The 91061-nt window shown below is 66.2% G+C and carries 85 protein-coding genes (1 of these 85 running past the window's edge); 25 read left to right on the plus strand and 60 right to left on the minus strand.

Annotation, left to right across the window (positions count from 1 at the left end; translation table 11 throughout):
• The 5 genes from WG923_RS17065 to WG923_RS17085 all read right to left on the minus strand — a co-directional run.
• On the minus strand, positions 1-278 hold the 5' portion of the coding sequence (locus tag WG923_RS17065; protein ID WP_340352179.1) for a hypothetical protein. 352 nt of this gene lie to the left of the window's left edge; only the first 278 of its 630 coding nucleotides appear in the window; its start codon is at positions 276-278; the stop codon falls past the left edge of the window.
• Positions 275-2227: a conjugative transfer system coupling protein TraD gene (gene traD, locus WG923_RS17070; protein WP_340352180.1), complete on the minus strand. Its 1953-nt coding sequence runs from the start codon at positions 2225-2227 to the stop codon at positions 275-277. The genes WG923_RS17065 and traD overlap by 4 nt, the downstream gene beginning before the upstream one ends.
• The gene (locus WG923_RS17075; protein WP_340352181.1) at positions 2227-4116 is read right to left on the minus strand and encodes a TraI domain-containing protein; all 1890 of its coding nucleotides are present in this window, start codon (positions 4114-4116) and stop codon (positions 2227-2229) included. Before WG923_RS17075 ends, traD begins: the two co-directional genes overlap by 1 nt.
• Positions 4117-4192: 76 nt before the next feature.
• Positions 4193-4885 (minus strand): hypothetical protein, encoded by a 693-nt coding sequence (locus WG923_RS17080; RefSeq protein WP_340352182.1) that lies wholly within the window; start codon positions 4883-4885, stop codon positions 4193-4195.
• A 12-nt stretch (positions 4886-4897) separates the two neighbouring features.
• Positions 4898-5491 carry a hypothetical protein gene (locus WG923_RS17085; protein ID WP_340352183.1) on the minus strand — a complete coding sequence of 198 codons (594 nt, stop codon included), beginning with the start codon at positions 5489-5491 and terminating at the stop codon, positions 4898-4900.
• 551 nt (positions 5492-6042) lie between these two features.
• On the opposite strand from WG923_RS17085, the gene mnmH reads away from it, so the two are divergent.
• On the plus strand, positions 6043-7152 hold the full coding sequence (gene mnmH / locus WG923_RS17090) for a tRNA 2-selenouridine(34) synthase MnmH (RefSeq protein ID WP_340352184.1): 1110 nt from the start codon (positions 6043-6045) through the stop codon (positions 7150-7152).
• Here mnmH and WG923_RS17095 read toward each other — a convergent pair.
• The 3 genes from WG923_RS17095 to WG923_RS17105 are packed head-to-tail and all read right to left on the minus strand — an operon-like array spanning position 7142 to position 9307.
• On the minus strand, positions 7142-8245 hold the full coding sequence (locus WG923_RS17095; RefSeq protein WP_340352185.1) for a fatty acid desaturase: 1104 nt from the start codon (positions 8243-8245) through the stop codon (positions 7142-7144). The genes mnmH and WG923_RS17095 overlap by 11 nt on opposite strands.
• A 20-nt stretch (positions 8246-8265) precedes the next feature.
• On the minus strand, positions 8266-9051 hold the full coding sequence (locus tag WG923_RS17100) for a helix-turn-helix transcriptional regulator (protein WP_340352186.1): 786 nt from the start codon (positions 9049-9051) through the stop codon (positions 8266-8268).
• Positions 9023-9307 carry a hypothetical protein gene (locus WG923_RS17105; RefSeq protein ID WP_340352187.1) on the minus strand — a complete coding sequence of 95 codons (285 nt, stop codon included), beginning with the start codon at positions 9305-9307 and terminating at the stop codon, positions 9023-9025. Before WG923_RS17105 ends, WG923_RS17100 begins: the two co-directional genes overlap by 29 nt.
• Before the next feature lie 662 nt (positions 9308-9969).
• Between WG923_RS17105 and WG923_RS17110 the strand changes: the two genes are divergently transcribed.
• Complete coding sequence (locus WG923_RS17110; RefSeq protein ID WP_340352188.1) at positions 9970-10140, plus strand: hypothetical protein; 171 nt, start codon at positions 9970-9972, stop codon at positions 10138-10140.
• A 191-nt stretch (positions 10141-10331) separates the two neighbouring features.
• Here the strand turns inward: WG923_RS17110 and WG923_RS17115 are convergent, their stop codons facing one another.
• The 8 genes from WG923_RS17115 to WG923_RS17150 form a co-directional block, all read right to left on the minus strand.
• The gene (locus WG923_RS17115) at positions 10332-11402 is read right to left on the minus strand and encodes a DUF7146 domain-containing protein (RefSeq protein ID WP_340352189.1); all 1071 of its coding nucleotides are present in this window, start codon (positions 11400-11402) and stop codon (positions 10332-10334) included.
• 253 nt (positions 11403-11655) lie between these two features.
• Positions 11656-13902: a hypothetical protein gene (locus WG923_RS17120; protein WP_340352190.1), complete on the minus strand. Its 2247-nt coding sequence runs from the start codon at positions 13900-13902 to the stop codon at positions 11656-11658.
• Positions 13903-13952: 50 nt separating this feature from the next.
• Positions 13953-15038, minus strand: coding sequence for a DUF3150 domain-containing protein (locus tag WG923_RS17125; protein ID WP_340352191.1), 1086 nt, complete (start codon positions 15036-15038; stop codon positions 13953-13955).
• A gap of 1068 nt (positions 15039-16106) precedes the next feature.
• Positions 16107-16556 carry a single-stranded DNA-binding protein gene (locus tag WG923_RS17130; protein WP_340352192.1) on the minus strand — a complete coding sequence of 150 codons (450 nt, stop codon included), beginning with the start codon at positions 16554-16556 and terminating at the stop codon, positions 16107-16109.
• A 6-nt stretch (positions 16557-16562) separates the two neighbouring features.
• Positions 16563-17513 carry a hypothetical protein gene (locus WG923_RS17135; protein ID WP_340352193.1) on the minus strand — a complete coding sequence of 317 codons (951 nt, stop codon included), beginning with the start codon at positions 17511-17513 and terminating at the stop codon, positions 16563-16565.
• Positions 17514-17584: 71 nt separating this feature from the next.
• A complete protein-coding gene (locus WG923_RS17140) occupies positions 17585-18310 on the minus strand; it encodes a hypothetical protein (RefSeq protein ID WP_340352194.1) in 726 nt (241 codons plus the stop codon).
• 7 nt (positions 18311-18317) lie between these two features.
• Positions 18318-19310 carry a MoxR family ATPase gene (locus tag WG923_RS17145; protein ID WP_340352195.1) on the minus strand — a complete coding sequence of 331 codons (993 nt, stop codon included), beginning with the start codon at positions 19308-19310 and terminating at the stop codon, positions 18318-18320.
• The gene (locus WG923_RS17150) at positions 19219-19941 is read right to left on the minus strand and encodes a hypothetical protein (protein WP_340352196.1); all 723 of its coding nucleotides are present in this window, start codon (positions 19939-19941) and stop codon (positions 19219-19221) included. The genes WG923_RS17145 and WG923_RS17150 overlap by 92 nt, the downstream gene beginning before the upstream one ends.
• Positions 19942-20710: 769 nt before the next feature.
• Here WG923_RS17150 and WG923_RS17155 point away from each other — a divergent pair.
• Positions 20711-21652 carry a hypothetical protein gene (locus tag WG923_RS17155; RefSeq protein ID WP_340352197.1) on the plus strand — a complete coding sequence of 314 codons (942 nt, stop codon included), beginning with the start codon at positions 20711-20713 and terminating at the stop codon, positions 21650-21652.
• A gap of 226 nt (positions 21653-21878) precedes the next feature.
• Here WG923_RS17155 and WG923_RS17160 read toward each other — a convergent pair whose 3' ends face one another.
• Positions 21879-22127, minus strand: a complete 249-nt coding sequence (locus WG923_RS17160; RefSeq protein ID WP_340352198.1) for a hypothetical protein — start codon at positions 22125-22127, stop codon at positions 21879-21881.
• Positions 22128-22435: 308 nt separating this feature from the next.
• Here WG923_RS17160 and WG923_RS17165 point away from each other — a divergent pair, with 308 nt between their 5' ends.
• Positions 22436-22972, plus strand: a complete 537-nt coding sequence (locus WG923_RS17165; protein WP_340352199.1) for a DUF488 domain-containing protein — start codon at positions 22436-22438, stop codon at positions 22970-22972.
• 260 nt (positions 22973-23232) lie between these two features.
• Here the strand turns inward: WG923_RS17165 and WG923_RS17170 are convergent, their stop codons facing one another.
• The 12 genes from WG923_RS17170 to WG923_RS17225 all read right to left on the minus strand — a co-directional run bounded on the left by WG923_RS17170 (position 23233) and on the right by WG923_RS17225 (position 35890).
• Complete coding sequence (locus tag WG923_RS17170) at positions 23233-24456, minus strand: M20 aminoacylase family protein (protein ID WP_340352200.1); 1224 nt, start codon at positions 24454-24456, stop codon at positions 23233-23235.
• On the minus strand, positions 24453-25085 hold the full coding sequence (locus WG923_RS17175) for an SRPBCC family protein (protein WP_340352201.1): 633 nt from the start codon (positions 25083-25085) through the stop codon (positions 24453-24455). The genes WG923_RS17170 and WG923_RS17175 overlap by 4 nt, the downstream gene beginning before the upstream one ends.
• Positions 25082-25966 (minus strand): NAD(P)-dependent oxidoreductase, encoded by an 885-nt coding sequence (locus WG923_RS17180; protein ID WP_340352202.1) that lies wholly within the window; start codon positions 25964-25966, stop codon positions 25082-25084. Before WG923_RS17180 ends, WG923_RS17175 begins: the two co-directional genes overlap by 4 nt.
• The gene (locus tag WG923_RS17185; protein ID WP_340352203.1) at positions 25963-28335 is read right to left on the minus strand and encodes a xanthine dehydrogenase family protein molybdopterin-binding subunit; all 2373 of its coding nucleotides are present in this window, start codon (positions 28333-28335) and stop codon (positions 25963-25965) included. Before WG923_RS17185 ends, WG923_RS17180 begins: the two co-directional genes overlap by 4 nt.
• The gene (locus WG923_RS17190; protein ID WP_340352204.1) at positions 28332-28817 is read right to left on the minus strand and encodes a (2Fe-2S)-binding protein; all 486 of its coding nucleotides are present in this window, start codon (positions 28815-28817) and stop codon (positions 28332-28334) included. Before WG923_RS17190 ends, WG923_RS17185 begins: the two co-directional genes overlap by 4 nt.
• Positions 28814-29686: an FAD binding domain-containing protein gene (locus tag WG923_RS17195; protein WP_340352205.1), complete on the minus strand. Its 873-nt coding sequence runs from the start codon at positions 29684-29686 to the stop codon at positions 28814-28816. The genes WG923_RS17190 and WG923_RS17195 overlap by 4 nt, the downstream gene beginning before the upstream one ends.
• A gap of 7 nt (positions 29687-29693) precedes the next feature.
• Positions 29694-30794: an ABC transporter ATP-binding protein gene (locus WG923_RS17200; RefSeq protein ID WP_340352206.1), complete on the minus strand. Its 1101-nt coding sequence runs from the start codon at positions 30792-30794 to the stop codon at positions 29694-29696.
• A 9-nt stretch (positions 30795-30803) separates the two neighbouring features.
• Positions 30804-31712 carry a carbohydrate ABC transporter permease gene (locus tag WG923_RS17205; protein WP_340352207.1) on the minus strand — a complete coding sequence of 303 codons (909 nt, stop codon included), beginning with the start codon at positions 31710-31712 and terminating at the stop codon, positions 30804-30806.
• A gap of 17 nt (positions 31713-31729) precedes the next feature.
• Positions 31730-32707 carry a carbohydrate ABC transporter permease gene (locus WG923_RS17210; protein WP_340352208.1) on the minus strand — a complete coding sequence of 326 codons (978 nt, stop codon included), beginning with the start codon at positions 32705-32707 and terminating at the stop codon, positions 31730-31732.
• Positions 32704-34032, minus strand: a complete 1329-nt coding sequence (locus WG923_RS17215) for an extracellular solute-binding protein (RefSeq protein ID WP_340352209.1) — start codon at positions 34030-34032, stop codon at positions 32704-32706. The genes WG923_RS17210 and WG923_RS17215 overlap by 4 nt, the downstream gene beginning before the upstream one ends.
• A 171-nt stretch (positions 34033-34203) precedes the next feature.
• Positions 34204-35568, minus strand: coding sequence for an L-serine ammonia-lyase (locus WG923_RS17220; RefSeq protein WP_340352210.1), 1365 nt, complete (start codon positions 35566-35568; stop codon positions 34204-34206).
• A 10-nt stretch (positions 35569-35578) separates the two neighbouring features.
• The gene (locus WG923_RS17225) at positions 35579-35890 is read right to left on the minus strand and encodes an NIPSNAP family protein (protein WP_340352211.1); all 312 of its coding nucleotides are present in this window, start codon (positions 35888-35890) and stop codon (positions 35579-35581) included.
• Between the two features lie 138 nt (positions 35891-36028).
• Between WG923_RS17225 and WG923_RS17230 the strand changes: the two genes are divergently transcribed.
• A complete protein-coding gene (locus WG923_RS17230) occupies positions 36029-36730 on the plus strand; it encodes a TetR/AcrR family transcriptional regulator (RefSeq protein ID WP_340352212.1) in 702 nt (233 codons plus the stop codon).
• Between the two features lie 342 nt (positions 36731-37072).
• On the opposite strand, the gene WG923_RS17235 is transcribed toward WG923_RS17230, so the two are convergent.
• The 24 genes from WG923_RS17235 to WG923_RS17350 all read right to left on the minus strand — a co-directional run bounded on the left by WG923_RS17235 (position 37073) and on the right by WG923_RS17350 (position 60718).
• On the minus strand, positions 37073-37942 hold the full coding sequence (locus WG923_RS17235) for a PRTRC system ThiF family protein (RefSeq protein WP_340352213.1): 870 nt from the start codon (positions 37940-37942) through the stop codon (positions 37073-37075).
• On the minus strand, positions 37939-38550 hold the full coding sequence (locus WG923_RS17240) for a PRTRC system protein A (protein ID WP_340352214.1): 612 nt from the start codon (positions 38548-38550) through the stop codon (positions 37939-37941). Before WG923_RS17240 ends, WG923_RS17235 begins: the two co-directional genes overlap by 4 nt.
• 8 nt (positions 38551-38558) lie before the next feature.
• Positions 38559-39323 (minus strand): PRTRC system protein B, encoded by a 765-nt coding sequence (locus WG923_RS17245; protein ID WP_340352215.1) that lies wholly within the window; start codon positions 39321-39323, stop codon positions 38559-38561.
• Complete coding sequence (locus WG923_RS17250) at positions 39313-40413, minus strand: PRTRC system protein F (protein ID WP_340352216.1); 1101 nt, start codon at positions 40411-40413, stop codon at positions 39313-39315. Before WG923_RS17250 ends, WG923_RS17245 begins: the two co-directional genes overlap by 11 nt.
• Positions 40414-40713: 300 nt before the next feature.
• Positions 40714-41334, minus strand: coding sequence for an ATP-dependent DNA ligase (locus WG923_RS17255; RefSeq protein WP_340352217.1), 621 nt, complete (start codon positions 41332-41334; stop codon positions 40714-40716).
• Positions 41331-42059, minus strand: a complete 729-nt coding sequence (locus tag WG923_RS17260; RefSeq protein WP_340352218.1) for an SOS response-associated peptidase — start codon at positions 42057-42059, stop codon at positions 41331-41333. The genes WG923_RS17255 and WG923_RS17260 overlap by 4 nt, the downstream gene beginning before the upstream one ends.
• Positions 42060-42198: 139 nt before the next feature.
• Positions 42199-42471: a hypothetical protein gene (locus tag WG923_RS17265; RefSeq protein ID WP_340352219.1), complete on the minus strand. Its 273-nt coding sequence runs from the start codon at positions 42469-42471 to the stop codon at positions 42199-42201.
• A gap of 646 nt (positions 42472-43117) precedes the next feature.
• Complete coding sequence (locus tag WG923_RS17270; protein ID WP_340352220.1) at positions 43118-43294, minus strand: hypothetical protein; 177 nt, start codon at positions 43292-43294, stop codon at positions 43118-43120.
• A complete protein-coding gene (locus WG923_RS17275) occupies positions 43291-43647 on the minus strand; it encodes a hypothetical protein (RefSeq protein ID WP_340352221.1) in 357 nt (118 codons plus the stop codon). Before WG923_RS17275 ends, WG923_RS17270 begins: the two co-directional genes overlap by 4 nt.
• 107 nt (positions 43648-43754) lie before the next feature.
• Positions 43755-44162: a PRTRC system protein C gene (locus tag WG923_RS17280; protein ID WP_340352222.1), complete on the minus strand. Its 408-nt coding sequence runs from the start codon at positions 44160-44162 to the stop codon at positions 43755-43757.
• A 9-nt stretch (positions 44163-44171) separates the two neighbouring features.
• A complete protein-coding gene (locus tag WG923_RS17285) occupies positions 44172-44735 on the minus strand; it encodes a PRTRC system protein E (protein WP_340352223.1) in 564 nt (187 codons plus the stop codon).
• Positions 44736-44785: 50 nt separating this feature from the next.
• Positions 44786-46537 (minus strand): PRTRC system ParB family protein, encoded by a 1752-nt coding sequence (locus tag WG923_RS17290; protein WP_340352224.1) that lies wholly within the window; start codon positions 46535-46537, stop codon positions 44786-44788.
• Between the two features lie 171 nt (positions 46538-46708).
• Complete coding sequence (locus WG923_RS17295) at positions 46709-47428, minus strand: 2,3-bisphosphoglycerate-dependent phosphoglycerate mutase (RefSeq protein WP_340352225.1); 720 nt, start codon at positions 47426-47428, stop codon at positions 46709-46711.
• Positions 47425-48321, minus strand: a complete 897-nt coding sequence (gene prpB / locus WG923_RS17300; RefSeq protein ID WP_340352226.1) for a methylisocitrate lyase — start codon at positions 48319-48321, stop codon at positions 47425-47427. Before prpB ends, WG923_RS17295 begins: the two co-directional genes overlap by 4 nt.
• Before the next feature lie 50 nt (positions 48322-48371).
• Positions 48372-49715, minus strand: a complete 1344-nt coding sequence (locus WG923_RS17305) for an MmgE/PrpD family protein (protein ID WP_340352227.1) — start codon at positions 49713-49715, stop codon at positions 48372-48374.
• Position 49716: 1 nt separating this feature from the next.
• Positions 49717-50688 carry a tripartite tricarboxylate transporter substrate binding protein gene (locus tag WG923_RS17310; protein WP_340352228.1) on the minus strand — a complete coding sequence of 324 codons (972 nt, stop codon included), beginning with the start codon at positions 50686-50688 and terminating at the stop codon, positions 49717-49719.
• A 12-nt stretch (positions 50689-50700) separates the two neighbouring features.
• The gene (locus WG923_RS17315) at positions 50701-52140 is read right to left on the minus strand and encodes an MmgE/PrpD family protein (RefSeq protein WP_340352229.1); all 1440 of its coding nucleotides are present in this window, start codon (positions 52138-52140) and stop codon (positions 50701-50703) included.
• 10 nt (positions 52141-52150) lie between these two features.
• A complete protein-coding gene (locus WG923_RS17320) occupies positions 52151-53161 on the minus strand; it encodes a Bug family tripartite tricarboxylate transporter substrate binding protein (protein ID WP_340352230.1) in 1011 nt (336 codons plus the stop codon).
• Positions 53162-53194: 33 nt separating this feature from the next.
• Positions 53195-54001, minus strand: a complete 807-nt coding sequence (locus tag WG923_RS17325; protein WP_340352231.1) for an N-acyl homoserine lactonase family protein — start codon at positions 53999-54001, stop codon at positions 53195-53197.
• Between the two features lie 3 nt (positions 54002-54004).
• Complete coding sequence (locus WG923_RS17330) at positions 54005-55387, minus strand: MmgE/PrpD family protein (protein WP_340352232.1); 1383 nt, start codon at positions 55385-55387, stop codon at positions 54005-54007.
• A 28-nt stretch (positions 55388-55415) separates the two neighbouring features.
• A complete protein-coding gene (locus tag WG923_RS17335) occupies positions 55416-56822 on the minus strand; it encodes an MmgE/PrpD family protein (protein WP_340352233.1) in 1407 nt (468 codons plus the stop codon).
• Between the two features lie 34 nt (positions 56823-56856).
• Complete coding sequence (locus WG923_RS17340) at positions 56857-57819, minus strand: Bug family tripartite tricarboxylate transporter substrate binding protein (protein ID WP_340352234.1); 963 nt, start codon at positions 57817-57819, stop codon at positions 56857-56859.
• Between the two features lie 38 nt (positions 57820-57857).
• A complete protein-coding gene (locus WG923_RS17345) occupies positions 57858-58694 on the minus strand; it encodes an N-acyl homoserine lactonase family protein (protein ID WP_340352235.1) in 837 nt (278 codons plus the stop codon).
• Positions 58691-60718 (minus strand): NAD(P)/FAD-dependent oxidoreductase, encoded by a 2028-nt coding sequence (locus WG923_RS17350; RefSeq protein WP_340352236.1) that lies wholly within the window; start codon positions 60716-60718, stop codon positions 58691-58693. The genes WG923_RS17345 and WG923_RS17350 overlap by 4 nt, the downstream gene beginning before the upstream one ends.
• A 92-nt stretch (positions 60719-60810) precedes the next feature.
• Here WG923_RS17350 and WG923_RS17355 point away from each other — a divergent pair, with 92 nt between their 5' ends.
• The 5 genes from WG923_RS17355 to WG923_RS17375 all read left to right on the plus strand — a co-directional run bounded on the left by WG923_RS17355 (position 60811) and on the right by WG923_RS17375 (position 65243).
• Complete coding sequence (locus WG923_RS17355; protein ID WP_340352237.1) at positions 60811-61728, plus strand: LysR family transcriptional regulator; 918 nt, start codon at positions 60811-60813, stop codon at positions 61726-61728.
• 372 nt (positions 61729-62100) lie between these two features.
• Complete coding sequence (locus WG923_RS17360; RefSeq protein WP_340352238.1) at positions 62101-62454, plus strand: DUF1428 domain-containing protein; 354 nt, start codon at positions 62101-62103, stop codon at positions 62452-62454.
• Positions 62454-62843: a VOC family protein gene (locus WG923_RS17365; protein WP_340352239.1), complete on the plus strand. Its 390-nt coding sequence runs from the start codon at positions 62454-62456 to the stop codon at positions 62841-62843. The genes WG923_RS17360 and WG923_RS17365 overlap by 1 nt, the downstream gene beginning before the upstream one ends.
• Before the next feature lie 329 nt (positions 62844-63172).
• Positions 63173-64048, plus strand: coding sequence for a tyrosine-type recombinase/integrase (locus WG923_RS17370; protein WP_340352240.1), 876 nt, complete (start codon positions 63173-63175; stop codon positions 64046-64048).
• Between the two features lie 10 nt (positions 64049-64058).
• On the plus strand, positions 64059-65243 hold the full coding sequence (locus tag WG923_RS17375; protein WP_340352241.1) for an IS91 family transposase: 1185 nt from the start codon (positions 64059-64061) through the stop codon (positions 65241-65243).
• A 1372-nt stretch (positions 65244-66615) separates the two neighbouring features.
• On the opposite strand, the gene WG923_RS17380 is transcribed toward WG923_RS17375, so the two are convergent.
• The 5 genes from WG923_RS17380 to WG923_RS17400 all read right to left on the minus strand — a co-directional run bounded on the left by WG923_RS17380 (position 66616) and on the right by WG923_RS17400 (position 74544).
• The gene (locus WG923_RS17380) at positions 66616-69249 is read right to left on the minus strand and encodes an AAA family ATPase (protein ID WP_340352242.1); all 2634 of its coding nucleotides are present in this window, start codon (positions 69247-69249) and stop codon (positions 66616-66618) included.
• Entirely contained in the window at positions 69246-70397 is a 1152-nt protein-coding gene (locus WG923_RS17385) for a metallophosphoesterase family protein (RefSeq protein ID WP_340352243.1), read from the minus strand. The genes WG923_RS17380 and WG923_RS17385 overlap by 4 nt, the downstream gene beginning before the upstream one ends.
• 5 nt (positions 70398-70402) lie before the next feature.
• Positions 70403-72202 (minus strand): ATP-binding protein, encoded by a 1800-nt coding sequence (locus WG923_RS17390; RefSeq protein WP_340352244.1) that lies wholly within the window; start codon positions 72200-72202, stop codon positions 70403-70405.
• Between the two features lie 6 nt (positions 72203-72208).
• A complete protein-coding gene (locus WG923_RS17395; protein WP_340352245.1) occupies positions 72209-73240 on the minus strand; it encodes an SIR2 family protein in 1032 nt (343 codons plus the stop codon).
• Between the two features lie 680 nt (positions 73241-73920).
• On the minus strand, positions 73921-74544 hold the full coding sequence (locus WG923_RS17400; protein WP_340352246.1) for a tyrosine-type recombinase/integrase: 624 nt from the start codon (positions 74542-74544) through the stop codon (positions 73921-73923).
• A gap of 492 nt (positions 74545-75036) precedes the next feature.
• Here WG923_RS17400 and WG923_RS17405 point away from each other — a divergent pair, with 492 nt between their 5' ends.
• Complete coding sequence (locus WG923_RS17405; protein ID WP_340352247.1) at positions 75037-76395, plus strand: SIR2 family protein; 1359 nt, start codon at positions 75037-75039, stop codon at positions 76393-76395.
• A complete protein-coding gene (locus WG923_RS17410; protein WP_340352248.1) occupies positions 76392-77468 on the plus strand; it encodes a phosphomethylpyrimidine synthase ThiC in 1077 nt (358 codons plus the stop codon). Before WG923_RS17405 ends, WG923_RS17410 begins: the two co-directional genes overlap by 4 nt.
• 409 nt (positions 77469-77877) lie before the next feature.
• Here the strand turns inward: WG923_RS17410 and WG923_RS17415 are convergent, their stop codons facing one another.
• Positions 77878-78546 (minus strand): hypothetical protein, encoded by a 669-nt coding sequence (locus tag WG923_RS17415; protein ID WP_340352249.1) that lies wholly within the window; start codon positions 78544-78546, stop codon positions 77878-77880.
• A 539-nt stretch (positions 78547-79085) separates the two neighbouring features.
• On the opposite strand from WG923_RS17415, the gene WG923_RS17420 reads away from it, so the two are divergent.
• The 13 genes from WG923_RS17420 (at position 79086) to WG923_RS17480 (ending at position 90861) form a co-directional block, all read left to right on the plus strand.
• On the plus strand, positions 79086-79382 hold the full coding sequence (locus tag WG923_RS17420) for a type II toxin-antitoxin system HigB family toxin (protein WP_340352250.1): 297 nt from the start codon (positions 79086-79088) through the stop codon (positions 79380-79382).
• Complete coding sequence (locus tag WG923_RS17425; protein WP_340352251.1) at positions 79379-80620, plus strand: ImmA/IrrE family metallo-endopeptidase; 1242 nt, start codon at positions 79379-79381, stop codon at positions 80618-80620. Before WG923_RS17420 ends, WG923_RS17425 begins: the two co-directional genes overlap by 4 nt.
• A gap of 250 nt (positions 80621-80870) precedes the next feature.
• Positions 80871-81122 (plus strand): multiubiquitin domain-containing protein, encoded by a 252-nt coding sequence (locus tag WG923_RS17430; protein WP_340352252.1) that lies wholly within the window; start codon positions 80871-80873, stop codon positions 81120-81122.
• Entirely contained in the window at positions 81082-82302 is a 1221-nt protein-coding gene (locus WG923_RS17435; protein WP_340352253.1) for a ThiF family adenylyltransferase, read from the plus strand. The genes WG923_RS17430 and WG923_RS17435 overlap by 41 nt, the downstream gene beginning before the upstream one ends.
• Positions 82292-82690, plus strand: a complete 399-nt coding sequence (locus tag WG923_RS17440) for a DUF6527 family protein (RefSeq protein ID WP_340352254.1) — start codon at positions 82292-82294, stop codon at positions 82688-82690. The genes WG923_RS17435 and WG923_RS17440 overlap by 11 nt, the downstream gene beginning before the upstream one ends.
• A 24-nt stretch (positions 82691-82714) precedes the next feature.
• Positions 82715-82879 carry a hypothetical protein gene (locus tag WG923_RS17445; protein WP_340352255.1) on the plus strand — a complete coding sequence of 55 codons (165 nt, stop codon included), beginning with the start codon at positions 82715-82717 and terminating at the stop codon, positions 82877-82879.
• A gap of 397 nt (positions 82880-83276) precedes the next feature.
• Positions 83277-83564 (plus strand): DUF3892 domain-containing protein, encoded by a 288-nt coding sequence (locus WG923_RS17450; RefSeq protein ID WP_340352256.1) that lies wholly within the window; start codon positions 83277-83279, stop codon positions 83562-83564.
• Between the two features lie 154 nt (positions 83565-83718).
• Positions 83719-84846 (plus strand): hypothetical protein, encoded by a 1128-nt coding sequence (locus WG923_RS17455; protein WP_340352257.1) that lies wholly within the window; start codon positions 83719-83721, stop codon positions 84844-84846.
• On the plus strand, positions 84843-87236 hold the full coding sequence (locus WG923_RS17460) for a phosphoribosyltransferase (protein WP_340352258.1): 2394 nt from the start codon (positions 84843-84845) through the stop codon (positions 87234-87236). Before WG923_RS17455 ends, WG923_RS17460 begins: the two co-directional genes overlap by 4 nt.
• Positions 87237-87880: 644 nt before the next feature.
• Entirely contained in the window at positions 87881-88285 is a 405-nt protein-coding gene (gene tnpA, locus WG923_RS17465) for an IS66-like element accessory protein TnpA (RefSeq protein ID WP_340352259.1), read from the plus strand.
• Positions 88282-88629, plus strand: a complete 348-nt coding sequence (gene tnpB / locus WG923_RS17470) for an IS66 family insertion sequence element accessory protein TnpB (protein ID WP_340352260.1) — start codon at positions 88282-88284, stop codon at positions 88627-88629. Before tnpA ends, tnpB begins: the two co-directional genes overlap by 4 nt.
• Positions 88630-88729: 100 nt before the next feature.
• Positions 88730-90274, plus strand: coding sequence for an IS66 family transposase (gene tnpC / locus WG923_RS17475; RefSeq protein ID WP_340352261.1), 1545 nt, complete (start codon positions 88730-88732; stop codon positions 90272-90274).
• Between the two features lie 2 nt (positions 90275-90276).
• Entirely contained in the window at positions 90277-90861 is a 585-nt protein-coding gene (locus WG923_RS17480) for a plasmid pRiA4b ORF-3 family protein (protein WP_340352262.1), read from the plus strand.
• 3 nt (positions 90862-90864) lie between these two features.
• Here WG923_RS17480 and WG923_RS17485 read toward each other — a convergent pair.
• Positions 90865-91061 (minus strand): chlorhexidine efflux transporter (locus WG923_RS17485; RefSeq protein WP_340352263.1); only part of this gene is annotated, 197 nt, incomplete at its 5' end.

Genomic DNA, 91061 nt, shown 5'->3' on the forward strand with positions numbered 1-91061 from the left:
TGCAGCAGCGGTGCTCCGCTGGCCGCCGGCCATTTGGGGGTGATGAAGCTCGCCAGCTTTTCGGTCGATTGGCGCAGGTTGGGCTGGTTGCGCCAGAGGGACATGGCCATGCTCTCGTGGGGCGTTCCCAGGATGACCTGGTCCAGCCATTCGCCGCATTGGCGCTCGTCGGGCAGTTCGGCCACCAGCCACACGGCGCAGCCGGCTTCGAGGGGTCGTTGCGGCGGTGCCTGGACGGCGCGTCTGGACGGGAAGGACAGGACGGTGTTGCGGGTCATGCTGGTGGTCTGCTGTCGGTGACGAGGACCGGTATCCGCCCTTTGACCAGCTCGCCCCGATTGAAGAAGCCGATGTAGTGCAGATCGGGCAGGCTGGGAAGCAGCGAGCGGGGGAAGATCTCCTTGTCCCTCTCGGAAACCGATGTACTGGAGTTTGCCGAGAATTCCAGGCCCATGTCTTCGGTCTTCGAGCCGATACCCGTCGATTGGCCCCTCACGGTGACGGTGGTTTCGCCCAGCTTGTCGACCACCAGGGCCATGGTGTCGGGGTCCTGCGTGGCACCGACGATCAGGTTGTTCATGTTGCCGATGAAGCGCTTGGCCCGCGCCGTGTTGCCGCCGAACTTGTCCACCAGGTCGCTGAAGGTCTGGCCGAATGCCCAGATGAAGAAGCCGGCGCCGCGGCCCTTGTTCGCTTGCTGGATCACCGGATCGCAGACGGCATCGCCCCACTCGTCGATGACCACGTGAACGCGCCTGGGCTCCTGGCCCTGGTCCGAGGCGCCGCCATGGTTGTAGACCTCCGCCGCCACCGCGGAGGCGTCGGCCAGCGCCATGGTGGAAATCGCGCGGCCCACGGACTGGTCGGCGAGCGTGTCGGTGCCGATGTACAGGATGTGGTTGCCCTCGACGATGCGCTTCATGTCCATGATCGGACGGGGGTCGTCGATGTCTTCGTAGTCCGGCGACAGCAGCCCGCGCAGATCGTCGGTGGTGAGCTTGGTGAGCATCGGCGTGATCGACACGATCATCTTGCCGAACCACTCGCGGTTGGCCTCCAGGATGGCGATCAGGCCGCGCAGTTCTTCCGGCTTGACCGGAAGGCTCCGGCGCCGCGCCTGCTCCTCGTGTTCGGGAACAGCCTCCTGGAACACCTTGATCATGGCCGTGAGCTCCACCGAACTGGTCTCGATGGCGCCTTTCTGCGGCCGGTTGACGGTGGCGGCGAGCGCGTTGACTTGGCGCTCCAGCGTCTCGGCCAATTGCGGGCACTCGCGGGTGAAGAACTGCTGCAGCGCCTGCGCGGTCAGGTGCTCCACCGTCATGCGCGACTCCATGGCGGTCTTGAGGGTGTGGATGGAGACGCGCTGGCCGATGTACTTCATGGCGTTCGTGATCCGGTGAACGGCCATCCAGCAGAACTCCTTGAAGTTGTCGCTCTCCTGGCTGTCCAGCACCATCGTGATGCGGGAGGCCACCTGCGACACCCGGTCCCAGTTCTTGATCAGGTCCAGCCGGACCGAGGCCGACGCGAAGGCCGGGTGCAGCATCTGGAAGCGCCCCGGCTGCCCGGACAGCACCGCCGCCTGGCGGCAGGTCTCGCGCAGGTCCTTGTCGCCCTTGGGATCGATGACGATCACGCAGTCGCCGCGCAAGGCCAGCTGGAAGATGATCAGCGCCGCCAGCCGGGTCTTGATCGCGCCGGTGGTGGCGATGATGGCGCAGTGGCCCTTGAGGGAATCGAAGGGCAGCGTGACGTCCTTCTCGCCCATGTCCAGGCCGTGGATCCAGGGCAGCCCCTTGGCCTGGCGCGGGTCGGCCTGCACCCCGGCCCACGTCAACCACCAGCGCGGCGGATAGACCTCGTCCAGGTCGCGCTTCATGATTTCGTAGGCCCGCTGGGTGTGACGCGGCTCCCACCGGTAGCCCCAGCCGAGCCAGAGGTTCGGGCCCATCTTGGCCATCGCGGCGTGCATGCGCGCGGCAGGCATGAGCACCGATGGCTTGCCGGTGAGCGACATCTTGTAGCGCAGCAGCTTGGTGGCGTTGAGGGCGCGCCACAGCGCCATCGCGCCGGCCAGCAGCGCACAGGACAACAGCGCCGGCTTGTCGGCCTGGAACACCACGCTGACGGCCAGCATCCAGCAGCAGGCCCCGGCCCAGGCGAGCCCCGCGCGGGCTTCGTACGCCGGCCGCAGCAGCTGCTCGAAGCGTCTTCTCTCTGGCATCAGAGTCCCAGCCTCCTGCAGGCCAGGTTCGAGAGGACCACCGCCTGCACGGGTGGCCGGCCCTCGGGAATGGACACCTTCTGGATCCGCAGGCCCGGGGTGTTCGGCGGCGCGTACACGAGGCCTGCCCGCGCCATGCAATCGACCCAGGTCGGCACGTTCAGGACCTGCGTGGTCAGGAAGCCGAAGTCGATCGCCGCGCCGGTGTCGATGCGGCGCATCACCGTGCTGTGCTCGCCGCGCTCGCGCCAGGTCTTGACGATCTTGCCGAGCAGCTCGGCCTGCAGGGCGGACCCGAGCTGCTTGCGGATGTCCTCCGGCACCAGGTCCGAGTAACGCACTTCGGGCGCTTCCCGCAAGCTGCCGACTGGTGAGCGGGGCCCCTCCAGCGCAGCGCCGGCGCCTGTCGCATCCCTCCTTGCCCCCGGCCCGGCGGGCGCCGGGTGCTCCATCCGCGCGCTGTCTCTCTCAGTTCCTGCCGCCGCGGCCTGGCCCGGTTCGTGCGCCTCGCTACCCCGCCCGCCCCGGTGCCCAGCGGCCCCTCCTGAAGCTGCCCCATGGCTTTCGCGCTCCGTTTGGGCAGGCGCGGGAGCCGGGCTGGCGCTGGCCGCTGGCTGTTTCGCGGCGGCCGCCTGGGCCGCAGCTGCTTCCGCCTTCGAGAGCGGGTCGCGCGCGATCACCCCTGCCAGCGTCCTGGGCGCGTGCCCCGCGAAAGCCTCGGGAACGAAATCCTCCAGGACAGCCAGTGGATTGGCGATCTTCAGCGCGTGGCGGATCTCTCCTTCGTCGCTCACGATCTGCAGCAGCCCCAGCTCGCCGCCGCCGTCCTCCACCAGATCGGCGTCCCGCAACAGTGCTGCCAGCGTAGGCGCATCGTGCGGCCAGCCGGCGTAGCCCCTGGATTGGCCGAACGCGATCAGATCGCCTGCGGCATGCGGCCACTCCAGGTACAGGCCGTCACGATCGGCCTTCAAGGCGGACGCATTGAGCTGCCAGACCCCGGTGTCCACCAGGGCACGCAGCGCGCCGGCCAGGTAAGGGCCCTGATGGGTGCCGCTGGTGAGCCGCCCGAAGGCCTGCGGCCGGCGGGCGGCTTCCCTTCGGGCGATTCGCTCCCAGCAGGAGCTCACCACCTGGTAGGCGATGCGGGAGGACCCCGCCTCTCCCGTCACCAGCTGGTAGAGCGCCGCCACCAGCTGCGCGGCTCCATCGTCCAGCATCTGCAGGTTGTCGGAGCCGACCACGGCCGGCACGATGACCAGGGCCGCGTTGGAAGGACCGATGCAACCCTGAGCGTCGGCCGCTCCCCAGGAGACGAACAGGCGCTCGACGCCCTGCTCCTGCGCCCAGGGCGTGACACCGCTGAAGTGGCGCTTCCACACCTGCCCGCGCGGGCCGGCGACCGCGATGCGTTCCAGGGTCCTGCCCAGGGGATGGAACATCGCGGCAAGGAAGCACAGATAGCGCCAGCGACTCTCAAGGGCGATGCGCCGCTCCACCGTCTCGGCGCCGGTGAAGATCCGGCCATCCGAGGCCTGGAAGGCGAAGAAGGCAGCCTCGAGACAGGCACGGAAAAGCCCCATCTCGCCCGAGAACAGGCTGTTCGCCGAGGCTGGCAGCACGTTGATCTGCTCGGCCAGCCGCAGCAAGGGATCGAGAAAGCGGGCCTGGAAGTGGCCGGGTTGCATGGCGGCATGCAGCCGCAGGCGCTCGATCAGGTCGGCGTTGGCCTGCAGGATGTCTTGCGGAGTGCGGACCGCAAGGCCGGTGTCGGAGGGCGGGTAGCGCAGCGTATCGGCGCTGACCGAAGCGGGCCTGGCGGCACGCCGCCCCGCGCCTGTCACCGCAGCTTGGCGCGGGTCGAGGCCGCTTGCGCAGTCGGAAACCATGCTCGGATTCTCACTGCGGACTGACCGCGCACCTGCGGGCCTAACATGCGTTCAAGCCCTTGTTGGCTCGCCGGGCTCAGGCGCAGTGGCGCGCCGCCAGATGCTGGTGTCGGCAGCTGCGGTGCTGTTGCAGCCGGCGCTCCACCTCCGAGCGCGCCATCCCCATGTCCAGTTTCATGCGGTTGCAGAACGGGCAGGAGGGCGTGACGGTCTGCAAGGTGGAGTACGGCTGGCAGCCCTTGCAGTCGCGGCAGACGTGCAGGGCGATCACCTTGGCCTTGATGCCCTGGATCAGCACGACGTAGTCCTCGAATCCAAGCCGCGGAGCCCGGTGGTGCTGATCCTTGAGCGGGTAAAGGTCCGAGCAGTAGCGGCCATAGACCTCCAGGCGCTTGTCCAGGGCCTGTCCGAGGTCCGCCTCCACCTCGCTGAACTCGCCCGGCCCCCTGGGGCCGAAATGCAGCGCCACCAGGTAGGCCGCATCGAGCCGGTCGTCGTCGGGCTTGAGGAACGCCTTGCTCTCATAGCTCGGGGGGTTGCCCCGGGGCAGGTTCGGGGCGATGCCGCAGGCCTGCAGCCGTTGACGGGTGTACGACTTGATCCGCGCCGGCGTCGCGTCGGTTCCGGTCAGGTCGATGATCAGGCTGGTGCGCTGCGTCAGCTTGACCAGCTTCTCCAGCCGGTCGTCCCAGCTCGAATCCTCGAAACACGCGGTGCGCGCCCGATTCAATGCGAGCGCCCGTCCGATCTGCAAATTTCCGCCCTGCATTGCTTTGTCTCCTTACATCGCTGCCGCGAAGACCGGCGTCCTTCTGGAAACCGCGCTGAACAGCGTCCTTTGTTCGCGACTGAGGCTGCGCGTGACGCAGGCAACGAAATAGTCCCAGTGCACGACCTGTGCGAGCACCATCGAGGGGTCGCGTGCCAGTGCATACAGCTCGTGGGGGCAGTACCGCGACAGCCAGAGCGCCTCCGCCTTGGTGAGGCTGTAGACGATCCGCGCCTGTTCGAGATCGGTGCGCACGGCATCGAGCCGGGCCGAGAGCGCAACGAAGGACTCCTCGAACGATTCCACCTCGATGGCATCGACCTGCTGCGCGTTCGGGCCTGTCAGCTTGAACTCCGTGCAACGCAGCCTCAGCCCGAACAGCGGCGTGGCGCACTCCGCCATCTGCGTCACTTCATCCACGCTGCACACCGCCAGCAGGTCCAGCACATCGCGCTGGCCGGGGAAGAGGCGCTCGGTCAGGCGCATGTTGTCCAGCGCGCCGGAGTGCGCCAGCCGCCAGCGGCGCATGAGCGCGTTCAGGTTCTCCAGTCGCACCGAGCGGTTCCACACCTGCAGGTGGCGCAGTGCATCAGCGGGTAGGTTCACTAGTTCCATGCACATCCCCCTGGCTGAAGTCGTGATAACAGTCTCCGGAGACCTCTTCATTCTCTAACCCGCGGTCGCAGCGGCACAACGGACAACGGGGCTCTCACCCAGTGAAAGAACCGTCTAGCGGTCTGCTGCGATACAAGTGATCGCTTCAGGCTCTGGGACAGGCCAATCAGCTCGGCCCGGAGGCGTTCGCGCGGCTCGAACGCCAACGACGTGTCCAAGCCAAGACGAGCGACGTTTCTGGAATTGATCTGCGGTATGGGGTCCTTGCAGCACCGCCCACCGATTGGGCGTCGAAGCACAGGAAGACCTAGCAACCGCCAACGGCGAGAGTGGCGGGACTGACCGCAGAAGCGACGCGGCGCGACAGCGGCCGTAGCTGTCCTGAGTACGGCGAGACGCTTGGCACGCCGGTCTCTGGGGTTTAGAGTCTCTAGATCAGGCACGCTGCCTCCACGGGAAGAGATGGCGATTTGTATGACATGTTCCGAAGTACTCGACGCCGCCTGAGTCCACTTTAGAAAACAGATGCGGATGTTTCGGTGATGGAAAGCGACGAAATTTCATCGATCCGTCATCGGGTGGCGGAGGCCGCAGTGCCGCTCGTGCACCCCGGTCAGATAGGTGTGCAGGATTTCGACTCGTACGCGCTCATCATTGATGCCCGCTCGCCGCACGAGTACGCCGAAGACCACATACCCGGTGCTGTCAACCTACCCGTCGTCGATGATGGGGAATACGCCGAAGTCGGGACCAGGCACAAGACCGATAAGCACGCCGCGTACCTGATTGGCGTCGAGTACTCCCTGAGGAACATCGCGGACCAGATCAAGCCGCTGATCTCGCGCTACGGGCCCAAAGACCGTTTCCTTGTCTACTGCTTCCGCGGTGGCAAACGCAGCCGGCTGTGGGGAGACAACCTGCGCATCATTGGCTTTGAGGTCGACGTATTGGCGGGAGGCTGGAAGCGATACCGCGAATGGGTTCGAACGGCGCTGTCCGAATTGTCGAAAACCTTCGAGTACCGGGTACTCTGCGGCCCGACCGGATGCGGAAAGACTCGTATGCTGCACGAGCTACGGCGGCAAGGGCACCAGGTCTTGGATCTGGAAGAACTTGCCCGTCATCGTGGGTCGCTGCTAGGGCAGATTCCAGGGCAGTCACAGCCCACGCAGAAGTTCTTCGATACTCTGCTGCTCGACACCTTGCGCCGGTTCGACACGGCAAGGCCGGTTTGGCTGGAAGCCGAGAGCAAGAAGGTCGGCGAAGTCCACCTGCCCGAAGCATTGTATGAGGCAATGCACCGATCACCGGTGATCAACCTGGCTGCACCCATGTCCGCGCGCGTCAAGCTGTGGCGGGAGGACTATCCTCACTTCGCTGTGGACCCGGTGGCGATGGTGCAGAAGCTCGAGCCCCTGAAGCCCCTGGTGGGCAAGGAAACCCTGGCCCAGTGGATGGAGCTTGCGAGGACGCGGAAGGTGGATGACCTCTTTGAGAGTGTGATGCGCCTCCATTACGACCCTTGCTACGCACGGTCCACGCGCCGTAACTACGGCGTGGCGGTCGACGGACTCACCATCGAGCTCGCATCGCTGGACCAACCCGCCCTTGCTGGGGCGGTTGGTCAAATCGTCTCCGAATTCAACCAGTAGCGCCGGGCGCTGGACGGTCGGCATACAGGCTGAAGCAAGACAGGGCCCGCCCAGGGGAGCGCGGATCGTTCGGATTGCGCTGCCAGTGCTCAAGCGCCGGGAGCATCAGCTTCCGCCACTGGGCAGGGAAAAGACACAAGACCATCAGCACCACATATCCCGCCGGAAGGCGCGGTGAATCCGGCGTCAGCGCCACGCGGTAATACGGCAGGTGGCCAGACTGGTGATGGGCATGATGGAGACTGATTCCCAGCGTCATCCAGGACTGCAGCCGGCAGTCATCTTCCCAGCCGTAGTCCCGCGCTGCGATTTCCCCCAGCCTATCGTCGCCCAGACCCCAGTGCTGGATATACGTGAAAAGCTGCATGCCGAACGTGACGGCCACGAGCACTCCGACGTAGATTGCCATCCCACTCCAGCCTCCCGCGTAGGCAAACAGGGCGCAGGTGATCAGCGAAACGGCTGTGGCGAGACGTAGGCCGATCACGTGACGGCCGGGTGCCGGATCACTCCAGAATGCCGAGCCGGGCGAATACGCGCTTCGCAAGATGGCAACGGCGCGGCGCGCAGCAAAGTGCCATACCGATTCGCCGACGCGAGGCCACTCGGCGCTGACCGTATCACCGGGGCGTGCATGGTGCCGCAAGTGCTCGTGCCCAAGCACCGGGTATCCCGCGACTCCCGCAATGTAGTGGCCCACCATCGTCTGCCCGGTGGCCTTACGGTGGATCAGCGCGTGCGCGACACAGGTCGCGAAGAGCATCGTCACCCAAAGACTCAAACCGAGCCCGAGTGAATGCGCCAAATCAAGCGCCTCGGACGAGGCCACATATCGGAGGACTACGCAGACCGCGGCGGAAAGAACGCCGGCGTACACCAGAGGCAATGCCTCCAGTACTGTTGCGATCCGTTCGCTCCAGAGCGGAGTGCTCCCCGGATCCAGCTTGCCAAAGAGTGGCCTCGCCAGAGGAAGAACAAACATGACCATTCCGAACGCAAGGCTTGGCGCGTCGAACAGGATGCCAAGCAGGAGCAGGCCGGGAACGAGGAACATCGTCGCAAACCCCGATGCGAATGACAGTTGGTTCAGCATCTCACCCTCCTTGCAGTCGATCAGATCAACCCATATTCCGCCGCCAGGCTTGCGGCCGCCTTCCGGTTCGCGACACCGAGCTTCGCGTTGATGCGCTGAAACCGCGAATCGACAGAGCCAGGCGACGTACCCAGTTCAGCGGCAATTCGCTTGGTCCCGTGTCCCAGACGTTCGTGGCGCAGCAAAGCGAGGTCCTCTGAGGTGATGCGGGCCGACTCGCGAAGCTCTCGCTTGATTCGATCTATCCACCACTCGTTCAGCTCCATGGCCAGGCTGCGCGCGGCAATCTTCAGCGCGACAAACCCGTCGCCTTCGAAGAAGCCGTCCTGCGCCGAGCCCAAGCACAACACGCCAATCCGCGTGACGCTGCCGCTGGCCGGCGCCGGGACAATGACAGCCGACTTCACGCCGAATTCTTCCGCCAGCTCGACGATCTCCTTCTCCTCGAGCGTCGTCACCGGGATCTCACTGGCCCGCACGGGCTGCGAGTGCAGCAAGGCGTAATTGAGCCAGGGATCGTGCGCATACCAGGCTCGACGCCCGTACTCCAGGCACCACACCGGATCGCAGGCGAGCAGGAACCGGTAGGACTCATGCGAGGGATCGTCGCGGATGAAGCTCCCGAAGGCGGCGGAATCCGCTCCCATGCAATGAGCAGCGTTCTTTAACAGCGCCAATGCCTCGGCCTCGTCTACGGCGCCCGCCAGGCGCTGCACGACCGCGCTGACCCGTCCGAAGTAGTCAGGACGAGATGTCAGATGCGCGAGCGAACGGAGTTCACTCGCGTCGGAGCAGGTTGTTGCCATGGCGCTTCAGATTGATGTGCACCAAGGGGTAGTCGAACCGTACCGAATCCGCGTCGCACCAGCGCTCGAAGCTGGTGTCATCCGTGAAGATGGCCGCATGCGTGACACGGCCTCTGCCTTGGCGAAATTGCACGCGCTCAACGAAGATGCCCATAGGAGCACGCGAGAGCGTGAACGCAACCGCGCCGTCCTCGCTGCGGACGAACCGGCGCGCCGCGCTATGCGAAGGAGAGGGTGCCGGCCGCTTCATCGGCATGGTGCCGCTCGCATGCAGCGCAAACGAAGCTGCGGAGTTCTTCCGAAGCTTCAGGACTGGCCAGCAAGAAGAGCGTCTCGGCGCTGCAGCGTGGACACTCGATGACCGCAAAGTGGGTCACAGTGCCGCAACCTGTACACCGCATCGATTGGATACTGTTTTCCTCGACGCTCTCGTAATCGTCGGACTCGGCAAGGCCGCACGACCGACACTGAATCGACAGAGGCGAGGAATCCAGCAGCAGGCCGGAACTGTCCATGACGCATCCCCTGATCTTCCGCAAGCCCTGAAGGCCCCGCTACGTTGAGCAAGAGCCCGTCGCGACTACTCGCGCTATGCGCGCACCTGTCCGCACTCCGACGGCGAAGTGGAATGCATCGCGCGCGCCGTGTCCAGCAATCTGATTGTTTCCCTTGGTAAACGATGAGCCATTCTTTTACGCGGGGGCATATGACTGTTGCGAGAGCATTGCCCTCCTTACATAAATCTCCGTAAGTCACACCGCCAAGCGCAGCGAAGCGATCGAGACAGGTGCGCAGGATGGCGGTATGCGCTGCGCTCGCCGCACAGACCACGCGGACTTGGTGCGATGCACCTGCCGGACTACAGCGAGCTTTTGGCCTTGTGCGTCGTTCTTCGACGGCAGCCCGGCTAAGGCCGGCATGGACCTGCGCTACTGGCGAACGACCGTTCCCATGGGTTTCGGCTTCTGCGCCGGCGAGTACCTGATCGCGTTGGGCGACCGCAAGCCAACCGCAGCCGAGCCGTGGACGCTGTACCTGCACTACGGCGACCAAGCCGTGAACGTGCTGCAGTGCGTGGACGTCCAGTGAGATCGCGCAGTGCCTCACAGCGCCGCCGCCAGCGACCCTCCCTTGATCATGCCGATCGGCCGGCGCGCCACTTAGGCGAGCGAACTGCGCAAGCTGGCGGCACGCAAACCGATGCGGCTCGAATCTTCACGTGAGAGCCTGAGTTTGGAAAAGAAGATGAATGGGCCGGCCTCCCCGAGGTCCGGCCCCTTTCATGCAAACGCCGCGGCTGCCTGGCGCTGCGCCCAGTAGTCCGCCATGTCGAAGCCGACGCGGCTCGCCTTGACCACCAGCACCCTTTTGCCGCGCTCGCGCATGCGCTGCGCGAGCAGCTCGGCGTAGTGGCTTCCTGCACTGCGAAAGCGCTTGGCTTGGTCGGGTCCTGAAGGCAAGGCCTTGGGCGGGTCGTGGTCCGCGAAGACCACAATCCGGTTGACATACCCGAGCAGCGGCTCCGGCAGGTCCATTGCCGCCATGGAGGCGCCGTTCAGGCACGACCACACCGGCATGCGCCGGACCATCGCCGCCGCCAGCGCCGACTCGATCCCTTCGGCGAAGCCGAGGGTGTCGCCGTGCACCGGCATGAGCATCACGGCGAAGCCGTTGACGCCGACCCCGCGCTCGGTCTTCTTCACCACCGGAACATCCGCCTTGTGGCCATCCGGCGTGAGGTAGGTCTTGTGCAGCTGCACGAACGATCCCCGGGGACTGAGAGCCTTGGCGACCATGGCCGGAAACCGGCCGATCAGCACGGGCCGGCCCTTCGGATCGTCGGGAGCGGCCCAGTACTCCAATGCCGGATGGAACCGCAGCATCTGGGGCACGAAGTCCAGTCCGGGCACGCGGCGCTTGAGGTAGCGGTCGACGGGGTCACCGGCGGCGATGGGTTGTGTGGCGTCCCAGATCGCCTGCATGCGGCGCAGATTGCGCGCGATGTCGGCTTTCCGATCGATGTTCGGGCGTGCTGCGGCCGGCAGGCGCGTCGGACCGCTGGAAGCGCACGCGTGGAAATGCGCCCGCACGTGGTCGGCCGCCTCGCGGAAGCTTCGGTAGCCCATGTGCTTCATCAGCATCGTGAAGCCGTCGGCCCAGCTACCGGCGCTTTCGGGGCACATGGTGCAGAGCCACACGCCGCCGTACTTGTTGCTCCAGCGGTAGCGGTCGCTGCCGCCGCAAAACGGACAGGGCCCGTGGCGCCCGGTGAAGAACGTGTCGGCCATGCCGGCACGCTGCAGGATCTCCGGCCAGCGCCCATACGCAAGCACTTCTGCCTTGTCGCTCATGCTTCTCCTTGGATGTGGGGCCGATAACGGCACCCCTCGGGCGCAGCCGGCCACCGGGGTTGTGAATGCAGCTGCGGAGGCTGCGACGTCGCGGGTGCGAGATCGACCGGGATTGTGTGGACAGGCTGTCAGGTCGTCCAACGGACAGGGCCTGTTCGTCGACTGATGATGAAGGCGCCGAGGGTTTCTGCAGAGGCCCTAAAGCCCCTGTAGAAACCCTCCCCCGAGGGGGAGGGAAAGGTGGCGCCGGTGATTAAGCCGCCAGCTGCGCGGAGATGCGCTCGCGGAACAGGCGCGCCAAGGCGTCGGGCAATTCGCCCACGCCCTGAACATTCACCGCGTTCGGAATCCAGGCTCGGATGTCGCAGCCGATGCCGACGCCGACCACCAGGACCCGGAGTTCCTCGGCGCATGCGAGCGCGCGCGTGAGGGTGTCGCCATCGCCAGGGTCGTCGTCGGTCACGATGGCGAGGATGTTCTTGAGCCTGCGCTGCGCGAGCAGCAGCGGCAGTTCGGCCACCGTGGCCGCGCCGATCGGCGTGCCGCCGCTGGCCACCAGCGTTGCGCAGCGCTGCAGGCAAGGGCGCGGTGATTCGCCAAAGCGCTGCAGCGTCTCGGTGACGGTGTCCACGCCGGGAAAGCGCACCACCCTGGTCCGCACTCCGAGCCGCTGCAGCGCCAGGCTGAACGCCATGGCGGCTTCTGCAGCCGTGCGCAGCTGCTCGCGCATGCTGTAGGACGAGTCCAGCAACACGGTTGCTGCGGCATCGATGCCGCAGGCGTTGCGCTTGGCCACGAACACCCGCGTGTCGCCGAGCGCGGCGAGGCGCCAGAAGCGCTGGCTCATGACGCGACCGCCGGAATACGTCGCCCGCGTCGGGCGCCGGCGGCGCTCCTGCAGCTCGCGTTGCAGCACGGTGACCAAGCGCGACTCCACACCTTGGAGCCTCGTCTCGATGGCGTTCACCGGCGCATCCGACATGCTGGCCAGGGACATGCCGGCACCGTCGACGGGCGAGCCGTCCTCGGACTGGTCGCCCGGCCCTGCTGCCAGCGCAGCGAGGGACGCCTCGAAAAGCTCCTCCAGCGAAGCCGATGGATGGGCTTGCGCCAGCATGGTTGCTACCTGCTGCAACTCCTCGTCGGACAGGGGGTCCGCGGCAGGCTCTCCGTCCGGTTCAGGGCCGGAGCCCTGAGCTACACCGTAGCGCGCGACCAGCGTCTCGCGCAACAGCGTCCCGAGGTCCAGCGGCTCCGCAGCCGTTTCCGAAAGACCGATGGCACTCGTGGACGGGTTGGAAGCATCGCTTGCGCAATGCACGTCGCCCACGGGACCGACCGCCCCGCGGGCGTCGGTGGACCGTTCGGTGCCGACCTGCGGTGGCGAAGCAACGTCGGCGGCGGCGGCGGCGGCATGCATCGGTTGCGTTCCGGCCTGCGGACCGGAGCTTGCGCCAGTCGGCGCCGGATCGGCGCCTCGGCGGTCACCCCGCTTGGAGTCGGTGGCGCTCGCCTGATCGCCCTGCCCCGCGGTCGTGGCGCCGTCCGATGCTTGCGGTTGCCCGTCAGCCTCGACGACCGGATCCTCTCCTCCGCAGGCGCGTGGGTCCCCGCAGCCTTCGGACGCTGACTCGCCGCCGGGATCGCTGTCCGCGCTCGTCGCATCGGCATCTCCGGTCAATTCAGAGGCCCATGCGTCTTCGGCAGCGTCCTGGGCCTCACTGCCACTGGCAGCACCTTCGCCTCCGGTGGACTGGTGGCCCGGTTCGGCGCAGTCCTTCAGCGCATCAGGAGCTTGTTGCTGGCCGGCTGGCTCCGGGCCACGGTTGTCGAGTCCCGCAGGCGCGTCGCCGGGAGCCTCGCTTTGCAGCGGAACTTCCAGTTGGCGCAGGCGGGCGATCAAGGCTCGTGCGGCCTCTTCGGTTTCCAGGCTGGTTTCCAGATCCGGCAGGCACCCTACCGCTTCATCGATGGCCCCTTGCTGCGTCTCGTTGATAAAGGGCGCAAGCCGTTGCAGCAAGTCCGGCGCTCGGCGCTCGATCGGCCCGTGCGGCGCGACCGCAAGAAATCCGCGCAGCAACAGATCCAGCTGCAACGCGCGTTCCGGCGCTTGGGCGAGGAATGCTTCAAGCCGGTCGCCGATGTCTTGCAGCATCTCGTCCAGACCGCGCGACAGGACCAACGATGCTCCGGGGTAGCGCCTGACCTGCCGGCTCTCCATGCGCGGATCTTCCAGCGCGTTGAAGACTCCCAGCTCCTCGGTCGTGAGCCGATCGGCGAATCCGGGTTGGGTTTCCAGTAGGTGGCCGCCTTCGTGCACTGCGAGGCGGGTGAGCAGCGCGATTTCGGCAGCATCACCCGTCTGCGGCAGGGGCAGGTGGACTCCGCCCTGGTTGTCCATGCTCGCGCGCTGGTCCCAGTGGACGGGCACCCGCTGTCCGAGCATCAAGGCGAGGAAGGCCTCGATCAGGCGCCGGGCCTGAATCAGTTTGTGAATCATGATGGCTCCTGGCCCCGACCAGCATGGAAGCTGGCCGTGGGCTTGTTGCGTCAAAACAGCGTGCCGGCAAGCTGCGGCACGAACTGGCTGCTGCCGCCTTGGGGCAGCAGGGCGTCGAGGTCGATGTCCGCAGGAGGGGCGGCCGTCGGCAGGGCGGCCTGCGCCGGAGCGCTGGCCGCTGTCGGGGCGGGACCGACCGTGGCACCGACCTTGGAGAGCAGGTCCTCGAAGGCTTCGCTGGGCGACGCCAGCTGCAGCGCGATCGCCGCCGCTTCCTCCGCCGCCTTTTCATTGGCGAGGGTGCGTGCGAGGGACCAGATGTGCACCAGGTGGACGCCGTCGATGGGGCCGTCCCTGGGCAGCAGCGCCAGGCAGTGATCCACCACCTGCGCCATCGGAAGGACGGTGGGGTCGAGGAAGCTGAAGCTGCGCAGCTTCTCCGCCACCCGGCGCAGGGGCCCCAGGGTCTTCTGCGTGATCCTGTCGCGCGTGCGGGCGACGCCCGTGCCGTCGTCGCCGGCGAGATAGCGGTCCATGAGGACGCGGGCCTCGCGCGCGGCGTCCGCGAACAGCTCGCCCTTGAGGCCCGTGAGCTGGCGGCCGAAGTGCTCGTTGATCGGACTTGCGTCCTCCAGGCTCGGTGCCGAGACACGGCACAGGTGAAAGCCGAAGGCAAGGCGGCCTGCGACATATTCCGGGGTTGGTATGTCGTTGATCAGGTGGGCCCAGTCCTCGTTCTCGGGCTTCTCGCGCCACTCCTGCACGCGCGTTTCGAAGTCGCGGTGCAATTGCAGCCGTTTGGCGTCGAACGACGCTTTCACGTCCACCAGCTTCTGGTACACCCGATCCAGCTTCGCCTCGGGGATGCCGATGGTCCCCAGCAGGGGCAGCCCGTTGATCTGCAGCACCTTTTCGGCTTCGCGCTTGTCGCGCATGAAGGGCGCCAGATCGTCGGGGTCGGCGATCTTGATGGATCCCAGCGTCGCCAGGGATTCCGGGGGAAGGTCCTTGAACTCGGGGTTCTTGGCCAGCAGCGCCTCCTTGCGCAAGCGCTTGCGGCCAGACCAGAGGTGAATGTCCAGCGTCACGCAGATGAGGCCCGTCGCCTCCTTCTGCTTGATGAGGGTTTGGTCCATGGGTTCTCCGTGTGCGAAGCGGGAACCCGGGACCCAGCGGGAACCTGGTTCCCGCCTGGGTTGAGAGGATTAATGCAGGACGTGGTCCTGCTGTCGGATGTGCCGAACTCGCTCAGTCTAGGGAGGGTGATGCAGGGCCGCAACCGACTGGGGCCGCGTGTACTGGTGGCATAGCTGTCCCACGCAAACGAGGCCTTCACCTTCCTCTCTTTGATCCATACGGTTCTCTATCAGACATGAACCCAGCGCGACCGCGGGGACGGGGCCGGCTCCCCGCGCGGGTTTGGACCTTGAAATGCAGGGGCGCTAGCCCTGCTTATCCAGTCTTACGAGCGCAGCAAGTTCCCGCCGGTCCCTCCGGACCCCGTCGAAGCCATTCTGTTCCGCATGGACCAGCAGCGCCTTGCCCAAAAAGACTTGGTGCCCTATATCGGCTCACTCTCCAAAGTCTCCGAGGTGTTGACCGGCAGTTCCTGGCCGGGATCGGGAGTCGGCAGCATCGCCATAAAGCTGACGTTGGGGGAGCGATCCGGCCCGATTGCAGCCTCCAGCAATGTCCAAAGGGCGGCCGGTGGCTGGTTTCGAGCTTCGCTCCGCTCGTAAACGGCATGCGCCGCGCGGAGCAACGGCTCCGTGGCTCCTCGCACGCCAGCATCTCTTGCTAAGCCCGTCACGAAACCCGCCAATGCGCACTGCACCAGAATCCAGTTGCGGATTGGCTGGTCCCGCGGACGAAGGTCCACCGCCAGTCTCATGGAGTTGTCGCTGCAGGCGCCTCTGAAGCGCGCAGCATGGTTACCGGCCGGAGCTGTCCGCTCGGAGGGCCTGGGGCATTTCAGCGTTGAAGTCCCGTCGCATCGGGGACGACCGAATTCGGCGCCAGCAAGCATGGCTCCAGCTTGCTGCTAGGCACTGGAGGTGTCCTGAGGTGCATTCTTGAGTGCGCGGTCTCGCCCGGCAAACGATCAGGGCCAGTCGATCGACTGGCCCTGATCACGATGCTCCTTCCCTCCCACCTGTGCGGACGTGCTCTTTACCGATGGCACCGTGTGACGCACGGTGGATCATCTAGATCAGCCCTGGCGCAGGAGGGTTCCTACCCTGCTCTTGGGCCGGCGGTGCCGCGGCCACTCGCGATCGCGATGTCTCCCGCCGATGTTGCCCGGACGCGGCTTGCTGTCGCCCAGTGGACGCCGGCTCCTGCCCTCGCGGCTTCGGCCTCGGCCCGGCTTCCCACCAGGTCAGTTTGTACTTCACGAAGGTGCGATCCTGACCGGAGCCGTCGGTCCAGCGTTGCGTTTCCTGGGTGCCGGTGGCCGAGACCAGTTGCCCCTTCTCGACCCGTTCGCAGAAGGCCTCCGCCTCCTCGCCGTAGCAGAAGAAGGTGACGGCTTCCACGTGTTCCTCGCCGCGCGCGAAGCGGTTCGCCAGCAGGCGAAACTCGCACACGCTGGTCTGCCGCAGCATTTTGAGCTCGGGCTGGTGGGCCAGCCTGCCGTGTGCGGTGATGACGATCACGCCGCCCTACCCTCGCAGCGCTGCGTCCATCCGCTTGACCCGGTAAACGTTCTTCTGGCCTTCGCTGCCGTTGCCCAGCGTCACCGGCACCTTGCCCATCGGAGTGATGGCGACGTGGTGGCCGACGGCGCAACCGGCAGCCGTCAGCTCGCGCTCCAGTTCGGCACCGCGCAATGCGAGTTCCGCGCCGTTGGCCAGCTGCAAGGTGGCCTCGAACACCTCGTAGGGGTAGCGCCCGCCTGGCTTCTGGGTCTGGAAGCCGGCCTTCACCAGCTTGCCCACATACGTGAATCCCGACGTCGCCCTGGGCGCCGCGGCACCCGCCAGCGGCTGCGCGGCTTTCAGCGCCGGCTGCGCTCCCTCCCCTGTTCCTGCCACTTCCTCGCGCGAGGGCTCGTTGTCCGAGCGTTCCGACGCAGCTTCATGTGCCAGATCCGCAGGCGCTGCGCCTCGGCGAGGTCTCGCATCGCCCTGGCGCGGGCGGGCGGCACGCGCTGCGCGGCTTCCCAGCTCGTTGATCAGCCGCTCCACGGCTTGGGTGGTTTCGTCCTTGATCGCATCCAGCCCTGCCGCCGGCTGGTAGGGCACGTCCGGCAGAGTATGGCGTCTGCCCTTCATCAGGGCCCGCAGGCACGGCTCGTTGACGATCAGGTCGCGCTTGACGAGCCCGAGGGCGTGGTAGACGCGCAGGTTGATCACGCCCACCGGCGGGTCGAGCCGGATCGAAACGATCCGGTCCGCCACCTCGAAGTCCCGGGTGGGAACGATCTGCGCTGCCTGCGCGTCGGCCGTCCGATCTGCGGGCGCCGCTTCGACCTGCATCGATGCCGGTGCGACCGCCCATGGCCGGGCCCGCGCGGGGCGCAGGCGTCTGGTGGCGAAGCGGTGCATCCACCACGCCACCACCGGAACCACGAGCAGCGCCACCAGCCGGCCGGTCAGGACCAGCGCGTGCATGGCCCCATGCAGTGCCGCCGCGCACAGCACGGCGACGACATGACCCAATGTCTTCATGATGTTGTGTCCTTTCAAAACGATGCCTGCCGGGCGAGTGCCAACCACTCACCGGCATCGGATGGCGCCGTCGCTGCGGGAGCCGGGTCGATGGGAGCGAGCGTCGGGTCAGGCAACCAACCGAAGTCGGCCAGCGCCTGCTCGATCTCGCGCCCCTGGAACCACTGGGCCAGCGCGTTGCGCCAGTCGTGGCGCTGCGCATCCGGCGGTCCCACCGGCAGTTCGCCAGCGCTCGACACCAGCACCAGCTGGTTGTTGCGGGCCCACTCGGCCACGAGCAGCGCCGCCCGAACGTCGCCGCCCTTCAGCGCCAGGTAGTGGGCCGACTGGCCGCAGTGGCGCAGCCACTCGTCGCGCCCGCGGCCGCCGCCGGGCATGCCCTGCAGCCGCTCGCGCCAGCCTTCGGCGAGCCGGATCATGTCCATCCCCTGGGGCACGGCCACGAAGAACAGCAGCTCGCCGTGCGCGCCGGCATCCAGTTCGGGGTGCTGCGAGACGAACGCGCCCTTCAGGTCGGGCTCGCTGCCTGACAGCTGCAGGTACCTGGGCGCCCCCTTCCGGTAGCCGGCGCGCAGTTGCCCTTGCAGCAGCGGCGCCAGCTTCATCGGCTCGATGGTGCCGAGGCTCGCCCGGCCCGCCGGGTCGATCGCCGCGGTCCTGACCTGTCCATCCGGCACCAGGGCCGCGAAGCCCCAATGTCCGAGCAGGGCGTGGGTGTAGACGGTGTAGAGAGGGCTCATCGCGCGTCTACGCCCTGGTGTTCAGGCACTGGTCGTAACCGGCCTTCAGGGTAATGATCTCGTTGACCGCCTTGGCCATGGCGGCCGACATGCGCACGGCCTGGCCGATCGCGTAGTGCAGGCCGCTTCTGCGCTGCTGGCGCAGTGCCGCCTGGTACATCACCGTGTACTTGGCCCAGCGCAGCACCGCCCGGGTGGACAGCGGCTTGTCGATGTCGGGCGCGTCGGCCCGGAAGGCCTGGCGCACGTCGTGGGCCACCTCGACGCACAGGCCAGCGACCGTGTCGGCCAGCGCCTCGGGGATGCCGCCGCCGACCAGGTGCAGCTTGACCAGCGCCCGCTCCTGGTCGGCCGGCAGGTAGTCCACCTGCATGTACGAGAAGCGGTCGTCGTTGGCGACGTCCTGGACATTGCGCCCCGCCACCGCCGCCTTGCTGTCGACGCCGTTCTGGGTGGCGAAGAAGCGGGCGGTCCGTGCCGGCGTCACGACCTCGCCGGTCTCGGGAATGGTCCACGCGTAGCCTTCGAGCAGCATGTTCAGGCCGGTGGCCTCACCCGGATCGAGCACGTTGTACTCGTCCAGCAGCACGGAGGTGCCGTCGCGGCAGGCTTTCACCACCGGGCCGTCGCGCCAGCGCAGCCTGCCGTCCTCGTCGGGCAGCAGCTGGCCCAGCAGCGCGTAGCGGTCGGTGGTGGGCCCGCAGGGCACCTTGTGCAGCGGCACGTTCAGTCGGGCGTGGATCTGCTCGACGAAGGAGGTCTTTCCGGCCGCCGGGTCGCCCTCGATCATCAGCGCCCGAAAGCCCCCCACCCAGAACATGGTGAACTGGCGCAGCCGGTCGGTGTCGAACACGTAGTGCTCGTCGAGCGGCGGCACGCCCGCCAGGCCGGGCTCCAGGCCCGGGATTTCAGCCGCGGCAGAGGCCTGCGGCATGTTGAAGGTCTCGCGAATCCTGTAGCGCCTGAGGGTCGCCACCGGGCTCGGGTTGCTTGGGTCCATTGGCCATCTCGTTAAAGACATTTCCAAGGCCCCTCTCCCGCAGGAGCGGCATGAGGCCGTCCCGCAGCCGCTCGGCGCTGAAGCCGCAGATGCGGCAGCACTGCTCGAAGGAGAAGGGAGTGAGGGATTGAGGCAGGACTGCCTCGAACGGCTGGCCGCGTGCGTCTCGCAGCACGGCCACCATCGGTTGGGGGGCGAAGATCCATCGCAGGATCTCGCGTTTTTCTGCGCGCTTGCCGCGTGCCTGCAGCGCCTGGAGTGAATGGCGAAGCACCGCTTCGTGAAGCTGTGCCACCGCCTGATCCGACCAGCTGTCGCCGCTTCCTGCGGTGAGTGCTGGCCGGCGGATCTGGGCTGCCGGTTCGCCGGACGAACCGGCGTCGCCGTTCCCGTCGTCGCCGGCGGGTGCTGCGGCCAGCGGCGGCTGCAGGACGGCCAGGTCGAGGGTGTCGAAGAGACTGCCCACGGCGCTGTCGTCCTGGAGCCGCAAGCGCCGCGGCGCGTGCCGTGCTTGCTGCCGGCGCAGCGTGCTGCGGCTTCGCTCCTGTTCCCAGGCACGGATCTCGTGCGCGGCAAACAGCAGCAGGTGCAGTTGCTGCGGGTGCGCGTCGCTAGGCGCCGCGGGCCGCACGGGATCGCTCCCGGCCACAGGCCTCAATGGCTCGCATCATTGCCTCCAGCTCTGAAGAGACCTGGGCGGCGTCCGTTGCGGGGACAAGCCCCGGTCGGGTGGATGGTCGCGGACGAAGCCGCGGGTTGAACGCCGACCCAGGGGGCGGCTGCCTCGATGGGGACATCGAAGATTGCCAAAGGGCTGAGGCCAGCCACTTGGCGATCGTCGCGTCCGCAGGGGCGCTTCAGAATGAGCGGGGAATGGCGCAGGACCATCTGGAAGCGAATGAGGACGGTCGTCCTGCAATGCGCTGGTGCCCGTCCGGCAGGCCACGGGCCGCCGGCGCGCGCCGATCGCCATACAGCGGAATTCGAGGGCGGCCCCCCGCCGCTCGCCGCGGCGCCCACGGTGCCATTCGCGAATCGCCGCAGACAATCATGGCGGGACGCGGATGCGCCCCCCCATGGGCGGCGCCACATCGGCCGCCGTCGCTTTCACGATTCCCCGTCTCCGGGTTGCTGCCCGCCGTCGCGGGAAGCCGTTGTGACTCGGAATGTTCTAGGTGTCCCAGTTGCACCGCCCCCGGCAACCGGATGGCGCCGCCATCTTGGAAGGCCCCTCCCCGAGCGTCAAACGTCCGGGGCCAGTTGCTTCAGGATCGGGCGATACGACCGCTCAGGCCGGTTGCCAGGCAGCGATAACAGCCGGCTCGATGCACGTTGCACGGACCGGTGTCCACGCGCCTGCTGCCTAAAGTCTGGCGACGCTTCTCACCCGGAGACACTGAATGACAGACATCGAGGCCCCCCGTGCCGGCCACAGTCCGGACGACGTCGGCAGCCGGCAGGCGCGGCGCCAGCAGGCGCTGGAAGCCATCTTCGGAGGCAAGTTCCGCCACAGCTTCCTGAGTCCGTACATGGTGATCGAGGACCACGTGATCGAGTGCCCGGTGGCCATCCGGTTCTACAAGAAGGACTTCAACTACCTGTCCAAGCAGCTTTACCTCGAGTACCAGTACCGCAGCTGGAACGGCTTCAACCCGGAACTGCTGGACAAGTACGCCACCATCACCACGACCAAGCTGGCGGCGATCGACACGCTGATGCAGAACAACATCAACCGGCTGCTCAAACTGCTGGAGCAGCACGGTCATCTGGGAAGCCTGACCCTGTGGCCGGGGGTGCTCAGGACCGACGTTCCGATCATCGCGGCCCAGGCCCGCGCCTACATCGGCGTGCTGTCCAAGATGGACCGCCTCTATACCCTTTCCGGCACGGCCAACCTGCTGGGCGTGATCGACTCGTCGCAGCGCGCCGATGTGGAATTCACGGCCAAGAAGGCCGTGCGCGCGTTTCGCTCGATCCTGCAGACCGAAGTCACGCGCCTGTACCGCGAAGCCCAACGCATCATCGCGGAGCAGCACAAGACCGGCAAGGTCGATGCCGCGATGGCCTCGGTGCTGCAGCAGCAGTCGCAGGACATCGCGGAGTTCGCGGCCAGCACCCAGCACGAAGGCGAAGAACTCACCTTGGACCTGATGCGAGGCGAGCCCGGACAGCTCATCGCCGAAGCCGCCGCGGCTTCCGTGGCCGCTGCTGCGGCGGGTGGGACGGCCGCGAAGAACGGTCGCAGCACGAAGACGAAGGCGCAAGCCGCACTCGGCGAGGCCGCCGAGGCGGTGGCCAGCGCAGGCGTGGCCGACCTCGCCGCCCCCGCTGCGGCCCTCTGAGGCCGGGGTTGGGGCCTGATCCGCCCTCCGGGCGACTCGCTTCCTCAGGGAAGCCGCCGAGGAAACCTTGGCGTGGCGGCGAGCCGCACCCGGCGCTCGGCGAAGGCCAGGTGATCCACCGCAAGAGCCGCAGCCAGCTGCTTTGCCGCGCGAGCAGCGCCACCTAGGTGGACCCACCCACAATGCAGAAGCTGCCGGCCGCTGCGCACCGGCGTGGCCGGGAGCCTCAGGCGGCCGGTCCGGTCTCGCGCACGCACTTCTTGACGTTGCTCGCCTTGGCCGCGCCAGCCAGCTTCTTGTCGGTGGCGGCGAGCTCGCACTTGGCCTTCGCATCCTTCTCGCACTTGGTGACGAAGGACTTCTGGGCGGCGCCCGCCAGCTTCTTCTCCTTGGCAGCGGCCATGCAGGCCGAGTCCGCCGCATGAGCGAAGGACGATGCGAATGCGAGCACGATCAGGGCGGTAAGCGTCTTCACGGGCGATCTCTCGAAATGCGCGACAGTGCGCATGCGGATTCTGCACCAACGCTTCCAGCCTCACGTTGCGGCACTGCTCGTCCAGTGAGCGCTTGACATGGCCAGCCTCGACTCCTGCAGCTGCTGGCCGCCCCCGCTGCCACTGCCGTCCTCATGGTCTCGCCTGGGGCCGCCGTCCACGCATGGCGAGGCCTTGCGCGATGGCCCGTGCACTGAAGCGGACACGGCCAGCCGGAATGGCAGCTTTCGCGCCCGGAAAGCGGACCGAAACCCCGTCCGACTGCTATCGTCCCGGCAGTTGCCTGTGCATGAAGCCTGCTCTGACCATTTGGACCATCGGTCACTCCACCCGGAGTGCGGATGACTTCGTTGCGATCCTGAACGCGAACGGTATCGAGGTGATCGCGGATGTGCGCCGGTTTCCGGGTTCACGCCGGTACCCGCACTTCGGCGGTCCTGCGCTGGCAGAGCGCCTGGCAATCGACGGCATCGACTACGCGTGGCTGTCGAAGCTCGGCGGAAGGCGCAGGGGCGAGGTCGGCCCGGAGCAGGCAGGCTGGCGGAATCCCTCCTTTCGAGCCTATGCGGCGTATACCTGGACGGAAGAGTTCGCCGCCGGGCTCCAAGAGCTCCTGTACATCGCCAACAGCGGGCGCACGGCCGTGATGTGCTCGGAACTGCTTTGGTGGCGATGCCACCGGGCCCTGATTGCGGATGTCCTGCGCTGGCTCGGCATCCGCGTGATCCACATCCGCTCGGAAAGCGAACATACGGTTCACCCCTATACGTCGCCGGCTCGCATCGTGCACGGCGAGCTGAGCTACCCGTCAGGTGATTGTTGTTGACCGGGCCCGAGGCCAAGGACCTCCGCCGTCCCTGGCCTGCGTTCGCTGCTGGCCGACGAGGCCGACGCTGCAATAACCAAGCGGCGTCATCGGCCGCGTCTGCCCTGTTGGCGGTCTCGCCCGGCACGCCGCGCAACACTGCAATCCGCTCACATCCTTCCAGGAGGCTTCATCTCCGAGCGGCAGGGACCCTCTGACCTGGCAGATTCATTCCCCGCGAGCGCCGACACCGTCCCCGCGGCGGACACGCCCGCGGCAAATCACTGCCTGTCGGTGGGCCGGGGCCGTGCGCAGCCCAGCCACTGCTCGGCCAGCCTCACCCAGAACGTCGCGCCCAGGGGCAGCAGTTGGTCGTTGAAGTCGTAGCTGGGGTTGTGCAGCACGCAGGGACCCCCGCCGTGCCCCAGCTCGCGGTGAGCCCCGTCGCCATTCGAGATGAATGCGTAGGCGCCGGGCTTGGCCTGCAACATGAACGCAAAGTCCTCGGCACCCATGGTCGGCTCCTGGTCCCGCACCCGCTCCGGGCCGACGATGGACGCCATCACCTCGCGCATGAAGGCCGCCTCCGCCGGTGAATTCACGGTGGGGGGGTACTTGCGCCGGAAGCTGAAATCGCAGCGCGCGCCGAATGCGGCGCAGGTGTGCTCGGCCAGCTCCCGCATGCGCCGTTCCACCAGGTCCAGAACCTCCAGCGAGAAGGTGCGCACGGTCCCTTGCAGTTCGCATGCATCCGGCACGACGTTGGTCGCCTCGCCCGCGTGGATCATGGTTACCGAGATGACGGCGGCATCGACCGGCTTGACGTTGCGCGAGACGATGGTCTGCAAGGCCAGCACCAGCTGGCAGGCGATCGGCACCGGATCGATGCCGCTGTGCGGCAGCGCCGCGTGGCTGCCTTTGCCCTGGATCCGGATGCGAAAGTCGTTCGAGGAGGCCATCACCGGCCCGCTGCTGATCTCGAAGCTACCCACCGGAGCGCCCGGCCAGTTGTGCATGCCGAACACCGCTTCCACGGGGAAGCGGTCGAACAGTCCTTCGCGCACCATCACGCCGGCCCCGCCGCCATCCTCTTCGGCCGGCTGGAAGATCAGGACCACCGTGCCGTCGAAGTGGCGGGTCGAGGCGAGGTGGCGCGCCGCCGCCAGCAGCATGGCCGTGTGGCCGTCGTGGCCGCACGCATGCATGCGACCCGCGTGCCGGCTGGCGTGGACGAAGGTGTTGAGCTCCTGCAGCGGCAGCGCGTCCATGTCGGCGCGCAGGCCCACGGAGCGGCCGCAGGCGCCGCCGTCCCGGCCGTGGAGGATGCCCACGACTCCAGTCCCCGCGAGTCCGCGCTCCACCGGGATGCCCCACTCGGTGAGCAGGCGCACCACCAGGTCGGCCGTGCGCGTTTCCTGGAAGCACAGCTCAGGATGCGCGTGGAGGTCGCGCCGCCACGCCTGCGCGCAGCCGGCCTGCGTGGCGATCTCCTCGATGATCTTCATCGGGCCAGCAGCGCCAGGCAGTAGCCCAGCGCCAGGGCCAGGCCACTGGCGAACACCACCATCCATGCCGGCACGGGTGCGCCCAGGCCGCCGCCGGCCGGCAGCAGCGCCGCACCCGGCCGCGGCTGCGCAAGGTCCACCGCGGTCGCCGGCTGCAGCACCGCTTCGGGAGCCGCTGCGGGCCCGCCCCCCAGCTGGCGCGTGAAGGCGGCGAAGAAATCGTCGGCATTCTTCTTCGCCACCGCCTGCACCAGGCGGCTGCCGACGCTGGCCAGCTTGCCGCCGATCTCGGCCTGCGCCGTGTAGCGCAGCAGGGTCTGCTCGCCCTGCGGCTGCAGCACGACCCGGGAACTCATCTTGGCGAAGCCGGCAGCGCCGCCCTGGCCGCGGCCGGTGAGCGTGTAGCCGTTGGGCGCGTCCAGCTCCGACAGTTGCACGTTGCCGCGAAAGGTGGCCGACACCGGGCCGACGCGCGTCGTCACGATGGCGTTGAACTCGGTGTCCGAGACTTTCTCCAGCGCCTGGCAGCCAGCGATGCTGGCCTTGAGAACGGCCGCATCGTTGAGCGCTGCCCAGACGCGCTGCTGCGGCGCCGGGACGAGGTATTCGCCCGTCATTTCCATGCTCATGGCCGTCCTCCGTACAGCCGCGACAGCGCCTGCGTGCCCTCGCGCGCGTGCCCCTGCTGCACCAGCTGCGCATACAGCTTGCGCGCCTGCTCGGCGCCGGGCAGCTGCAGCCGCATCCGATCGGCTTCGGCCAGCGCGATGGACAGGTCCTTGAGGAAGTGCTCGATCATGAAGCCGGGAGCGAAGTCGCCCTTGACGATCTTGGGCCCCATCACGCTCAGCTGAAAGCTGCCCGCCGCGCCGCCGGAGATGCACTGCAACACGAGCTGGGGATCCAGGCCGGCCGAGCGGGCGTAGGCCAGGCCCTCGCACACGCCCATGATGGTGGAGGCGATCACCAGCTGGTTGCACATCTTGGTGTGCTGTCCGGTGCCGGGGCCGCCGGTGTGCACGATGGTCTGGCCCATGCGCTGCAGGATCGGCAGGCCCTGCGCGAACGCATCGGCCTCGCCTCCCACCATGATGGAGAGCCGAGCCTCGCGCGCCCCGAGCTCGCCACCGGAGACCGGCGCATCCAGCGCGCGGCAGCCGCGGGCGGCGGCTTCGCTCGCCAGCCGCTGCGCCAGCTCGGGGCTGGACGTGGTCATGTCGATCAGCAGCGCGCCGCGGGCCTGCTGCAGCACGCCGTCAGGGCCCAGCCAGACCTCTCCCACGTCGCGCGGGTAACCGACCATGGTGATCACCACGTCGGACCCGGCCGCCACGTCGCCGGGCCGGTCGCACCAGACCGCCCCTTTGTCGACCAATGCGCGCGCCTTGTCGGCCGAGCGGTTGTACACCCGCAGCGGGTGGCCGGCCGCCAACAGGTGGCCGGCCATGCTCTGGCCCATGATGCCGAGCCCGACGAAACCGATGCGGGCCTGGCCTGTCGCTTCACTCATTGCTTGCTCTCCGTCGCTTGCTTGCCGCGCAGCAGGCTGCGCAGGTAGGTGGGGCTGAGCGGCTGGCTGTCGGCCCGCACCCCGAAGGGCGCGAGCGCGTCGTTCACCGCGTTCATGAGCGCGCCGATCGCCCCCATCACGCCGCCTTCGGCCATGCCCTTGATGCCCGCCGGCGTGGCGCGATTTGGCGTGTGCATGGGGATGAGCTCGATGCGCGGGATCTCATGGGCCGTGGCCACCAGGTAGTCGGCCAGCGACCCGGACAGGTTCTGCCCGGTGTCCGGGTCGTAGGCCACGTGCTCCATCAGCGATCCGGACAGGCCCATCGCGATCGCGCCGTGCTGCTGCCCCTCGACCACCACCGGACTCAGCACCGTGCCGCAGTCTTCCGCCGCCACGTAGCGCTCGATCTGGACGGCGCCGGTGGCCACGTCCAGCCGCACGATGCAGGCATGGCTGGAATTGGAATAGGTCATGGGCGGCGGCTCGTAGGTCTTGTGGAACTCCAGGCCGGGACTCACGCCTGCTGGCAGCGCCAGCGGGTCCAGATAGGCGATCCGCGCGATGTCGGCCAGCGCAAGGCCCGCGTCCTGCCACGCGCCTTGCGCATGCTGCTGGACCCGGCCATCGTGCATGCGCACCGCATCCAGCGGGACCTGCAGCCGGTGGGCGGCGATGGCCAGCACGGTGCGGCGTGCGTCCTGCGCGCACAGGTACAGCGTCCCGCCACCCGCCGTCCCTCCGCGCGCACCGCGGCTGCCCATGCCGTAAGGCGCGATGTCGGTGTGGCCCAGATGGATCTTCACGCACGCCGATGGCACGCCCAGACCTTCGGCCACCGCCTGCGACAGCGCCGTCTCGTAACCCTGCCCGGTCGCGCCCAGGCCCACGGAGGCATTGACCACGCCGGACGGTTCGATGCGCACCCAGGCCGCTTCGTGGCCCGAGCCCGCGATGCCGGCCGCCTTGTAGAACTTGGATCCGTAGGTGGTGGATTCGACCACCGTGCAGATCCCCAGCCCCAGGACCTCGCCGCGCCGGCGCGCCTGCGCCTGGCGCTGGCGGAACGCGTCGTAGCCGATCGCGGCCAGCACGCCCTCCAGCGTTTCGCGCGGCGTGATGTCGGCCAGCACTTCGCCGGTGGCCATGGTGTACGGGTAGTCGCGCGGCTGCAGCATGTTGAGCCGGCGCACGGCGACCGGGTCGAGCCCCAGTTCGCGCGCGACGTTGTCGATGGTGCCGTCCATGAGCCAGCTGGTGATCGCCATCGGCGCGCGCATCGGCCCGTTGCCCACCTTGTTGGACAGCACCACCTTGACGTCGTAGCGGTAGTTGGCGATCCGGTAGGGTCCGGTGATGATCATCGCCACCACCCGCGCCAGGTAGTTGCCGGGGTAGAAGCTGTAGGCCCCGAAGTCCTCCAGGATCTCCAGCTCCAGCGCCAGGATGCGGCCCTGCGCGTCCACCGCCACGCGGGTGCGGCACTGGTCCTCGCGCGCCTGCGAGGAGGCCAGCAGGTTTTCCATGCGGTCCTCGCGCCAGCGCACCGGCCGCTCCAGCTGCATGGCGGCGACGGCCACCGTGAGCTCCTCGCGATAGAGGGCGATCTTCTGGCCGAAGCCGCCGCCGACGTCGGGAGAAACGACGGTCACCTGCGATTCGGACAGGCGCAGTCGCCCGGCCAGCGTGGTGCGGTACGGATGCGGCACCTGGGTGCCGACCTGGAACAACAGCTGCTGGCGGCCCGCATCCCAGCTGGCGATGCAGCCGCGCGTCTCGATCGGCAGGTGCGTCTGGCGCTGCATGGAGAAGCTGCTCTCGACGATGCGCCGGGCGCCGCGCATCGCCCCATCAACGTCGCCGTAGGCGGCATGCTGGTGCGACAGCAGGTTGCCGGGCACGGCGTCGTCGACGCGGGGCGCATCGGGGGCCAGCGCCTGCGCGATGGTTGCCACCGCGGGCAGCACCTCGTACTCCACGGCCACGCGCTCGGCGGCGTCTTCGGCGAGATAGCGGTCGGTGGCGATCACGCAGGCCACGGGGTCGCCCTGGAAGCGCACCTTGTCGATCGGCAGGGTGTCCGATTCCATCGGCTGCAGTCCGACGATGGGCGGGGCCATGCGATGGCGGGTCGTGTGCGGCGCGATGTCGCGGCCGGTGTAGACCGCGACGACACCGGGCATGTCGCGCGCGGCGGCCGTATCGATCGAGGCGATGCGCGCATGCGCGTGCGGCGAGCGCACGAAGCAGGCGTGCAGCGCTGCGGGCACCGCGATGTCGTCGATGAAGCGGCCGCGACCGGTGAGCAGCCGCGCATCCTCGCGGCGCGGCTCGTGGCGGCCGATGGAGCGGAAGCCCTTGTCGGTCACGCGCGTGCTCCTTCGCGCAGGCGGCGCGCCGCCAGCAGGATGGCGTCGACGATGTTCTGGTAGCCGGTGCAGCGGCAAAGGTTGCCCGACAGCGCCTCGCGCACCTGGGCTTCGCTCGGATCGGGATGGTCCTTCAGGAAAGGCTCGAACGTCATCACGATGCCTGGCGTGCAGAAGCCGCACTGCAGGCCGTGGCATTCGTGCAGGGCCTGCTGCAGCACCGACAACTGCTGCGGCGTGCCGACGGACTCCACGGTCTCGATCTCGTGGCCTTCCATCTGCACGGCGAAGCACAGGCAGGAGCGCTGCGGACGGCCGTCGACCACCACGGTGCAGGCGCCGCACACGCCGTGCTCGCAGCCGACGTGGGTGCCGGTGAGGCCGCAATCCTCGCGCAATGCGTCCGACAGCAGCTTGCGCGCGGGCGCCTCGAACTCGACGTTCCTGCCGTTGACGGTCAGGGTGATGCGCTGATTGCTCATGCGGGCACACCGCTCCTTTCGAGGCAACGCGCAAGCGCGCGCGCCACCAGGGTCTCGGTCAATTCCTTGCGGTACAGCGCGGGCACGCGCGGCTGGTCCTCGGGCGTGACGGCGTCCCGGGCCGCCCGGGCGACTTCGGCGACCCAGTCCACCGAGGCCACGCGGCCGCGGCAAGACTGCGCCACCGCGTCCAGCCGCTGCGGCACGGGCCCCACCCCGCCCACGCCGAGCCGCAGGGTGCCGACGCGTCCGTCCTGGAGCGCCAGCGTGGCGGCCACCGCAACGATCGCGTAGTCGCCGTGGCGCTGGTTGAACATGCGGTAGGCCGAGACTTCTCCGGCGCTCGCGCGGGGATAGCTCACGGACAGCACCATCTCGTCCGGCTGCAGCGCCGTGGTCATCGCCGACAGCAGGAATGCATCGGCCTCGACGACGCGATGTGCACCCTTGCGTGCCAGCGTCAGCCGCGCACCCAGAGTGATCGCGACCAGCGCGTGCTGCGCGGCGGGATCGGCGTGCGCCAGACTGCCGCCGACGGTTCCGCGCTCGCGGATCGCGCCGTGGCCGATGGTGCGTGCCGCCTGCCCCAGCAGGGGGCAGTGTTCGGCCGCCAGCGGCGACTCGGCCAGCGTGTGGTGACGCGCCAGTGCCCCGACCTCCAGCCGGTCAGCGCACACGCGCAGCTGCGCGAGCTCGCTCAGGTCGTTGAGGTCCACCAGATGCGCCGGGCTGGCCAGGCGCATGTTCATCATCGGCACCAGGCTCTGGCCGCCGGCGATGATCTTGGCCTCGGCGCCGAAGCGCGCGAGCAGTTCCAGCGCCTCGTCGACCGAGGAGGGCCGGTGGTAGCTGAAGGCTGCGGGTTTCACCGGTTTCTCAGGCCCACAGCAGGTTGTCCGTGGTGTCCGGGTCGAACACGTGCAGGCGATTCAGGTTGATCGCCAGCCGGGCCTGATCTCCGGCCCGGTACTGGCACTCCTTGCCGACCCGGAAGAACAGCTTGGCCTCGGCCACCTCGATTTCCAGGAACTGGTCCGAGCCGACCGGCAGCACCGACAGGATGCGGCCGCTCAGGAATGCGCCCTCGGTCGCGGCACCTTCTTCGGCCACGTCCTCGGCGCGGACACCCAGCACCACTTCACGCCCGTCGTAGCCGGACAGCTTGCTCGCCGCTTCGGCCGGCAGCGTGAACGTGGTGCCGCCGTTGCGGAACACCAGTCCGGACGGCGTCTGCCCGAGCCGGCCCTGGAGGAAGTTGATCGGCGGGTTGCCCAGGAAGGAGGCCACGAACATGTTGGCGGGGCGCTCGTAGATCGCGTCGGGCGAGCCGATCTGCTGCACCACGCCGGCGCGCATGACGACGATGCGGTCGGCCAGCGTCAGGGCCTCCGCCTGGTCGTGCGTGACGTACACGAAGGTGGTCTGCATCGCCTGGTGCAGCTGCTTGATCTCCGCGCGCATGGAGATGCGCAGCGCGGCGTCCAGGTTGGACAGCGGCTCGTCCATCAGGAACACCTGCGGCTGGCGCACCATCGCGCGGCCCAGCGCGACGCGCTGGCGCTGGCCGCCGGAGAGCTGGTCCGGCCGGCGCTCCAGCAGCGGCACGATCTCCAGCCGGCGGGCGGCATCGCGTACGCGGCGGTCGATCTCCGCCTTGTCGAACTTGCGCATCTTCAGGCCGAAGGCGATGTTGTCGTACACCGTCTTGTGCGGATACAGCGCGTAGCTCTGGAACACCATGGCCACGTCGCGCTTGTGCGGCGGCACCGTGTTCATCACCTCGGTGTCGAAGCGCAGGTTGCCGTCGCTGACGTCTTCCAGCCCCGCGATCATGTTCAGCGTGGTGGACTTGCCGCAGCCGGAGGGCCCCAGCAGGACCAGGAACTCCTTGTCGGCGATCTCGAGGTTGAGGTTCTCGAGCGCGGTGTATCCGTTGGGGTACTGCTTGCGGACGGATTCGAACTGGATGCGTGCCATGGTGGTCCCTTAACCCTTGACGGCGCCGGCGGTCAGGCCGGAGACGATGTAGCGCTCGAACACGACGGCGATCAGCACGGGGGGCACGATCGCCAGCACGCCGGCGGCGTTGATGAAGGAAAAGCTGATGTTGAAGTCGGACGTGAAGGACGCGACCACGATCGGCATCGTCTGCGAGGCCGTGGTCTGCGTGAACATCAGCGCCAGCAGGAACTCGTTCCAGCTGGTGAGGAAGGTGAACAGCACCACCGCCACCAGCGAGGGCAGCGCCAGCGGCAGGAACACCAGCACCAGCGTCTGCAGCCGCGAGCAGCCGTCCACGCGGGCGGCCTTGTCCAGCTCGTCGGGCAGCGATTCGAAGTAGCCGGTGAGGATGAAGATGCTGAAGGGCACCGTGATCGCCAGGTAGGTGATCACCAGCGACAGCAGGTTGTCCATCAGCCCCAGCTTCTGGACGAACAGGAAGAACGGCACCACCAGGGCGATGTCGGGGATCACCCGCGTCGACAGCATGAAGTAGATCGACGTGGTGCGGCCGACGAAGCGGATCTTGGCCATCGCGTAGGCGGCCGGCACGCTCACGAGCAGGTTCAGCACCACCACCGCGACGGCGACGAGGAAGCTGTTCTTCATCGCCGGCAGCAGGTTGGCCGCCGTCGACGGGATGAAGCCGCCGCTGGCCGTGTCGCCCTGCCGGCGCGTCTCGTAGGTCACCTTCTCGTCGGGGGCCTTGAAGATCGCGCGGAAGTTGGCCGCCGTCGGCGCGTGGGGCACCCAGTGCGGCGGCACCGAGGTGATCTCCGCCTCCGACTGCAGCGAGGACGACAGCAGCCAGGCGATCGGCGCCAGCACGTACAGGGAAAACAGCAGCGAGCCGATGAACAGCAGCGCGCGCTGGCCGGGAATCAACTTGTTCATGGAAAGGCCCTGCGTGCTCACAGCTTGCGGCTGGTGGTGCGGATGATGAACCAGGCCAGGACGAAGGTCGCCAGGGCCATGATGTAGGCGAGCGCGGCACCGGTGCCGAACGCCAGCTTGCGGAAGGTCTCCACGTACACCTGCCAGGCCACGACGTGCGACGCCTCCGCGGGCCCGCCCTCGGTGAGCACGAAGAACAGGTCGAAGTGGCGGATCGCCATCATGGTCTCGTAGATCACCACCAGCGCAAAGCCGGGCACCAGCGACGGCAGCGTGATGTGCAGGAAGCGCTGCCACACGTTGGCGCCGTCGACCTTGGCCGCGCTGTACAGGTCCGGCCGTACCGACTTGAGCGTGACCAGCAGCAGGATGGTCGCCAGCGGAACCTCTTTCCAGACAAAGGCGTTGGTGATCAGCCCCAGCGTCTTGTCGGTGTCGCCGAGCATCACCAGGTACTTGTCGATGAAACCCAGTTGCAGCAGCAGTCCGTTGAGCGCGCCGTAGCCGGAGTCGTAGATCCACTTCCACATCAGGCCGTTGGCCACGTAGGGAATGGCCCAGGGAATCAGCAGGATCGCCGACAGCACGCGGCGGCCGCGGAACTCCTGGTTCAGCAGCAGCGCCATGAGGGTGGCGATGACCATGATCGCCAGCACCGACATCACGGTGAAGTTGACCGTGCGCAGCACCGATTCCCAGAACAGCGGGTCCTGGAACACCTTCAGGTAGTTGTCGAACCAGACGAAGGGCACGCGGTGCGGCCGCGTGAGCTTCAGGTCGAACAGGCTGATCCAGAAGGAGTACAGCACCGGGAACACCGCCACGGCCATCAGCACCGCCATCATCGGCGCCAGGAACAGCATCGCGCTGCGCTGGTCGTAGGCGCTGGAGGGATAGCGCAGCCAGCCGCGGCGTGGCGGCCTCGCCGGTGCGGCTCCGGCAGGCGGGAAAGGGGCCTCGTCCGCAGCGAGCGCAGCCCCGTCGTGCGTCTTCACGTGTCCTTGCGCAGGTCGTTCCAGGAGCCGGCGGACTTCTTGAGCGCGTCGGCGACGCTGGACTTGCCCAGCACGGCCGACTGCCAGGCCGTGCCGTTCACCTCGTCCCATTCGCCGAACCAGCGCGCGATCACGTCCTTCTTGCGCGCCAGTTTCTGCTGCGCCTCGAATACCTTGATGTCGGCATACTTGGCGTAATTGGCCTGCACCTCGGGGTCCTTGAACATCGACGGGATGCCGAAGCCGGAGCCCAGGTCGTTGAACAGCATCTTCTGGAACTGGTACTGGCTGCCGGCCTTGCCGCCGAACCATTCGATCAGCCTGGCGGCGTTGGCGGCGCGGGTCTTGTCCGCCGCGGCCTGCGGCGTCATGCCGTGGAAGCGCATCCAGCCCACGGTGGCCGGCGAGCCGCCCGGACCGGCAGGCATCAGGGCCTGGCGCACGTGGCCGGCGACGGGCGACTGCTTGGCGTCGTTGAGCGTGCGCACGCGGTAGCGGCTCAGGAGGGCGAAGGCATGGTTGCCGGCGCCGAAGGCCTTCAGGCCATTGAGCTCGCCCGTCTCCACGCAGGCCGGCGAGATGATCTTGTGCTTTTGCACCGCTTCGGCGATCCACTGCAGCGCGCGCTGCGCACCGCCGTTGGCCTGCGCCACGGCGGCGACACCCTTGTCGTCGACGAAGCGGCCGCCGTGGGAGAACACCATGGCGGAGAGGAACTCGATCAGCCAGCTCTCGCGGGCCATCGACAGCATCATCGGGTGCTGCGACAAGCCGGCGGACTTGATCTTCAGCGACTGCTGCAGCACCTCGTCCCAGGTCCTGGGCGGTTCCTTGATGCCGGCCTTCCTGAGCATCTCCTCGTTGTAGAAGAAGGCCATGTAGTCCGAGTAGTAGGTCAGGCCGTACTGCTTGCCCTTGTACGTCATCGACTCGGTGCAGAAGCGGTCGGCGTCGGCGTTGTACTTCAGCAGCTCGGGGAACTGGTTCACCGGCGCCAGCCAGCCGGCGTCGGCCCACTCGGGCAGCCAGCTGTCGGAGACCCACATCACGTCGATCGGTGCCTTGGCGACGAACTTGGTGATCATCGTCTCGCGGTACTGGGCCCAGGGCGAGGTGTTGTAGGCGACCTTGATGCCGGTCCTGGCCTCGAAGGCGGTCAGGTGGCTCTTGACCAGGTCCACCGCCGCCGACCAGGTGTACATGTTCAGCGCGCCGGACTGCGCCAGCGCATCCAGCGACAGCAGGCCGCCGGCCGCCGCGCCGGCCGCTCCCGCCGCCTTCAGGAAGTCGCGCCGCGAAGGGGCGCCGTTCCAGGTGTTGTTCATGCCTCTCGCTCCTAGGGGATGGCTGCGGCGCCCGCGCGAAGGGCGACGGGCCGAGCCGGCCGGTACGCAGGCGCTCGGCCCTTCGCCGCTCGCCCGACCTGTGGATCCATGCTTGATTCGGTTAACTATATCGTCAAGTGACGACAAGCGTTTTGCGGGAATTCCCGGACATCAGCAGGCCACAACGTTCACTGCCAGGCCACCCAGCGACGTTTCCTTGTAGTGGTGATGCATGTCGGCGCCGGTGGCCTTCATGGTGGCGATCACCCGGTCCAGGGTGACGAGGTGCGTTCCGTCGCCCGCGAGCGCCAGCCGCGCCGCGTTGATCGCCTTGACCGCCCCCATCGCGTTGCGTTCGATGCAGGGCACCTGCACCAGCCCGCCGACCGGGTCGCAGGTCATGCCCAGGTGGTGCTCCATGGCGATCTCCGCCGCGTTTTCCACCTGCCCGGGCGAGCCCCCCAGCGCCGCCGCCAGGCCGGCAGCCGCCATGGAAGCGGCCACGCCGACCTCGCCCTGGCAGCCGACTTCGGCGCCGGAGATCGATGCGTTCTCCTTGTAGAGCGAGCCGATCGCCGCCGCGGTGAGCAGGAAATCGTGGGTCCGGCCCGGGTCGCCCCGCGCGTGGAAGCGCTCGTGAAAACGCAGCACCGCCGGCAGCACGCCGGCGGCGCCATTGGTGGGCGCGGTGACCACCCGGCCACCCGCCGCGTTCTCCTCGTTCACCGCCACGGCGTATGCGTTGACCCAGTCGAGTTCGCCCAGCAGCCTGGCGCCGCCGCGCTCCAGCGCTTCGCGCAGGGCTCCCGCGCGCCGCTGCACGCCCAGGCGCCCCGGCAGCGGGCCGTGGCCGGCCAGCCCGCGGTCCATGCAGTCGAACATGACCTGCCGGATGCGATCCAGACCGGCGCCGATCTCCGCTTGCGGTCGCAGCGCGAGTTCGTTGTCCAGCGCCAGCTGCGCGATGCTCAGGCCCTGGCTGGCGCAAATCCGCAGCAGCTCCTCGGCCGATCGGAACGGGTGGGGCCACTCGATGCGCGCCGCCGCCGCCGGCCGCCGCAGTTCCTCTTCCGTCGCGATGAAACCGCCGCCGACCGAGAAACTGGTCTCCTCGGCCAGCACCTGCCCGGCACCGTCCGTGGCCATCAGGCGCATCCCATTGGGGTGCAATTCCAGCCGCTCACGGGGGTGGAACAACAGGCCCTCCGGCTGCCGGAAAATCACCCGGTGCCGCCCCAGCAGGCAGATCTCGCCGGAGCGGCCGACGGCATCCAGCCAGGCCGCCGCCTGCCCGATATCCACGGTCTCCGGGTCATGGCCCATCAGGCCGAGCAGCACTGCGCGATCGGTGGCATGGCCGCGCCCGGTGAGCGCGAGCGAGCCGTAGAGGTGAGTCTCGATGCGAGCGACGGATTCCAGACGGCCGTTATCGGCCAGCGCGCGGACAAAACGCAGGGCGATGCGCATCGGCCCCACCGTGTGCGAGCTGGACGGGCCGATGCCGACCTTGAACAGGTCGAAGACGCTGACCGGCATGGCCCGCGCCTTACGCCAGCGGCGAGAAGGCGGCGGGGGCCAGGAACACACTCTCCTGGTGGACCAGGTAGGGCAGCATGGACGGCACGAAGGCACCCCATTCGGCGTCCTTGGCCATCTTGGCGCGCTGCCCGGCGCGATGTCCAAGGTCGTCGTAGGCCCAGAGGAAGACGACGGAGTTGAGCACCCCGCTCTCCTTGGTCCAGCAACCGACCAGCTTCGCGTAGCGCGAGATCAGGGGCAGCCCCCGGTCCTGGTACATCTTGAGGAATTCGCCAGCCTTGCCGGGCTGGACCTGGTAGGTCCGCATTTCGTAGATCACGCCCACTCCTTGGTCGTTCGAGAGATGTCCATGTCGTCAGGCATGACTCAATTTTATCGTCACCTGACGATATGATTTTGCCGCTAGAGTGGAGCCCATGTCTACCGATTTCGCGCGCCCAGCCCCGCGGGCAGACCGATGAAAGCCAAATCCGCTGTCCTGTCGTCGCAACGCCCACCGCCGGCCGACAAGCCCGCCAACGGCAAGCGCCGCGCCACGGCGCGCCTGCCCGCGGACGAAAGACGCGCGCAGATCCAGGCCAAGGCCTTCGAGTACTTCTCGGAATACGGCCTGACCGCGCAGACCCGCGCGCTGGCCGAGGCCTGCGGCGTGTCGCAGCGTCTTCTGTACAGCGCGTTCCCGAACAAGGCGGCCTTGATCAACGCCGTCTACGAAGCCGAGATCGCAGGCCCGTTCAAGGCGATCTGGTTCGTGCAGCTGCGTGACCGCACGGTGCCGCTGGCCGAGCGCCTGAACAAGTTCTATGGCGAGTACTACGACACGATCCTCACCCGGCGCTGGCTGCGCCTGTTCCTGTACGCCTCGCTGGCCGAAGTGGAGATCGCGCCCACCTACATCGCGGCGATCATCCGCACGCTGCTGCTGACAATCGTCGAGGAGGCCGCCTTCGACAGCGGGCTCGACACGCCGCCCGACGCCGCCCTTGCGCAGGAGATCGGCTGGGTCCTGCACGGCAACATCTCGCACCTCGCCATCCGCCGCCACGTGTACGGCGACGGCACATCCATCGCGATCCGTGACGTGATCTCCCTGCATGTGGCCGCCTTCCTGGCGATCGTTCCAACCGTGCTGGCCCCAAAGGAAGAAGCGACGAAGTGAGGTCTACCCGGGGCGGCACCAGAGCTCGTCGCTCCAACGGCGTCAGTCACCAGACCGTTTGCACCGGCCGCGCCTTCTCATGGGCCTTGCCAAGGCGGTTCGCCACAGAAAGTCCGGCAGCCACACGCGCTCCTGCGGGATGAAGCCGGACTGCGGCAATCTCCCTGCATTGAACAGGCCGACCGCCGCGCAGATGCCGGCGGCAGTGGCGATCTGGATGGCGGAGCGCTGGCGAATCGCCGGCGCATTCGGCGAAGGTCTTTCGCGCGAACACCTCGTGAAGCCCGCCAGAAGCAGAACGGGGCCCCCACGCGGTCGCGCGGGGGCCCGGTTCACGATGGATCAGACGCTGCACGTCTGGTCGACCTTCGCCGAGGTTCTGGCCGCCACCGAAGGCCGCACCACCTTGTGGCGGCGGCCGTCCCTGGTCACGCCGAAGCGCTCCCACACGGTGGGATCGGCCCGTAGCGGGGTGACCGTCATGCGCTTCATGTTGATGAACGCACCGTGGATGTCGATCTGTCCGTCGGTGAACAGGGTCCAGAGGATGTTCATGGCGAAGTCGGACACCGCGGCGTTGATGTACAGCGCCTGCCGCTCCAGCGCCTGCGCCAGCGAGCACGAGGGCGCGTCGTCGGGGTCTTCGGCGGCCGGGTCGATCAGCTGCGGATACAGCTCGCCCACGTGCGGCAGGCGCTCCTTGCTGTCGGTCTGGCGCCGGCGCGAAGGCACCTCCCCCAGCACCACCTGCCCGTCGCTGGCACGATTGCCGGTGTCCAGCCAATAGCGGCTGCCGCTCATGCAGTTTTCCAGCCCGCGCAGGATGGCGAGCCGCCCGGCCCGGTTGTCCACGGCGCCGACCACCAGGTCGAAGCCGTCCAGACCGGCGCGGGTGTCCAGCCTGGCGATCGCGCTTTTCCAGCGCACGTCGCCCAGGGCCATGTTGGCCCGGTTCACCAGCACGTCGGCCTTGTAGCCGCCGACGTCGCCGGGGTAGAAGGCCTGGCGTGCGATGTTGGCTGGCGAGACGGTGTCGGGATCGACCACCGTCACCATGAGCCCCGCGGGGTGGCCCTTGGCGATCAGCGCGCGGTGCAGGCACACCAGCTTCTCCAGGATCCGGCTGCCGGTCCCGCCGGCTCCCACCAGCAGGATCTCCACCCGTTTGGCCAGCAGCCTGGCCGGCAGGCGATGTTGCAGCCGTGCGTTCATGCCGGCACCCGCAGCTTTCCGTCGCGGTCCAGGAAGGCCGGCTGCACCAGCCCCGCCATGCACAGGCGCATCTTGGAGGTCGGACGCTGCTGGTCCAGGTTTCCCAGCACCAGACTGATCTTCATCGCGCCGGCATCGTCTGCGTCGTCCTGCGCCGAAAAGAACGCGGCGTGGCGACCGTGGCTGTGCGCGTCGACCACCAGATGCTCGCCGTCAGCCGGGCGCAGCTCCTGGTACTGCAGGTGGGCTGCGCTCACGGAGCGCAAGGTGCGGCGCGCGTAGCGCCAGCTGTCGTGGCGCTCGTTCCAGAGGAATGCGCCGGCGACTTCGAGCGGCTGCTCCTCTTTCGCGTGCGCCACGAACTGCTGGATCACGTCCAGCGGGATCGGTCCGCAGCGGAACTCCACCGCGTCCGCCACCACGCCGTAGGGCAGCGGCAGCGCCGAGGGCGCAATCAGCCGGCAGATGCGCACCCACGGCAAGGTGATTTCGCGCGAGACGCCGTGACGCCCCGCCAGATAGCGCGTGCCGTATTCGGCGGCCGGTGCTTGCGCCCCACTGGCCGGAACGGCCAGCAGCGGAAACGCCCTCAGCAGGGCCTCGTCCATGCTGTTCATCAGAATTCTCCTGTTGCGCGGGGAATCGCCTCGAGGCGTGCCGCGAGATCCACGTGGATCAGGCCTTCGACCGTGAGGCCGAGATCGAACAGGACCTGCTCCGGGAACTGCGCGTCCGGCTTCTCCACCTGGGCCCGCCAGAACCGCGCGGGATCGACGCCCACCGTGAGCCGGTCTGGCTCGGTGAAGTTCGGATGCGTGAAGTGCGAGCCGAAGAACATCTGCTCCCAGGCCTGCGGATCCTCGCTGCGATCCTGGGGAGGAACGCCAGCATTGCCGACGCACACCTTGCCGCGCGACCACACGTTGAAGAACGGCGCCTGGTAAAGCCTCGTCGCTCGCGTGGGCGCCGCGCTGCCCTTGAAGGCGTAGACGTACAGCTCGCCCGCCGCGGCCAGGAACACCAGCCCGGGGCATGGGCACAGCGCCCGGCCATCGAAGGTTCGTGGGTTGTGCTGGCTTTTGCGGAAGAAGAAGCTCCGCTTCATCGGCGGGCTCCACCACAGCATGCGTCCCAGACCGCGCGCGAGCACGCGCGGGTCGTGCCACTGCATGCGCGGCTGCTGCGCCGGCGCGAGCGCCTCCACCAGGACCCTGTAGTCCTGCTCGTTCAAGGGTGCGCCGGGCCGGATGGTCGGCCGGCCGGCGTGCTCCTGCACATCGTGCTTGGTCGCCAGCGCGTGTCGCGTGGCCACGTTGGTGTAGATCAGGACCGCGGCGCTCAGCTCGTAGCTGTCGCCGAAGCTTTTCACGTCAACTTTCATCGCCCTGCTCCCAGACCGGAAAGTGGGACAGCAGGCGCCCGAGCAGCGCCCAGCGCTCGAAGTAGTCCATGGTGGAAGCCGCGAGCGCCTCGAGGGCGTCATCGGTGATTTCTGCCAGGTCCACGGTCTTGCGCGCGAACGCCTCCACCACCGCTCCTGCGCTGTACTGGTTCTGCTCGAAGTGCTGCACGGCTTCGAAGACAAGCTCTGGCGCATCCCACACCAGGAAGCACAGGGCTCCCATCGTTTCGGTCTCGTCGTCCTGGCCGTTCCAGACGAACTCGCGACCGCGGTCGCGGAGCGCGCGCTGCAGCCGGATCGCCGCGTCGACCGCGCCGGCCAGAGCGTGCTGCGGGTGGACCCTGAGCCAGCGCCTGGCCTGCCGCCAGGTCATGGCTTTCGGGGCGGGCGTGGTGAACTGCCCGTTGCGCAGCAGGTGGGCATGGCCGCCGACTTCGGCCAGCAGGTCCGACGGCCAGAAGCTGTATTGCTGCCTCAGGCTGTCAATGGTCTGCGCGGGAAGCGGGTGCTCCGTCCTTCCCAACGCGTCGCCGTTTTCCAGCAGCAGCGCGCGCGCGTAGCCCTCGTCGGTGAACTCCTCCAGGCTGGAGTGGAAGACATCGAGCATGTAGGTCGCCATGCCCATGTCGTAGATCTGGTGCCCGTGGCAGCTGGCCCGCGTCAGCACCGCCTCGACGAACCAGCCGAGGCCGGTCGCCTCGGCCTCCAGCGCCTCGACCACCGGCTTGAGCTGGTAGGCGTTGAGCCGGCTCTGCGCATGGATCACCACCTGCAGCGAGTCGTCGTCGACGCCGATCACCGGCTCGCCGGCCAGGCCGTCGAAGACGCCTTCGGGGTATCTGCCGGCGAGGAACTGGTTCCACTGGGCTGCGAGAACCTGTTCGATGTCCGGGAAGTCACCGGCGGGAAGCGCGACTCCCGCGCGTTCGGCGGCGTTCGCGAACCGCGCCAGCGCCCGGGCGCGCTGCAGGTCCTGGGTAAACCGGGCCGGAACGTCCTCGTGCAGCGCTGGGATGCTGAAGCAGCCGAGCGGCGCAGCCGGAGCTGCAGCCGCCACATTGTTGGACATTGGGTTCTCCTGAAGGGGGAACCCGTTCCCCAACGGGAGGCGGGCTCCCGAGGGGCTGAGGAATGCGCGGGCGTGGCCAGCGCGGATTCGCCGAAGGCGAAAACCGCCGCATTGTCCGCGCGGGCCGTGGCCGGATCAAAGAGTCAGGGTCAGGCCCGCGCGCTCACGGCACCTGCCCGCACCTTTCTGATCGGGCGGAGGCTTCTCCTCTCCCGAGGAGACAAAGCAGTCCCGCTGTACTGGTCCGCTGCGGCCACCGTATCGCGAAAGACTCGCGTCGCTGGATCCCGGTGACGAGGTTCACGAGCGCCAGGTCCGTCCGTCCTGCCAGCCAGGGCGCTTGATCTTGAGCCAGTGGGGCGAGCGCACGCCCGGCGTGTAGACGCTGTCGCGCCGCTTGGCCACGAAGCCTTCCAGCTTCGCGCCCAACACCGCCTGCTGGAACAACTCCGCCTGCGCGGGCAGGTCGCCCACGACCACCAGCTTCGCCCTCAAGGGCGCCAGCAGCTGTTGCAGCATCTCCTTGCGCTCGATGAGGCGCAGGCTCATCAGGCTCCTGCCGTTCGAGAACAGCAGGTCGAAGGCGCAGAAGGTCACGGGGTCAGCCCCTGGGGCCCAGCGGCGCCGGCGGGCGCGGGCCTGCAGGCGCTCGAAATCCGAGCGGCCGATGTCGTCCAGCACGCACACTTCGCCGTCGATCACGTGCGGCCCACCCGGCAGGGTGGACAGCAGGTCGGCCACCTCCGGGAACCACTTCGTGCACTCGACGCCGTTCTTGGTGCGCAGCTCCACCGGCTGGCCGGCGCCGGCGCGGGCCAGGCACCGGTAGCCGTCGTACTTGATCTCGTAGATCCAGTCGGCACTGGTGAAGGGACGGCCGCCCTCCGTCGCGCGCATCGGCGCCGGGATGGTCGGCGTCATGCGGCGAGAACCGGAAGTTCGACCTGCTGTGCCGGGTCGGCTGCGCCGTGGACATAGAGATCGTCCGCCGGCAACCGGACCAGCGCCGCCGCGTCGGCGCGCGTGCCGTGCAGCCATTGCTCCCAGTCTCGGGCTTCCAGCGCCACGATCGTGCGCTTGTCCTGCTGTTCGGCCGGCAGCGGGTTCGTGTCCGGACCGAGATCCGGCCGGTGCATCAGCGAGAGCAGCGGGTGGGCGTTGCAGTTGATCGTGAGCATGGTGTAGCTCGGGATCACCTCGCCGGTGGCCGGGTCCGTCCACTCGTTCCACAGGCCGCCCACGGCGAGCGGCTGGCCGTCGGAGCGCCGGAATCGCCACCAGATGTTCCTGCCCGTGCCCCAGTAGGGTTCGTCGAAGTCCTCGACCGGGATGATGCAGCGCTGGCCGCGCCGCCAGGCGCCCTTGAAGGTCCAGGCCTCCGGCTCGCCCTTGCCCCAGCGCGCGTTGTTGGTGCTCATCGGGCGTCCGGTGCGCTTGTTGATCGGGCGCAGGGTCTCGCTGCCGTCGGGCGTCAGGCCCCACTGGCCCACGACCAGCTCACGACGGCGAATGAAGGGGCCGGCCTGCAATGGGCCGATGCCGCTGGTCCTGTAGCGCTCCTGAAGGGGTGGGCCGGACTCGATGTAGGTGAAGCCGAAGGCGTCGCGGATCCGGATAACGCTGGAGGCGCGGTAGCGGTTGCACATGCTGCAATCTTAGGGCCCTGCCCTAAGGCTTGCCGGGGCAAGGGCTCTGCGCGTCGAGCAGCGTGCCCCGCGGCAAGCGCCACCCACAAGGAAGCACGGGAAGGCCGCCCTTGGCGATGCGGGCATCTGGCGATTCGCGCTACAGCAGCTCGCAGTCCCATTGCTGCAGCACCCATGCTTGGCCGTCGCGTTCGAAGCCGATGAAACCGAATTGCCTGGCCGACAAGGCGACCAGGCGAGGTTCGTAGAGACTGGGCCAGCGCCGGTCGGCGCCAAGGAGCTGCAGCAGCGGAATGCGCCGGCCGTCCGCCGTTCGGTGCGTCAGGTGCAGGTCGCCGGTGGCAGTGTGGCCTTGGCCGTACGGGGGCCGGTGTGCCCCTCCCTCGCGCCGCAGTCTGACCCGTACTCTCATGACTGGCTAAATATACAGTAGTGCGCGGTCAGCAACGCGGCTTCCATCGCAGGCAATCCGCGTGAACCAGTTCACGCCGCCTCCGAGACCAGGGCCGCGCAAGCTCATCGAGTGAGAGAGAATGTTACTAATTGAAACTGTGCGGGAGGCGGGGATGAGATGGGTCTGGTGCGAGTGTGACATTCGGCTGTTGGTCCGACTCGATCGAACGCCCTGGATGAGATTGGTGCCCGGTCGGCGGCATTACTACTGCGCCAAATGCCATGCACGCCAGTTCCTTTCCAGGCGCTGCATCCTTGCTGAAGTTCCCGCGAGGCAGGACCTGCATGCGGTTGAGACCGGCCATGCGCCCCTGAGCTAGCAGCGACCTTCACGCACCTCCAACGGGTTCGGCGTTTGGAAGGGGCCAGCCAGATTCCTCGCAGGGCGAAGGCACAGGCCGGAGCGTGCAGAGCATCGCTGGGACCCACAAGCCTGGGCACACGCTTGCGGCCTGCAGATGATGCGAGCCGGAGAGCACGGGCATCAATTCATGCGCTAGCCAGGGCCCCGTGCCTTAGCGCACGATGAATTCAGGGGCAGCTACCGATTGCCGGCAAAAAGAAGAAGGTCCGCCGAGGCGGACCTTTCTTGAATGCCGCTGGGATCAACGCCGTTCGGAAGGCTGCGACGGTTGCTCCGGCCTTTCGTGTCTGGCCCGGTTGGCACGACCGACTTCATCGGACACCCTGCGCATTTCACGCAGCGCTCCCACGAAAGGGGCCAGCGCCAGCTGGGGCACCTGCCGAAGTGCGAAGACCACTTCTTCCCAGACCTGGTTCATGACAGCTCCTTCAGCGCGCTCTTGCCTGAATTGACAATGTAGGCAATGAACCAGACAGCGTCAACGGTGACGATCGCGTCCTCCAGCAGTGTGAAGACCGCCACCGTGTACCCGGAAGCGCCCATGGACTCGAGCCATTTCACCATGAGGCCCAGCAGCACCGCCGCGAGCGCAACGATCGCGAAGATCACCGTGCCCGCGAATACGTGCACGGCCGTATGAACGATCGGTTTCCACCAATTGAGTGGTTTTCGGTGGGTCATGTTCTTGAAGGCAGAGGCGCTGCAGCACGCGACCCGCGTGCCCAGGCCGGTTGTTGTGGATTGACGGCAGAAGCCCCGGGCAGTCGCCATGACGGGGCTGGCCGCGAACGCGCCTGCGTTCTCGCCAAACCGGCTCGTGACCGGCGTGCGGAGGGGTCCAGCCTCCAGGCGGCGGCTGCGAGCGTGCCCACGCTTGACTATCCCCACAGCCCGAACGCCGCGGAAGGGATCGGCAGCGGAGCAGCCGACGTTCTGGTGTTGCTGGCCACCTGCGCGATGCGTGCTGACGCGTCAGCGCGGCGAGCCTCCATCGCCTGATGCAGCAGTGCCTGCGCATCGCAGTCGTCCGCGCCGCTCAGCGTCGCCTCGATCACATCACGTGCAGTGCGCTCTTTCGGGCTAGCGCCTTTCGCCCCGGCGGCGCGGATGAACGTGTACGTGGCCACGGCGTTGCTGGTGACCGGGCCTTCCACCACGGCGTTGTTCAATTCCGGATACTGCGCGGCATAGAACTCGCGGATCTGCTCCGGGTCCAGCGCCGGGTTCGGGTCGGGCAGCGTCACGCTGTTGTAGCGAAAGCTGCGGGTGATCTGGATCTCCTGCATCGCCGCTCCTCAGACGAACAGTGCCTGGCTCATGCCGTCGCCCGGAGCGGCCGCCGCTGACTGCGTCGACGCAGCAGGCAGCGCGTCGCCCGCGCTGCCGGTGGTGACCAGCGCCGTCGACGCATCGTGGCCCTCGCCGTCGCCGTCGCCGTCGTGCTCGTCGTCACCTTCGTCCACCAGGCCGGCGGAGAGGTCCTTGCGGGCGCCCGTCGATGCCGGCTTGCCTTGCGGCTTGCCTGCCGAGGCCTTGGACCTGCTCTTGTCCTCCAGTGCCTTCCTGGCTTGCGCCGAGGCGGCGTCCTCGAGCCGCTGCAGCTCGACGTCCGCGGTGGCCAGTACGTCCGCCACCCGCGCCAGCGACGCAGCGTACTTGCGCAGGTACTCTTCCAGATGGGCGTCGAGCTCCTGCGCGGTGCCCACCAGTGCCTTCGGCGGCAGCGCCACGCCGGTGGCCGAGTCCTTGCCTCGCGGAAGGATGTCGAGCTGGATGTTGTCGCCGCCGCCGGCGGAGATCTTCAGGTTCAGGGTCACGCCGCCTTTGAGCAGCGACGCGAACGGGGAAATCAGTTGCATGTGTTGTTTCCTCAAGAAGAAGCGCCCACCGCGAGGGTGGGCCAGGTTCATCAGACGCCGAAGTCCCAGCGCATCATCCGGGGGATGGCCCCCAGGTAGTTGAAGCCTTCGACCTTCAGCATGGCTTTCACGAAGTCCTTCTTGGAGCCGTTCTGCAGCCGGGCGTAGTGCTTGCCCGCGGCATCGGCAAGTCCCACTTCCACGCACACCGCATCGAGCTCGGTCTTGGTGAGCGTCTCGAAGAAGGTTTCATTGACCTTCCAGTGGTCCTCGAGCTTGACCCCGAGCGCCTGGAGAAGGCCGACCACGTCCTCGATCGGCATGTCCTTGCTGACGTGCGCGGCCAGATGCTGGAAGGCAGCCCCCACCTGGGCTTGGTCGAGCGCCTGCACGGTCTCCATGAGCTTTCTGGTCCTGGCACCCACCGTGGGGATCTCCACCCCCAGGACCTTGTGGATGGCGTCGATCGCCTTGTGGTGGTCCAGGAATCCCGGACGGTGGGCAAGCAGCGCCAGCAGCAGTTGCCGGCTCTCAAGGACCGGCAGTTTCAGCGCCGCCCGGTGAAATACCGCGCGCCAGATCGACTCGCGGTACTCGTTGATCGCGTTGCGGATCTGCGCGGCGTCGGGCGGGGGCGGAGCCGGTCTTGACGCCGGGCGCTGCGCGTTCGCTTGCGTCCCTTGGCCAGCAGCTCCCGGTCTCGCCGGCGTGGCGGCCGCCGCGGCGGCCTGCACCTGGCTGGCCTCCTGCTGGGCACTGGCCGCCTCCTCCACTGCCTTCAGGTGGTGTCGCCAGGCGTTGACCTTCCGGTCGTTGCAGGCCTGGTCGAAGCACACGTCTTCGTAGACCTTGCCCAGCGAGTCCGACACACCGGAGACGCACGCACCGAAGCTGGCGCAGGTGCGGCACGCGGCGGCCTGTTCTGCGCCCACCGGACGCTTGCCATCGGCACGCAGCGCGATGACGGTGGAGTTGTCCCCGGGCCGCACGATGCGCACCACCTGGTAAGTCTCCTGCATCTGGATCCTGCGTGCCTCGAGCTGCGCTTCGGTCTTCTGGCCAAAGCACTCCCGGTTGGTACAGCGCGTGCCGCTGAAGCTCTGGTCGAACAGCGCCCGCTGGTTGCCGGTGTTGAACTGGCAGCCGGCGCATTCGGTGCGGTCGAAGATGGCAGTCTCGAGGTTCTGCAGCGACTGCTCCGCCATCGCTTTGAGCTGCTCCACGCTGGGAGTTGCCGGCTGCTGCAGGATCACCTGGATCACCCGGTCCTGCACCTCCTTGCGAAGGGCCGCCAGGATCTCCACGTGCCCGACGCCGATGCGGTCCTCCAGATAGGCGTCACGCACCGCCTGGGTGGCGTTCATGAGCGCGACGCGGCGGTCGAATTTCCTGCGCTCCCACCCAAGGCGCCGGGCCGCCTCGTCGCGGTCGCCCTTGACCACGCCGAGCATGCGCGAAGCCAGCTCCGCATCCTCGATGACCGAAGGATCCTCTCGTTCGCCGTTCTCCGCGGCCATCATCGCGGTGGCCTCCAGGTCGCTGAGGATGCGGATCTCCGACTTCACCGGCGCCTCGCGGCCGAACTCGGCGACGAAGGCGCGGTAGCGGCGGTTGCCCACGACCAGCTGGAAACGGCCGTTGTCGCGCGGCCGGATGATCACGCGCTGGATGATCCCGCGCTGGCGGATGTCCGCCTGCAGGCTGGCCATCCTGTCCGGGTGGTAGCGACGCCGGTAGTTGAAGTCCGCGTCGATCAGGTCGGCGCGGATGTCGGCCGCCTGGCCGTCCTGGAACTGTTGCATGGAATCTCCGAAAGGAAAGGGGATTCCATGGCCCGCCCCGGGATTCAGGGAATCCCGTCAGGGTGGTTCATGTCGTGCATAAAGGCACGAGCCCTCACAGGGGAAAGCGGGACGATTCTTTCGCCGCGCCGCAGGCCGCACAAGCAGGCAGGGCCACCTGCCCATGGAAGCTCACAACCGACGCACGCGCTCAGTCTTCAACTCGTGGTCCAGTTCATAGACGAACGGGGCACCGTTTGGCACCTCCATCCGCTCCACTTCCTCGTCCCGCAACCCGCTCAGCAGCCGCGAGAACGCCCTCAGGGTCGTTCCGTGCGCCACGACCAGTACGCGCCTGCCACTGGCAACACTCGGCGCGATCGCGTGATCCCACAGGAGCTCCAGTCGCACCACCGTGTCCTGCATCGATTCCGAGCCAGGGATGTCCGCAGGATCCAGCCCGCCGTAACGGCAGTCGTTCTGGATGCCGAGCCGATCTGCATCACCTGCCGCGGGGGGGCGTGTACCGAACCCCCTGCGCCACAGGCGCACCTGATCGCGTCCGAAAGCAAGCTCCGTTTCAGCCTTGCTCAGCCCCTGGAGCGCGCCATAGTGCCGCTCGTTCAGGCGCCACGAATTCACCACCGGAACCCAGGTCCTGTCCATCGCATCCAGGCAATGCCACAGGCTGTGTGTTGCCCGCTTCAGGACGCTCGTGTAGCACAGGTCGAACTCCAGCCCGGCCTGCCGCAGCTTGCGGCCGGCCGCACGGGCCTGCTCGATCCCCGCTTGCGTGAGAGCGACATCCGACCACCCGGCGTAGCGGCCCTCCAGGTTGGCCGTCGATTCGCCGTGCCGTATCAGTACGAGCATGCGCCCGGGCGGGCGGGCGGCATCGTCGCCCGCTCTCACTTCGACGGTTTCGCCCTGGCCTGAGCGAACAGCTGGTCGAGTTTCTGTTCGTAGCGGTCGTAGTCGATCCGCTCGTACAGCTCCGCGCGCGTCTGCATGAGATCCAGCACGCTCGCCTGGGTGCCGTCCTGGCGGATCGCCCGGTACACCGCCTCGGCCGCCTTGTTCATGGCGCGAAACGCGGAGAGCGGATACAGCACGAGTTGCACGCCGACGGCGCGCAGCTGTTCCACGGTGAACAGCGGCGTCTGCCCGAACTCGGTGATGTTGGCGAGCACCGGCGCGTGGGTCGCTGCGCGGAACTGTTTGTAGAGTCCCAACTCCGTCACCGCTTCCGGAAAGACCATGTCGGCGCCGGCCTCGACGCACGCCTGCGCACGCTCCAGCGCCGACTGCAGCCCTTCGACGGCAAGCGCATCGGTGCGGGCCATGATCACGAAATCAGGATCCGTGCGCGCGTCCACCGCCGCCTTGATGCGGTCCACCATCTCCTGCTGGCTGACGATCTCCTTGTTCGGGCGGTGGCCGCAGCGCTTGGCGCCCACCTGGTCTTCGATGTGGATCGCCGCGGCGCCCGCCTTCTGCACGGACTTCACCGTGCGCGCCACGTTGAACGCGGAGGAACCAAAGCCGGTGTCCACGTCCACCAGCAGGGGAACATCGCAAACGTCGGTGATGCGGCGCACATCGGTCAGCACGTCCTCCAGGTTGGTGATGCCCAGGTCAGGCAGGCCCAGCGAGCCGGCGGCGACGCCGCCCCCCGAGAGATAGATGGCGCGGTAGCCGGCCCGCTGCGCCAGCAAGGCATGATTCGCGTTAATCGCGCCCACCACTTGCAGTGGCAATTCTTCCTGCACCGCGCGGCGGAATGCGTGTCCGGGCGTCATCTTCATTTCCCTGTCCTTGTGTCCTGCGTGTCGATCGCGCGCCATGGCGCGCGGGTTTACTTGTCTTGCAGCGCGAGCAAGGCCGCCAGCGCCTCGCCGTCCGTGTCTTCCAGTGCCAGCACGGCCTGCTCCAGCGCGTTGGTGCGCGCCCCGATGCGTGGCGCCGCCAGGGTGCGGAACTTCTCCCGGACTTCCTGCTCGGTGAGCGGGCATTCGGGCTCGCCGCGCGCGTTGGGCACCGTGCCGCGCAGTTCCTTGCCGCTGCGCAGCGTGACCTCCACCCACGCGCCGCGCCGCTGCGGGTAGCCGGCGTCGAGCTTGGGATCCACCCCCACCTCGATGCGCTGCATCAGCTCGCGCAGCGCCGGATCGTTCAGCACCGCGTCGGTGTAGTCGTAGACGGAGGCGTGGCCCTTCAGCAAGGCGAGCGCCACCGAAAAGCCGACGCTCATCTGCGCCTGCTTGCCGTCGCGCGGCGGCTCGATGGCCGCGGCGCGCGTGACGCTGTCGACGCCGACGCGCACCGAGGCAACGTCGCCGGCCGTGAGCTTTTCCGCCAACGCGAGGTCCAGCGCGGCGTCGACGGGGGCATGGTTGCCGCGGCAGCCGGCGTGGCGCTTGAAATAGGTTTGCGGCAGCAGGTAATCGACGCCGAGCCCGGCCAGCACGCTCGCCTCGTCCTCGCCGCTGATGCGGCCGCCAAAGCCAGGCAGCAGCCCGCGCTCGATCACCGCCGGCGCTCCGGGCTGGCCTTGCTGCGCGAGCAGCGCGGCCAGGATGCCGGCCTCGCAGCCGCGCGCCACCTGCAGCGGCTGCGTTTGCGGCGTCTTCAGCGATTCCTTGAAGCCCGAGCCCAGGCTGGCGCCGATGGCGATCGCATGCCCGGCCGCTTCGGCGTTCAGTCCCAGAAGGCGTGCGATCGCGGCGGCCGAGGACACGGCACCCAGGATGGCCGTGCTCTGGAATCCGAGGCGCACGCAGGCCGGATAGACCGCGCGCCCCAGGCGCAGGAAGACTTCGTAGCCCGCCAGCGTCGCCGCCAGCATCTCCTTGCCGCTCGCCCGCCGCGCCTGCCCCATCGCCAGCACGGCGGGGATCACCACCGCCGATGGATGTCCGCCGGTGTAGCGCGAGCCATCCTCCAGATAGGTGGAGTGCACCGCGAAGCTGTTCACCAGTGCCGCCTCGCGCGCCGAGCGCGTCCAGCGCTCGCCCCAGACTTGCATCGTGCCGCTGGACTCGAGCAGCGCCGCCAGCGGGAGGTGGTTGCCCAACTGCACGCCGGCCAGGCCGGCACCCAAGGTGTCCAGCACGCGCAGCCTGGCCGCGTGGCGCACGCTTGCGGGCACGCGCTCCATCGAAACCTGGGCGGCGAACGCACCGAGTCGGGCAGCGAGCATGTCAGTCGATCCGCAGGTTCAGCTGCTGGATCACCTTCTGCCACTTCGCCACGTCCTGCTTCACCTTTGACGTGAAGTCCTTGCGCGAACTGCCGACGACCTCGGCGCCCTGGGCCGCGAAGGTGCTGCGGATCTCCGGCAGGTTCAGCACCTTGACCATGTCGTCGTGGATCTTGTCCAGCACGGCGTCGGGCGTGTGCGCGGGAGCAAACAGTCCGTACCAGGTATCAGCCTCGTAGCCCTTGAGGCCCGCTTCATCGAGGGTCGGAATGTCGGCGGCGACGCTCGGGCGGGTGACGCTGGTCGTCGCCAGGGCGCGCAGCCTGCCGGCCTTGATGTGCGGCAGCACCACCGGCGCATTCGCGATCCACAGCTGGGTCTGGCCGCTCAGCATGTCGGACAGCGCCGGGCCGCTGCCCTTGTACGGCACGTGCGTGAGGTTCACGCCCGTCATGCTCTTGTAGATTTCGGTCGCCAGGTGCGAGGGCGTGCCGTTGCCGGGGGTGGCGTAGTTCAGCGCGCCGGGCTCCTTGCGCGCCAGCGCATTGAGTTCCGCGATGGAGTGCACCGGCACCGAAGGATGCACCACCAGGATGTTCGGCGTGTTGGCGATCAGCGTGATGGCCGCGAAGTCGCGCGTCGCATCGAAACCCGGATGGGCATACAGGCTCTGGTTGACGGCATGGGTGCCCTGCACGCCGAGGATCAGCGTGTAGCCGTCCGCCGGCGCGTCGGCAGCCGCCTTGGTGCCGATGTTGCCGCCGGCGCCGCCACGGTTGTCCACCACCACGGGCTGGCCCCAGAGTTCGGACAGCTTCTGCGCGATCGGCCGCGCCAGGATGTCCGTGCCGCCTCCCGGCGGGAAAGGCACGATGAGCCTGACCGGGCGGCTCGGAAAGGTTTGTGCCGCCGACAGGGTGCCGGCGAGCGACAGCGCCAGGGCAAGGGCGACACGCAGGATACGCAGGGACACGGATACTTCCTTTCAGTGGCTGCGCGGGCGCAGCCCGGCCACGGTGGACGTGGCCAGAAGCTGGTTCAGGGGCGCCACCGAGTCGGCGGCGAACAGGCCATTGGCCTGGGCGAGGATGGCGGCGGCCTGCTCCTGGCCGACCGCGGCGCCGGCCAGCGACAGGAACTTGCGCTCCACCTCCGGGTGCGGCATCGGGTTCTCCGGCATCCCGCGCGAGTACTCGACCAGCCGGCTCACCGTGCTGCCATCCTTGAGCACCAGGGTGACGCGGCCGCCATAGATCTCCGGGTACGCACGGTCCACGTCCTCGTGCACCTCGATTTCCACCCGGCGCGCCAGCTGCACCACCCTGGCCTCGACGATGCGTTCAGGCGTGAACTGTTCCAGGTAGGCCTGGCCGTCCATCATGGCGACGGCGATGTTGTAGCGCAGGCTCATCTGCGCGTTCAGCACCGAATCGGCCTCGTAATCGAAGCCGGTCTGCGTCTGCACCACGCGCGCAATGCCGGCCACCACCCGCTGCACGTCGCTCACGGCCAGCCGTTGCTCGCGCAACAGCTCCAGCACCGCGTCGATGCAGGCGTGGTTGCTGCCGCAGCAGGCGTGCGGCTTGAAGCAGGTGGCGTCGCTGTGCCAGAGCGTGCCCAGGCCTTCGGTGAGGCGCTGCGGCCGCGGTGCGTCGGACATCGCGAACAGGAAACCGCCATCTTCCGCTTCCAGGATGTGGCGCGGCCCGGTGAAACCGGCCTGCGCCAGCAGCGCCGCGGTCACGCCGTCCTGCGCGGCCTTTCCGGGATGGATCCGCTTGCTCATGGAGCCATCGCTGGTGAAGGCCCACAGACCGGCCGACTGCGTGCCGGCCAGGCCGAGCGCGCTGGCGGTGGTCTCGGCATTCAGCCCCAGCAGCACGCTGGCAGTGGCCGCCGCCGCGAAGGTGCCGCAGGTGCCGGTGAGATGCCAGCCCCGCATGCGGGCGCGAGCCGGATTGGCCGCCTGGCTGACGCGGTTCATGGTCTCGTAGCCGGCGGCGATCGCCTGCAGCAGGCGCCGGCCGTCGGCGCCCACGCGCTCGCCCAGCGCCAGGGCGACCGGGATCACCACCGCGCCCGGATGGATCTTGGCGCGGCTGTGGTCGTCGAAGTCGAAGCTGTGGACGGCCGTGGCGCTCGCCAGCACGCTGTGGCCCACGCTCACGCGCGCACCGCCGCCGCCCCACAGTGCGGCCTCCGCCGGACCGCCTTGCTGCGCGGCGAAGCGATGCAGGATGCCGCCCCACTCGGTGGTGAGGCCATAGAGCCCGCAGCCGATCGCGTCCACCACCGCCTTGGCCAGCACGGCTTCGGTCGCTGCGGGAATGGTCCGCGCCGGCAGCGAGGCGACGAAGCCAGCGAGCTCCAGCGTGACACCGCGGTGGGCGCGCGCCAGCTTCTTCCAGGCGTCGAGGTCGTCCATGCCCCGCCCCTCAATCGGCGCGAGCGCCGGAGTCGCGGGCCACCTTGCCCCAGCGCTGCAGCTCTTCCTGCATGAAGGCCGCATAAGCCTGGGGCGACGCATGTGTCATCGGCTCCACGCCGACCTTCAGCATGGCTTCGCGCACTTGCGGCGTCGCCACCGTGTCGAGCAAGGCCTTGTGCAGCTTGTCCACGATGGGCTTCGGCAGGCCCGCCGGGCCGAGCACCGCGAACCAGTTGAAGGCCAGCACGCTCGGGAAGCCTTCTTCGCCGGAGGTGCGCGTCTGCGGCAGCAGCGGCGAGCGTTGCGTGTTGGTGATCGCCAGCGGCTTGAGCTTGCCTTCCTTGACCAGCGCCTGCAGCGCCGGCAGGTCCATGATCACGCCGTTGACGTGGCCGCCGACCGTGTCGGTCACCGCCGGGCCGGCGCCCTTGTAGGGCACGTGCAGGAAGTCGCCCCTGGAGGCCGTGCGCAGCAGCTCGATCGCCAGGTGCGGCAGGCCGCCGTTGCCGGAGGAGGACAGCGTCACCTGCTTTTTCTTCGACAAGGCCACCAGCTCGGCCAGGTTGTTGGCCGGTACCGAGGGATGCACTGCGACCAGCTCCGGGGTCGCCGCCACGGTGGTGATGCCGGTCAGGTCCTTGACCGGATCGAAAGGCATCTTGGCGTAGGTGTTGGGGCTGATCACCAGCGGGCTGGCGCTCGCCAGCGTCAGGGTGTAGCCGTCGGGCGCGGCGCGGGCGACGAAGTCGGTGCCGATCAGCGCGTTGCTGCCCGGCTTGTTCACCACGACCACCGCAGCGCCAAGCAGTTCGCCCAGGCGCGGCGCCAGGATGCGCGCCACGATGTCGTTGGAGCCGCCGGGCGGGAAGCCGACCACCAGGCTGATGGGACGGCTGGGATAGGGGTCCTGCGCCTGCGCCGGCAAGGCGACGCCGAAGGCGGCCGTCGCGCCCAGCAGGGCGGCGGCGAGAGCGAGGAGGCGCCGGCGCGGCGCGGTGCGGTGTTGCTGCATGTTCATGTCCTGTCTTCTGATTCGGAGGGCGCGCGGGGCTCAGGGTTTGCGGGGCGCCTGGTCCAGCCGCATGGCGATGCCTTCCAGCTGTGGGGACAGCGCCGGATAGCGCTCGACCACCAGCGGATCGTGGCCTGGCACCACGTGCTCGGGCGAGTCGGCCAGCGCACGCAGGCGAGCGAAGCCCTCGACCATCTCGCCCACGTGGTAGACCAGCGGGAAGCAGCGCTGCTGCTCGAAGTGCTCGTAGTAGTGGCTGGCGTCCGAGGCCAGCACGACCCAGCCGCGCCCGGTGTGCACCCGCACGCACTGCAGGCCGGCCGTGTGGCCGCCGATGCGGTGCACGCTGATGCCGGGTGCGATCTCGGCGTCGCCATCGTGGAAGGCCACGCGATCCTGGTAGACCAGGCGCACGAAGCCGGTCACGTGCTCCACCTCGAACGGACGCGCGAAGCGGTCGCAGCACATGAAGCGGCCGGTGGCGAAGGCCATCTCGTCGTCCTGCAGGTGGAAGCGCGCGTTCGGGTATTCCTCGAAGGTGCCGACGTGGTCGTTGTGCATGTGGGTCACGACGATGTCGCGCACGTCCCGCGTTGCCACGCCGACCAGCGCCAGCGCCTCGCCCGGGCGCCGCAGCAGCGTGCGGTGGCGCTTGACGGCCATGTCCTGGTTGAAGCCCGTGTCGACGAGGACCAGGCGGTCCTCGTTGCGGACCACCCAGAGGAAGTAGTCCATGGGCATGGGCCGGTCGTGCGGATCGCCGCCGACGAAGTGGTCAGGCCGCGCGCCGCCGCGGCTCGCGTACTTGAGCGCGATGACTTCGTAGCGCGGCAGCTCGGCGGCCATGCCTCAGCGCCCCGCGCGCTGCTGCGTCAGCTGCATCAGCTGGCCGATGTTGCTGCAGTCCTCGATGGAGTTCACCATGGCCGCGATCTCGGCGGCGCGGCTGGCGCCCAGTACCGGCTGCACCAGGGCGTCGAACTTGGCGCGCAGTTCCTGGTCGTCCATCGCGTTCTGGATCGAACCCTTGGGGTAGTCGACCTGCGAGACGTAGCGGCTGCCGTCGTCCATCACCATGGTCATGCGGCAGGAGACGCCGCGCGGCAGGGAAGCGTCGGTGGTGATGCGCAGCAGGTCGGACAGGCGCCGCAACTGCGGCTCCGCCAGGCGCTGATCGTTGTATTGGGCGAACAGGGCCTGGCCATCGGTCAGGGCCACGGCCACCGAATAGGGCACGCTCACCTGCGCCTCGTGATAGGTCTGCGGCCGCGCATTCTGGTGGTACAGGGCCCAGTCGGGGTGGCGCGCCATTTCCATGGACACGATGCGCTCCAGGTCGGGCGCGTGCTTGCGCCGGATCTCCAGCGCGCAGTCGATCGCGTTGTGGATCGGACGGGCGCAGGAATAAGGCTTGAACTCGATGTCCAGCTGGTACGGCTGGTCCAGTTTCTCGACCAGCCTCTCAGGCTGGTTTTTGTCGGTGAAGGCGGCCAGGAAGCCACGCTCGCCTTCGAAGATGGTGGCGGCGCCCGTGAAGCCCAGCTGCGCCATGGTGGCGGCGGTCACGCCATTGCGTGCCGCCGGGGCCGGGTTGAAGCGCTTTTGCATCGACGGGCCGTACATCTCCATCAGGCCGGAGGCCGAGGCGCCGGCCAGGCCGAGCGCGGAGACGATCTTCCCGGCATCCAGGCCCTGGATCTTGGCGGCGGCCACGGTGGCGCCGAACACCCCGCAGGTGGGGGTTGTGTGGTAGCCGCGGTTGCGCAGCGACCAGTTGGCCGCGTTGCTCAGGCGCTCCATCATTTCGCAGCCGGCGGCCAGGGCGACCAGCAGGTCCTTGCCGCTGGCGCCGGCCTGTTCGGCGCTCGCCAGCGCGGAGGAATAGACCGGCGGGCTGAAGTGGAACAGCGCCAGCACGTCGATGTCGTCCAGCTCCACGCTGTGCGAGGAGATCGCGTTGGCGAACGCCGCCTGCTGCGCGGGCACGCGGCCGTCGCCGCCGATCAGCGTCGCTTCCGCATGGCCGCCGCTGATGGCCGCGAACTTGCGGGCCACGGCGCCGCTTTCGGTCTGGCTGCCGGAGACGGCGACGCCCAGGTAGTCGAGCAGCAGGCGCTTGACGGAGCGCCGGTTGGCGTCGGTCACGCGGGCGTAATCGAAGGCAGCGAAGTGGGCACCGAGTTGCTCGGCGAGCGTGGTCTTGCCGGTGGCGGCGGGGGCGGCTTGCGTCATGGTTCTCTTTGCTTGGGAATTCGGGGGATCAGGCCTGCGCGCGCGGTGCGGCAAGCAGTGCGATCAATTCGGACAGGTCGTCCAGTTGCTCCAGCCGGCCGACCAGCTGGATGGTGCGTTCGATGTCCTTCGGCGTGAGGCAGGAGGCGACCACGTGGCGGAACTTGTATTCCACGTCGGCGGGCGACAGCGGGTTTTCGGGGCTGCCGCGGCGGTGCAGGATCTCGTGCGTGAAGCGCCGGCCGCTGCGCAGCGTGACGGCCACGCGGGCGGCGTGCCGGAAGGGCGGGCCCATGGCCTCGATCTCCGGATCGACGTGCGCTTCGATGCGCTGGATGAAGTCCAGCAGGCGCGGTTCGGCCAGGCGCTCCGGTGTGTATTGCGCCACGAAGGCCATGCCATCGAAGGCGATCACGGCCAGGCCGTAGAACAGGTTCATCTGCGCGGCGGTCACGCCCTGCGCCTTGTATTCCCAGGCGCAGTGGGTGTAGGTCATCGGGCTCATGCCCACTTCGACCCTGGCGATGTCGCTGGGCGACAGGCCGTGCTCGCGGATCAGGTGGGCGAAGGCGTCCAGCGCGGCGTGGATGCTGGTGACGCAGGCATGCGGCTTGTAGCCCACCTTGCCGGCTTCCCACACCGTACCGAGGCCCTCGGTGAGGCGCCGGGCGTTGGGCTTGTTCGAATAGGAGCTCAGATAGCCGCCGTAGCCGGCCTCGAGCACGTCGCTGATGCCGGTGAAGCCGCGCCGGGCGAGCTGCGCCGAATAGACGCCGCTCTGGGCCGCGCGGCCGGAGTGCAGGCGCTTGACCATGGCGCCCTCCTGCGCCGCCATCAGGCCACCGGCCTGCGAGCCGACGATGCCCAGGGCGTGTTGCGTCTGCACGGCGTCCAGTCCCAGCATGTGGGCCGCGGAAGCGGCCGCGACGAACACGCCCGACGCGCCCTGCGGATGGAAGCCGCGGAAGAACAGCTCCATCGTCGCGGCGTTGCCGACGCGCGTGCCGATCTCGTAGCCGGCCGTCATGGCCGCCAGCAGCGTCTTGCCGGACACGCCGCCCTGCTGCTGCGCCAGGGCCAGCACCACCGGGGTCGCGATCGAGCCGGCGTGCACGATCGACTCCTTGTGGATGTCGTCGAGCTCGAAGGCATGGCCGGCGGTGGCGTTCACCAGCACCGCGCCGGCGACCGAGGTCTTGCTGCCGTGCCCGAAGATGGAGGCCACCGGCTTCGCACCTTCTTCCTCCACCATCGATTGCACATGCTGCGTCCACGGCAGGGTCGCGCCATACAGGCAGCAGCCGATGCTGTCCAGGACGCTGGTCTTCATCCGTTCGATGACTTCGGCAGGGATCGCCGGGTAGCGGATCTGGGCCGAGAACTCGGCCAGCGTGCGGGTGGCGCCTTCCAGCAGGGAGGGGGTGGTGCTGCTCATCGCTTCTTGCGTTCCTGTCGTGTCGCTATGGCACTCACTCGAGGATGGTTCCCGAGGCCTTGATGCGCAGCGCCCACTTCTTGTATTCGGACTTCAGGAAGGCTTCGGACTCCTCGGAGCCGCCGTTGATGATGGTCATGCCCGTGGCCTTGAGCTTTTCCTGCACTTCGGGCGTGTTGACCGCGCGGGCGATCTGCGCCTCGAGCTTCTGGACCACGTCCTTGGGCATGCCGGCCGGGCCCAGCACCATGTACCAGGTGGTGGAGGAGTAGCCCTTGACGCCGGCTTCCTCGATGGTGGGCATGTCGGGCGCGATCGAAGAACGCTTGCTGCCGGTCTGGCCCAGCGAGCGCAAGCGCCCGTCGCGCACGTAAGGCATGCTCTCGGCAATCGGCAGCATGGTCACGTCGACCCGGCCGGCCATCACGTCCATCATGGCCGGGCCGCCGCCGCGGTAGGGGATGTGCACGTACTGCATGCCGCTCTGCGCGCGCAGCACGTCCATCGCCAGGTGCGAGGAGCTGCCGTTGCCGGAGCTGGCGAAGCGGATCGTGTCCGGCTTGGCCTTGCCGGCGGCCACCAGGTCGTGGACGGTCTTGTAGGGCGACTTGGGGTCGGCCAACAGCACCAGCGGCGCTTCGCCGATCAGCGCGAGCGGCGTGAAGTCGTCCAGCTTGTAGTTGACCTTCTTGTACAGGCTCGGGTTGATGGCGATGCCCGGCGTGCTGAACAGGAGCGTGTAGCCGTCGGCCTTCTGGCCGGCGACGAACTGGAAGGCGATGTTGCCGCCGGCGCCGGTGCGGTTCTCGACCACGAACTGCTGGCCGACCTGCTCGCTCATCTTCTGCATCACGGTGCGGCCGACGATGTCGGCGCTGCCGCCGGCGGGGAAGGCGACGACCACCTGCACCGGACGGCTGGGGTAGTCGTTGGCGAGGGCCGGGGCGCAGAGGGCGGCGAGCGCGGCGGAGAAGGTGAACAACAGGGGGAATCTCATGTCTTGTCTCCTGGAGAGGTGTCTGGACAATGCGCCGCTCAAGCGGCGTTCTGGGGCTGCACGTCGAGGCGGGCCACAACGCCTTCGAGGGCGGGATTCGGGGCCGGGTAGCGCTGCATCACCAGCGGATCGTGGCCGGGGATGACGTGCTGGGGCGAGTCGGCCAGGCGCAGCAGCGTGCCGTAGCCGTCCACCGCCTCGCCGACGTTGAACATGGTGGTGAACACGCGTTTCTTCTCGAAGTGCTCGTAGAAATGGCTGGCGTCGGAGGCCAGCACCACCCAGCCGCGCGCGGTGTGCACGCGTACGCACTGCAGGCCGTGCGTGTGGCCGCCGATGCGGTGCAGCGTGATGCCGGGTGCGAGCTCGGCGTCGCCGCGGTGAAAGTCGACCCGGTCCTTGTAGACCAGGCGCACCATGCCGATCACCTCTTCCACCTCGTAGCCGTGGTTGAACTGGCGGTGGCACATGTAGCGCCCCGTGGCGTACGCCATCTCGTCGTCCTGCAGGTGGAAGCGAGCGCCGGCGAAGGCGTCGAAGGTGCCCACGTGGTCGTAGTGCAGGTGGGTGATGACCACGTCCTTCACCGCCGCCGCTTCCACGTCCAGCAGGGCCAGACCTTCGGCAGGCAGGCGCAGCAGCGTGCGGCCGCGCCTTTGCGCGACTTCGCGGCCGAAGCCGGTGTCGACCACCACGGTGCGGCCGTTGCCGCGAATCAGCCACAGGTAGTAGTCCATGGGCATCGGCGCATCGTGCGGGTCGCCGCCCAGGAAGTGGTTGGCGCGCTTGCCGCCGCGGGTGGCGTAGCGGATCGCGAAGACTTCGTACTGCGGCAGGCCGGCGGCCGTGCTGGAAGGGGTGTTGGGCGTGCTCATGCGGCGCTCCCGGCGGGGGCGTTGTGGGGTGCGGGTTGGCTGCGCGACCGGAGGTCGCGCTCGGCATCGAGCGACAAGGCGGTCATCCAGCCGTCGCGCACAGCGGCGAGGAAGTCGCCGGGTGCCTGGCTGTCGCCGATGCGGGTATGGGGCACGCCGGCGGCTTCCACCGCGGCCAGGGCACCGAGCTGCGGGGCCGGGCCGGTGGCGAACACCAGCACGTCGCCGACGGGCAGCTCGGACGGGGCCTGGTCGGCAATCTGCACGTGCAGCACGTCACCGATGGCCGCTTCGATCCTGCAGCGCGTGATGGTGCGCACGCCGGCGGCCTCGAGCCGCTCCAGCAGCTCCATGCGGTTGTTGCGCGCCATGCCGATCGCGGCGCCGCTGGCCATCTCCAGCATCTGGATGCTGCAGTCCTGCAGGCGCAGCAGGTCGGCCAGCTCGGCGCCGACCATTCCGGCGCCGACGATGGTGACGCGCGCGCCGGGCGCAATCTCCTGCGGCTGCTCGAACAGCTCCCAGGCGTGGAAGACGGTGACCTCGGGGGACAGCCGCCCCAGCGGCAGCGGCGGCTTGCGCGGCGCCGATCCGGTCGCCAGCAGAACATGGTCGGGAGCGAAGGCGCGGATGCGGGCGGCATCGGCGTCGACGCCGGTGCGCACCGGAACCTGCAGTTGCTGCAGCTCCTGCCAGCGGTCTTCCCACACGGGGCGGACCTCTTCCTTGTCGGGTGCGGCCACCGCCAGGTGGATCTGGCCGCCGACGCGTTCGCTGCGCTCCCAGACTTCGACCTGGTGCCCCTTGTTGGCCAGCACACGCGCGGCCTCGATGCCGGCGACGCCAGCACCCAGCACCAGCACGCGGCGGGGATGGGCCGTCCTGGCAATCAGCTTGGGTGAAACATGTTCGAGCCCCTCGAACTCCGTGCCGACCATGGGATTCTGCACGCAGCTGACGTCTTTCTCCGTGGTCAGGCGCTCGAAGCACACGTTGCAGGCGATGCACCTGCGGATCGGCGTGTCCAGCTTGCCGAAGGCCTTCAGGCACCAGTGCGGGTCGGCGTAGAGGGCGCGGCCCAGCGAGACGAAGTCGGCGGCGCCCGATTCCAGCAGGGCCTCGGCATCCCGGGGCTCCACCACGCGGCCGGCGACCATCACGGGGATGGACACCGCGTCCCTGATCGGCTTGGCGACCGGGCCCAGGCAGCCGCGAGGGAAGGACGGCGGCTGGATGCAGTACTTGGAGAGCTGCGGGCTCTCATTGCTGCCGCCGGACAGGTCGATCGCGGCCACGCCGGCGCGCTCCACGGCTTTCGCGAGTTCGACGATTTCTTGCTGGCTGTAGCCATCCGGCAGGTATTCGCTGGCGCTCAGGCGCACGATCAGGCGCAGGTCGGGCAGCGCCTGACGCACGCGGTCGATGGTCTCCAGCAGCAGGCGCATGCGGTTGTCGAGCGAGCCGCCGTATTCGTCCGTGCGCTTGTTGATGCGGCTGGTGAAGAACTGCTGGAACAGGTAGCCGTTGGCGGCGTGGAGCTCGACTCCGTCGTAGCCGGCGCGCCAGAGCCGGCGCGCGGCGTCCACGAACAGTCGCTGGATCTCGTGGATTTCGCCCACGCGCAACGCCCGCACCGCATCGCCGGTGTTCGGATTGACCCAGTCGGAGGGGCCCACCGGTTCCATGTTGAGCACAGAGCGCCGCAGCAGGGCGCCGCGGTGGTTCAGCTGGGCGAAGGCGGCGCAGTCGTGCTGCTTGATCGCCTCGACGATGCTGGCCAGCCCGGGAATGAAGCGGTCGTGGTAGCAGCACAGCGAGTTGTGATGGGGCCGGGCCTGCTGCGTCACGACCATCGCCTCGGTCATGATCGCCCCCACCCCGCCCCGGGCCCGCTCCGCGTAGTAGGCCACGTCGCGCGCGGTGGACAGGCCGTCCGTGGTGCTGTAGTTGGTGCCCATGGGCGCCATCACGACCCGGTTCTTCAGCCGCAGCCCGCCAATGAGTCCCGGTTGTTGCAAAAGCATGGCGCGATCCTAGGGAGGCGGATTACATCGATCAACCACATAGAATTCTGATCAGTTGTGAATCAAATTCAGCAATCCACGGCTGAGCCACCATGCAAAACCTGAACACGCTGGTCGTCTTCGCTCGCGTGGCGGAATCCCGCAGCTTCACGACGGCCGCCCAGCGCCTGGGCCTGACCTCGTCCGCGGTGAGCAAGGCGGTCTCGCGCCTGGAAACGGAGCTCGGGGTGCGGCTGCTGAACCGGTCGACCCGGTTGGTGACGCTGACCAACGATGGGGCGAGCTTCTATGACCGCTGCCGCGAGATCCTGGCGTCGGTCGAGGAGGCCGAGCGGGCGCTGACCCTGACCAAGGCAACGCCGCACGGACGGCTGCGGGTTCAGATGCCGGTGGGCTTCGGGCGTCGCGTGGCCGTTCCCGCACTCAGGCAACTGGCGCAACGGCATCCGGGCCTCGTTGTGGACGCGGAGCTCAGTGATCGCGTCGCCGACATCGCCTATGAAGGCTTCGACGCGGCGATCCAGATCGGGCAGGTGAGCGACGAGAGGCTGGTTGCACGCACCTTGTGCCGCTTGCGCTTCACCGCCCTCGCCTCGCCGGAGTACCTGGCCAAGCACGGAGAACCGCAGACGCCGGACGACCTGGACCAGCATCACTGCCTGGCATATGTGTCACCGATCACCGGTGGCTATCGGCCGTGGGAGTTCGCCAAGGACGGACAGTCATTCTCCAAGCGCGTGTCGGGGAACCTGAACGTGAACCACGCCGACTCGTTGGTGGAGGCCGCAATCGCGGGCATGGGCATCGTCATGATCAGCAACTTCATCGCGGTGAATGCGATCACAGGCGGGCAACTCAAGCCGATCCTCACCGACTACGTGGCGCCTGGACCGAAGGTCTATGTGGTGTACCCGCCAACGCGCGTGGCGTCGCTGAAGTTGCGGGCTTTCATCGAAGCTTTGGACCAGGCTGTTTCCGGGGTGGATCAAGCGTTCGATCGGAGGGCTTAGCGCGACGCCGTCGTACGGTGCTCGTGCGAGAACGCAAGCCGCCTCGTGGGCGTTCTGCAGCTGCTCGGCGAACCGCGAGCTTCGACGACAGGAGCGATGGTGAACCCTCACCGCGGTCGACAGCCACGAAGACACGTCAGTGCCACGCGTTGCAGCGATGTTCTGCAGCATTCGGACCATGGCCATGGTCGCGCCGCGGCGCCGATGCGATTCCGCGGGCGCCAGATCGGGATGCAGAACTCCGACTCACTGCTGCGTCGGGTCGAACCGTTGAGCTGCCATCGGTTACACCAACGTGTCGAGACTGCTTCCGCTGGGTCGTCGTAGTCTTGATGGCGTGTAATTCGGCGCGCCGCCAACAGGAGAACTCGCATGAACTACGTCGACGGATTCGTGATCGCAGTGCCAACTGCCAAGAAGGACACGTACCTCCACCACGCCACTGTTGCCGCACAGGTCTTCAAGGAACTCGGGGCGTTGGAGATTGTGGAGTGCTGGGGCGACGACGTGCCCGAAGGGAAGGTCACTTCGTTTCCGCTGGCCGTGAAGCGCAAGGAAGACGAGACCGTCGTGTTCTCGTGGATCGCCTGGCCATCGAAGGCGCTGCGTGACGCCGGCATGAAGAAGTTCATGGATGACCCACGGATGAAGGAGATGAAGGACATGCCCTTCGATGGCCAGCGCATGATCTTCGGCGGGTTCCAGGTCATCCTGGAGAAGAAGTGATGCTGCAGGCATGCCCGATGTACTCGTACATTCCGGTGAAGGACATCGCCCGCGCGCGCCGGTTCTATGAAGGCCAATTGGGGCTGCGCGCGAAAGAGGAGACGAACGGCGGTGTGGTGTATGAGTTCGGCGGCGGCACGGCTGCCTTCCTCTACCCCACGCCGAACGCCGGCATGTCGCGGGCGAGTCAGGCCTTCTGGTCAGTGCAAGACGTCGACGCGGAAATCCAGACGCTCAAGGCGCGCGGCGTCCAGTTCGAGCAGTATGACGACATGCCCGGCGAGCGCAGCGCGCAGGGGGCCATCACGGCTGGCGGCGCCAAGGCAGCCTGGTTCAGGGACAGCGAAGGGAACATCATGGCGTTGGTTCAGACGTTGTCGAAAGACTGAACGCATATGGCGACACGGCCTCCGCCCGAACCGAAGCCATCCCTGGGACCGCAGCCCGAACCACCGTCGGGGCCAAAGCCGATGCCTGAGCCGATGACTTGAGGTGAGCTGAGGCCGAGAACCGACCACCAACTCGGAGTCAACGGCTGGATGCCTGCTTTCGATCCGCTACCGTCGCTCGCCGATGCTGACCGAGCGGCAGCTATGCAGCGGAGGACTAAACCGCTCGCGCGGTAGGCGCTCCGCGCCAGGCCGGGTGCCCCATTTCCTGAGTTGCTGTCACCGTTGACGGCGAGGCAATACGCCTCGCCTTCGACTGGAGCAGAACCATGAGCTCATTGACGCCCGACGTGTCTCCACTGCGCCAACGCATGATCGACGACATGCGCATGCGCAAGTTCAACGGCAAGACGCAGATCCACTACATCCGCGCCGTGCGCAGGCTCGTCGCGTTTCTCAAGCGATCGCCAGACACTGCCACAGCCGAGGATCTTCGGGCCTTCCAACTCCACATGGTCGACACCGGTACATCCCCGCCGACTATCAACTCTACGCTCAGCGGCTTGAAGTTCTTCTTCGATGTGACGCTGGGCCACGCCGAGCTGATGGTCAAGGTGCAGCCCGTGCACCAGCCGCGCCCGCTGCCAGTGGTATTGAGCTGCGACGAGGTCGCCCGCTTGATCGCCGCGGCGCCGAACCCGAAGTACCAGGCGGCGCTGTCGGTGGCCTATGGAGCCGGACTGCGTGCCAGCGAGGTCTGTGCACTGAAGGTCACCGACATCGACAGCGAGCGCATGACGCTGCGCGTGGAGCAAGGCAAGGGCCGCAAGGATCGCTATGCCATGCTCTCGCCCGTGCTGCTCGAGCGCCTGCGTGCGTGGTGGCGAGTGGGGCATGCGCAGGGCAAGATGCTGCCGGGCGGCTGGCTGTTCCCAGGGCTCAACCCCATGGACTCGCTGTCCACGCGGCAACTCAATCGCGCTGTCCACCTGGCCGCTGACGCCGCCCACATCGACAAGCGCGTTTCGATGCACACGCTGCGCCATAGCTTTGCCACCCATCTGCTGGAGCAGAAGGTCGATATCCGGGTGATCCAGGTGCTACTAGGCCACAAGCGGCTGGAGACCACCGCGCTGTACACCCACGTGGCCACCGAAGTACTGCGCGCGGTGATCAGCCCGCTGGAGACGTTGCCGTCGTCATGATGCGGCCGCCGTGGCGCGCGCCGCCCTGGAAGTCGCCGACATCTTCCGAATCCACGGGCCCGCCTGGCGCCAGGCGCAGCACAGCCATCTGAGCCTGGGCCAGCTCAAGGTCATGTCGGCCATCGAACAGTGTCGCACCGCGGCACTGGGCGGACACGTCTTGCGCTGTGACGGCTGCGGCGCCGATCAGATTGCCTACAACTCCTGCCGCAACCGGCACTGCCCGAAGTGCCAGGCCAGCGCCGCCCAGCGTTGGCTTGAGGCGCGCACCGCCGACCTGCTGCCGGTGGAGTATTTCCACGTGGTCTTCACGCTGCCGGCGCCCATCGCCGACATCGCGTACTGCAACAAGGCGGTCGCCTACGGCCTGCTGTTCGACATCGCCGCCGAGACCCTGCTGACCATCGGCGGCGACCCCAAGCATCTTGGCGCGCGTCTGGGCGTCACCCTGGTCCTGCATACCTGGGGCTCGGCGCTGATGCACCACCCGCATGTACACGGCATCGTGCCGGGGGGTGGCTTGTCGAGCGACGGCAAACACTGGATCTCGTGTCGGCGCGGATTCTTCCTGCCGGTGCGCGTTCTGTCGCGGCTGTTCCGTCGGCGTTTCCTCCAAGCGCTGCAGCAGGCGCACCGCGACGGCCGGTTGCAGTTCTTCGGCGAGCACACGACGCTGGCAGACGCTGACGTCTTCGCGCGCTGGCTGGCACCGCTGCACCAATGCGAGTGGGTGGTCTACGCCAAGCGGCCGTTCGCCGGGCCCGAAGCAGTGCTGGCGTACCTATCGCGTTATACCCACCGGGTGGCCATCTCCAACAGCCGCCTCATCGCGCTGGACGAGCGCGGCGTGACCTTCCGCTGGAAGGACTACCGCGCCAAGGGTCGGACCCGCTACAAGGCCATGACGCTCGACGCGGGTGAGTTCATGCGCCGCTTCCTGCTGCACGTGCTGCCCGGCGGCTTCCACCGCATCCGTCACTACGGGCTGCTGGCCAACTGCAGCCGCACAGCCAGCCTGGCGCTCGTGCGCCAACTGCTGCAAGTGCCGCCGCAAGTTCCACCACCCGACGAGGATCCAGCGGACACGCCGCGGCCAACCTTCGTCTGCCCGCACTGCGGCCACGCAATGACCATCGTGCAGACCTTCACGCGCGGCGAGACGATCCGCGCACCACCCCATCGGTCCACGTCATGACTGCTCTCTGTCGCCAGCGCAAACTGACTTCGTCGACGCTTAAACCGCCGACACGGTCAGCTCGTGTTCGGCGCACTGTTCCACCAGGTCCTGACCTGTGCGCGAGCTTGTCAGCGGCGACGTTCCACACCAATGCCCGCACTCGCCTCGCCGCTGAGAGGCTGCGCCCCAATCGAACGCACCTTCACCGCGCCACCATGCGCCTGCAATCGCCATAGCGCGAGCCGACACCGCCCCGTTCTCCGCGGTTTCCTCCCTCGAGGTTTGTCCGACACCTGCCCTCTACCCGTTGGGGTCACGGCATCGGCGCGCGCCCCCGGGCAGATGTCGAACAAACCTAAACGGGAGCGGCCGGTCGCTGGTGGGCGCCAAGTTCACGGTCTCGACGTCAATGCGGTCATTGAGTCACCGCCCTGACCCGTACATGGGTGAACGACGGCGGAGGGTCAAAAATGGCAACGTCGGATGTTCGAGGCGCCGAGCGGGATCGAAGCGAGCGCGTTTATGTCAAACGGAGTGCTCGGCTACTTGCGCGGCCTGGAGCGCCCTTTTAACTCCGCGTATCGGTTGTACTCCGCCTGAGGAACGGCCGGCTTCAATCCGCCTACTGCAGCGGATGCTGGTCGACTTGTACTTCCGGCGAGCACGTCTTGCCACGCTCCCACAAAAGGACCTCGGAACCCGCAACCCTGAAGAATGCGAATCGCCTCAACGATGTTGTCTACAGCGATCGCGCCGAGACTTGTATCCGCTACACCCACGCCTGGCGGCAGCGCCGTTGCCCAGTCCTTGAACTTAGGCCAAGGCACCAGCTTCTGCGAGCCATCTTCGTGCTGCACTCGCACCCAATCTTTTCCGTCCGGCGCACTGAATAGCGCAACTGAACTCCACGCCATCTGCCACTGCCAGGGAGAGGGTGGCTTGGCGGCGCGGCGGGCTGTCGCCTGGGGGCTTGGAGGTGCGGGCGGGCGTAGGCTGGTAAGCGCAGCCTGCCTGCGCCGCAATTCCTCGAGGCGTGCCGCATGCGCATGTGCGGCCTCCGTCGCCTCTTGTTCGAATCTGGCAAGAAGAGCCCGTGTGTTCTGAAGGAGCATTTCCCGCTCCTCATCGGTCAGTCTGCGGCCGGTACCAGAGCCGTACTGCGCCGCGCCCAGTGCCTCAGGGCCACCGTACCGCTTCGCAAAGCAAGTGGACCCGAGCACCAGGAGCCGACCGTCTTCCTCGACCACATGAACAGCCGCATACACGGAATGTCCGCATCCGGGCTGCTGGCAGCGGACCCTGTCCTTCGGGTCAACAGCGACGATAGCGCGAAGTCTGGAGTTCCCGGAGCCTGTGTTCATAGGTGCTGAGGCCTCTCAATTCATCGTCACTATTGCAGCGTGCGTGGTTCGACGCCGAGATCCAGCCAAAGCTCCTGGTGACAAGTAAAGAGAAGAATTTGATGGCGTTGAGCGGCGTCGTAGATCACCCGCTTCATTTGCGCAAGCCGATCGAGGTCGCAGTTCACCAGCGAGTCGTCTAGCATCACGAGCGTGGGCTTGCCGGCCTCCTTCAGCAAGTCCGCATATGCCAGACGGGCTATGACGCCAATCTGCTCGCGTTCGCCGCCGGACAGCTCCTCGAACGAGCCCGTCTCGCTTCCGTGCATGCTCGTGCGCGTGAAGCGCTGCGGCCGCAGACCTTCGTCGAGCTCGATGCTCGCGCCGGGAAACTGGATGGCGAGATAGTGATTGATGTGCTTCTGCAGCGGCGCCCGGATGCTGCGCGCGACTTCGGCGCGTTTATCGGTAAGGACCTTTAGCAGGTGAGAGAGCGCTGCAGCGCGCCGCGTGCGGTCGGCCACTTGGCGCTTCAGCCGCTCGACCTCTTCCTCGAGCGCCGCGGCTTCCTCCTGCAGGCCCAGCGCGCCCTGTGCCTTCAGCTCGCCGGCGAGCACGTCCAGCTCCGTCCTGACGCGCCCGTGCGCTGCCTCGAGCGCGTCGGCGCTCTTCGTAAAGCGGTCAATGTCGCTTCGCAGCAGGTCGGGGCGCGCAGCGTTGATCTGCGCGGACAAGGCCGTCGCCTGCGCCTCCTGCGTCTCCTCCATCACATGCGCGCTGACGAGATCGGCCGAGAGCTTGCGCCGATGCTCGTCGCGCCCGGCCGTCTCCACGACGGCGCGCGCAGTATCGAGCGCCTTCCGGGCGAGACGCAACTGCTCCTGCGCCTTGAGCGCCTCGGGCCGCGCGGCATCGAAGGCATCCTGCGCCTTGCGCAGCGCCGCCTGCGCGACGGCCTCGCTTGCCTCCGCGACTCGCACGGGTACGATTTCGCCGTGGTCTTCGCCCAGCGGCATGGACTCGAGCGCCTGGCGGTGTTGCTCCACTTCGCCTTCGGCACCGTGGATCTGCGCCCGCAGCTCCTCGACACCCGCTTGCGCAATCCCCGCAATCACCGCCTTGAGCCGTCGCACGTCGGCTTGCGCTTCGGTCCATTCCTGCTCGCGCGCGCGGGCATCCTCCGCGCTGGCGGCACCCATGTTGTGCAGCAACTGCGCGAGCTCCGCCTCCGCGCGATCGACGTCGGACTGCAGCTGCGCGAGGTCCTTCGAGCCAGGGAGAACGCGGATCGTTCCGATGCCTTCTACGGTAATCTCGGCCGCTTGCGCGAGGGTACGCGTCCCGCTGCCGCTGAGCGCTTCGCCCGCCAGCCGGATGCCCGGCGCATGCAGCTCGTATTCCAGCCGTGTCGATGCCGCTTCGAGCTTCGCGCGCGCACCGGCAAGGGCACTCTCCCTCGGCGCGAGCCGCTTCGCTGCGGCTTCGAAGCCCGCGAGCCGTCCCACCGAAGCCTGGCGCAGCGCGAGCTCTTCCTGCTGTTCCTGCACGAGTTTGAGTTGCGCCTGAAGCTCGCCCTTGCGCCGCGTCGCCGTCGCCAGCGCATGCTCGTGCGAGGCGATGGTTGCCGCGCGCCGCGCAGCGCTTGCCTGTGCACGGGTAGCCGTGTCCTCCTCGCGCGCCGTCCTCAGCGTCGCCTCGGCGGCCTCGACCAAGGCTTGGGCAGCGGCCTGGCGCTCCTGCGCAGCATCGAGATCCACCTCGCGGTCGGCAACGGCCCGATCCTCCGCATTGAGCGCAGAAAGCGCGGCCTGCAGACGCTCAATGCTTCCCTGCGTGACCCGCAATTGCAGCTGCAGCTCGCGATGCTGCGCGCTCACCGCATCGAGCGCCTCGAGCTTCTCGCGTGCCTGGGCGGCCTGCAAGCGCTGCGCCTCCCATGGGCGCGTGCGCTCGCCTTGCGCGTGGCGCGCTTGCAGGTCCGAGAAGGTGTCGACCTTCGTCACATACGTGCGGATGCGCTCGCGCAGTTCTTCCAGCGCGGCCGTCTTGCGATCGAGTTCCTCTTTGGCGCGGAGGAACTCGCCGGTGGGCTTGCCGGTCCGCGTCTGCAGCAGCGCGAGGTCCTGCTCCACGCGCTGGATCACCTTGTCGCCCTCGGACGCGGCGAGCTCCCCGAGATCATCGCCCAGCGCGCGGCTGATGTACTCGTGCGCGTTATCGACCTGCGCCACGATCTGGCCCGACGTGCCTTGCTGCACCCACAGCAGCCCCGGCACCCCATGGTGCTCCGCACTGCTCTCGCCCCGCTTGGACAGCCGGAAGGAAAGCATCTCGCAAAGGTGCTGCTCGGCGTCGTCGCCGGTGAGCGTCGCGCCACCCTCGACCACCAGCGAGCAGGCCTTCTTGCTTCCGAACGCCTTGTTCAGCCGGTGCACCTTGCCCAGGCGCTCGAACTGGATCTGCACGGTGGGTGTGGCGCCGGGCTGCGTCCAGGGCGCCAGCGAGTCGCCGAGGCTCGCGGTCTTGTGGCGCTCGAGGAACGCCACGCGGATCGCTTCGGCGATGGTGGACTTGCCCTTGCCGTTCGCGGCCGCAATGAGGTTGATGCCCGAGCGCAGGTCGCTGATCGTGAAGGCCTCGCGAAAGCGCTTGAAGCCCTCGACGCGGATCGTCTGCAGCTTCATGCGGCGGCTCCTTGCGCAGCGCTGGCCGCGGACGGCCCGCGTTCGCGCTGGATCCGTGCGAGCTGCAGCAGCGCGTCCCGCGCGAGCTCCGGCTCGCTGCCGTGCAACTGATCCTTCAGCTGCTCCAGCGCGGCGCCCACGAAGCCGTCGCCGCGCAGCGCCTGCAGGTCGGCTTCGCTGGGCAGGATCCGCAGGTCGTTGTCACGTACCGCGGAGGCCGCCGCGCGCCGCTCTGCCGCTTCCACGGCCGCCTGCAGCCGCTCCTGCGAGGCCAGGTCGCACACGCCGGTGAGCGAGATGTCCGCGACCACGCTGCCATCGATGGACGCGAGGTCGCGCAGCGCGCTGTCGACATCGGCCTCGCCCTGCACCTCGAGTGCGAGCTTCTTCCACGCATACTTGCCGCACTTGACCGGTGTCACTCGCGGGATGCTGCCAGGGGCATCGATCTCCACGAGGAGCACGTAGCCGGGCTCATTGCCGCGAAAGCGTTCGGGCTCGTGCGTACCGCTGTACCAGGTGCGCGCGTCGATCTGCTTCATGCCGTGCCAGTCGCCCAGCGCGAGGTAGTCCAGACGTGCGCGCGCAGCGCGGTCCCCGGCGATCGGGTTCTGCGAATCGATGTCCTCGGCGAGGAGGCCTTCGACACTGCCATGCGCCAAGCCGATGCGAATCGCACCATCTGGCGTCTCCGCCGCATCGAACCATTCCGTGAGGTCGGTGTGCGTGTGGCGCTGCACCAGCGGCGCCGGCAAGACGGCGCACTTGGTTCCGCTCTTCCCCGTCACCTCCACCAGCTCGGGTTGGAGACAGAGGTGAACGTTCTGCGGAACAAGCCTCAGTCGCTTCGCCCTCTCCCAAACCGATTCTGCCAGCGCCGCGTCGTGATTGCCAGGCAGCATCAGCCAGGGGCCGTCGAAGCCACGCGTTGCGTCGAACAGCCGCTCGATCGTCTTGTCTCGCGGAGTCTGGCTGTCGAATACGTCGCCTGCGACAAGCACTGCATCCACTTTGTGCTCGGTGGCTAGTTTCGCGATACGGCGGACGCCCTCCTCGCGAGCGTTGGTCAGTTCTTGGGCGTCCCCGGCGTCGAACCGGCTGTACATGCGGCTGATCTGCCAGTCGGCTGAATGCAGGAATCTCATCAAGGCTCCTATCTTGTCGTGGCGGGATCACAGTAGGGGGTCGAAGTTGCCGAAGCCTGCATCGTTTGCTTTCGCCAGCCGTCAACTGCGACCGACAGCCCTCCGACTTCCTTATCGGAGGCCCAGCGCTCCCAGAAATCAACCGTGCCGCTATTGGGCCGGTGCTCAGGCGTTGACACCCGAATCCGCGTCGGCAGCAGGCTCGCATCCCCGACAACTAGCGCCTCGCCCGTGTCAAGCACCGGCAGGAGATCGCCGAACCCGCCCAGACTATCCGGCAGCAGCCTGCGCACGACAGATTGGTCATCGCCATTCGTCAGCCGCATGGCCACCAAGTTGTTGCACTGACTCAGGACCGTCCGGTTGACCTCCGAGGGGCGCTGACTAATGACGACGAGCCCTACGCCGTACTTGCGACCTTCCTTGGCAATCCGCTCGAAAATTTCAACAGAGATTTCCCCGGCACCGCCGGCCTGCTGCCGCTCCGGGATGTAGAGGTGCGCTTCGTCGCAGAAGATGGCAACGGGATGGCGCATGGAAACTTCCGTCCACTGCTGCACGGAGAAGGCGAGCTTCGCGACCAAGCTCACCATCAGCGGCAGCACGTCCGAGGGGACCTCAGAAAAGTCGATGATCTTCACGCCACCTCCGCCCTTCTTCTGGTCGAGAGAGCCGGCGAGGAGAGCGGTGACAAGCCGATCAAGCCAGTCAAACGCCTGCGTTTCACGATCGCCTTGGAACAGGAATCCCAGTCGGCGGTCCGTGCGCTTGTTCTCCAGACGCTGGATCATCCGACTTAACTTGCCGTTGAACTCGCCCGCCTTCTCGGATCCTGCGCGAGCGCCGGGCACCAATTCGTCGTTCAGCTTGGTCAAGTCGTCGATGACGACTGAAAGGTCGAACGGAATTGGGCTGTCAATCGTGAAGTTGTCAAGGACGTCGCTGCGGCTCTGCTCCTGCAGGTACTTCCGCTTGGCGCCCAAGATAGCACGAGACATCACCATCGCTTGGTTGGGGGCGTTCTGGTCGGTGCGCTCAACGAACATCGACGTCATGGCTTCGTAGCCAAGAAGCCAATACGGAAGGAAGATGACGCCGTTATCGAGAGATCCTCCACCACCCAAGTCGGCCGGACCTGCGATGCGGAAATGCTGAAAGCCCTTCGAAGTCAATGGCGAGTATTCGCCGTGGATGTCGAACACGATCGCATTGGCGTTGGGCAGGGCCGCTACCTGCTCGAGGATCCTGGCGGTGGTCCAAGACTTGCCGGAGCCCGTGCTGCCGACGATCACCGCGTGACGCTGGAAGAACTTGTTGCCGTTCAGGAATGCATCCGCGCTCTCATCTAGCGTGTAGTGCCCTAACGTGAGCTTCTGCCCGTCGCCCGAGATATTGGCGATCACGCGCATAAAAGCGGTCAGCCGCTCTCCCTCGAGCGCGAAGCAGTTGGCGTCGATCTCCGGGACTGTTTCCAGGGTGCGCAGGAACACGTTGTTGCGTGTTCCGACCCTGTCCATCAGCGTGCCAATCAGCGCAATGCGCACCACGTTGAGCTCTGAAACCGGCTCGTCGACGTCCTCGTTCTCTGTCTCTGCCAAGCTATCCTTCCCATCCAGCGCCGTTCGCGTGATCTTCTGAATGATCCCGATCAGATGCTGGCCTGCACGACTGCTTTGCAGTACCGCTAGACGGTTGACCTGCAGCTTGCGCAACCGGTCCACATCGTCGACGGCGATCACCACCGTTGCCGTATCCACAGAACGAACGCGACCCAGCGACTCGTTGTCTCGGTAATCGAGAATGCTCATAGGTGCTTATGCAGTGACAAGGGACAGGAATCGATCGAGGCGCCAGAGCTGCTCACCTGGCAGCTCAAGACCATCCGGCACCTCGTGAGTGAACATACGCGTGCCGTGCGCCCACTCCTCCAGAGCAACGTAGCGGCTGCACCGTCCGCTCTTCAGGAACCGGTGGGCCGTCGAAGTGATCTCCTTGGTAATCAGAACCAGCGGGACCTCAGGACGGGTGCAGCGCTCCATCATCAGGGGCTGCAGGTGGTCGTCATTGAAACCGTAACCGATGCACAGGAACGCGTTCGCCCGAGCCACGGCATCATCGGCGCTGTGCATCGCGCTACGAAATGGCTCCTCGTGCGTGCGCCGATATTTCTCCGTCCCAGGCGTGACGATGACTGGGCTAAAGCCCCCTGGAAGCGTCTTTAGAGGGCCCAGTGAAACAATGGACCCGTCTGGGCCGCTGAACCAGCCCAGAGAGCCATGCACCTTCCACACGTTGACCGTTCTGGCAGCACGGCGCGCTGCATAGATCCGTGGGACATCGACGGCACGGGTCCCGAACATGCCAAGAGTAAAACCCGTGTACGCGCAATAACCGGCAGCCTCAGCGGCATACTCTGCCAAGCGGTCATAGTTCGGAGTCACAACTTGCAGCTCCATAGCGGTGCTGCGCAAGAGGTGTTGAAAGAGTCGGCTAAGCGGCAGCAGGCGCCGGTCTGTCAGTACCTGTTGGAATATCCTGAAGTCCGCTTCATTGAGGAAACTCCAGGTGGTGTTTACGATATGACCAAGTACCTCAGGGGTGACATTGACGCCGGTCAGGGCGGACTCAAGGTCCATCACCTGCACCTTGCCTAGAAAGTCTCTCCACGCAGTGGCGTGCGGGGCCGCTTCGCAGCCTGCGGGCAAAATTGAGCTCGCTAGGTGTCTGCCCAGCGCTCCCATGCCTGGAATGCCGTGCCCAGCGGATGCTCCGCTGCCCAGCACGATGACCGGCAGTTTTCCGACGCAGTCCTGCACGTGGGACTGCATGGCCTCCGCTGGGTCCATGAGTCGCGCCTCCTCGCGCCGCTGTGGCCAATTCGCTGCACGAATTGAGCCTTACGTACTCACTCCTGTCCGTTTCTCGACTTTGCGTCGAGATTTCTCACGTTATGCCCGCGCCTACAGAAGTTGAGCCTTACGTACGGATGAGCATATCGTAGCGCTGAACGCGATGAACTCCCGCCCGCAGGTAACTTCCTCGCCCATTGGGAGGAGCACGTTGGTCGCGTTCAGGCGGTTCCGAGGTCGAACATCCCGGCGAGACGAGCGAGTGTCTTGGGCGCGACGCACTCGTCACTTTGCGGCCCCATTTGTTTGGTCACAAAAATGGCTCCAAGGTGACAGTCCCTTGCCAGCACAGCTCGGGGACACCGGCGGTACGCCTGGGTCTGCATCATGCGCAGGTATCGGCGACCGCCGTCATCGGCCAACCCTGATCGTCCACCCGCAGTCTGGACGCGTCGTTCAGGCACCAAGAGTCGGCAGTGCAGCGGGAGCGGTCGGCCGCTGTTGAACGTCGGGCTCACGGTCTCGGCTCTAATTCGGTCATTGAGCTACCACCCAATTGCGGCCCCAACGCCCGGAATCCAAGGAGCTGCCGACATTGCCAAGTCGGCACCCCGATGGCGGTCGTCGAGAGCGACCGCCCCGATGCACCACCGACGCGGTCGCGATTTTCCCCTCCCTCAGATTTCCGTCTGCTCTGAGATCTCAAGAGAATCATCGACTTCGATACCAAGGTACCTTACCGTCGATTCAAGCTTGGAGTGTCCGAGGAGCAGTTGCACGGCGCGAAGGTTCTTGGTGCGCCGATAGATCAACGTTGCCTTCGTCCTGCGCATCGAGTGCGTGCCGTAGTCGGCGCGGTCCAGGCCTACGTCCTCAACCCACTGTTGTAGGATCCGTGCGTACTGCCGGGTCCCGAGATGAGGCGAATCGTGGAGCCGGCTGGGGAAGAGGAAGGCTTCCGACTTCAACCCGGCCAGTTTGATCCACGCCTGCAGAGCGTCCCGGGCGGCTGTCGTGATCTCGAACTGCACGGGGCGCTGGGTCTTGTGCTGCATGACAGTGGCGCGCGTCGCAACCTGGTCTCCATGACAGACGTCTCGGACCTTGAGGGCGACGAGATCGCATCCGCGAAGCTTACTGTCGATACCCAAGTTGAAGAGCGCGAGATCTCGCACCCGCCCTTCCATCTGCAGGCGGACACGCAGCGCCCAGATGTCTTTCACTTTGAAGGGTGCCTTTTGCCCGACGATCTTGCCTTTGTTCCACGGCTCGCGGTGAGTGGTATTGCCTTCGGCTGTCATGATGGTCTCCCATCAAGTTGAGGGACATCCAGGATGCGTCTCGGCCGCGCGCGGGCACTTTCCCACCGGGAGCGGGTGATTCCGAAGGCTGGGCGGTACGGCCAGCTGTGGAGCGATGATTCCGACTCACGGTCGCGGCCATAAGAAGTCGATCACGAACGATCTCTGGACTTACCAATCGTCGTCGGCCATGCCGCGCGGCCCCGGGCCGATTGCCTTCGTAATCACGGTGAAGCGCGCAGGGCGCCTCGTGCCTCATCATTTTGGTCGGCTGGCGTGCCTCGGATCTGGGAATTGGCCATGGAGTGTTCCGGCAGGAAAGTAGGCGACTAGCTGCGAGGCACATCGGGTGCCAAAAAGCGGTGTCGCACTCAAGCCGTAGCATTTCTGCGCTAGAGTGAGCAAGGACTCCTGAGCCCGATGCCTATGAGCAGCGGAGAACCAGTGCATCAAGAATGACTTAGAAAGGCTGAAGTGCTGCAACCTCAGGACGTGATCAACGAGTTCTCCAAGGCTCTGGTAGAGGGCCGCGGCGCTGTGTTCGTTGGGTCGGGGATTTCGACCCCGTCTGGCGTGCCGGGCTGGCAGGACCTACTTAGGGACATGGCCGTAACACGGCTGAGAATCCAGCTGAAGCCCGACGACGACCTTCCGTTGATCGCGCAGCACATCGTCAACCGAACGAACAATCGGGCACCCCTGATCGCTCACTTTCGCGACGTCCTGCAGAAGACATACGCGCACAACGTGTACCACGCGATCTTGGCAAAGACCAACGTGAAGTGCCTATGGACCACGAACTACGACACTTTGCTTGAGGAGGCATTTCGGTCTCAATTCAAGGTGACGGTTCGTGCTTCCGACGAATCCATCTCCCGCGGCGGAAGGGTTCCGGACATCGAGGTGATCAAGATGCACGGCTGTATTGAACAGTCCGACGCCAAGGACTTGGTGGTCACCCAGGAAGACTACGAGGACTTCTTCGAGCGGCGACCCGCGACCGCCCATCGACTCAGACAAGACCTAATCGACCGGCAGCTTCTCTTTATCGGTTACTCCTACGCTGACAGCAATATCCGGAACATTGCGGTGGAGGCGCGCAGGCTGGGAAGGCGAGCTCTTCGCCAACACTACATCGTCCTTCGACGGGAAAAGAAGGGGACAAAGGAGGAGGTTGCTGCGAAGCAGGCGCGGCAAGACCTCTGGTTGGGCGATCTATCACGCATAGGAATCGCCGCATGCCAGATCGATGAGTTCTCGGAGCTAGAGAACATCTTGGAAGGGATTGCGCTTCGTTCAAGGGGCCACACTGTCTTCGTTACCGGATCGCATGAGCGAGACACTACTGTTGCGACGAGCCATCCTAGATCCGTCGGCGAGCGGCTAGCCGAAGAGCCGGGGCTGGTCCTTCTCGATGGCCAGTCGACCGGCACAAGTAGAGATGTGACCTCGGCCTACATGGAGCGGTGCTTGCACAAGCGAGTCGACATCCTTCCCCGCTTGCGGCTGTTCTCGAACCCGTATGCCGCGAATCCCAGCTTCTCGAATGACGCGAAGCTTCTGCCGGCGCTTCGGGAGTGGCGCGCTCCGTTGATGAGGGCTGCACAAGTTGTCATCGTGTACCACGGTGGTATGGGTACCGAGGCCGAAGTGCAGCTCGCGAAGGATGTCGGATGCTTGCTCCTCCCGGTCCCCGAACGAGACGGTGATCTGCCCTCGCGAATGTTGGATGACCCGCGGATCAAGGCGGCGCTCGAAGCGGCAGACCCAGCCTATGTTGCGAAAGCGCGTAGCCACTACGTTTCGCCAGAGGATGTCGTCGCGTGCGTCAAAAGGATGTTTTCGCAATGAACGCTCGCCACATCGTTCGCATTCTCGCCCCGTCGCTTTCGCTCGATGCCGGGCCCGGATGCCGCACTTTGGTGATGGCGCTTGTTGGCGCGAGCCATCTCAGGCAGATCGAAGATCAGGCAAGAAAGATCCGGGCGCTCGCTGCCTTGCCCAATGGACCGGAAATCATCAGCGACCTGAGCCTCGTCCGACCTAAAGCGGAATCACCCCTGTGGCGACGCGTACTGCAGGAGACATCCGCCGCTGCCGCCTGCCTGCCCGTCTACAGCGTGTCACGGACTGACGAGGGGCGAATCGATCCCAGCGAACTGCTCGATGTGGCCATCGAGCAGATGGAAGGAGGCGTGGGCCTGCTCACAATTCACCCGACACCGAGCAGGAAGATTCAGGAACTGGCGGGCAGGCGGCTTGTTCCCTGCACATCGCGTGGCGGAGGGCTGATCATCTCAGACGCGGGGAGTCGGAACTGGAAAGAGGAGAACGCTTACCTCCAGATCCTTCCTCAGCTCGTGGCGCACGCCAGACGAAACGGTACGGTGCTAAGCTTGGGCGCCTCCTACCGGGCCGCGAACATTTTTGACTCCGGGGATGCGGCTCAAGTTGCGGAGATTGAAGTGCAGGCGCAACTAGCTAGCGACATTAGCAGTCAGGGAGTTGGCGTGATAATCGAGTCGCCAGGCCATGCCCGGCCAAAAGACATAAAGAGGCTTGCTGGCTTGCTGCGCTCCACCGGCTTCCCGATCATGCCCTTGGGCCCGATACCGACCGACACCGCCATCGGTCAGGACCACATCTCCAGTGCGATAGGGGCCACCCTTCTCGGGCTGGAGGGATGCGCTCACATTCTCGCCGCGGTCACTAGAGAGGAGCATACCGGCGGGATCCCCAGCGTGGAGTCCACCATCGAGGCGGTTGCCGCGGCCCGTGTAGCGGCTCGCGTGATCGACCTCGACCAACTGGATGACGACAAGCCGGATCTGGCTGTCGCGAGTGCTCGATCAAGTGGAAGAACTTGCGTAGTGGGGAAGAACAACCGCGGTTGCGATCGCTGTGCGAAGGCCTGTCCCCTTTGAGCTCGTTCGGGCGCTCTGCTTAAGCCGGCGGACGCCGTCGGCCCTCTGTATTTCCGGGTCGATGCACTTGAACGAGAAGAACCGATGGGGCAAAGAAGCGCCGACGCTGCGGATCCAGAAAATCATCGGCACTCGGGTGCTTGACGGCTACCCGATGACGAAGCAACGTGTCTCTCGTTCCTCTGGGTGGTGCCGAGAGTGGCAAAGTGGCGCTGCGGCCGACGCCTAATGGAGTGGCTGGGCTTTACGGTGAGCAACCGGTTCAGGGCGGCGATTTCGCTTACGCCATGGTCCGCGATGGGCGATAGCTGCCATGGAAGCGCCGCGGCGCGCGTTACGCGGGTGTTCGTGGAGGGCATCCTCAGAAGGGTCCACTATTCCGCGACGCAATTCCCGGCGTTTTGGTGTTCTAGCCTTCTCGCTTAGATCCAGCACCGAAGCGCCAGTTCTCTGGATTGAGGTGCATCGACCGATTATTCAGAGAAGCTTGGTGCGTCGGATTGTTCGGGTTCAGCGCGTTGCTTCGATCCTGATTGCTTCTATTCGTCAGATGCTCGTTGGGGTAGGTATCCTCGGTTGCCAGTCCAACATACGCCCGCTTTTGCCAGCCAGGGAACTCCCTCGCGGGCTTGTTTAAGTCAAACAACAGGTGCCAGGAGTCGTGCTTGTCACCCAGGTCCAGAGCGATATTGGCCTGCATCGCCGTTGCAAAAGGGTCCAACTCGCACAGACAGTGATAACCCGAACCCGCCTGTTCGCATCGTCGGCGAATGAAGTAAGGACGTATGCCGCCAAGCTTCTCACAGAGCTCCTCCACCGAGTGGACATACTCGTGCCGGTTTTCTTCCTTTGGCACCACGCAGGCGATCGAAAGCCGATGTCTTGCAGGGAGCAAGGGAGCGGCACCGCGCACGGTAGCCTCGGCGCACTCTGTGACGTGCTTCCAGTTCGCGTACCCGGATTGGCAGGCGACAGCTTCGAGCGCATGGGACAGCTGGCAGCCTTGAGCGTCTCGATACGCCTTTGCTGCGAGCTTGAGTTTCTCAAAGGCAGTTGCCGTGGTGGGGATGTGATGCATGCGTTCCTCAGAGGTATAGGCGGAAACCTCCGGTGCCCACTGCCGAAGTCCGCTGACCTAGGGAATCCACGCTGAAAGAAGTGTGTCGTCCCGGCGAACCAGGTGGGCCAACGGTGGGCAGCACGCGCCGACATGCGCGATGGCCGGATTCTACGCGAAGCGATTCGGGTCTCTCACCAGGGCGTTTCGGCCGCTTCCGCCCGTAAGCAGTTCGTGTTTCGCGGGAAGACGGAGACCGACCGGCGGCGTGCGAGGGCGACTTGATACAGCAATTGGCTGAGCCCTTCTCCTGAAATCCATCTTGTACTCCCTTCGATCTATCGGCAGCCTACATCGTCGGGCTCTCTGTTCTACGCGCGCGCTGGCTGCCACCGCGCCTGGCCTGTGGCCCGGCACGGTCAAGGCTGGCCAGAACTGAGTGTGAACGGATCTGGCAATTTCCTGCGGTGCGGCTCGTGCCACCCCGGTACCGGCCCTATTGCTGAGCACTTGCGTTCCGTTTTGGGACTGATAGAATCGGTCCCAATTTGGGAACTCTCATGCTCCTCCTCGGCAAACTTCGACTCGAGATCTTCGTGCGGCAGCACGAGGAAGCACGGGTGCCTCTTGGCGCTTGGCAACTCGAAGCTGAGGAGTCGGCGTGGGCTGGACCTGAGGATGTTCAGGCTCGCTACGCGGACGCGGTGGTCGAATCGAATCGCATTCTTTTCACCTTCAGGAAGCTCTACAAGTTGGACGTCAAGGCAGAGTTCAAGAACGGGGTCCTGCTCGTACAGCGCATATGGACCGAGGTCACCAAGCCGGCCGTCCAGAAAACTGCGAGGAGCAAGGCATGACGTTGAAAGTCCGAGTTCTGAAAACTGACCTCGACTACGAGGCCGCGATGCAGCGCATGGCGGAGTTGATGGGTTCGAAACGCCCTCGGGGCAGTGACGAGGAGGCTGAATTCGATCTCCTGCGCCTTGTCATCAGCGACTACGAATCCAAACGGACTGACGAGCCCAGCATCACTGCAGTCCAAGCGATCGAGTTCCGGATGGAGCAGCAGAAGCTGTCGCGTAAAGACTTGGTGCAGTTCATCGGATCCCTGTCTAAGGTGTCTGAAGTCATGACTGGAAAGCGCCCCTTGAGCATCCAAATGATCCGACGCTTGCACAAGGGTTTGGGGATTCCGGCGCGTGCGCTGATCGCGGAGGCCAGCGAGCTAGCCAGCCCCGATGTAGACGGGGAGGAGGCTGAGTACGACTTCGAAAGGTTCCCGATCAAGGAGATGTTCGACCGCGGACTTTTGGAACGGGCAGAGGAAGCACGCGGACAAGACATCAGAAATCAGGTGGCTGAGCAGGTAAAGAAATTCCTGGCTAAGGTAGCGGCTGCCGCCAAGGAGCCTGCCTTATTGAGGGCACCACTCTTCCAAAGCGGAGCGCGCACGATGGACGAATACGCGCTTCTCGTCTGGCGCGCGTGTGTACTGCAGAAGGCAAAGCTGTTTCCGCCAAGTGGGACGTACCGGCACGGCGTGATTACTCATTCATGGTTACGCACTCTCGCGCAGCATTCTCGGCACGCAGAAGGGCCGCAGCTTGCCCGCAAATATCTTGCGGATCACGGCATTTCCCTCGTGGTGGAACCGCGATTCAAAAGGACGTACTTGGACGGCGCGGCGATGATGGCCGGTAAGACCCCGATCATTGCCCTCACGCTTCGGCACGACCGCCTCGATAATTTCTGGTTCGCGCTGTTGCACGAAGTGGTTCACGTCCAAAAGCACCTCACGCAGCACCTTTTCATCGCTGACAACCTGGACGACAAAGCTCGCAGCGGGCAAGTTCAGGAAGATGAAGCTGACACGGGCGCGCAGGAGGCACTCATTCCGCAAGCCATGTGGATGGCGTCGCGCGTGCGCGAGTCGCACTCGGCCGAAGACGCGATCGAACTGGCCCGCGAAGCGGGCGTGCATCCCTGCATCGTGGCTGGCCGCGTCCGGCACATGACCGGAAACTGGCGGCTACTTTCGAACTTCATTACGACGGCAGGTTCAGTAAAGCCCTACTTCGAGGACCAGATGCAATGAAGACAAAACCAGACGGAGGACTTTTTATGACGGCGAAATAGAAAGCGGCCGAATACCAGAGCATTCGGCCGCGGGGTGACGAGCTTTAGGACTCGCCGGTTTGGCGACTGCGATTGTCCACAGTTAGTTATTCCCAGTCAAGAGTGCTTTTGATGCCGGCATAGGCCTGCCGGCAGTTTTAAGGCTCGATTCGTGGGCGCTTCCGCGCACCGCGATGGTGTTCCACACCCATAAAGACTGGAGAATTCAAATGGGTAACGACAAAACTGTGACGATCTACGTGGAGGGCAAACCCCACGAGTGGCCCAAGAACGAGGACATCTCGTATGACCAGGTGGTCAAGCTGGAGGTCCCTGAGTACACCCCTCAGTCCAATATCACGTACTCCGTGAAGTGGACCAAAGGCCACGGCGAAAAGCCCGAGGGAATCCTGGTAGCTGGCGCTTCCGTGAAAGTGAAAGATGGCATCCGATTCACTGTTTCGGAAACTGGTCAGTCGTAACGACGACCTGGCCAAGCTGGTCGAAAAGGGGTACGCCGTCACTTTCGATAGTGGCTGGATGGTCATTCGCGACATTCCGTATCTCGACCAGCATGGCGCGCTGCACGTCGGAGCCATCGCTACCAAGCTGGTATTCGTCGACGCCGCCGAGGTCACCCAGGAAGACCACACCATCCTTTTCGCGGGGGCGCACCCTTGCGGGCTGGATGGTGCGGCAATCCCTGCGATAGACGCTGGCGCGCACACGCTCACGCTGACCGAAGCGTGCAGCGACGTTGTAGTTCAACGCCGGTTCTCTAACAAGCCGCACAAGGCGGGGCAGTGGGGAAAGTTCGAGAACTTCTTCGACAAGATCGAGAGCTATGTGGCGATCATCTCCGGACCTGCAGCGCACAAGCACGGAACATCGCCGCTTACGTTTCGGTCAATCGAGGACAACCCGCCGCCCTCCGTGTTCAAGCTTCAAGACAGCCTGACCTCGAAGGCGGAAATTGCGGACCTGTCGCGCAAGATCGAAAACGATGTCCTCGCCGTCATTGGATTGGGTGGCTCCGGGGCCTACGCCCTAGACTATCTGGTGAAGACGCCAGCGAAGGAGATTCGCGGGTTTGATGGCGACGCTTTCCACCTCCACAACGCCTTCCGCTCACCCGGAAGGTTGGAGGAATCGGAGCTCGGCCAACAGAAAGCCATTGTGTACCAAGGGCGTTACTCAAGCTTCCGGTCCGGGCTGAAGCTGGAAGCGCGCTACATTGATTCTGAGTCAGGTGATGCCTTCGAGGGCGTGACGTTCGCCTTCGTCTGCGTGGACAAGGGATCAGCGCGAGCCGCGATCTTCGACTTGCTGATCGAGAAGGGCATCCCCTTCATTGACGTCGGCATGGGCTTGAAGCGGGCGCCCAGCGGCCCCCTAAAAGGAATGCTGAGGGTGACGTACTACTCGCCCGAAGACGCCCGCCGCGTGCGTGATCTCGGTCTGGCCGAGATGAACGACGGGCCGGAGAATCTATATCGGACCAACGTTCAGATCGCAGAACTCAACGCGCTAAACGCCGCGCTCGCGGTCATTCGATACAAGCAGCTGCGCGGCTTCTATGCCCAGGTCGACGCCCTGTTCCATCTGCTATTCGACATCGGCGATCTCAAGATCGTCGGAGAGGGCGGCGACGATGAGGATTGAGCTGAAGCATGTCGAGCACATGCCGAGCCGACTGGATCCCGGCATTCTGTACGTGTCATTGGAGTTCGGGACAGCCCAGCATCTCTGTGCCTGTGGCTGCGGGTCAAAGGTGCGCACGCCGCTGGGAACTGCGGAATGGCAGTTGCAAGAGACGCCCAGGGGGCCGACGCTGAGCCCATCGATCGGAAATTGGCAGAAGCCGTGCCGATCGCATTACTGGATTTTGCAAGGTGAAGTCCGGTGGGCGGAGGACTGGTCCGAGGCGAAGGTCGCCGCAGGCCGTGCGCGCGATCACGGCCGCTTAGAGGAGCACATGGCGGGCGAGGCTGGGAAGCGCCGCGGTGGCTTCTGGCATCGCCTGCTGCGCCTTTTCGGGTTCTCCAACTAGTTGGCCAGGGCAAAAGGAGCAATCATGACGTGGAAACTTCGAAACAAACCGTCCGGAATTCCTAAGGTCCCTGGGATCCCCAAGATCCCGAAGATCGAGCCCATCAAACCGATCGAGCCGATCCGGCCAGTCAAGCCGATCGCTCCCATCGGGAAAGAGTACTACTGGGCACCCGACAAGAAGCGTTGAAATGAACTATGCGGCACTGCCATGACCCGGCTACCACGCGCCGACCGGCGCCTGCGGAGTGCTAAGACAAGCATTGCCGCATACCTCGCTGCGCTCGGCGGCCAATGCCAAGTACGGACAACTGCGGTCTTTCGGTCGAATATCTCTGTGAGTCCGCAGGCAGTCTGAATCGGTCTTGTGAGCAAGACCCGGCTCGCAGCGGGTGCGGTCGGTCGCTGGTGGGAGTCAAGTTCACCTTTTCCGGTCGAATGCGGCCGTAAGGCACCCTCACCTGTAGAAGGGCGACCGACGTCAACGGGTCGCAAGCAGTCGTGCTAGGACTTTTTGCCTTCCGCCGGCAGGGCGATGCTTTCGTTGGAGGCTGCCTCTAAAGTTTGACGCACTGTTGGAGCGGCATATGGCGCAGAACGTTCAGATTACTTGCATAAACAAGACTCCGCGGATGGATCCCCATGATCGCATTCACACCATCGGCGGAGGCAACCCAGACGGGACGCGATGGAAGCTCGGGCAACAGGAGGCCATTGCAGGCATCGAGGCGGGGAAGTGGCAGCCCTACGTTTCCGTTGGCGGCAAGAGCGTTTGGGTCGACGTGGCAACGAGTCGATGGGGCAACAAGTATCTCAAGATCCGAGATGACGGTGAGCAGCCCAACAACCTCCTCAGCCTTCCTGAGTGCGCATAGACGAACATCTGAGGCCGAGTTCGTCTGATTCGGGTCGAAGGTGGCGATCCGCACAGTGATCGCGCTTCGGGCCGCGGGTGAATGAAGACGCCCTGCGTGAAGAGCCCTCCGAGCAGTTGACTAGCGTTGGCCGCACTGTTATACGCTAGGTTCTATGCACACTATTCGTCTGCGCGAGCGGACCTCTGTCGCCGAGATTCTGAAGTGGCAGCTGAACATAGCTTCCCAACTTCAGATCTCAAGATCATCTAGCTTCGAGCCCGGGGCTCAGGGTCTTGCATTCTCAGCACTGCGCGGCTTGATGCCACTGACTGAGACCCTGGAGGTCTTGTGCGACTTCGCTGAGCCGAAAAGTCTGGATGAATGTCAGAGGACGATCTTTGGCACTCCGTTCGGCTTTTCGCTGGCTCGTGTTGTCAAGAACATTTCCTTCGAAAGTCAAGGCACGCCCGCGAGCGGTAATTTCAAACCTTTGCTTGGCGCGCTCTACAAAACTACTAATGGCTGCATAGGTCTCGGCACTCAGCGGGCCTTGGTCTCCGCAGACCCGGCCTTCCCATTCCCTTTAATTCTCCTAACGCCAGCGAATTCCGATGGCGAGTTCCCCGCGCCCTCAACATTTCTCGTTGCTTTGAGGAGGATGGCCCAGGAAATCGGACTGGAGAAGTCCTTCCACTCAAGGCTCGAAGCCAGTCTTCTCTCGTTCGTCTATGAGGGCTTTCGCAACAGCCTAGAGCATGGGCTTCCTGCGGACGAACGAAAGCGAGGCAGAAGCACACGCGCAGTCATCTTGGAAAAATTGCTCTTCGGACATACAGACATTCAAGTTCGAGATTTGTCTAGTGACCTCAAGGCCTATTCGATGCGTCTGCAGGAGGGACAACTGCACAAAGGGGGAGGCTTAGTCTGCGTAACGGTGTGCGATCAAGGCGATGGGATTGCCCGGACACTACCCGCCGTACCTGAGAGCGAGCTTTCGAACGACAGATTTGCGCGTGCGTTCAGAGAGGGCGAGAGTAGAAAGCCACCTGGAATGGTGAGCCGCGGCTTGGGTTTGCCAAGTATGGTCGCGGCAGCAGGACGGCTGCAGGCGCTTGTCAGGATTCAGTCCGGGGATCAATCCGCAACGCAAGACTTTTCACTAGCGGAAGAGAAGTACCCAGCGCTCAAATTCGATGTCCAGCAGCAAAGGCATACGGACATGGAGATTGGGACGACATTTTCCATTTTCCTCCCGGTCCCAACGGAACATCCTGACCAAGAGCGCCTCTTCCGCCGATGAAGGTCGCTTTCAGCCCTTTGCCAGCTTACTCGATGGAGGACCTAGAGCACGCAATTGCGCAGGTCCCCGACGCCGAACTGGTAGACGCTTATGGCATCGTGATTCGCGCCGTGGCGGACTTTTGGATGCAGCTTGTCGCGCCCGACGGAGTTCTCGGCGAGCCGCTGGAGATTCAACGGGATGCCCTTGCCCGACGTGCAGGCGGACTCCACGTGTTTATCGCACCAGATCCTCATGAGATCTGCGAAGCGCTAGCTCACGTAGGGACTGCGGATCTCGAACTGCATCCTCTCCAGCTTAAGTACGCTGATCATGTGCTTCCGATTCTGCAGACCGCCGACGATCAAGCCGTGGTCGCCATTCGCACGGCAGCACTAGACAAGGCTCTGAGAGCGCAGTTTCCCCGCTGCTTGGTTGAGGCGTCCCAGAATCATCACTTTGTCCTACCGTCGGGTGCGCACACCTCCCTGTTCATCAGACTGGCTGAAGCTTGCGTGGATCTCGACACTGTTGACCTGTTTGCGTATTGGGTTGCACTCGAGCTTCGCAGATCCGATCCGGAAGGTGCCTCACAGGGCTTCAAACTGGTAGTGGACCACCCCAGCATGCTTCTGCTGGGAGTACGGATCTCGAAGTTCTTTCGAAGTAATGTCGCTGTCCACGCGCTCAGGAGCTATTCCACTGACGTGCAGACTCGGACCGAGACGATCGACACCCTTGCCAAATTCGAAGCCCACAAGCTAGTCCTGTTGATCGGAATTGCATCGACAGGGAGGTTGGCACGTTTCGTCGCGGACTGCGCGCGCGCTGCTCGACGGCCCCCACCAGCCACGTTGGTAGTCTTCTCTGTCCAGGAAATCCCTGCTGTGCAGGTGCTTTGTAACTTGCCGCTTCGAGACTACTCACACTTTGGGCCCGACGAGAAGTGTGGCCTCTGTCAGGGGGGGAGCCAACCCGTTAACGTCAGTGGCAGCACTTATCTAGTAGGGTATCAACCTGGCCAAGCAGTCGCCTTGCCGCGACAGAGGTTCGACAAGCAAAGGAAGTTTCTAGAGCGCTACGGCAAGGTCCCGGGAGTGCTGCGGGTTCACTACGACGATCCGAATGAATATGTTCCTCGGCACCACGCGTTTTACATAGACGTAGGCTCACTCATGCGCGCTGAGGAATTCCGTTCGGAATTTTCCGAGGCACTTCGCAACTTGTCCCCCCGCCCGGACGTCGTGATCTCCCCATCTCATCCCACAGCGGAGGTCCTTGCTGATTTCGCTGTGGGGTTGCTAGGCTGCAGCAGGGTCAGGTATGTGAACGCTCTGGCGTCAGCGCTGGATGACCCGGCTGTACGAGACGCGCTTCGGACAGCTTCCACCGTGCTGGTGCTAGACGATGTGTTTATCACCGGCGGGCGCCTTGATGGCATTAACAGAAGTCTTCGCGAAGAAGGGGCGGCACTATCTCCACTCCTTTCGACTGTGCACTTCCTGACCCTCATTTCGACGTCCGCATCTGAGGAGAGGTACGCGCAGCGAAAAGCTGGTCTCACAGGAACTCACCGATGGGCCGCCAGCCTATCGCATTTGCACGAAATTCCTCTTCCTGACTGGCACGACAAAGCCCACTGCCCATGGTGCAAAGAGGCTCAGCTTCTTTCACGAATTGCCCAAGTGGACGCACTCATGGAGGGGCCGGTCGTGGACCGGTTGAGTGCGCTCGGGAACCTGACTGAAGGCCTCTCACTTCAGCCGTACTTTTTGTCCAACACAGAAGTCAACGTGCCACCGCTCGGGGACCAGTCAGCTGTTCTCAGCCAAGGCGCCACATCGATGCAGTTGCTACTGGCTTGCGCAAGCGCGATCCAGCAGCAGCGATACGTGCGGGACAAGCCGCTAGCTGCCGATAGGTATCCAGCCCCGACCTACCTCGCGGATCGAGTGTTTTCCACGAACTATACGGAGCGTGCAATTTGGCTGGCGCTGCTTCGGGGTTTACGCGGCCACGAACTGGAGCCTTCTCTTAAAGCAACGCTCAAGGAAGCGGCGCTGGCGCTTTTGCCTGAGCACCCTGAGGCCTTCATCTCCGGTGAACTGGCTGTCGTCTGGTTGTGCGGAAGTCTTGGAACGATACCGAATACGGAAAGGGCTCGAGCTTTCTTCCGGAGCCTCGGCATCGATTGGCGAACACTGATTGAACTGGGATTCGTTTCTGAGGAGATCAGCGCACCGGACAAGTGGCAGGCTGACGCCCGAAGAACAGGCATGTGGCGGACGACAGCATTGTTCAGAGCCCCCTGGCGACACTTCCTCCGATGGGCGGGCGGCGTCGCTCAAGGTCTCCGGAGTGGGTCATATCGACGCAAACCGGATCGCGTTCCTTCGGATACTGAGCCCTGAGCGAGCGGGATCGGACGCATCGGCAAAGCGCGTTTGCTAAGCAATAGTACAAACGTCGCTCTTGGAAGTGCGCACGCGAGCGTCTGCTGCCGGCCAAATCGCGATCGATCATCCTGCACGTCGTCAATGTCGGCTATCGGCGATCGCCGACACTGGCCGGCGCCAACCCGACCGTCCGCTCCCAGTCTGTTCCGGTCGTTGGCGCGATGACCACGGAGACAGCAGATGGCCGGAAGCGGCTGTTCCCTCGGGCAGCATCCCGCGTCGTAGCATTGGTGAGCTATGACCTTCTGCCTTGCCTCGCAGCGGAATTAAGCTGTTGTCGGATGAAGATGCGATCGCGCTGACCATCGGCTTCGGCCTGAAGAGGGACCTCATCTGAGGAATCGAAGAAGAACGGCGTCCCTCGAGTGAATCGCGGTCCCTGACTGGGTACGCTCAGCAAACACGGCCGCTTCCGACCCCCCAAGCAGACGCAGTCACCCACACCGAAGACTCTTTGCCTGCGCGTCAACTGCCTTGGGATTTTTCTCCACCGCCCATGCAGGCAGTCCAAAGGCGCGATCGAACGCCCACGTGAACGGTAAGCGCGGCCTCAAGGCCCTATTGAGCTGACTGGAAGAGCAGTTCAGGATGTGTCCACGATGCAAGACAGTGGACACACCTCAGACTGGCATGGCGAACGAGTGGAGCGCGTCAAGGCCAACGGCAAACGGGTCTTCTCCAGCGCCTTCAAGGCTTGGCTGGTTGCACAAGCCGGTCTGCCTGGCGTCTCGGTTGCTGCGCTGGCGATGCGCCACGAGATCAATGCAAACCAGCTTCGACGCTGGATGCGACTTGAGCACTTGGCGCAGCCCCGGGGAGCGCCCGCTGTCCTGCCGGTGGTGTTGGCGCCGCAGCCTTGCGGGGTGGAGTCCACTGCTGCGACCCCGCAGCCTGCGCCGAGCTCTCATCCGATCGAGATCGAAGTCGCCGGCGCCCTGGTGCGGGTGCACCACGGCACCCAGCCGGCGCAGCTGCGGATGGTGCTGCAAGCGCTGCGCGCATGATCGGCCTGCCTGCGGGCACGCGCGTGTGGTTGGTGGCGGGCCACACGGACATGAGGAAGGGCTTTGACGGACTCGCGGCCATCGTGCAGACGACGCTGGCGGCCAATCCCTTCTGCGGGCACGTGTTCGCATTTCGCGGCCGCAGGGGAGACATTCTCAAGGTGCTCTGGTTCGACGGCCAAGGCCTCCTGCTGCTGGCCAAGCGCCTGGAGCGTGGTCGCTTCGTGTGGCCGCAGGCAGACAGCGGCAGCGTGGCGCTCACGCCTGCGCAGTTGTCGATGCTGCTGGAAGGTATCGACTGGAGGATGCCGGTGCGCACCGACGCACCGCGGCTCGCAGCGTGACGTACTGTATGACGTCGACTCCGGTGCTGCCCTGATAGGCGCGTGGGCGCCGAGCTGGCACAGTATCGATGTGCCTGGCCGCAGCGACACCTCCCACGAGATGCCCGACGACGTCGAGGCTCTCAAGCAGCGCCTGCAGGTCAGCGAGGCCGAGCGCGATCTTCTAAAGCTGATGGTGGAGAGGCTGACGCTTCAACTCGCGAGGCGCAACCGGACCCTGTACGGCACGTCCAGCGAGCGATTCGATGCGGCACAGGGTAGCCTGATCGAAGCAGCACCACTGGATGAAGTGGCCAGCCGCAAGGCGGCGCCAAAGCCGGCAGCGAACAACTCGCAGATCGACCGCAGCCTGCCGGCGCATCTGCCACGCGAAAATCACGAGCACCGACCAGGGACCACCGGGGCGCACCACGACGCCGCCGGACAGCCCTGTGGCTGCAGCGCATGTGGCGGGCGTCTGCGCCGCATCGGCGCGGATGTGTCTGAACACCTGGAATACGTGCCTGCGCGTTTCAAGGTGATTCGCACCGTGCGCCCGAAGCTGGCATGCACGAAGTGCGAAACGATCTTCCAGGCTCCTGCTCCTGTGCGACCAGTCAGTCGCGGCATGGCCGGCGCCGGCCTGCTCGCGCACGTGATGGTGAGCAAGTATTGCGACCATCTGCCGCTGTACCGGCAAAGCCGCATCTATGCGCGCGAGGGCGTGGAGATCGACCGCTCCACGATGGCCGGCTGGGTCGAGCAGGTACACGATCTGCTGGATCCGCTGGTTGCCGCATTGGGGCGCTACGTGCTGGCCGCGCAGAAGGTGCACGCCGACGACACGCCGGTGAAGGTGCTCGCTCCCGGTGAAGGCAGGACGCGCACCGGCCGCCTGTGGGTGTACGTGCGCGACGATCGCGCCAGTGGCAGCCACGCGCCAACGGCGGCCTGGTACCGCTACTCGCCGGATCGCAAGGGTGAACATCCACGCGGCCACCTCGCCAGCTTCACTGGAATCCTGCAGGCCGACGCCTATGGAGGCTGGGGCGGCCTGTATGACAGCGGCCGGGTAACGGAAGCGGCATGCTGGGCCCACGCACGACGCCCTTGGTGGGACCTGTACATCGAACACGGCCGCGACGAAAACGGGTTGGCCGCGCAGGCGCTGCGCCGCATCCAGGCGCTGTACGCAATCGAGGCCGAGATTCGTGGCCAGCCGCCGGATATTCGACGGCAACATCGCCGTGCACGCGCCGGACCGCTGCTGGCAGAGTTGCACGACTGGCTGCACGCGGTACTGACGCGCGTATCGGCGAAGTCCGAGCTGGCCAAGGCTGCCCGCTATAGCCTGGGACGGTGGCAGGCACTGACACGGTACGTCGAGGACGGCCGTGTCGAGATCGACAACTCCGCGGCCGAACGGGCGCTGCGCGGTGTGGCCCTTGGGCGAAACAACTACCTGTTCATGGGCTCCAACGACGGCGGCGAACGCGCTGCCGCCCTCTACAGCCTGGTGGAAACCGCCAAGCTCAATGGCCTGGATCCTGAGGCCTATCTGCGCGAGGTGATTCAGCGCATCGGTGAGCATCCGGTCAACCGGGTTCACGAACTGCTGCCGTGGAATCTGCGGCCCTGCGTCGAGCAGCACGCCAAGGTGGCCTGAGGATGGCGACACGCGTCAAAGGGCTGAAGCTGCCCGTGCCGATGCTGCAGCTCCACATCGAGCTCAAGGAGGTCAAGCCCAAGGTGTGGCGGCGCATCCTGGTGCCCGAGACGATCACGCTGCTGAAGCTGCACATGGTGATCCAGGCCGCCTTTGGCTGGACCCATTCCCACCTGCACGAGTTCATCGGACGAGACGGGCAGCGCTACGGCACGAGCGACCCCGACTACGACGCACCTGGAGAGGTCGCGAGCGAGCGCATCCGGCTCACCACCGCAGTTGGCGGCGGGCGCACGCTGCACTACGTGTACGACTTCGGAGACTCCTGGGAACACCGCATCAAGCTGGAGAAGACATTCGCGCCGGATCCGCAGATCAGGCTACCCTGGTGCATCGACGGCGGAGGTGCGACCCCGCCCGAGGACTGCGGCGGCGCGCCTGGCTACGAGGACTTCCTGCAGGCCATGGCCGATCCCCACCACCCAGAACACAAGAACATGGCCGGATGGCTTGGCCATGAAAGCTGGGATCCGAACGCCTTTGATGTCGCCGACGTCAACGACTGGCTGGCCGACATCAAGGTCTGAACGTCAAGAGGGTATCGAGGCCACGCTTACCGTGAACGCGACGGCGTAGGCGAAGAAGAATGCGAGTAGCCCCAGATTGGCCACGAACGCGGCGACAGGGGAGATGTCCAGCCACAGCGACATCACTGGAACGAGGATGACCGCCAGGCCTCCCTCGAAGCCGGTCCCGTGTGCAAGCCGCCTGCCGAACGAGCGCCCGC

Origin of the sequence: Ramlibacter sp. AN1133, assembly GCF_037890035.1 — a bacterium.
Lineage (GTDB): Bacteria > Pseudomonadota > Gammaproteobacteria > Burkholderiales > Burkholderiaceae_C > Ramlibacter.

Bases quoted from the DNA above. Each gene is read 5' to 3' on its own strand.
- traD (WP_340352180.1), bottom strand. From the start codon at position 2,227: ATGCCAGAGAGAAGACGCTTCGAGCAGCTGCTGCGGCCGGCGTACGAA.
- WG923_RS17075 (WP_340352181.1), bottom strand. From the start codon at position 4,116: ATGGTTTCCGACTGCGCAAGCGGCCTCGACCCGCGCCAAGCTGCGGTG.
- WG923_RS17080 (WP_340352182.1), bottom strand. From the start codon at position 4,885: ATGCAGGGCGGAAATTTGCAGATCGGACGGGCGCTCGCATTGAATCGG.
- mnmH (WP_340352184.1), top strand. From the start codon at position 6,043: ATGGAAAGCGACGAAATTTCATCGATCCGTCATCGGGTGGCGGAGGCC.
- WG923_RS17095 (WP_340352185.1), bottom strand. From the start codon at position 8,245: ATGCTGAACCAACTGTCATTCGCATCGGGGTTTGCGACGATGTTCCTC.
- WG923_RS17100 (WP_340352186.1), bottom strand. From the start codon at position 9,051: ATGGCAACAACCTGCTCCGACGCGAGTGAACTCCGTTCGCTCGCGCAT.
- WG923_RS17105 (WP_340352187.1), bottom strand. From the start codon at position 9,307: ATGCCGATGAAGCGGCCGGCACCCTCTCCTTCGCATAGCGCGGCGCGC.
- WG923_RS17110 (WP_340352188.1), top strand. From the start codon at position 9,970: ATGGACCTGCGCTACTGGCGAACGACCGTTCCCATGGGTTTCGGCTTC.
- WG923_RS17115 (WP_340352189.1), bottom strand. From the start codon at position 11,402: ATGAGCGACAAGGCAGAAGTGCTTGCGTATGGGCGCTGGCCGGAGATC.
- WG923_RS17120 (WP_340352190.1), bottom strand. From the start codon at position 13,902: ATGATTCACAAACTGATTCAGGCCCGGCGCCTGATCGAGGCCTTCCTC.
- WG923_RS17125 (WP_340352191.1), bottom strand. From the start codon at position 15,038: ATGGACCAAACCCTCATCAAGCAGAAGGAGGCGACGGGCCTCATCTGC.
- WG923_RS17135 (WP_340352193.1), bottom strand. From the start codon at position 17,513: ATGCACGCGCTGGTCCTGACCGGCCGGCTGGTGGCGCTGCTCGTGGTT.
- WG923_RS17140 (WP_340352194.1), bottom strand. From the start codon at position 18,310: ATGAGCCCTCTCTACACCGTCTACACCCACGCCCTGCTCGGACATTGG.
- WG923_RS17145 (WP_340352195.1), bottom strand. From the start codon at position 19,310: ATGGACCCAAGCAACCCGAGCCCGGTGGCGACCCTCAGGCGCTACAGG.
- WG923_RS17155 (WP_340352197.1), top strand. From the start codon at position 20,711: ATGACAGACATCGAGGCCCCCCGTGCCGGCCACAGTCCGGACGACGTC.
- WG923_RS17165 (WP_340352199.1), top strand. From the start codon at position 22,436: ATGAAGCCTGCTCTGACCATTTGGACCATCGGTCACTCCACCCGGAGT.
- WG923_RS17170 (WP_340352200.1), bottom strand. From the start codon at position 24,456: ATGAAGATCATCGAGGAGATCGCCACGCAGGCCGGCTGCGCGCAGGCG.
- WG923_RS17175 (WP_340352201.1), bottom strand. From the start codon at position 25,085: ATGAGCATGGAAATGACGGGCGAATACCTCGTCCCGGCGCCGCAGCAG.
- WG923_RS17180 (WP_340352202.1), bottom strand. From the start codon at position 25,966: ATGAGTGAAGCGACAGGCCAGGCCCGCATCGGTTTCGTCGGGCTCGGC.
- WG923_RS17190 (WP_340352204.1), bottom strand. From the start codon at position 28,817: ATGAGCAATCAGCGCATCACCCTGACCGTCAACGGCAGGAACGTCGAG.
- WG923_RS17200 (WP_340352206.1), bottom strand. From the start codon at position 30,794: ATGGCACGCATCCAGTTCGAATCCGTCCGCAAGCAGTACCCCAACGGA.
- WG923_RS17205 (WP_340352207.1), bottom strand. From the start codon at position 31,712: ATGAACAAGTTGATTCCCGGCCAGCGCGCGCTGCTGTTCATCGGCTCG.
- WG923_RS17215 (WP_340352209.1), bottom strand. From the start codon at position 34,032: ATGAACAACACCTGGAACGGCGCCCCTTCGCGGCGCGACTTCCTGAAG.
- WG923_RS17220 (WP_340352210.1), bottom strand. From the start codon at position 35,568: ATGCCGGTCAGCGTCTTCGACCTGTTCAAGGTCGGCATCGGCCCGTCC.
- WG923_RS17230 (WP_340352212.1), top strand. From the start codon at position 36,029: ATGAAAGCCAAATCCGCTGTCCTGTCGTCGCAACGCCCACCGCCGGCC.
- WG923_RS17235 (WP_340352213.1), bottom strand. From the start codon at position 37,942: ATGAACGCACGGCTGCAACATCGCCTGCCGGCCAGGCTGCTGGCCAAA.
- WG923_RS17240 (WP_340352214.1), bottom strand. From the start codon at position 38,550: ATGGACGAGGCCCTGCTGAGGGCGTTTCCGCTGCTGGCCGTTCCGGCC.
- WG923_RS17245 (WP_340352215.1), bottom strand. From the start codon at position 39,323: ATGAAAGTTGACGTGAAAAGCTTCGGCGACAGCTACGAGCTGAGCGCC.
- WG923_RS17250 (WP_340352216.1), bottom strand. From the start codon at position 40,413: ATGTCCAACAATGTGGCGGCTGCAGCTCCGGCTGCGCCGCTCGGCTGC.
- WG923_RS17255 (WP_340352217.1), bottom strand. From the start codon at position 41,334: ATGACGCCGACCATCCCGGCGCCGATGCGCGCGACGGAGGGCGGCCGT.
- WG923_RS17260 (WP_340352218.1), bottom strand. From the start codon at position 42,059: ATGTGCAACCGCTACCGCGCCTCCAGCGTTATCCGGATCCGCGACGCC.
- WG923_RS17265 (WP_340352219.1), bottom strand. From the start codon at position 42,471: ATGAGAGTACGGGTCAGACTGCGGCGCGAGGGAGGGGCACACCGGCCC.
- WG923_RS17270 (WP_340352220.1), bottom strand. From the start codon at position 43,294: ATGAACCAGGTCTGGGAAGAAGTGGTCTTCGCACTTCGGCAGGTGCCC.
- WG923_RS17275 (WP_340352221.1), bottom strand. From the start codon at position 43,647: ATGGCGACTGCCCGGGGCTTCTGCCGTCAATCCACAACAACCGGCCTG.
- WG923_RS17280 (WP_340352222.1), bottom strand. From the start codon at position 44,162: ATGCAGGAGATCCAGATCACCCGCAGCTTTCGCTACAACAGCGTGACG.
- WG923_RS17285 (WP_340352223.1), bottom strand. From the start codon at position 44,735: ATGCAACTGATTTCCCCGTTCGCGTCGCTGCTCAAAGGCGGCGTGACC.
- WG923_RS17290 (WP_340352224.1), bottom strand. From the start codon at position 46,537: ATGCAACAGTTCCAGGACGGCCAGGCGGCCGACATCCGCGCCGACCTG.
- prpB (WP_340352226.1), bottom strand. From the start codon at position 48,321: ATGAAGATGACGCCCGGACACGCATTCCGCCGCGCGGTGCAGGAAGAA.
- WG923_RS17305 (WP_340352227.1), bottom strand. From the start codon at position 49,715: ATGCTCGCTGCCCGACTCGGTGCGTTCGCCGCCCAGGTTTCGATGGAG.
- WG923_RS17315 (WP_340352229.1), bottom strand. From the start codon at position 52,140: ATGGACGACCTCGACGCCTGGAAGAAGCTGGCGCGCGCCCACCGCGGT.
- WG923_RS17320 (WP_340352230.1), bottom strand. From the start codon at position 53,161: ATGAACATGCAGCAACACCGCACCGCGCCGCGCCGGCGCCTCCTCGCT.
- WG923_RS17325 (WP_340352231.1), bottom strand. From the start codon at position 54,001: ATGGCCGCCGAGCTGCCGCGCTACGAAGTCATCGCGCTCAAGTACGCG.
- WG923_RS17330 (WP_340352232.1), bottom strand. From the start codon at position 55,387: ATGACGCAAGCCGCCCCCGCCGCCACCGGCAAGACCACGCTCGCCGAG.
- WG923_RS17335 (WP_340352233.1), bottom strand. From the start codon at position 56,822: ATGAGCAGCACCACCCCCTCCCTGCTGGAAGGCGCCACCCGCACGCTG.
- WG923_RS17340 (WP_340352234.1), bottom strand. From the start codon at position 57,819: ATGAGATTCCCCCTGTTGTTCACCTTCTCCGCCGCGCTCGCCGCCCTC.
- WG923_RS17345 (WP_340352235.1), bottom strand. From the start codon at position 58,694: ATGAGCACGCCCAACACCCCTTCCAGCACGGCCGCCGGCCTGCCGCAG.
- WG923_RS17350 (WP_340352236.1), bottom strand. From the start codon at position 60,718: ATGCTTTTGCAACAACCGGGACTCATTGGCGGGCTGCGGCTGAAGAAC.
- WG923_RS17355 (WP_340352237.1), top strand. From the start codon at position 60,811: ATGCAAAACCTGAACACGCTGGTCGTCTTCGCTCGCGTGGCGGAATCC.
- WG923_RS17360 (WP_340352238.1), top strand. From the start codon at position 62,101: ATGAACTACGTCGACGGATTCGTGATCGCAGTGCCAACTGCCAAGAAG.
- WG923_RS17365 (WP_340352239.1), top strand. From the start codon at position 62,454: ATGCTGCAGGCATGCCCGATGTACTCGTACATTCCGGTGAAGGACATC.
- WG923_RS17370 (WP_340352240.1), top strand. From the start codon at position 63,173: ATGAGCTCATTGACGCCCGACGTGTCTCCACTGCGCCAACGCATGATC.
- WG923_RS17380 (WP_340352242.1), bottom strand. From the start codon at position 69,249: ATGAAGCTGCAGACGATCCGCGTCGAGGGCTTCAAGCGCTTTCGCGAG.
- WG923_RS17390 (WP_340352244.1), bottom strand. From the start codon at position 72,202: ATGAGCATTCTCGATTACCGAGACAACGAGTCGCTGGGTCGCGTTCGT.
- WG923_RS17395 (WP_340352245.1), bottom strand. From the start codon at position 73,240: ATGGACCCAGCGGAGGCCATGCAGTCCCACGTGCAGGACTGCGTCGGA.
- WG923_RS17400 (WP_340352246.1), bottom strand. From the start codon at position 74,544: ATGACAGCCGAAGGCAATACCACTCACCGCGAGCCGTGGAACAAAGGC.
- WG923_RS17410 (WP_340352248.1), top strand. From the start codon at position 76,392: ATGAACGCTCGCCACATCGTTCGCATTCTCGCCCCGTCGCTTTCGCTC.
- WG923_RS17415 (WP_340352249.1), bottom strand. From the start codon at position 78,546: ATGCATCACATCCCCACCACGGCAACTGCCTTTGAGAAACTCAAGCTC.
- WG923_RS17420 (WP_340352250.1), top strand. From the start codon at position 79,086: ATGCTCCTCCTCGGCAAACTTCGACTCGAGATCTTCGTGCGGCAGCAC.
- WG923_RS17425 (WP_340352251.1), top strand. From the start codon at position 79,379: ATGACGTTGAAAGTCCGAGTTCTGAAAACTGACCTCGACTACGAGGCC.
- WG923_RS17430 (WP_340352252.1), top strand. From the start codon at position 80,871: ATGGGTAACGACAAAACTGTGACGATCTACGTGGAGGGCAAACCCCAC.
- WG923_RS17435 (WP_340352253.1), top strand. From the start codon at position 81,082: ATGGCATCCGATTCACTGTTTCGGAAACTGGTCAGTCGTAACGACGAC.
- WG923_RS17440 (WP_340352254.1), top strand. From the start codon at position 82,292: ATGAGGATTGAGCTGAAGCATGTCGAGCACATGCCGAGCCGACTGGAT.
- WG923_RS17445 (WP_340352255.1), top strand. From the start codon at position 82,715: ATGACGTGGAAACTTCGAAACAAACCGTCCGGAATTCCTAAGGTCCCT.
- WG923_RS17450 (WP_340352256.1), top strand. From the start codon at position 83,277: ATGGCGCAGAACGTTCAGATTACTTGCATAAACAAGACTCCGCGGATG.
- WG923_RS17455 (WP_340352257.1), top strand. From the start codon at position 83,719: ATGCACACTATTCGTCTGCGCGAGCGGACCTCTGTCGCCGAGATTCTG.
- WG923_RS17460 (WP_340352258.1), top strand. From the start codon at position 84,843: ATGAAGGTCGCTTTCAGCCCTTTGCCAGCTTACTCGATGGAGGACCTA.
- tnpA (WP_340352259.1), top strand. From the start codon at position 87,881: ATGCAAGACAGTGGACACACCTCAGACTGGCATGGCGAACGAGTGGAG.
- tnpB (WP_340352260.1), top strand. From the start codon at position 88,282: ATGATCGGCCTGCCTGCGGGCACGCGCGTGTGGTTGGTGGCGGGCCAC.
- tnpC (WP_340352261.1), top strand. From the start codon at position 88,730: ATGCCCGACGACGTCGAGGCTCTCAAGCAGCGCCTGCAGGTCAGCGAG.
- WG923_RS17480 (WP_340352262.1), top strand. From the start codon at position 90,277: ATGGCGACACGCGTCAAAGGGCTGAAGCTGCCCGTGCCGATGCTGCAG.